The 115343-nt window shown below is 65.7% G+C and carries 101 protein-coding genes, 1 riboswitch and 1 other annotated feature (2 of these 103 cut by a window edge); of the genes, 68 read left to right on the top strand and 33 right to left on the bottom strand.

What is annotated here, in order from left to right:
* The 4 genes from GL284_RS07295 to GL284_RS07280 form a co-directional block, all read right to left on the bottom strand.
* Window positions 1–773, bottom strand: partial view of a CaiB/BaiF CoA transferase family protein gene (locus tag GL284_RS07295; RefSeq protein WP_155043931.1) — the 5' portion only. The gene continues 376 nt to the left of window position 1, outside the view; only the first 773 of its 1149 coding nucleotides appear in the window; it begins with the start codon at window positions 771–773; the stop codon falls past the left edge of the window.
* A gap of 26 nt (window positions 774–799) precedes the next feature.
* Window positions 800–3646 (bottom strand): FAD-binding and (Fe-S)-binding domain-containing protein, encoded by a 2847-nt coding sequence (locus tag GL284_RS07290; protein ID WP_230382936.1) that lies wholly within the window; start codon window positions 3644–3646, stop codon window positions 800–802.
* Between the two features lie 93 nt (window positions 3647–3739).
* A complete protein-coding gene (locus GL284_RS07285) occupies window positions 3740–4147 on the bottom strand; it encodes a type II toxin-antitoxin system VapC family toxin (RefSeq protein WP_155043929.1) in 408 nt (135 codons plus the stop codon).
* Window positions 4144–4377, bottom strand: a complete 234-nt coding sequence (locus tag GL284_RS07280; protein WP_155043928.1) for an AbrB/MazE/SpoVT family DNA-binding domain-containing protein — start codon at window positions 4375–4377, stop codon at window positions 4144–4146. Before GL284_RS07280 ends, GL284_RS07285 begins: the two co-directional genes overlap by 4 nt.
* Before the next feature lie 383 nt (window positions 4378–4760).
* Here GL284_RS07280 and GL284_RS07275 point away from each other — a divergent pair, with 383 nt between their 5' ends.
* The 4 genes from GL284_RS07275 to GL284_RS07260 are packed head-to-tail and all read left to right on the top strand — an operon-like array spanning window position 4761 to window position 9954.
* Window positions 4761–6764 (top strand): HAD family hydrolase, encoded by a 2004-nt coding sequence (locus tag GL284_RS07275; RefSeq protein WP_155043927.1) that lies wholly within the window; start codon window positions 4761–4763, stop codon window positions 6762–6764.
* On the top strand, window positions 6757–7893 hold the full coding sequence (locus tag GL284_RS07270; RefSeq protein ID WP_155043926.1) for a glycosyltransferase: 1137 nt from the start codon (window positions 6757–6759) through the stop codon (window positions 7891–7893). Before GL284_RS07275 ends, GL284_RS07270 begins: the two co-directional genes overlap by 8 nt.
* A gap of 1 nt (window position 7894) precedes the next feature.
* On the top strand, window positions 7895–8869 hold the full coding sequence (locus tag GL284_RS07265) for a glycosyltransferase family 2 protein (protein WP_155043925.1): 975 nt from the start codon (window positions 7895–7897) through the stop codon (window positions 8867–8869).
* Window positions 8866–9954 (top strand): glycosyltransferase, encoded by a 1089-nt coding sequence (locus GL284_RS07260; protein ID WP_230382937.1) that lies wholly within the window; start codon window positions 8866–8868, stop codon window positions 9952–9954. The genes GL284_RS07265 and GL284_RS07260 overlap by 4 nt, the downstream gene beginning before the upstream one ends.
* A gap of 3 nt (window positions 9955–9957) precedes the next feature.
* On the opposite strand, the gene GL284_RS07255 is transcribed toward GL284_RS07260, so the two are convergent.
* From GL284_RS07255 to GL284_RS07240, 4 genes are all read right to left on the bottom strand, one after another.
* Entirely contained in the window at window positions 9958–10302 is a 345-nt protein-coding gene (locus GL284_RS07255; RefSeq protein WP_155043924.1) for a hypothetical protein, read from the bottom strand.
* Window positions 10303–10532: 230 nt separating this feature from the next.
* The gene (locus GL284_RS07250) at window positions 10533–11204 is read right to left on the bottom strand and encodes a response regulator transcription factor (RefSeq protein WP_155043923.1); all 672 of its coding nucleotides are present in this window, start codon (window positions 11202–11204) and stop codon (window positions 10533–10535) included.
* Complete coding sequence (locus GL284_RS07245) at window positions 11201–12622, bottom strand: LapD/MoxY N-terminal periplasmic domain-containing protein (protein WP_155043922.1); 1422 nt, start codon at window positions 12620–12622, stop codon at window positions 11201–11203. Before GL284_RS07245 ends, GL284_RS07250 begins: the two co-directional genes overlap by 4 nt.
* A complete protein-coding gene (locus tag GL284_RS07240; protein WP_155043921.1) occupies window positions 12619–13083 on the bottom strand; it encodes a protein moxZ in 465 nt (154 codons plus the stop codon). The genes GL284_RS07245 and GL284_RS07240 overlap by 4 nt, the downstream gene beginning before the upstream one ends.
* Before the next feature lie 336 nt (window positions 13084–13419).
* Between GL284_RS07240 and GL284_RS07235 the strand changes: the two genes are divergently transcribed.
* From GL284_RS07235 to GL284_RS07185, 11 genes are all read left to right on the top strand, one after another.
* Window positions 13420–15318, top strand: coding sequence for a methanol/ethanol family PQQ-dependent dehydrogenase (locus GL284_RS07235; protein ID WP_155043920.1), 1899 nt, complete (start codon window positions 13420–13422; stop codon window positions 15316–15318).
* 67 nt (window positions 15319–15385) lie between these two features.
* Entirely contained in the window at window positions 15386–16207 is an 822-nt protein-coding gene (gene moxJ / locus GL284_RS07230; RefSeq protein ID WP_155043919.1) for a methanol oxidation system protein MoxJ, read from the top strand.
* Between the two features lie 10 nt (window positions 16208–16217).
* Entirely contained in the window at window positions 16218–16754 is a 537-nt protein-coding gene (gene moxG / locus GL284_RS07225) for a cytochrome c(L), periplasmic (RefSeq protein ID WP_155043918.1), read from the top strand.
* 21 nt (window positions 16755–16775) lie between these two features.
* Window positions 16776–17084, top strand: a complete 309-nt coding sequence (locus GL284_RS07220; protein ID WP_155043917.1) for a methanol dehydrogenase [cytochrome c] subunit — start codon at window positions 16776–16778, stop codon at window positions 17082–17084.
* A gap of 60 nt (window positions 17085–17144) precedes the next feature.
* The gene (locus tag GL284_RS07215; protein WP_155043916.1) at window positions 17145–18152 is read left to right on the top strand and encodes an AAA family ATPase; all 1008 of its coding nucleotides are present in this window, start codon (window positions 17145–17147) and stop codon (window positions 18150–18152) included.
* Window positions 18149–18997, top strand: coding sequence for a DUF58 domain-containing protein (locus GL284_RS07210; RefSeq protein ID WP_155043915.1), 849 nt, complete (start codon window positions 18149–18151; stop codon window positions 18995–18997). Before GL284_RS07215 ends, GL284_RS07210 begins: the two co-directional genes overlap by 4 nt.
* Complete coding sequence (locus tag GL284_RS07205) at window positions 18994–19797, top strand: nonribosomal peptide synthetase MxaA (protein WP_155043914.1); 804 nt, start codon at window positions 18994–18996, stop codon at window positions 19795–19797. The genes GL284_RS07210 and GL284_RS07205 overlap by 4 nt, the downstream gene beginning before the upstream one ends.
* Window positions 19794–20798: a vWA domain-containing protein gene (locus GL284_RS07200; RefSeq protein ID WP_155043913.1), complete on the top strand. Its 1005-nt coding sequence runs from the start codon at window positions 19794–19796 to the stop codon at window positions 20796–20798. The genes GL284_RS07205 and GL284_RS07200 overlap by 4 nt, the downstream gene beginning before the upstream one ends.
* Complete coding sequence (locus tag GL284_RS07195; protein ID WP_155043912.1) at window positions 20795–21349, top strand: hypothetical protein; 555 nt, start codon at window positions 20795–20797, stop codon at window positions 21347–21349. Before GL284_RS07200 ends, GL284_RS07195 begins: the two co-directional genes overlap by 4 nt.
* On the top strand, window positions 21346–22278 hold the full coding sequence (locus GL284_RS07190) for a VWA domain-containing protein (protein WP_155043911.1): 933 nt from the start codon (window positions 21346–21348) through the stop codon (window positions 22276–22278). Before GL284_RS07195 ends, GL284_RS07190 begins: the two co-directional genes overlap by 4 nt.
* Window positions 22275–22808 (top strand): SRPBCC family protein, encoded by a 534-nt coding sequence (locus GL284_RS07185; protein ID WP_155043910.1) that lies wholly within the window; start codon window positions 22275–22277, stop codon window positions 22806–22808. The genes GL284_RS07190 and GL284_RS07185 overlap by 4 nt, the downstream gene beginning before the upstream one ends.
* Here GL284_RS07185 and GL284_RS07180 read toward each other — a convergent pair.
* The 5 genes from GL284_RS07180 to GL284_RS07160 all read right to left on the bottom strand — a co-directional run bounded on the left by GL284_RS07180 (window position 22805) and on the right by GL284_RS07160 (window position 28108).
* A complete protein-coding gene (locus GL284_RS07180; RefSeq protein ID WP_155043909.1) occupies window positions 22805–23653 on the bottom strand; it encodes an alpha/beta hydrolase family protein in 849 nt (282 codons plus the stop codon). The genes GL284_RS07185 and GL284_RS07180 overlap by 4 nt on opposite strands.
* Before the next feature lie 72 nt (window positions 23654–23725).
* Window positions 23726–24466: an ABC transporter ATP-binding protein gene (locus GL284_RS07175; protein ID WP_341870293.1), complete on the bottom strand. Its 741-nt coding sequence runs from the start codon at window positions 24464–24466 to the stop codon at window positions 23726–23728.
* Window positions 24463–25449 (bottom strand): FecCD family ABC transporter permease, encoded by a 987-nt coding sequence (locus tag GL284_RS07170; RefSeq protein WP_155043908.1) that lies wholly within the window; start codon window positions 25447–25449, stop codon window positions 24463–24465. Before GL284_RS07170 ends, GL284_RS07175 begins: the two co-directional genes overlap by 4 nt.
* Entirely contained in the window at window positions 25446–26258 is an 813-nt protein-coding gene (locus tag GL284_RS07165) for an ABC transporter substrate-binding protein (RefSeq protein ID WP_341870294.1), read from the bottom strand. The genes GL284_RS07170 and GL284_RS07165 overlap by 4 nt, the downstream gene beginning before the upstream one ends.
* A complete protein-coding gene (locus GL284_RS07160) occupies window positions 26255–28108 on the bottom strand; it encodes a TonB-dependent receptor plug domain-containing protein (RefSeq protein ID WP_230382938.1) in 1854 nt (617 codons plus the stop codon). Before GL284_RS07160 ends, GL284_RS07165 begins: the two co-directional genes overlap by 4 nt.
* Window positions 28109–28227: 119 nt before the next feature.
* A riboswitch (cobalamin riboswitch) is annotated at window positions 28228–28415 on the bottom strand.
* 178 nt (window positions 28416–28593) lie between these two features.
* On the opposite strand from GL284_RS07160, the gene GL284_RS07155 reads away from it, so the two are divergent.
* Window positions 28594–29700 (top strand): alpha/beta hydrolase, encoded by a 1107-nt coding sequence (locus tag GL284_RS07155; RefSeq protein ID WP_341870295.1) that lies wholly within the window; start codon window positions 28594–28596, stop codon window positions 29698–29700.
* A 17-nt stretch (window positions 29701–29717) separates the two neighbouring features.
* On the opposite strand, the gene GL284_RS07150 is transcribed toward GL284_RS07155, so the two are convergent.
* Window positions 29718–30599, bottom strand: coding sequence for a LysR family transcriptional regulator (locus tag GL284_RS07150; RefSeq protein WP_196216719.1), 882 nt, complete (start codon window positions 30597–30599; stop codon window positions 29718–29720).
* Between the two features lie 102 nt (window positions 30600–30701).
* Here GL284_RS07150 and GL284_RS07145 point away from each other — a divergent pair, with 102 nt between their 5' ends.
* Entirely contained in the window at window positions 30702–32312 is a 1611-nt protein-coding gene (locus tag GL284_RS07145) for a GMC family oxidoreductase (RefSeq protein WP_155043904.1), read from the top strand.
* Between the two features lie 19 nt (window positions 32313–32331).
* On the opposite strand, the gene GL284_RS07140 is transcribed toward GL284_RS07145, so the two are convergent.
* Window positions 32332–33768 carry a helix-turn-helix domain-containing protein gene (locus GL284_RS07140; RefSeq protein WP_155043903.1) on the bottom strand — a complete coding sequence of 479 codons (1437 nt, stop codon included), beginning with the start codon at window positions 33766–33768 and terminating at the stop codon, window positions 32332–32334.
* Window positions 33769–33903: 135 nt separating this feature from the next.
* On the opposite strand from GL284_RS07140, the gene aceB reads away from it, so the two are divergent.
* The 23 genes from aceB to GL284_RS07025 all read left to right on the top strand — a co-directional run bounded on the left by aceB (window position 33904) and on the right by GL284_RS07025 (window position 68033).
* The gene (aceB, locus tag GL284_RS07135; protein WP_155043902.1) at window positions 33904–35520 is read left to right on the top strand and encodes a malate synthase A; all 1617 of its coding nucleotides are present in this window, start codon (window positions 33904–33906) and stop codon (window positions 35518–35520) included.
* A 151-nt stretch (window positions 35521–35671) separates the two neighbouring features.
* Entirely contained in the window at window positions 35672–37282 is a 1611-nt protein-coding gene (locus GL284_RS07130) for an isocitrate lyase (protein WP_155043901.1), read from the top strand.
* 519 nt (window positions 37283–37801) lie between these two features.
* Window positions 37802–38092: a hypothetical protein gene (locus GL284_RS07125; protein WP_155043900.1), complete on the top strand. Its 291-nt coding sequence runs from the start codon at window positions 37802–37804 to the stop codon at window positions 38090–38092.
* A gap of 348 nt (window positions 38093–38440) precedes the next feature.
* Window positions 38441–39088, top strand: coding sequence for a hypothetical protein (locus tag GL284_RS07120; RefSeq protein ID WP_155043899.1), 648 nt, complete (start codon window positions 38441–38443; stop codon window positions 39086–39088).
* On the top strand, window positions 39085–41415 hold the full coding sequence (gene bcsA / locus GL284_RS07115; protein ID WP_155043898.1) for a UDP-forming cellulose synthase catalytic subunit: 2331 nt from the start codon (window positions 39085–39087) through the stop codon (window positions 41413–41415). The genes GL284_RS07120 and bcsA overlap by 4 nt, the downstream gene beginning before the upstream one ends.
* Complete coding sequence (locus tag GL284_RS07110; protein ID WP_155043897.1) at window positions 41412–43667, top strand: cellulose biosynthesis cyclic di-GMP-binding regulatory protein BcsB; 2256 nt, start codon at window positions 41412–41414, stop codon at window positions 43665–43667. The genes bcsA and GL284_RS07110 overlap by 4 nt, the downstream gene beginning before the upstream one ends.
* The gene (locus GL284_RS07105; RefSeq protein WP_155043896.1) at window positions 43667–44752 is read left to right on the top strand and encodes a family 8 glycosyl hydrolase; all 1086 of its coding nucleotides are present in this window, start codon (window positions 43667–43669) and stop codon (window positions 44750–44752) included. Before GL284_RS07110 ends, GL284_RS07105 begins: the two co-directional genes overlap by 1 nt.
* Window positions 44749–46137 carry an outer membrane protein assembly factor BamD gene (locus GL284_RS07100; protein WP_155043895.1) on the top strand — a complete coding sequence of 463 codons (1389 nt, stop codon included), beginning with the start codon at window positions 44749–44751 and terminating at the stop codon, window positions 46135–46137. Before GL284_RS07105 ends, GL284_RS07100 begins: the two co-directional genes overlap by 4 nt.
* Window positions 46138–46207: 70 nt before the next feature.
* Complete coding sequence (locus GL284_RS07095) at window positions 46208–49327, top strand: response regulator (RefSeq protein WP_155043894.1); 3120 nt, start codon at window positions 46208–46210, stop codon at window positions 49325–49327.
* Complete coding sequence (locus GL284_RS07090; RefSeq protein ID WP_155097793.1) at window positions 49317–50204, top strand: CheR family methyltransferase; 888 nt, start codon at window positions 49317–49319, stop codon at window positions 50202–50204. Before GL284_RS07095 ends, GL284_RS07090 begins: the two co-directional genes overlap by 11 nt.
* Before the next feature lie 3 nt (window positions 50205–50207).
* Complete coding sequence (locus GL284_RS07085) at window positions 50208–51536, top strand: GGDEF domain-containing response regulator (protein WP_155043892.1); 1329 nt, start codon at window positions 50208–50210, stop codon at window positions 51534–51536.
* A gap of 57 nt (window positions 51537–51593) precedes the next feature.
* Window positions 51594–52700, top strand: coding sequence for an EAL domain-containing protein (locus tag GL284_RS07080; protein WP_196216720.1), 1107 nt, complete (start codon window positions 51594–51596; stop codon window positions 52698–52700).
* A 66-nt stretch (window positions 52701–52766) separates the two neighbouring features.
* Complete coding sequence (locus GL284_RS21855) at window positions 52767–54119, top strand: calcium-binding protein (protein ID WP_279639259.1); 1353 nt, start codon at window positions 52767–52769, stop codon at window positions 54117–54119.
* Between the two features lie 61 nt (window positions 54120–54180).
* Window positions 54181–55071, top strand: coding sequence for a LysR family transcriptional regulator (locus GL284_RS07070; RefSeq protein ID WP_155043890.1), 891 nt, complete (start codon window positions 54181–54183; stop codon window positions 55069–55071).
* 160 nt (window positions 55072–55231) lie between these two features.
* Window positions 55232–56785, top strand: a complete 1554-nt coding sequence (locus tag GL284_RS07065; protein ID WP_155043889.1) for an ABC transporter substrate-binding protein — start codon at window positions 55232–55234, stop codon at window positions 56783–56785.
* Window positions 56785–57744: an ABC transporter permease gene (locus GL284_RS07060; protein WP_155043989.1), complete on the top strand. Its 960-nt coding sequence runs from the start codon at window positions 56785–56787 to the stop codon at window positions 57742–57744. Before GL284_RS07065 ends, GL284_RS07060 begins: the two co-directional genes overlap by 1 nt.
* 1 nt (window position 57745) lies before the next feature.
* Window positions 57746–58570, top strand: coding sequence for an ABC transporter permease (locus GL284_RS07055; protein WP_155043888.1), 825 nt, complete (start codon window positions 57746–57748; stop codon window positions 58568–58570).
* Entirely contained in the window at window positions 58567–60165 is a 1599-nt protein-coding gene (locus GL284_RS07050) for an ABC transporter ATP-binding protein (RefSeq protein WP_155043887.1), read from the top strand. The genes GL284_RS07055 and GL284_RS07050 overlap by 4 nt, the downstream gene beginning before the upstream one ends.
* A 43-nt stretch (window positions 60166–60208) precedes the next feature.
* Complete coding sequence (locus GL284_RS07045; RefSeq protein WP_155043886.1) at window positions 60209–62203, top strand: CocE/NonD family hydrolase; 1995 nt, start codon at window positions 60209–60211, stop codon at window positions 62201–62203.
* Between the two features lie 235 nt (window positions 62204–62438).
* A complete protein-coding gene (locus GL284_RS07040) occupies window positions 62439–62927 on the top strand; it encodes a GbsR/MarR family transcriptional regulator (RefSeq protein ID WP_155043885.1) in 489 nt (162 codons plus the stop codon).
* Window positions 62924–64063 (top strand): efflux RND transporter periplasmic adaptor subunit, encoded by a 1140-nt coding sequence (locus tag GL284_RS07035; RefSeq protein WP_196216721.1) that lies wholly within the window; start codon window positions 62924–62926, stop codon window positions 64061–64063. Before GL284_RS07040 ends, GL284_RS07035 begins: the two co-directional genes overlap by 4 nt.
* 1 nt (window position 64064) lies before the next feature.
* A complete protein-coding gene (locus GL284_RS07030) occupies window positions 64065–67196 on the top strand; it encodes an efflux RND transporter permease subunit (RefSeq protein WP_155043883.1) in 3132 nt (1043 codons plus the stop codon).
* A 99-nt stretch (window positions 67197–67295) separates the two neighbouring features.
* A complete protein-coding gene (locus GL284_RS07025) occupies window positions 67296–68033 on the top strand; it encodes an META domain-containing protein (RefSeq protein ID WP_155043882.1) in 738 nt (245 codons plus the stop codon).
* A gap of 103 nt (window positions 68034–68136) precedes the next feature.
* On the opposite strand, the gene GL284_RS07020 is transcribed toward GL284_RS07025, so the two are convergent.
* From GL284_RS07020 to GL284_RS07010, 3 genes are read right to left on the bottom strand one after another with little or no spacing between them, the layout of a single operon-like run.
* The gene (locus GL284_RS07020) at window positions 68137–68892 is read right to left on the bottom strand and encodes an amino acid ABC transporter ATP-binding protein (protein WP_155043988.1); all 756 of its coding nucleotides are present in this window, start codon (window positions 68890–68892) and stop codon (window positions 68137–68139) included.
* Window positions 68893–68897: 5 nt separating this feature from the next.
* Window positions 68898–69557 carry an amino acid ABC transporter permease gene (locus tag GL284_RS07015; protein WP_155043881.1) on the bottom strand — a complete coding sequence of 220 codons (660 nt, stop codon included), beginning with the start codon at window positions 69555–69557 and terminating at the stop codon, window positions 68898–68900.
* Between the two features lie 4 nt (window positions 69558–69561).
* A complete protein-coding gene (locus GL284_RS07010; RefSeq protein ID WP_230382939.1) occupies window positions 69562–70245 on the bottom strand; it encodes an aspartate/glutamate racemase family protein in 684 nt (227 codons plus the stop codon).
* Here GL284_RS07010 and GL284_RS07005 point away from each other — a divergent pair.
* Together GL284_RS07005 and GL284_RS07000 are read left to right on the top strand one after the other, a co-directional pair.
* Window positions 70237–71361, top strand: a complete 1125-nt coding sequence (locus GL284_RS07005) for a pyridoxal phosphate-dependent aminotransferase (RefSeq protein ID WP_230382940.1) — start codon at window positions 70237–70239, stop codon at window positions 71359–71361. The two genes, GL284_RS07010 and GL284_RS07005, sit on opposite strands and share 9 nt — an antisense overlap.
* Window positions 71354–72661, top strand: coding sequence for a hypothetical protein (locus GL284_RS07000; RefSeq protein WP_155043878.1), 1308 nt, complete (start codon window positions 71354–71356; stop codon window positions 72659–72661). The genes GL284_RS07005 and GL284_RS07000 overlap by 8 nt, the downstream gene beginning before the upstream one ends.
* On the opposite strand, the gene GL284_RS06995 is transcribed toward GL284_RS07000, so the two are convergent.
* The gene (locus tag GL284_RS06995; protein WP_341870296.1) at window positions 72658–73419 is read right to left on the bottom strand and encodes a carbon-nitrogen hydrolase family protein; all 762 of its coding nucleotides are present in this window, start codon (window positions 73417–73419) and stop codon (window positions 72658–72660) included. The two genes, GL284_RS07000 and GL284_RS06995, sit on opposite strands and share 4 nt — an antisense overlap.
* A 62-nt stretch (window positions 73420–73481) precedes the next feature.
* Here GL284_RS06995 and GL284_RS06990 point away from each other — a divergent pair, with 62 nt between their 5' ends.
* Window positions 73482–75125 (top strand): flavin monoamine oxidase family protein, encoded by a 1644-nt coding sequence (locus GL284_RS06990; protein WP_155043877.1) that lies wholly within the window; start codon window positions 73482–73484, stop codon window positions 75123–75125.
* Window positions 75126–75299: 174 nt separating this feature from the next.
* On the opposite strand, the gene GL284_RS06985 is transcribed toward GL284_RS06990, so the two are convergent.
* From GL284_RS06985 to GL284_RS06955, 7 genes are all read right to left on the bottom strand, one after another.
* The gene (locus tag GL284_RS06985; RefSeq protein ID WP_155043876.1) at window positions 75300–76391 is read right to left on the bottom strand and encodes a tRNA-dihydrouridine synthase; all 1092 of its coding nucleotides are present in this window, start codon (window positions 76389–76391) and stop codon (window positions 75300–75302) included.
* A gap of 498 nt (window positions 76392–76889) precedes the next feature.
* Window positions 76890–77246, bottom strand: coding sequence for a RidA family protein (locus GL284_RS06980; RefSeq protein ID WP_155043875.1), 357 nt, complete (start codon window positions 77244–77246; stop codon window positions 76890–76892).
* 22 nt (window positions 77247–77268) lie between these two features.
* Entirely contained in the window at window positions 77269–78054 is a 786-nt protein-coding gene (locus GL284_RS06975; RefSeq protein ID WP_155043874.1) for an IclR family transcriptional regulator, read from the bottom strand.
* A gap of 81 nt (window positions 78055–78135) precedes the next feature.
* A complete protein-coding gene (locus tag GL284_RS06970; protein WP_155043873.1) occupies window positions 78136–78867 on the bottom strand; it encodes an amino acid ABC transporter ATP-binding protein in 732 nt (243 codons plus the stop codon).
* Window positions 78864–79520, bottom strand: coding sequence for an amino acid ABC transporter permease (locus tag GL284_RS06965; RefSeq protein WP_155043872.1), 657 nt, complete (start codon window positions 79518–79520; stop codon window positions 78864–78866). The genes GL284_RS06970 and GL284_RS06965 overlap by 4 nt, the downstream gene beginning before the upstream one ends.
* 72 nt (window positions 79521–79592) lie before the next feature.
* Window positions 79593–80333: a substrate-binding periplasmic protein gene (locus tag GL284_RS06960; protein WP_196216722.1), complete on the bottom strand. Its 741-nt coding sequence runs from the start codon at window positions 80331–80333 to the stop codon at window positions 79593–79595.
* 46 nt (window positions 80334–80379) lie between these two features.
* On the bottom strand, window positions 80380–81741 hold the full coding sequence (locus GL284_RS06955; protein WP_155043871.1) for an NAD(P)/FAD-dependent oxidoreductase: 1362 nt from the start codon (window positions 81739–81741) through the stop codon (window positions 80380–80382).
* A 253-nt stretch (window positions 81742–81994) separates the two neighbouring features.
* Here GL284_RS06955 and ku point away from each other — a divergent pair, with 253 nt between their 5' ends.
* Entirely contained in the window at window positions 81995–82810 is an 816-nt protein-coding gene (gene ku, locus GL284_RS06950; protein WP_155043870.1) for a non-homologous end joining protein Ku, read from the top strand.
* A 1-nt stretch (window position 82811) separates the two neighbouring features.
* Window positions 82812–83141 (top strand): DNA polymerase ligase N-terminal domain-containing protein, encoded by a 330-nt coding sequence (locus GL284_RS06945; protein WP_425274188.1) that lies wholly within the window; start codon window positions 82812–82814, stop codon window positions 83139–83141.
* Here the strand turns inward: GL284_RS06945 and GL284_RS06940 are convergent.
* From GL284_RS06940 to GL284_RS06930, 3 genes are read right to left on the bottom strand one after another with little or no spacing between them, the layout of a single operon-like run.
* Complete coding sequence (locus GL284_RS06940) at window positions 83057–84154, bottom strand: thiolase family protein (protein WP_155043869.1); 1098 nt, start codon at window positions 84152–84154, stop codon at window positions 83057–83059. The two genes, GL284_RS06945 and GL284_RS06940, sit on opposite strands and share 85 nt — an antisense overlap.
* Window positions 84145–85293: an AMP-binding protein gene (locus tag GL284_RS06935; protein WP_155043868.1), complete on the bottom strand. Its 1149-nt coding sequence runs from the start codon at window positions 85291–85293 to the stop codon at window positions 84145–84147. Before GL284_RS06935 ends, GL284_RS06940 begins: the two co-directional genes overlap by 10 nt.
* Window positions 85294–85297: 4 nt before the next feature.
* Window positions 85298–85978 carry a nitroreductase gene (locus GL284_RS06930; protein WP_341870297.1) on the bottom strand — a complete coding sequence of 227 codons (681 nt, stop codon included), beginning with the start codon at window positions 85976–85978 and terminating at the stop codon, window positions 85298–85300.
* 262 nt (window positions 85979–86240) lie between these two features.
* Between GL284_RS06930 and GL284_RS06925 the strand changes: the two genes are divergently transcribed.
* From GL284_RS06925 to GL284_RS06895, 7 genes are all read left to right on the top strand, one after another.
* Window positions 86241–87077, top strand: a complete 837-nt coding sequence (locus GL284_RS06925) for an ABC transporter permease subunit (protein WP_341870298.1) — start codon at window positions 86241–86243, stop codon at window positions 87075–87077.
* A 1-nt stretch (window position 87078) separates the two neighbouring features.
* Window positions 87079–87756, top strand: a complete 678-nt coding sequence (locus GL284_RS06920; RefSeq protein WP_230382942.1) for an ABC transporter ATP-binding protein — start codon at window positions 87079–87081, stop codon at window positions 87754–87756.
* Window positions 87757–87828: 72 nt separating this feature from the next.
* Complete coding sequence (locus GL284_RS06915) at window positions 87829–88806, top strand: NrtA/SsuA/CpmA family ABC transporter substrate-binding protein (RefSeq protein WP_155043866.1); 978 nt, start codon at window positions 87829–87831, stop codon at window positions 88804–88806.
* 3 nt (window positions 88807–88809) lie between these two features.
* A complete protein-coding gene (locus GL284_RS06910; protein ID WP_155043865.1) occupies window positions 88810–90159 on the top strand; it encodes an NtaA/DmoA family FMN-dependent monooxygenase in 1350 nt (449 codons plus the stop codon).
* A gap of 4 nt (window positions 90160–90163) precedes the next feature.
* Window positions 90164–91381 (top strand): acyl-CoA dehydrogenase family protein, encoded by a 1218-nt coding sequence (locus GL284_RS06905; RefSeq protein WP_155043864.1) that lies wholly within the window; start codon window positions 90164–90166, stop codon window positions 91379–91381.
* Window positions 91382–92003: 622 nt separating this feature from the next.
* On the top strand, window positions 92004–93080 hold the full coding sequence (locus GL284_RS06900) for a catalase family protein (protein ID WP_155043863.1): 1077 nt from the start codon (window positions 92004–92006) through the stop codon (window positions 93078–93080).
* The gene (locus tag GL284_RS06895; RefSeq protein WP_155043862.1) at window positions 93077–95359 is read left to right on the top strand and encodes an FdhF/YdeP family oxidoreductase; all 2283 of its coding nucleotides are present in this window, start codon (window positions 93077–93079) and stop codon (window positions 95357–95359) included. The genes GL284_RS06900 and GL284_RS06895 overlap by 4 nt, the downstream gene beginning before the upstream one ends.
* 18 nt (window positions 95360–95377) lie before the next feature.
* On the opposite strand, the gene GL284_RS06890 is transcribed toward GL284_RS06895, so the two are convergent.
* A complete protein-coding gene (locus tag GL284_RS06890) occupies window positions 95378–96049 on the bottom strand; it encodes a GntR family transcriptional regulator (RefSeq protein ID WP_155043861.1) in 672 nt (223 codons plus the stop codon).
* The gene (locus tag GL284_RS06885) at window positions 96046–96735 is read right to left on the bottom strand and encodes a GntR family transcriptional regulator (protein WP_155043860.1); all 690 of its coding nucleotides are present in this window, start codon (window positions 96733–96735) and stop codon (window positions 96046–96048) included. Before GL284_RS06885 ends, GL284_RS06890 begins: the two co-directional genes overlap by 4 nt.
* Before the next feature lie 166 nt (window positions 96736–96901).
* On the opposite strand from GL284_RS06885, the gene dctP reads away from it, so the two are divergent.
* The 4 genes from dctP (at window position 96902) to GL284_RS06865 (ending at window position 100238) form a co-directional block, all read left to right on the top strand.
* On the top strand, window positions 96902–97897 hold the full coding sequence (gene dctP, locus GL284_RS06880) for a TRAP transporter substrate-binding protein DctP (RefSeq protein ID WP_230383496.1): 996 nt from the start codon (window positions 96902–96904) through the stop codon (window positions 97895–97897).
* An 86-nt stretch (window positions 97898–97983) separates the two neighbouring features.
* Complete coding sequence (locus tag GL284_RS06875) at window positions 97984–98496, top strand: TRAP transporter small permease (RefSeq protein ID WP_155043858.1); 513 nt, start codon at window positions 97984–97986, stop codon at window positions 98494–98496.
* Complete coding sequence (locus GL284_RS06870) at window positions 98493–99794, top strand: TRAP transporter large permease (protein ID WP_155043857.1); 1302 nt, start codon at window positions 98493–98495, stop codon at window positions 99792–99794. The genes GL284_RS06875 and GL284_RS06870 overlap by 4 nt, the downstream gene beginning before the upstream one ends.
* Before the next feature lie 15 nt (window positions 99795–99809).
* The gene (locus GL284_RS06865; protein ID WP_155043856.1) at window positions 99810–100238 is read left to right on the top strand and encodes a type II 3-dehydroquinate dehydratase; all 429 of its coding nucleotides are present in this window, start codon (window positions 99810–99812) and stop codon (window positions 100236–100238) included.
* 27 nt (window positions 100239–100265) lie between these two features.
* Here GL284_RS06865 and GL284_RS06860 read toward each other — a convergent pair whose 3' ends face one another.
* The gene (locus GL284_RS06860; protein ID WP_155043855.1) at window positions 100266–101771 is read right to left on the bottom strand and encodes an amidase; all 1506 of its coding nucleotides are present in this window, start codon (window positions 101769–101771) and stop codon (window positions 100266–100268) included.
* Between the two features lie 329 nt (window positions 101772–102100).
* Complete coding sequence (locus GL284_RS06855; RefSeq protein ID WP_155043854.1) at window positions 102101–102538, bottom strand: TOBE domain-containing protein; 438 nt, start codon at window positions 102536–102538, stop codon at window positions 102101–102103.
* On the opposite strand from GL284_RS06855, the gene GL284_RS06850 reads away from it, so the two are divergent.
* The 12 genes from GL284_RS06850 to GL284_RS06795 all read left to right on the top strand — a co-directional run.
* Window positions 102532–103221 (top strand): ABC transporter permease, encoded by a 690-nt coding sequence (locus GL284_RS06850; protein ID WP_341870299.1) that lies wholly within the window; start codon window positions 102532–102534, stop codon window positions 103219–103221. The genes GL284_RS06855 and GL284_RS06850 overlap by 7 nt on opposite strands.
* A gap of 3 nt (window positions 103222–103224) precedes the next feature.
* The gene (locus GL284_RS06845) at window positions 103225–104838 is read left to right on the top strand and encodes an ABC transporter ATP-binding protein (protein ID WP_155043852.1); all 1614 of its coding nucleotides are present in this window, start codon (window positions 103225–103227) and stop codon (window positions 104836–104838) included.
* A 448-nt stretch (window positions 104839–105286) separates the two neighbouring features.
* Window positions 105287–105430 carry a hypothetical protein gene (locus GL284_RS06840; RefSeq protein WP_155043851.1) on the top strand — a complete coding sequence of 48 codons (144 nt, stop codon included), beginning with the start codon at window positions 105287–105289 and terminating at the stop codon, window positions 105428–105430.
* Between the two features lie 10 nt (window positions 105431–105440).
* Complete coding sequence (hutH, locus tag GL284_RS06835) at window positions 105441–106973, top strand: histidine ammonia-lyase (RefSeq protein WP_230382949.1); 1533 nt, start codon at window positions 105441–105443, stop codon at window positions 106971–106973.
* A 209-nt stretch (window positions 106974–107182) separates the two neighbouring features.
* Complete coding sequence (locus GL284_RS06830) at window positions 107183–107992, top strand: transporter substrate-binding domain-containing protein (RefSeq protein ID WP_155043850.1); 810 nt, start codon at window positions 107183–107185, stop codon at window positions 107990–107992.
* A 60-nt stretch (window positions 107993–108052) separates the two neighbouring features.
* Entirely contained in the window at window positions 108053–108700 is a 648-nt protein-coding gene (locus GL284_RS06825; protein ID WP_155043849.1) for an amino acid ABC transporter permease, read from the top strand.
* Window positions 108700–109356, top strand: a complete 657-nt coding sequence (locus tag GL284_RS06820; protein WP_155043848.1) for an amino acid ABC transporter permease — start codon at window positions 108700–108702, stop codon at window positions 109354–109356. Before GL284_RS06825 ends, GL284_RS06820 begins: the two co-directional genes overlap by 1 nt.
* Window position 109357: 1 nt before the next feature.
* Window positions 109358–110128 carry an amino acid ABC transporter ATP-binding protein gene (locus tag GL284_RS06815; protein WP_155043847.1) on the top strand — a complete coding sequence of 257 codons (771 nt, stop codon included), beginning with the start codon at window positions 109358–109360 and terminating at the stop codon, window positions 110126–110128.
* 139 nt (window positions 110129–110267) lie between these two features.
* Window positions 110268–110795, top strand: a complete 528-nt coding sequence (locus GL284_RS06810) for a HutD/Ves family protein (RefSeq protein ID WP_155043846.1) — start codon at window positions 110268–110270, stop codon at window positions 110793–110795.
* Window positions 110796–111098: 303 nt separating this feature from the next.
* Complete coding sequence (locus tag GL284_RS06805; protein WP_155043845.1) at window positions 111099–111431, top strand: hypothetical protein; 333 nt, start codon at window positions 111099–111101, stop codon at window positions 111429–111431.
* A 25-nt stretch (window positions 111432–111456) separates the two neighbouring features.
* Window positions 111457–114270, top strand: a complete 2814-nt coding sequence (locus tag GL284_RS06800) for a hybrid sensor histidine kinase/response regulator (RefSeq protein ID WP_230382943.1) — start codon at window positions 111457–111459, stop codon at window positions 114268–114270.
* A 255-nt stretch (window positions 114271–114525) separates the two neighbouring features.
* Window positions 114526–114581, top strand: a sequence feature (sul1 is cis-regulatory element that is thought to sense ions involved in sulfur or methionine metabolism; They are found in Alphaproteobacteria).
* Window positions 114582–114603: 22 nt separating this feature from the next.
* Window positions 114604–115343 carry the 5' portion of a SulP family inorganic anion transporter gene (locus tag GL284_RS06795; RefSeq protein ID WP_155043843.1) on the top strand. Its footprint extends 694 nt past the window's final position, so the window shows 740 of its 1434 coding nt (coding positions 1–740); it begins with the start codon at window positions 114604–114606; the stop codon falls past the right edge of the window.

Raw genomic sequence — 115343 nt, 5'->3', positions numbered from 1 at the left:
CAGGCGACGATCAGATGGCCGTCTTGCGCCGGAAACACCTGATAGGGCACGATATTGGGATGAGCATTGCCCAACCGCGTCGGCGCGACACCGCCCAAAAGCAGGTTCGCCGCCTGATTGGCCAGCACCGCGACGCCCACATCCAGCAGCGACAGATCGACCCGCTGCCCCCGCCCCGAGCGTTCGCGCTCGGCCAAGGCGGCCTGCACGCCGATCACGCCATAAAGCCCGGTGAAGATGTCGATCCACGCCACGCCGACCTTCTGCGGCTCGCCCTGCGGATCGCCGGTCAGGTCCATGATGCCGCACATGCCCTGGATCATGAAATCGTAACCTGGCTGCGCGGCGCGCGGGCCGTCCTGACCGAAGCCGGTGACCGAGGCATAGATCAGCCGCGGATGCTTCGCCGCAAGGCTGTCGTAATCCAGCCCGTATTTCACCAGCCCGCCCAGCTTGAAATTCTCGATCACCACATCGGCATCGGCGATCAGCGCCTTCAGCCGCGCCAGATCCGCCGCATCCGAAAAATCGCAGGTCACCGAACTTTTGCCGCGATTGGCCGCGTGGAAATAGGCGGCGACGGTTTCCATGCTGCCATCGGCGCGCGGGCGCTGGATGAAGGGCGGGCCCCAGCGGCGGGTGTCGTCGCCTTCGGGGGCTTCGACCTTGATGACCTCGGCCCCCAGATCGGCAAGGGTCTGGCCGATCCATGGCCCGGCCAGAATCCGCGCCAGTTCCACGACCTTCAGCCCCTGCAACGGTGATTGCGTCATCCCCTGCCCCCTTTGCGTTCCGGCGATCATTCCTGTGCTTTCGGGCGGGGGCAAGCGCCAAGCGCCGCCGCGATCAATCCCAGCGGATGCCGCGCCTTGGCGGGCGACAGCCGTTCCACCTGACAGCGGCAGGAAAAGCCAGTGGCCCCCAGCTGCATGTCATCTGTCACATGCTTGCGCCACGACATCTCGAAGAGCTTGCGCGAAACGGTCTGATGCCGCGCCTGATGGCCGTAAAGCCCGGCCATGCCGCAGCAGCCGATGGCCGGCGTCTCGACCGGAATCGCCAGCGCGGCAAAGACCCGCGCCCATTCCTGCGCGGCGGCGGGGCGGGCGCTGGCCTCGGTGCAATGCATCATCAGCCGCACGGGGCTGGCATCGCGCAGGGCCAAGGTCCGGGCGGGCAGCTTCTGGGCGGCCAGAAACTCTTGCGGCATCATGACTGCCGCCGGGCTGAACCCCGCCTTGGGGTAATCCTGCCGCAACTGCATGACGAAGGCCGGGTCCATGCCGATCAGCGGCGCGCCGGTCGCGGCGGCAGCGTCCAGCAGCGCGACCAGCCTTGCGGCCATGGCCTGAAACCCGGCGCGGTGGCCCATGGCCTGCGCGGCCTTGCCCGCCGGGCGCATCTGCAGCACGCGCGGTTGGTATCCCAGCGCCTGAAACCCCGCGATCATGTCGCGGTGCAGGCCGCCATCGAACAGCGCTGAAAACCAGTCCTGCACCAGAATGACGCTGCGATCCGGCAACGGCGGCGCGCCCGGCGCCAGATCGGCGGCGCGCAGCCGCAAGCGGCGCGGCAGGCGGCGGGCCAGCCGGTCGGGCATGTCCACCGCGCCGATCAGCCGCCCGGCCAGACGTGCCGCGATGGGCCAAAGTGGCGCCGCAACCGGCTGCATCGCCACGGCCCATGCGCTGTGGCGTTCGGCCAGCAGCGTCAGACGGTCGGCCAGCGGGCGGGCATGGCGGGCGAAGTAATCGGCATAGAACGCCCCGCGCATGGTCGGAATATCGACCTGCACCGGACAGCTTGAGGCGCAGGCCTTGCAGCCCAGACAGCCATCCAGCACGCCCAACAGGTCGGCCTCCAGCGCCGGGTCGCGGCTTTTGTGCCATTCGCGCAGCGCATCGGCCCGGCCCTTGGGGCTGTGGCGCAGATCCGCCGTCGCCTTGAAGGACGGACACATCGGCGTGCTGGCGGCATAGCTCAGGCATTGCGCATTGCCGTTGCAGCGAAAGGCGCGGGTCAGCGCGTCTCCTTCTGGCGCGTTGAACGGGCGGAACGGCGTTGAGGCGATGCCCATGATATCGTCGCGCGGGCTGACCAGCTTGCCGGGATTGAAGCGGCCCTGCGGATCGAAGGCGGCCTTGACGGCCTGCAGCGCGGCATAGGCCTCGGGGCCGATCCAGCCCTTCAGATAGGCGCCGCGCACGCCCTTGCCATGTTCGCCCCAGAAGATGCCGCCATGCTTGCGCGTCAGCGCGAATACCGCATCCGAGACCGAGACCAGCTTTGCACGGTCGGCATCCGCGTCGATATCCAGCGCCGGGCGGATATGCAGGCAGCCGACATCGACATGACCATAGATGCCAAAGCCCAGCCCATGCGCGGTCAGCACGGCCAGAAAATCATGCACGAAAGCCGGCAGGTTTTCCGGCGGCACCACGCAATCCTCGACAAAGGCCACCGGCCGCGCGCGACCGTCCACCTTGCCCAGCAGCCCCACCCCGGCCGAGCGGATGGCCCACAGCTCGCGGATCTCGGCCAGATCGGCGGCGGCATGGATCGCGCCCGCACCGGGCAGCGTCGCGGCGATGCGGCGCGCCTGTTCGACGCGCCCGGCCAGCAGCGCGGCATCGTCGCCGTTGAACTCGACAAAGATATAGGCGATGCGCTGGCCCGCCCCGGCCTGCAAGGCGGCGGGCAGGCGCGACAGGATCCCCGCCTGTTCGGCCAGCGCCTGCACGCGTTCATCCATCACCTCGACCGCCGTGGGCTCGGCCTCCAGCAAGGGGGTGGCTGCGGCCAGCGCATGGGCGAAGCTGTCGATCCCCGCGACCAGCAGCCGCTTTTCGGCAGGCGTGCGGCGCAGCTTGACGCGAATGCGGCTGATCAGGCCCAGCGTGCCCTCGGCCCCCAGAAACAGCCGCCACCATTCAAAGCCGCCCGCCTCGGGGCAGGCGCGTTCCAGATCATAGCCCGTAAAGCGCCGGTTCAGCCGGGGCGTGTTGGCGATGAAGGCCGCCCGCCCCGCCCGCACGGCCGCCTCGGCCCGCGCCAGCATCGGCGCGGCCCAGCCGGGCGTCGGCGCAAGGCTTGACAAAAGGCCCTGCGGCAGCGCGATTTCCAGCCCCAGCACGTTGTCGCTGGTCTTGCCATAGATCCGCGACCCCTTCCCCGAGGCATCCGTCGACACCATCCCCCCGATCGTGCAGCGCGTGGAGGTCGAGGTTTCCGGCGCAAAGAACCAGCCCAGCGGGCGCAACTGGTCGTTCAGATCGTCCAGCACCATGCCCGGCTCGACCTCGGCCCAGCCCGCCTTGGCATCGACGGCCAGCAGGCGGTGCATGTGGCGGCGGGTATCGACGATGATGCCACGGTTCAGGCTTTGGCCGTTCGTGCCGGTGCCGCCGCCCCGCGCGGTCACGTGCAGATCCGCGAAACCGGGCCGGGCCAGCACCTGCGTCAGCCGCGCCAGATCCGCCGCATCCATCGGCGCCACGATCAGATCGGGCGTGATCTGATAGACCGAGTTATCCGTCGACTTGGCAGCCCGCAGCGCGCGGTCGGTGTCGATCTCGCCCAGAAAGCCCGCGGCGCGCAGATCCTGCGCAAAGCCGGTCAGAGGGTGGATCGCGGAATGGCTGGTCATCATGGCCTCGCTGCTGCTGCGGCCCTTGAACCACGAAAGCGCGGTTCTGGAAAATGGAATGATCTGAACGCAGGTTCGGAAAATCCGAACAAGCTATTGCGGCATGATCAGGTGCAGGCTGGGGAAATAGGTCTGATAACGCCCCTTGTCGCGCGTCAGCAGATGATAGCCCGCCACCGCCGCATGGGCGCCGATATAGAAATCCGGCAAAGGCGAGCGCCGTTCGCCGCCGCGCCTGCGATAGGCCAGATAGGCCTTGCCCGCCAGAAAGCCTGCCGCCCAAGGCAAGGGTTCGCGCTGGAACAGATCCTCGGGCAAAAGGTCGTCCAGCGTCTCGATCCGGGCATGGGCCACGGAGAGTTCGGCATAGATGATCGGGTTGATGACCAGCCGCGCGCTTTTCCCGGCCCGATGCAGCGCGGCCGCCGACAAGCCCGCCCAGACCGGATCGTTGGTGGCGATGTCCAGCAGGATATTGGAATCGACAAGGACGGCGGTCATTCCCGCGTCAGCGCCATGATGTCTTCGGTGCTCAGCGCGCGGTCGGCGCTGCCGCGCAGCCGCTGGATCGCCTGCCCCAGACGGGCGGCATCACGGTCGCGCCCCGCCGCGACCACGCGGACGACGCCATCGTCGCCCATGATGAACTCGACCTCGGTTCCGGGATGAAAGCCCGCCAGGTTGCGGATCTCCTGCGGGATGGTGACCTGACCCTTGATGGTGATACGCATGGCTGGCTCCTTGGTATTACTCAGATGTAATACCGTCCGGTTGGGTGTCAAGATGGCGATACGTGGCCGCAGCGAGAGGGTTTTGCGCCGCGTGGGGATGCGCATCGCCATGCTCGGCCCACGATTGCCGTGCCAGCCGAGCGCCGATCTTCAGACCGCGGGAAAGGCCGAAGCGGATCTGGTCAGCAGCCTCGCCCACCCAAACCCTGCATCATTACGCCTCAAGAACAGGCAAACCGGCCCATCCCCCGGCCATCCGCCGCCTGATATATATTTATAATGACGGCCGCGCCGGAACCCCCAAGCGCGGGCAGAGGTTGGCAATCACGTCCCACGAACGGGACAGGATCACACGACTTCACACGACAATTCAGGGGTGGCGGATGCGTATCATGCACATCGCGCTCGGCGGTTGCCTCAAGGCACCGCCGATCCAATATGGCGTGACCGAGGATACCGGCGGTCACATCGCCTATGTCCTTGGTGCCGCTGCCGCGCAATGCGCCCGACCCGGCACCACGGTCGATATCGTGACCCGCGCCTTTGACGGCATGCACCCGTCCCATGCCCGCCCGGTCGAGCCGCTGTCCCAGAACTGCCGTATCCTTCGGCTGGTGACGAAAAACCGCGCCTATCTGTCCAAAGAAACGCTCGAGGCCGAGCTTCCGGCCTTGCAGCGCGCGTTTGTGCAACTTCTTGACGGGATGCCCCATCGCCCCGACGTGATCCACGCGCATTTTGCAGATGCCGCCCTGCTGGCCATGGCCGCGCAGCAAAAATTCGGAATTTCATGGCTTTATACACCACATTCTTTGGGCAGGATGAAGGCGCTGGATGCGCAGTCCCCCCGGATCCGGGCCGAGGCCGCAGCGATCCGCACCGCCTCGGCGATCATCGTGTCATCCCGCGATGAGGCCGAGCGGCAGATCATGGCTTACGGCGATGCCGGGGCCGGGCGGGTCCACCGGGTCAATCCGGGCGTGACCATGGCAGACGATCCCGGCCCGGACCCCGCGAAACGGTTGATTGCGCCGTTCCTGCGCCAACCGGACAAGCCGATCCTGCTGACGGTGGCGCGGGCCGTGCCCAAAAAGAACCTGATCCGGCTGGTTCAGGCCTATGCGGGCGCGCAAATGCTGCAGGACCGTGCCAATCTGGTCATCCTGCCCGGCCTGCGCGACGGCATGCTGGGCGCGGATGCCGGGCAGCCCGGCGTCGTGGCGCAGCTGTTCGACGCCATCGACCGCGCCGATCTGTGGGGGCGCGTCGCCGTGCCGCGCCGCCATGATGCGACCGAACTGCGCTCGCTTTACGCCTTGGCCGCGCAGGGCGGTGTCTTCATCAACCCGGCGCTGCACGAACCCTTTGGCCTGACCCTGATCGAGGCGGCGCAGGCCGGCGTTCCGCTGGTGGCCACGCGCAATGGCGGACCGGTGGATATTCTGGAGACGCTGGGCGCGGGCGCGCTGGTCGACCCGGATGACCCTTCGGCCATCGCCGATGCCTGCATGGCGATGCTGGATCAGCCGCCTGCCCTGACGGCGCAGGCACAAAGGCGGGCGACAGGCCAGTTCGACTGGCAGCAATGGGCGGCGCAGGTCGCGCGCATCATCGACACGCTGCATGGCCGCGCCGCCGGTCCGATGCGTGCAAGCGCGATACTTGCCAGCGATATCGACGCCACGCTGACCGGCTGCAAGCAAGCGGCGGCGCGGTTTTGCGACTGGCACCGCAAGCGCCCGCCGGGGCTGCTGTTTGCCGTGGCGACCGGCCGCTCGGTCCCCGAGGCGCGGCGTGTGCTGGACGAATGGCACCTGCCGCTGCCCGATCTGTTCATCACCTCGGTCGGGACCGAGATCTGGCGCCATGACGCGCCGGGACGGCTGGCGCTGTGCCGCGATTATGCGGCGGTGCTGGATCGAGACTGGGACCGCGCCGGCATCCTTGCGGCGCTGCAGGACCAGCCGGTCCGCTGGCAGGCCGATTACGAACAGCGGCGCTGGAAACTGAGCCTGCTGGGAACCGCCGCCGAGGCCATCCGGCTGCGCGACCGCCTGATGGTTCGGGGATTGCAGGCGCGGGTCATCGCCTCGCATGGGCGGTTCATCGACATCCTGCCCCCGAATGGCGGCAAAGGCGCCGCCCTGCGGTTCGAGGTGCGGCGGCGCGGCTTGCGCCTCTCCGATTGCATTGCGGCAGGCGACAGCGGCAATGATGCCGACATGCTGCTGGCCGCCGGTCGCGCCATCATCCCGGCCAATGCCTGTTCCGAGCTGGCCGATCTAGCGGGACGCCATATCCTGCGCAGCCGCCTGTCTTATGCCGATGCCGTGCTTGACGGCCTTGAATGCCACCTGATCGACCGGGCCCGGCTGGCCCATGCGTGACCTGCCGCAATCGCCCCGCCCCTTCGGTTATTTCGTGCATCATCAGGGTCGCGGCCATGCCGAGCGCTGTGCGGCCCTAGTCAAGGCGCTGCCCGCATATCGCCCCGTCACGGTCTTCTGCGCCCGCCCCGATATCCTGCCGCCTTTGCCGGGCAATGCCCGCGTGATCGCCATCCCCTCGCTGTTTCAGCGCCGCGGCGATGAGACTGATATGGACGACATGCCCGCGCCCGCGACGCTGCATTGTGCGCCCTTGGGCTGGCCCGGCATCCGCGAGACGATGGGCACGATCGCCGGATGGTTCGCCACAGCGGATCCGGCGCTGATGATCTGCGATGTCTCGGCCGAGATCGCGCAGCTTGCGCGCATCTGTTCGGTCCCGCATGTCAAGGTGCTGCAACACGGGGATCGCGTCGATGCGGGCCACCGGGCGGCCTATGACGGCGCGGTCGGGTTGCTGGCGCCGTTTTCCGCCGCCTTGGCGCAGCCGGACTGGACGCCGCAGATGCGGGCGAAAACGCATTTCGCCGCGGGTCTGGGCCTGACCGCGGCGCTGCCCGATCGCCAGCAGGCCCGGCTGCGGCTTGGCCTTGCGCCCAAGGCGCGGCTGGCGCTGGTGCTGTCTGGCGGTGGCGGCGACGGGTTTGCGCTGGCGCCGCTGGGCATTGCGGCGCGGGCGCTGCCCGACTGGACATGGCTGACCATCGGCAAGATCCAAAGCGACTGGCACGCAACCGCCGGGGCCAACCTTCAGCATCGCGGTTGGGTGGATAACCCGCTGGATTATCTGGCCGCGGTGGATCTGGTGCTGTCCTCGACTGGGAACACGACCTGTGCGCAGGTGCTGGCGGCGGGGCGGCCATGGATCGTTGTGCCGGAATGGCGCTATTTCGATGAACAGCTGGAAAAGGCCCGTGCGCTGTCGCGCGCAGGCGCGGCGCTGCATCTGCCGCATCTGCCCGCCAGCGCCCATCGCTGGGCAAAGGCGGTCCAGACCGCGCTGGCCCGCCATGATCCCTCGGCACAGGCGCGGCTGATTTCTCCCCGCCCGGCACAGGACGCAGCCGACTGGCTGGAAAGTCTGGCCCAGCGGCTGTGGCACAATGATTTCCAACACCTCGAGGTATGACATGACCCGGATTTCGGCACTGACCATCGCAAGCGGGCGCGCGGCCCATCTGGCGAACCTGATCCTTGGCCTTCAGGCGCAGACGCGCCGCCCGGATGAGCTTGTCATCGCCGTCATGCAGCAGGAAGACTATCCCGACCTGCCCCAGACCGATTTCCCGATCCGGCAGCTTCGCGTGTCCGGCGACGAGTTGTCCCTGGCGCTGGCGCGCAATGTGGCGGCGGATGCGGCCACTGGCGATATCCTGCTGTTCATCGACGTGGACTGCATCCCCGAGCCGCGCTTCGTGCAGGACTATCTGGACCGCATGCAGGGCCAGCGCGGATTGTTCATGGGCGAGGTGCTGTATCTGCCGGGCGGTGCGACGCGCGACGGTCTGGATTTCGACCGTTTCGCCAGTCTTGCGGTGCGCCATTCCGACCGCGCCGCGCCGCCCGAAACCGACCTTGCCCCCTGCCCCGATTATCGCTGCTTCTGGTCCCTGAACTTCGCCATGCACCGGCAATGCTGGCAGGACAGCCCGCGTTTCGACACAAGCTATCGCGGCTATGGCGGCGAGGATACCGATTTCGGCAAGGCGCTTCAGGAAAGCGGCGTGCCGATCTGGTGGATGAAGGGCGGACGCGTCTATCACCAGTATCACCCGCATTTCATGCCGCCCGTGCATCACCTGCATTCGGTGGTCCGCAATGCCGAGATCTTTGCGCAGAAATGGGGTCACCGCACGATGGAGCATTGGCTGTATGCTTTCCAGCTGATGGGGCTGATCCGCAATGGCGCGCAGGGCATCCAGATCCTGCGCGAACCCGCCGAGGCCGATTTCGCGCTGTGCAGCCAGCAATCGCACATGCCCTATGCCAATACGCGGCGGGTGCTGGACCGGCTTCAGGGCATCTCGGCCGAGCAGACGGGCAGCGCTCGCGATCAGGCCGTGCGGCAGGCACAAAGCGCCATGCTGCATCCGGCCGCGGGATGAGGGCCTTGCGCATCGCGGTGATCGGCCATCTGCGCCATCCCATCACGCGCCCGTTCATGGGCGGGATGGAGGCGCATACATGGCATCTGGTGCGGGGCCTGCAGGCGCGCGGGCATGAGGTGGTGCTGTTCGCCTCGGGCGACAGCGACCCCGGCCTGCCGCTGCATCCGGTCATCCCGCGCCATTACGATCTGGATTATCCATGGCACGACTTTCGCGGAACCCAGAGGCTGAATGCCCTTCTGTCGGTCTGGCACGAAGCCATGATGCGCGACATTCTGGCGGGCGGTTTCGACATCATCCACAATAACGGCCTGCACGCCCTGCCCTTGCAGACCGCCGCGTGGCAGCGCGTGGCGATGCTGACATCATTGCATGTCCCGCCCTTTCACACGCTGCGCAAGGCGGTGCAGGACTGCGTCGCGCCTTGGTCGTTGGTAACGGCCTGCACAGGGCGGCATCTGGCCGATTACTGGCCCGCCCCGCCGCCACAGGCCCATGTGCAGTCGAACGGCATCGACCTTGCCGACTGGCCGTTTCGCGCGGCGGGCAATGGTCAGGCGGTCTGGGCCGGGCGCATTACCCCCAACAAGGGTCCGCATCTGGCCATCGCCGCCGCCCGGCTGGCGGGCATCCCGCTGACGCTGTTTGGCGCGATCGAGGATGAGAGCTATTTCCGCGACCAGATCCGCCCGGTGCTGAGCGGGGGCATCCGCTATGCTGGCCACCTTGAGAGCCATGATCTGGCACAGCAGATCGGTCGGGCCTCGGTCGCGCTGTTCACGCCGCTTTGGGACGAGCCGTTCGGTCTGGCCGCCATCGAGGCCATGGCCTGCGGCCTGCCTGTCGCCGCGATCCGCAATGGCGCGGTCGACGAGGTCATCGGCGAGGCCGGGGCCTATGCCGCGCCCGACGCCCCGGATCTTGCGCGGGCTCTTGCGCAGGCCATCGCGCGGGCGGTCAAGATCCCGCGCCACATCCCCCGCGCCCGTGTCGAGCGGCTGTTTTCGCTGGACCGGATGCTGGACGGGTATCAGGCGCTTTACCATGACGCGATGGCGGGGCGGGCTGCGAACGCGGCCTGAGGCCTAGTCCCGCCCGCTTTCCAGCGAAAATGTCGGCAGGAAACTGGCCGGGGCCAGATTGGCGGCGCGGTCGAACCGATCGGCGGTCTGGGACGTGACGGTCTGGATGGCGGGACCGGCATGGGTGACCGACAGCTTGCCCTCAAGCGCGCGGACGGCCATTTCGATGCCAAGCTTGCCCTGAATGACCGGCGCATCGGCAGGCGCAGAGATGATGCGCCCGCGCCGGATGCCGCGAAACACCCCATGGCTCATATAGGTCGAAATGATGCCGGTCTTGCCACCGATGTCGGCAAGGGGCTGGTGCTGGGTTTGGCGGTCGCCTTCATCGGCCTCATGGTCGATCACCTGCTGATGCGGTGGTCGGTCGCGCGCAAGGCGGCGCTGGGTCTGTAAGCTGGCATGGTCCGCGCCCGCCCGGATCTTCGCGGCAAACCGATGACACGGCCTTAGGCCGAACCCGATGCCGCCCTGCCCGCCGCAGATCTTGCGGCTGTGGCTGGGCGGGGGGCGTGCGGTTCTGTCCGGCCCTGACGCAAACCCCTGCGCTTTGATGGCGGGACCGGCGCGCGGCCGGATCACTCGCCGTCGAAATAGCGGATGCCCTTGACCACAAGATCGGCCAGATTGGACGCGCCCAGCTTGTCCTTCAGCACAAGGCTGACATTCGAGACGGTCTTGTAGCTGATGCAGGCCCGGTCGGCGATGTCGCGATAGGACATGCCTTCGGTGATCATGCCCAAAATTTCTTCCTCGCGCCCGGTCAGGCGGGGGGCGTTGGTGCCGGGGCGGGCGACGTTCAGCAGCGCGATCTGCATGGCAAGGCGGGCATCGACATAATTGCCGCCGCGCGCCACCTCGGCAAAGGCATCGCAGATCTCGGACGGGGGGCTGTCCTTGTTGATGACGCCATTCGCGCCCGATGTCAGCGCGCGCCGGGCCAGAACCGGGCTGCGATGCATGGTAAAGACCAGGATCGGCAGATCGGGATCGACACGGCGCAGACGCTCGATCAGGCGGATGCCCGCGATCTTGTTCTTGCCCATGCTGAGGTCGATCACCATCAGATTGGGGCGGGCCTGCCGCCATGCCCGCCACCCCTCGGACGCCGAGGCAGCCGAGGCGATGTCGCAGGACACGCGGCTGCGGATGATGCGGCCCCAGCCCTCGGCCACGACGGGATGGTCGTCGACGATCAGGATCTGCAAGGGCGCGGTGTCATCGGGCGTCAGTTTCAGGGCAGCGGTCATGGCCGGGGCATCCTCAGTTCGGTATGGGTCAGGGTATGGTCGCGCCATGGCGGCAGATAGGTCGCCCCCAGCGCACGCGCGCGATCCTGCATGCCGATCTGGCCGAAGCTGGCCGCCGGGCGCGCGCCATCGGCGCTGCGCTGCGGGCCACGGCCATTGTCGGTCACGCGCGCCACAAGCTGCGCGGGATCGTCCGGCTGCGGCTCAAGGCTGACGCGGATCAGCGTGGCCTGCCCGTGGCGCATGGCGTTCAGCACGCTTTCGCGCACGAAACGATAGATCGACAACTCGGCCAGCTCTCCGGGGCTGTGGCCTTCGGCGGCGGGGTCGATGTCAAGGATGATGCGGGTCTGGGACGACACATCGCGAAACCCCGCGACCAGTTCGGCCAGCAGATCGGTCAGGCTGGCTTCGCCCAGCAGCATCGGGCGCAGATCGTTGATGGCGGTGCGGGCGCTTTTCTGGATCTCGACCGCGTGGCGGGCGATGGCGTCCAGCGTCTCGGCCAGCGCGGCGGGGGAAGCGGGCAGATCGGCGGTCATCGCCTGCGCATGGCTGGCGGCGGCGCGCAGCGCGAAAAGCTGCGGCCCCATCTCATCATGCAGATCCAACGCAATGCGCGAGCGTTCCGCCTCGGAGCTGCCGATCAGGCGCGATTGCAGCAGGTCATTCTCGGCCCGCTCGGCCTGAAGATGCGAGGCCAGCGCGTTCACGCCCGCGGCCAGATCGGCAAACTCGGTCAGCCGGTCGCCGGGCGCGCGCACCGACAGATCGCCCGCCTGCATCTGCGCCATGGCCGCCTGCACCGATTGCAGCCGCCGCCCCAGCAGGCTGGAAAGCCCGACGGCCAGCCCGACCATCGCAAGCCCGGTCAGAAACAGCACCGGCAGGATGACGCTGAAATCGTCCCAGACCTCGGCGATCTCATCGGTGGGATCGGCGGTGATCTGAAACATTCCCAGCACGTTCGGGTAATGCGTGATGGGCACCAGGGCCTGAATGGGCGCGGGCGTCATCAGCGCGGAAAACCAGCGCGGCGGGGCGTCTTCGGCGGCAAGCTGGCCATTGGCGCGGTGTTGCAGCGGCAGGCCCGCCGGATCAAGGATCCGGGCCGAGACATGGCGCAGCCCGTCGATCTCTTCGGCCAGCCCCGCCGCCTCGGCCATGGTGTCGCGCCCGCCATGGCTGGGCGGCAGGCGGCGCACCACGGATTCATGCGCCAGATGAAAGGCCGAGCCGATTTCGTCCTGCACCGCGTGGCGAGCGTTCAGGATCAGGATGGCCGAGACGATGACGCATAGCGACAGGCTGACCGCCGCGGCGATGCCGATGATGATCCGGCGCATCGGCAGGGTGCCCAGCCGGGGCGCCGCACGGCCCATCGTGGCAAAAACGGTGCTGTCGCTTTGCGCGCTCATCCGCTGTCCCCCAAGGCGGCGGACATCGCCGTTGCGTGATCCGCGCCGCCCGCGCGCAGCACGCGGTATTGCTGGGCGACCGGCCCCAGACTGCGTTCCGGCAGGCCCTCGCGCGGCAGCAGGTCGCGCATCATCCGCTCCAGCGGCGTGTCGGGATATTCGCGCGAAAGTTGCAGGACGCGGTTTGCGATCATGCGCGGGCTTTCGCGGTATTGCGCGGCCAGATCCGCAAGCTGCGCGGCCAGGGGCGCAGGCGGCAATCCGGTCTCCTCGGCCAGAAAGGTTTCGGGCGCACGGGGGTCGCCGACCTCCAGCCAATGCGCCTCCGGCGCGGGGGCTACCTGCGCGTCCGTATCCGAGGGGATGGTCTGGTCCTCTTCCTCATAGCATGCGGATAGCGCAAGCAAAATCGCCGCGCTGACCGCGTATCGCCCAAGGGCGACGCATGGGCGGAATCGCATCCTGCCAGCCCCCCTTTTGCTGCGCTGCAGTGATTCGCCGCACGCGCTTCCTCTGGCGACCAGACTATGCCCGCCTTTGGTATGGAACAACCGCAACGCGCTGCGACGTTGGTCTGGCACTTGCGGAAAACAGGGGGGCGATCCCCTGCCCGGCACAGGGAAAATCCCCCGGAAAAGTCGGGATGCACACCCCGCAGACAAGGCCGCTGGCCGGATGCCTAATCAATCTTGCGGCGGTCAGGGAGTGGAGGCCCGGACCCGCCACCGGATGTGACCGCCGATGCCGCAGCTGCATCGGGCGGTCCGCACCAGACAGCGAGAGGGAGCGAGATCGCTATGATAAGCAACACCCCCAAGGCAAGGGGCGCGTCGGGCCTTGCGATGGCCGTCGCACTGGGCTTTGCCGTCCTGACACCTGCGCCGGCGACTGCCAATGAGCAATTGGTCGAGATGGCGAAAGACCCCGCGAACTGGGTCATGACCGGGCGCGACTACAACGCGCAGAACTATTCCGAGATGACCGACATCAACAAGGAAAACGTCAGGCAGTTGCGCCCGGCATGGTCATTCTCGACCGGGGTGCTGCATGGGCATGAAGGCACGCCGCTGGTCGTGGGCGACCGGATGTTCGTGCATTCGCCCTTTCCCAACACGACCTTTGCGCTGGATCTGAACGAGCCGGGCAAGATTGTCTGGATGAACAAGCCCAAGCAGAACCCCACCGCGCGGACGGTGGCCTGCTGCGACGTGGTGAACCGGGGTCTGGCCTATTGGCCGGGCGACGGCGATGTCAAACCGCTGATCTTCCGCACCCAGCTTGACGGCCATATCGTCGCCATGGATGCCGAGACCGGCGAGACGCGCTGGATCATGGAAAACTCGGACATCAAGGTCGGCTCGACCCTGACCATCGCGCCCTATGTCATCAAGGACATGGTGCTGGTCGGATCGTCGGGCGCGGAACTGGGCGTGCGCGGCTATGTCACCGCCTATGACGTGAAATCCGGCGAGATGCGCTGGCGCGCCTTTGCCACCGGCCCGGACGAGGAGCTGCTGCTGGCCGAGGATTTCAACGCCCCGAACCCGCATTACGGCCAGAAGAACCTTGGCACCGAAACCTGGGAAGGCGACGCCTGGAAGATCGGCGGCGGCACCAACTGGGGCTGGTATGCCTATGACCCGGACGAAGACCTGTTCTATTACGGCTCGGGCAACCCGGCGCCGTGGAACGAGACCATGCGTCCGGGCGACAACAAATGGACCATGGCGATCTGGGGCCGCGAGGCGACCACGGGTCAGGCCAAATTCGCCTATCAGAAGACGCCGCATGACGAATGGGACTATGCCGGCGTCAACGTGATGATGCTGTCCGAACAAGAGGACAAGCAGGGTCAGATGCGCAAGATGCTGACCCATCCCGACCGCAACGGCATCGTCTATACGCTGGACCGGACCAATGGCGACCTGATTTCAGCCGACAAGATGGACGACACGGTGAACTGGGTCAAAGAGGTGCAGCTGGATACCGGCCTGCCCGTCCGCGACCCGGAATTCGGCACGCGCATGGACCACAAGGCGCGCGACATCTGCCCCTCGGCCATGGGCTATCACAATCAGGGCCATGACAGCTATGACCCGGAACGCAAGCTGTTCATGCTGGGCATCAACCATATCTGCATGGATTGGGAGCCCTTCATGCTGCCCTATCGCGCGGGCCAGTTCTTCGTGGGCGCGACGCTGACCATGTATCCGGGACCCAAGGGCGACCGGCAGAACGCGCTGGGTCTGGGCCAGATCAAGGCCTATGACGCCATCACCGGCGAAATGAAATGGGACAAGATGGAGCGGTTCGCCGTCTGGGGCGGCACCATGGCCACGGCGGGCGGGCTGACCTTCTATGGCACGCTGGACGGCTTCATCAAGGCGCGTGACAGCGACACGGGCGACCTGCTGTGGAAGTTCAAGCTGCCCTCGGGCGTGATCGGCCATCCGATGACCTACAAGCATGACGGACGCCAATATGTCGCGATCATGTATGGCGTCGGCGGCTGGCCGGGCGTGGGTCTGGTCTTTGACCTTGCCGATCCGACGGCTGGTCTGGGCTCGGTGGGCGCGTTCAAGCGGCTGCAGGAATATACCCAGATGGGCGGCGGCGTCATGGTCTTCTCGATCGACGGCGACGGGCCTTATTCCGACCCGATGGTGGGCGAATACGTGTCGGGTGAACCCACCTGACATGTCCCGGCTGGCCCGTCCTTCCCTGTGGGCCAGCCGATTTCCCCTTTCATTCCGGAGACGACCGATGAGCAAGCAAATGCTGACTGCGGGGATTGCGGCCCTGACCCTTGCCGCGCCCGCACTGGCCGACACGCAGACGCTGCGGGTCTGTGCATCCACCAAGGACGCGCCCTATTCCGACAAGGATGGCGGCGGGTTTGAAAACAAGATCGCGCAGGTGCTGGCCGATGAGATGGGCGCCACGCTGGATCTGGTGATGATCGACCGCGAGGCGATCTATCTGGTCCGCGACGGCATCGACAAGGATCTGTGCGACGTGCTGGTGGGCGTCGATGCGGGCGACCAGCGGCTGCTGACCAGCGAACCGTATTACCGCTCGGGCTATGCCTTCGTCACGCAGCAGTCGCGCGATTTCACCGGCGACACATGGCAGGCCGTGGATCAGGACGGCTTCAACACCTTTTCCTATCGCCTGCATTCGCCCGCCGAAACCATCCTGAAATATACCGGGCGCTATGAATACAATCTGATCTATCAGGCCTCGCTGACGAATTTCGAGGACCGGCGCAACAAATACACCCAGGTCGAGGCCAGCCGTGTCGTGGCCGAGGTCGCGGGCGGCGGCGCGGATCTGGCGATCATCTTCGCCCCCGAAGCCGCGCGGTATGTGCGCGACGCGCGTGAGCCGCTGCGCATGACGCTGATCACCAATGAAATCGAACGCTCGGACGGGGTGATCATCCCGCTGCAATATTCGCAATCCGTGGGGGTGTCGAACGCCCATCCCGACCTGCTGGCGCCGATCAATGCGGCGCTGACCTCGGGCCGGGCCAAGATCGACGCCATCCTGACCGAGGAAGGCATCCCCCTGCTGCCGCTAAGCTGAAGGAAGTCTGATGACGAAGCCCAAGATCCTTGCCGCATTGGCGCTGGCGACACTTGTCCCGGTCGCGGCAATGGCAGCCCCGCAATTCTTCAACATCATCGACGGCTCGCCGCTGAATTTCGACGACGCCATGGAGGAAGGCCGCGACACCGAGGCCGTCAAGCACTTCATGGACACCGGCGAGAACATCTATAACGAAAACCCCGAGATCATGCCCGAGGCCGAAGAGCTTTACGCCGGGATGTGTTCGGGCTGTCATGGCCATTACGCCGAAGGCAAGATCGGTCCCGGCCTGAATGACAGCTATTGGACCTATCCCAGCAACGAAGATGATGTCGGCCTGTTCTCAACGCTTTACGGCGGGGCGACCGGGCAGATGGGGCCGATGTGGGGCAGTCTGACACTGGATGAGATGCTGATGACCATGGCTTGGGTCCGGCATCTTTACACCGGCGATCCCAAGGATGCGGTCTGGCTGACCGACGAACAGAAAGCCACGTTCAAACCCTTCCAGCCCAAGGGCTCGGGTGACGACGACCAATCCTGAACCATATGCAAGGAGGAACCCATGAAACGCCTTTTCCTGACGATCGCCGCCATGGCGCTGGCCGCTCCGGCGCTGGCCTATGACGGCACGAACTGCAAAGCCCCCGGCAATTGCTGGGAGCCGAAGCCGGATTATCCCGAACGGGTCGAAGGCTCGAAATACGATCCGCAGCATGACCCGGCGGAACTGTCGAAGCAGGGGGAATCCCTTGCCGTCATGGACGCGCGCAATGCGTGGCGGGTCTGGAACATGAAAAAGACCGGCAGCTTTGAATATGACGTGAAAAAGATCGACGGCTACGACGAAACCACGGCACCGCCCGCCGAATAAGGCGGGCGCGCGCGGCGCATGCTTGGCGGGCCATGCGCCGCGCGGCTTTCGGGACGGATCATGGACAACACTCTGACGGACTGGCGCGCGCGTCTGCGCGATGCCGAGGCGGCACTGAACGACGTGGTGCTGGGCCAGCAGCGGACTATCCGCCTGCTGCTGATTTCGGTTCTGTGCCGGGGCCATGTGCTGCTGGCGGGCGATGTCGGCACCGGCAAGACCACGCTGCTGCGCGCCGTGGCCCGCGTGCTGGGCGGCCCCTATGCGCGGATCGAGGGCACGGTGGATCTGCTGCCGACCGACCTGATCTATTCGGCCCATATCGCCGAAGACGGTCGCCCGCGCATCGACCCCGGCCCGGTGCTGGAACAGGGCGAGGATCTGGCGGTCTTCTTCTTCAACGAAATCAACCGTGCGCGGCCTCAGGTCCATGCGCTGCTGCTGCGGCTGATGGCGGAACGCAGCCTGACCGCGTTCCGGCGCGACTGGCATTTCCCGTATCTTCAGGTCTTTGCCGACCGCAACCAGATCGAACGCGATGAGACGTTCGAGCTGCCCGCCGCCGCCCGCGATCGCTTCCTGATGGAGATCGCGGTGGACGCGCCCGCCGATATGGACGACCGCGTGGCGCTGGCCTTTGATCCGCGTTTTCACGACACGACGGCGCTGATTGCGGGGATCGCACCGCTGCTGCCCTATCGCGCGCTTGGCGATCTGGCGGCGCAAATCCAGTCCACGCATACCAGCCCGACGCTGCAACGCTATGTCTTTGATCTGTGTCAGGCGCTGCGCGATCCCCGCGCGCTGACCGTCGAGGGCGCCGACACCTCGCGCCTGATCCGGGGCGGCGTCAGCCCGCGCGGCATGCAATATCTGGTCCGCGCCGCCCGCGCCTGCGCATGGGCCGAAGGGCGCGACGCCGTTCTGCCGCAGGATGTGCGCGCCGTGCTGGCCCCGGTCATGGCGCATCGCATCTTTCTGTCGCCCGCCTATGAGCCGCGCCGGGACGTGCTGATCCCCGCCCTGATCGAGGCGGCCTTTGCCAAGATCCCGGTTCCCGCCGCATGAGCCAGCATCTGCACCTGTTCGACGCCTTGGCATGGCAGCTGTCGCGCCGCCTGCCGGGCGTGCGGACAGGCCAGCACGCTGGCCGGATGCGCGGCACGGGCGAGGAATTCGCCGATATCGCCCCGCTTCTGGCCCATCCCGATCCGCGGCGGCTGGATCTGCGCCGCGCGATCACCGATCCCTTCGGCACGCTGTATGTGCGCCGGTTCCAGACCCGGACCGACCTGCGGCTGCATCTGTGTCTGGACGCCTCGGCCTCGTTGGGGGTGGTGGCGGGGGCGGACCGGCTGGGGCTGGCGCGGCTGCTGATGGCGGGCTTTGCGCAGGCGGCGCGGCGCGGGCGCGATCTGTTTTCGCTGACCGTCTGCGCGGGCGACCGGGTGCTGCACGAACAGGTCCCGACGCGCCGCGATCTGGCGACCGAACTGCTGGAACTGCCGCTGCAACCGTCGGGGCGCGGCGCGGCGGCGCTGATGGCACAGGATCTGCCGCAGGACCGCATCCTTGTCGTCCTGATCTCGGATTTCGAGCTTGCCACGGATGAGCTTGCCCTGCTACTGGCCGCCCTGCGCCCGCGCCCCGTCCTGCCGATCTGGTTGCGCGACAGCGGGCTGGAAACCCCGCCCGCCCGGCTGGGACTGGCGCAGGTTCTGGACCCCGAAACCGGCCGCGGCCGCACGGTGCTGACCAGCCGCGCATGGGCCGAGGCGCAAAGCCGCGCCGCCCGCGCCCGCCACAAGACCCTGTTGCGGGTCTTTGCCGAATACGGGCTGGCCCCGGTCCAGATCACCGACAGCATCGACGTGGCCGACCTTGCCGCCGCTCTGGCCGAGGCGCCGCTATGAAATGGCTGGCGCTGATCCTGCTGCCGCTGCCCGCCATGGCGCAACAGGTGCAGAACCCGCGCCCCTATGGCTGGTGGCTGGGGGATGAACTGGTCCAGACCATCCGCGTTCCGGGGGCGGTCGATCCGGCCTCGCTGCCTCGGCCCCGTGCGGTGGATTACTGGCTGGACCTGCGCGACATCTCGCGCCGCGATGTTCCCGGCGGCACGGAAATCACCCTGCGCTGGCAGAATTTCTATTCCGCGCTGGAGCCGCGCGAACAGCAGGTGCCGCCATCGCGCATCCGGCTGAGCGATGGCACGGCGCTGGACCTGCCGGGGTTTCGCTTCGTGACCTCGCCCATCCGGCCGATCCTTGCGCCCTCGACCGTGGATCAGTTGCAGCCGGACCCGCCCTTTCACCTGATCGACCCGACCCCTGCGCGGCTGCGGCTGGCGGCTGCGGTCTTGGCACTGATCGCAGGGGCGCTGGCGCTGGCATGGCATCAGGCGTGGTTTCCGTTCCGCCGCCGCCCCGCGCGTCCCTTTGCCCGCGCCGCGCGCCAGATCGCCCGCCTGCCCGACGCGCAGGCCCGACCCCTGCTGCACCATGCCCTTGACCAAAGCTTCGGCCGCGTGCTGATCGGGGCCGAGCTTGACCGCTTCCTGACCGCCGCCCCGCATTTCGCTCCGCTGGGCGCGCAGCTGCGCGGCTTTTTCGCGGCCTCGGATGCGGCATATTTCGGCGCGGGCGCGCAGGCCCCGCAGGACATTCCCCGGCTGGCCCGCGACCTTGCCGCGATCGAGCGGGGGCGGCGATGATCGGCTTTGCCTTCCCCCCGGCGCTGTTCGCCCTGCCCTTGGCGCTGCTGCCGCTGCTGATCCACTGGCTGGCAGCATCGGGTGTGCCGCGGCTGGATCTGCGCGGGCCGCAGGGCCGTGCGGTCGGGCCGCTGCTGACCGGACTGGCGATGCTGGCGCTGGCGGCGCTGATCCTTGGGCTGGCGCAGCCCTTTCTGCGCGGCGGCAGCGTCACCTATCGCGGGATCGGCACGAACCTTGTGCTGCTGATCGACCGCTCATCCAGCATGGATGACACGTTCGCCGGACGCTCGCCGCAAGGGGGTGACGAAAGCAAGGCGGCGGCGGCGCGGCGGATCCTGTCGGATTTCATCGCGCGGCGGCCCGATGACCGCATCGGCATCGCGGCATTTTCGACCGCGCCCATGCTGGTGCTGCCAGTCACCGAAAGCCGCAGCGCCATCGCGGGCGCGGTTGCCGCGCTGGCCGAACCGGGACTGTCGCAGACCGATGTGGGGCGCGGCCTGACGCTGGCGATGGAACTGGCACATGAGGCGGCTGACGGATCGCGCGCCGTGGTGCTGGTCAGCGATGGCGCCGCAGTCATCGCCCCCGAGGTGCAGACCGCGCTGCGCAATCTGGCCGCGCGCCAGCAGGTCAACATCTATTGGCTTTATCTGCGCACCAAGGGCGCGAAAAGCATCTTTGAACAGCCGCAGCCCGGCCAGCCCGACACGCCGCATCTGCGCCCCGAACGGCATCTGCATCTGTTCCTGCAAAGCCTGCGCCTGCCCTATCAGGCCTATGAGGCCGACAGCCCCGGCGCGGTTCAGGCCGCCGTGGATGACATCGGCCGCATGGAGTCCCGCCCGATCCTGACCCGGCGCCCGGTCCCGCGCCGGGATCTGGGCTGGCTGTGCTGGCTGCTGGCGGCACTTGGCTGCGCCGCGCTGGCCGCCGCGCGCGCCTTGGAACGCCGCTATGCGCCCCGCGCGCCCGCGCCGCTGCTGGTGAGCGCATGATAAGACGGGCGGTCTTTCCCCTGCTGTGCCTGTGGGTTGCGCTGGCCTTGGCCGCGACCGTCTGGGCGGGGCTGCTGGTCTGGGGCGCGGCCCGCGACAACCGGGCCATTCGCGACCTTGCCGGGGGGCGCGACGTGGTGCTGCGCGATGGCGCTGACCCCCGCGCCGTCCATGCCCGCGCGTTGTATCTGGCGCTGCGCGACCGGCCGCAGGATGCCGAGGCCATGGCCCCGGCGCTGGCCGGTGCCGCGCCGGGGCTGCAATCCGAATACCATTACGCGCTTGGCAATGCCCGGATGCGCATGGGCTTTGACCGGATCGAGCGCAACCGTATCGACGAAGCCACGGCGCTGATCAATCTGGCCAAGGCCTCGTATCGACAGGCGCTGCGGGCATGGCCCGGACATTACGATGCCAAGGTCAATCTGGATCTGGCGATGCGGCTGGTGCGCGACATGCCGCGCGAAGGTCAGGATGGCGACAAAGACCCCGACACGCAGCCGCGCCGCCTGTGGACCGACCTGCCCGGATTGCCGCGGGGCGCGCCATGACGCTGACCCGCGCCATTCTGCCCGGGCTTGCCGCCGCGCTGGCGCTGGCCGCCGCCGCCAGCCCGGCGATGCAGGGCCAGCGCGATCTGCGCGATGTGCTGATCGTCGTGGACATCACGCGGTCGATGAATGTGCGCGACATGAATGGCGTGTCGCGGCTGGATGCGGCGCGCGGCCTGCTGACGCGCTGGATCGCCAGCCAGCCCTGCGGCACGCGCGTGGGCCTTGGCTTTTTCACCGAACGCCGCAGCCTGACGCTGATCGCCCCGGTCGAGATCTGCGCCGATTACGCCGCGCTGACCGAGACGCTGGCCGGTCTGGACTGGCGCATGGCATGGGAAGGCGACAGCATGATCTCGAAGGGGCTGAACCATGCGCTGACCCGCGCCCGCGATCTGGATGCGGCGCTGGTCTTTGTGACCGACGGGCAAGAGGCGCCGCCGCTGCCCTATTCCGGCCCCGACCCATGGCACGAGGACAGCCCCGGCGGCGTGATCCTTGGGGCCGGCGGCGATACCCCCGCGCCGATCCCGAAATTCGACGATCTGGGCCGCGAAACCGGGTTTTACGGGGCCGAGGACGTGCAGCACGCCCCGGCGCGCATTGGCGCTCCGCCGACGGATGCAGCGGACCGCCCCGGCTATCACCCGCGCAACAACCCCTATGGCGAGGCGGATCTGGACGGGACCGAACATCTGTCGGCGCTGCGGGCGGATTACCTGACCGGGCTTGCCGCCGAACGCGGCATGGGCTTTGCGCGCCTGTCGGACGGGCCTGCGGCGTTGCAGGCGGCGCTGGCCACCCATGCCGATGCGCGGCAGGTCACCACACGGCGCAGCCTGTCGCCGGTCCTTGGCGCGCTGGCGCTGGCCGCGCTGCTGGCCGCGCTGCTGGCCACCCCATTCACTGCAAGGAAGGAGACCCCATGATGAACCGCAGAACGCTTTTTGCCGCAGCCATCGCCGCGCTGGTGGCGACCCCGCTGATGGCGCATGGCCCCACGCCGCAGCAATTGTCGCGCAGCGTCAGCGTGGCCGCGCCCGCCGACAAGGTCTGGGCGGTGCTGGCCGATCCCGCAGCCATCGCCGCCTGGCAGCCCGCCATCGCCAAGGCGGAGATGGAGGGCGATGGCGCGGGCGCGAAACGTCTGATGACCTTCAAATCCGGCGGCACGCTGACCGATGGCATCGACGATATCAGCGCCGAAAAGATGATGATCCGCTGGCGGCTGTCGAAAGAGGACATCAACGTCTTCCCGGTCAGCTTCTATACCAACAGCATCACCGTGACCCCTGAAGGGGACGGAGCCAGCGTGACGTGGCAGGCCAGCTTCTTTCGAGCCGACACCACCAATGAACCGCCCGAGGCGTTCAGCGATCAGGCCGCCGTCACGGCCATGGAAACCTATGTCGATGAGGGGCTTTCCGGCATCAAGGCCGCCGCCGAAAGCGGCAGCTAATCCCCGGCTGGCAAGGTGTCCCGAAACCGCCGCACCGTCGCCTCGATGACCTGCCCGGCCATCGAGCGGCTGGGGATATAGACGTGAAAGACGTGATCGCCGCCCTGGATCACCAGCGCCCGCTTGTCCACGCCCGCCGCTGCGGCCATCAGCGCGGGCGTGTATCTGCGATAGGGATCGTCGCTGCCGTTCACCGTCATGAACGGCCCGGAATAGCGCGCCAGCGCCGCCAGCAGGTCGTGCCGGGCCAGACTGTCAAAGAAATCCGCCTGCAGCGCCATGGTGCGCCAGCCCAGATCGACCCCGACGATGCCGTCCTGCGCGGCAAGATCAAAGACCCGCGGCCCCATGCTGTCCAGCATGTCCGCCCGGTAATCCCCGACCGGCGCCCAGACCACCAGCGAACGGATGGCATCAGGCCGCGCCGCCGCCAGTTCGATCGCGGCCCCGGCGCCAAAGGAAAAGCCCATGGCGCCGATGCGCGCCGGGTCGATCCCGTCCTGCGCCGAAAGCGCCCGCAGCGCGATCTGGGCATCGTCGTTCTGCCGCTCGATCGTATGGGCTCCGGTATCGCCGTCGGATTTGCCAAAACCCCGAAAGTCGATCCGCAGCGACGCGATGCCCTGCCGCGACATCTGGCGCGCTGTGTCGGCAAAGATCAGCCCGACCTCGTCCCGGCTGGAGCCCAGACCGTGAAACATCAGAACGGCGGGAAACGGTCCCGGCCCCTGCGGCAGTTCAAGCGTGGCGTGAATGCCGCGATCCAACACCAGCGCCAGTTCCTCGGCCTGCGCGGGCAAGCACAGCGCCGCCGACAGCAGCAGGGCTTTGACGGGAATATCCATGCAGCCAGCATCGGTTGGCCGCGCGGGCGGGCGCAACTGCGGATGCGGCGTCCTGGTCCATAAGTCGCTGCCTTATGGGCGCGGATCGGTGGTCAGGCCGCGCAGATGCAGGACCGGCCCGTCGGGGGATTGGGTCAGGCTGCCGGTCACGCCGAAATAATCGGCCAGATGGCGCGGCGTCAGCACGGCAGGCGGCGGGCCATCGGCCACGATCCGGCCCTGATGCAGCAGCACCAGCCGGGTGCAATGCTGCGCGGCCAGCCCAAGATCATGCAGCGACACGATGACGCCGCGACCCTGACCCGCCAGACGGCGCAGCAGCCGCATGGTGGCGATCTGGGCCGCAGGATCCAGCCCGGCAATGGGTTCGTCCGCGATCAGCAGCGGCGTGTCCTGCGCCATGGCCCGCGCCAGCAGGGCACGCGCCTGTTCGCCCCCCGACAGCGATGTGGCGTCCCGGTGACGCAGCGCCTGCAGATCCAGCGCGGCAATGGCGGTCTCGACCGCCGCATCACCGGCCGATCCGGGCTGCAAGGCGCGGCCAAGGGCGATCAGCACCTGAACCTGCATGGGCCAGGCGATCTCGCGGCCTTGCGGCATGAAGGCGCAGGCGCGGGCGCGCTTCGCGATGGGCAGGGCCGCCAGCGAACTGTAGCCCTGCGCCGGGATCAGACCCTGCGCCGCGCGCAGCAGCGTGGTCTTGCCCGCGCCGTTCGGACCGATCAGCCCGACACATTCGCCCGCAGCCACCTTAAGATCGCAGCCCGACAGCCGACCCGGCACGCGCAAACCCTGAAGCGTCAGCAATGTCACAGCCCCTGCCTCCGCGTCTTCAGGATCAGGTGCAGAAAGAACGGCGCGCCGATCAGCGCGGTCAGCACCCCCAGTTTCAGATCACGCGCGGGCAGGATCAGCCGCACGGCAATGTCTGCCGCCAGCACCATCGCCGCCCCCCCCAACCCCGAGGCCAGCAGCAACCGCGAGGGGCGCGCGCCGACCGCCCGGCGCAGCATATGCGGCACGACCAGCCCGACAAAACCGATGGCGCCTGCCACCGCCGTTGCGCCCCCGACCAACGCCGCCACACCCGCGACCAGCAGCCAGCGCAGCCGCGCCAGATCGACGCCGCTGCTGGCCGCCGCGTCCTCGCCCAGCGTCAGCGCGTCCAGCGCCGGGCCGGTGCGCGACACAAGCGCCAGCCCCGCCAGCACGAAGGGCGCGGCGATCCAGACATGCAGCATCGACCGGTCGGCCAGCGAGCCCAGCATCCAGAACACGATCTCATTCACCGCAAAGGGGTTTGGCGACAGGTTCAGCACCAGCGATGTCCCGGCTCCGGCCAGCGCGGACATCGCGATGCCCGACAGGATCAGCGCCAGCGCGCCGCCCCTTGGCCCCGCCAGCAGCATCACCGCCGCGACCGAGACCAGCGCACCCGCCAGCGCCGCCAGCGGCAAGGCCAGCGCGAACGCCGCCGAGATGCCGGTATGGATGGCCAGCACCGCACCAAGCGCCGCCGCACCGCTGGTGCCGATCAGCCCCGGCTCGGCCAGCGGGTTGCGCAGAAAGCCCTGAAGCGCCGCACCTGACGCGCCAAGCGCCGCGCCGACCATCAGTCCCAGCAGCGCGCGCGGCAGCCGGATTTCCCGCATGACCAGCCCCAGCACGTCATCGCCCGTCAGCGCCGCCAGACTGCGCAGCGGGCCGATTCCGGTCGGGCCGATCAGCAGCGAGGCCATGAACAGCCCCGCCACCAGCAGCGCCAGAACCCCGATCAGCAGGCGATATCGCGTCATGGCCGCGCCTGTCGCAGCGCGGCGATGGTGCGCAGCACATGGGGCGTGCCGCAGACCCAATCGGGATCGGACATGGTGACGACGGGCACCTGCGCCATCAGCGCGCGCAGCGCGGGGTGATCCAAAGGCTCCTCGGCCCGGGAATGGCCGGGATAGCGGCGACCCAGGATCAGCAGGTCGGGGCGCGACATCAGCAGCACCTCCAGCGGGATATGCCCGCCTTGGCTCAGCCCCAGCTCGTCGGCGATATTGTCGAACCCCGCCTGCGCCACGATCTGACCGGCAAGGCTGGCGCTGCCCGAGCTATAGCCGTTCGCGGCATAGATCGCCGCGCGGGGACGGGGACCGGCGGGCGGGCTGCCAAGGCCCGCGTCGAAATCCGCGATCATCCGCTGCGCCTGTTCGGCGCGTCCCAGCACCTGCCCCATCCGGCGCAGGTTGTCGCGGATGCCCTGCAGGTCGGTGTCGGGGGCAAAGACCTCGACCCGGATGCCAAGGCGGCGCAGCATCTGCACGGTCGCGGGCGCGGTAAAAGCCCCTGCCAGCACCAGATCGGGGTTCAGCAGAAACACCTGTTCGGCCTGCCCGTCATTGCTGGGCACGTCCCTTGCCTGATCGGCCATGGCCGAGGCCGTGGGATCGCGCGCCAGATCCGACACCGAGATCACCTGCCCCGGCGCCGCCAGCAACAAGGCCAACTGGTCGGTGCACAGGTTCACCGACACCACGCGCTGCGGCATGTCGGGCTGGGCCTGCGCCGGCAGGCCAAGTCCGCCCGCGATGCAGGCGGCGCTCAGCCAGCGCCTCACCACCGCGCCTGCAACCCGGCATAGACGGTGCGCCCCTGCGAGGCATAGCCCCAGACATCGGAATAGTCCTGATCGAACAGGTTCACCACCCGCCCGGTCACGCGCAGATTTTCGGTCACGTCATAGCCCGCCGACAAGTTCACGACATTATAGGACGGCAAGGCCGCCGTGGCATAGTCGCCGAAATTGCGGCTGTCGTAATTGCCCGAGACATGACGCAGATCGCCGGTGATCTGGCCCCGCCCGCCCAGAACGGCCAGCGTTGCCGACAGGCCCAGCTCATGCCGGGGGCGGCGGATCTCGACGCTGCCATCGGGGTTTTTCGCGTCCAGATAGGTATAGTTCAGCGCAAGCTGCAGGCTGTCCGTGGCCCGCAGGCGGGCGGTCAGCTCGGCGCCTTGGCGCGGGCTTTCGCCGGACTGGTTTTCATAGGTCGCGCGGCCATCCGGGCTGGAAAAGACATAGCTGATCTCATCCGTCAGGCGTTCGCGGAACCATGTCAGATCGACACTGCCGCGATCGGCGGGCAGTTGATATTCAAGGCCCAGATCGACGCTGCGGTTCTGTTCGGGCTTCAGGCCGGGATTGCCGGCGGTGAAGCTGTCATCGGCGTAAAGTTCGTAATAGGACGGATTGACCAGCCCCGCCCCGGCGCTGGTATGCAGCCGGAAGGGCCGGTCCGGCACCTGCCATGACAGGCCAAGATTCCAGCTGGTGAAGTCGTCAAAGACCTTGTTGTCGTCGTGGCGCAGCCCGGCCTGCACATCCAGCCCGTTTTCCAGCGCGCCGCGATATTCGACCGCGACCGAGGTCATCTGGCGGTCGTAATCCGGGGCGCTGTCATTGCTGTCCTTTTGCCGTTCGACCATCAGATTCAGGATGTGGCGGGCCTCGGTCACCGCGCCGTCCATGCCAAGGCTGGCGCGGTATTTCAGCTTGCGGGTGGTGCCGCGTGCGTAATCGCCGCCGTCATAGGATTGTTTATAGACGCTGTCCTGATATTCCAGCCGGTGCAGCAGCCGCCCGTCCAGCATGGTGTATTCCGCCCAGACGCCGCCCTGAAATTCATGCCGCTTGCCGAAAAGGCCCCGGGTGTCGACGACATATTCATCCGCCGTCGTGGCGTCGATATAGTTCTCGGCGTCGTAGTCATACCGCTCGCGCGACCAGCGCAGGGTGGTGCCCAGCGTCAGATCCTCGGTCGCCTGAACCCAGCCTGACAGGCCCAGCGTGCGGCGGTCCATCCCGTCCTTTTCGCCGCCATCGCCCGACTGATCATAGCCGTGATCGTCGCGCGCCGAGAGGTTCAGCGCCACGCCGCCCCGCGCACCGTTCTGCGTGACATAGGCCGAAGCCGATGCGCCATTCCCCGCCTCGACCGCGCCACCATAGCCAAGGCCCGGCCCGCCCTTGCGCGTGATGATGTTGATGACCCCCGCCGAGGCGTTCGAGCCGTAATAGACCGATTGCGGCCCGCGCAGCACCTCGATCCGGTCGATATTGGCGGTCTCAAGCCCGGATAGGATGTATTCATCGGCCCCGCCCGCCGCCTCGATCCCGTCGATCAGGATCAGGGTGTGGTTCGCCTCGGCGCCGCGGATGCGGATCTGCGTCAGGCTGCTGCCGCTGCTGCTGACCGACACGCCCGGAACGGCGCGCAGCGCGTCCTGCACGGTGGCGATGCCGCGCGCCTGAATGTCCTCGGCGGTCAAGACGGTCGCGGCACGGCCATAGGCATTGCCCGCGATGGGCCCGAAGCCCGCCGACAGGATGACGGGATCAAGCGTGACGGCATCCTGCGCAACAGCTGGCAGGGGGATCAGCGCGGCAAGCGCGACAAGGTGTTTCATGGCCATCTCCGGGTCGCGGGATGCAAGGGCCCGCGGTTGCTGAACATGCCCGCCGGGTGGCAGGCGGATATTTGTTCACCACTGCGGAATGGCCGCTTTCCCGACGCGCCCCGCGCCGGAAATGGGTGAGTGCTGCGGCAGGTCTCCTGACTTGCGGATCGTCGCTTGGACCTGCCTTCCCGGTATCCCAGTGGCGTTTCTGGCCGTCGCTCACCGCCTACAGTTGCGGGGGCAGTCGCGGTATCTGACCGCGTTCCCTTTTCATCCGCGGCTGTCAGACCGCAGAACCGAAGCAGGACTGTGCTTGGCGCACGAAGCCGTGATCTGTCAAGCGGGCATCGCAGCGCGCGCGGACCACCGCCAGACGGCGGCAAAGTGACGGTGCGCCAGAACGGTGCCGCTGACAGGAAACCGTCTTGGAATGGCGGGTATATTCCTGCAAAACCATCGACAGGATATCTGCGGCAATGAGGCAAGGGGCGAAGGTGCGACGGACAAGACCCGCGATCATTGCGATGCTGTGCCTGATGCTGGGCGCCTGTTCCGCCCGCCCCCCGGCCGAGATTCTGGCCCCGACGCCGCCCATGGCACAGACCGTGGCGCAGACCGGCGCGAAAACCGTCAAGGTCTATGCGGTCACGACGCGCAAACGCGATGCGCTGCGGCCCTATGCCTTCGGAGCGGGGCGCGCCAGCGACGTGCAATTCGTGGATTTCGACATCTCGATCCCGGCGACGCATGTCTCCGGCCAGATCCAGTGGCCGGATGACACCCCCGATCCGGCCACGGATTTCGTCACGTTGCGGCAGGCCAATATCGACCGCCGCACCTTTCTGGCGCAGGTGAACGACCGCGATGTCGGCGTGTTCGTCCACGGCTATAACTACAGCTTTCAGGAAGCCGTCTTCCGCGCCGCGCAGATGGGGGCGGATGCGCATCTGGGCGACCGCACGATCCTGTTCTCATGGCCGTCCGAGGCGCAGCTTGCCGCCTATATGGCCGACCGCGATGCCGTCGATTATTCCCGCGATGCGCTGGTCAAGACCCTGACCATGCTGGTCGAGGACCGCCCGGCCGGCGGGCGCGTCAAGCTGCTGGCGCATAGCATGGGCGCACGCCTGACGATGGAGGCGCTGCGTCAACTGCGCCTGCAAGGCCAGTCCCGCATTCTGGACCGGCTGGACGTGATATTGGCCGCGCCCGATATCGACGTGGACGTGTTCCGCCAGCAGGCCGCCGTCATCGGGCCGATGCGCGAACCGATCACCGTGCTGGTGGCATCCGACGACCGTGCGCTGGCGCTGTCGTCGCGGCTGTCGGCGGGCCGCAAGCGCGTGGGGGCGATTGATCTGCGCGATCCACGGGTGCAGCAGGCGGTCAAGCAATCGGGGATGCGGGTGGTCGATATCTCCAGCATTCCGACCGACAGCGCCGCCCACAGCCGCTATGTCGATCTGATCGCGCTTTATCCGCAGCTTGAGGAGTCGGGCCGGATCGAAAACCCCGTTTCCGGCGTGCGTCAGGTGGGTGCCTTCGTCTTCGACTCGGTCGGGCAGACCTTCGATGCCATCGGCGAGGTGCTGTCGGACTGATCCCGGCGCGGGCGGGGCTAGGTCACGACCTGCCGCCCCTCGGCCTTCAGGAAGTCGCGCAACCGCTTAAGCCGCAGGCTGTCCCAGTCGTCCTTGCGCCCAAAGACGTGATATCTGCGCTGGATCGGCCCCAGCGGCTGGTCGATCCGTGTCAGATCGCCATATTGGCGGGCGATATAGTCGGGCAGGATGCACAGCCCCTGCCCCGCGCGCGTCCAGTCCAACTGCATCGCCAGGCTGGAACTTTGCAGCCCCGGCTCATGGCCCGGAAAGAACTGCTGAAAGTAATCCAGCTCGCGCGTCATCACCAGATCCGAGATATAGCCGATGGTCCGGTGCTGGCGCGGATCCGGCATGTCGCCACCACAGGGCTGGCGGTCCAGATAGGCCTCCGAGGCATAAAGGCTGAGCGTATAGTCGAACAGTGGCGCCGAAGCGAAGCCCGCGCTGTCGGGCGCGGCCAGCGCGATGTTCAGATCGCCCTCGGTCCGGGCCATGGCGACATGCTGTTGCAGCACCGTCAACTCGATCCGCAATCTGGGCTGCAGCAACGCGAACCGCCCCAGCGCCGGGCCCAGAAAGACGCTGGCAATGCCTTCCAACGCATTGATCCGCAAGGATCCCTCCAGCCCCTGTTCTGGCAGCAGCGTCTGCAACCCCTGCGACAGCGTGGCCGCCATGTCGCTGGCGGTCTTCAGCAGCGCCTCACCGGCCAGGGTGATGGCATAGCCGCGCGGGTGGCGGTCGAACAGCTGACGGCCCAGCTGCGCCTCAAGCGCGTCCAGCCGCCGGCTGATGGTGGCGTGGTTCAGCCCCAGTTCGGCCGCCGCCCCGGTCAGCGTGCCGCTGCGCGCCAGTTGCAGAAACACCGGCAGATTTTGCCACACCTGATGCTGCATCGCCGCCCCTCTGATATGCGCGTTCCCGCACAGTATATCTGCAGAATTTGCGCTGTTCATGTGCAAATTCGCGCAATAGCCTTGTCGCAGGGAGGATTTGCGATGGATGCGGATTTCGGCAGTTATGACTATGTGATCGTCGGCGCGGGCAGCGCGGGCTGCGTGCTGGCCAACCGGCTGAGCGCCGATCCCGGCACGCGGGTGCTGCTGCTTGAGGCGGGCGGCTCGGACGCCTATCACTGGATCCGCATCCCCATCGGCTATATCTATTGCATCGGCAATCCGCGCACCGACTGGATGTATTCCACCGCCCCCGTCCCGGGTCTTGGCGGGCGCAGCGTCCGCTATCCGCGCGGCAAGGTGCTGGGGGGCTGTTCGTCGATCAATGGCATGATCTACATGCGCGGTCAGGCGCAGGATTACGACGGCTGGCGGCAGCAGGGCTGCACCGGCTGGGGCTGGGACGACGTGCTGCCATGGTTTCGCAAGTCCGAGGCGCATTTCGCGGGCGGCGACGACATGCATGGCGGCAGCGGCGAAATGCTGGTCGAGCCGCAGCGCCTGTCATGGCGCATCCTTGACAGCTTCCGCGCCGCCGCCGAGGCCGAGGGCATCCCGTTCAATCCCGACTTCAACCGCGGCGACAATGAGGGCGTCGGCTATTTCCACGTCACCCAGCGGCGGGGTCGGCGCTGGAATGCGGTGGACGGATTCCTGCGCCCGGTCATGCGTCGCGCGAACCTGCGCATCGTCACCGGCGCGCAGGTGGAAAGGCTGGTCCTTGACGGGCGGCGCTGCACGGGGCTGGAGTTCACCACGCCGCAGGGCCGCCATCGCGTGACGGCGCGGGCCGAGGTGATCCTGTCGGCAGGCGCCATCGGATCGCCGATGATCCTGCAACGCTCGGGCATCGGGGCGGCGGACCATCTGTCAGGGCTGGGCATCCAGCCGGTCCATCATCTGCCCGGTGTCGGAGAAAACCTGCAGGATCATCTGCAACTGCGCATGGTCTTTGGCGTCACCGGCGTGCCGACGCTGAATGTGCGGGCGGCGACGATGATGGGCAAGCTGGGCGTCGGGCTGGAATATGCCTTTGGCCGTCGCGGGCCGATGGCGATGGCCCCCAGCCAGATGGGCGCCTTCGCGCGATCAAGCCCGGATGTGTCGCGCGCGGATCTGGAGTTTCACGTCCAGCCCCTGTCGCTGGATGCCTTTGGCGAGCCGCTGCACCGCGATCCCGCCATTACGGTCAGCGTCTGCGACCTGCGGCCCGACAGCCGCGGGACGGTGCGCATCGCCTCGGGGCGGGATCTGCATCAGCCGCAGATCGCACCGAATTACCTGTCCGAACCCGGCGACCGGCTGCGCGCGGTCCGCGCGCTGCGGCTGGCGCGGCGTATCGTGGCGCAGCCCGCCATGCAGGCACATCGCCCGGTCGAACTGAAGCCCGGCCCGCAAGTCAGCAGCGATGCCGATCTGGCCGAGGCCGCAGCCCAGATCGGCACGACGATCTTTCACCCGGTCGGCACGGCGCGGATGGGCACGGGGTCGATGGCGGTGGTGGATCCGGCGCTGCGTGTCCATGGCATCGCCGGGCTGCGGGTCGTCGATGCCTCTGTCATGCCGACCATCGTGTCGGGCAATACCCATGCGCCGGTCACGATGATCGCCGAAAAGGCCGCGCAGATGATCCTTGAGGACGCGCGCGGCTGATGACGCGGGGCAAACGGCGCTATTCGCCCTCGAATTCATAGATCGCAAGGCTGCGCTCGCGTTCGTTGACCTTCAGGCGGCGGTTGATCGGGGCATGGGCGCGGGCGGCGCAGTCGCGGCGTTCGCACAGATAGCAGTTCAGCCCGATATCCACCGGGCGCGTGCGTTCAAGGTCGATCCCGTCGGCATAGACCAGACGCGGCGCATATGACACATCGCAGCCCAGCCCGATCGCCAGCTTCTGCGCGGGCGCGCCATAGCTGCCGCCCGCCCGCGTCACCGTCCGCGCGATCGAGAAATAGCTGGCGCCTTCCGGCATCCGGATCACCTGCGTCTGCACCCGGCCCTGCATCTCGAAGGCGGCATGGATGTTCCACAGCGGGCAGGTGCCGCCGAAGCGCGAAAACGGGAACCGCCCGGCGCTGAAGCGTTTCGAGATATTGCCCGCCTGATCCACCCGCACGAAGAAGAAGGGGATGCCGCGCGCATCGGGACGTTGCAGCGTCGACATGCGATGCGCGGTCTGTTCAAAGCTGGCCCCGAAGCGGTGGCCCAGCAATTCCACGTCATAGCGCGCGGATTCGCAGGCCGCCAGAAAGCGGCCATAGGGCATCATCAGCGCCGCCGCATAGTAATTCGCCAGACTGACGCGCAGCAATGTCACCGCGGCGGGGTCAGGCAGATCAGATTCGGCGACAAGTTCGGCAATCAGCGCCTCTTGCTCCAGCCGGGCCAGCAGCACGCTTATTTGGAAGCGACGGCTGGCCTGCCCCAGCAATTCCGACAGCATCAGCTCACCCCGGTGCGGATCATAGCGGCGAAGCTGTTCGCCCATGACCTGCACCGGCAGGATGCGCACGGCGATGCCATGCCCGGCCAGCCGATGCGTCAGCACCATCAGCGCCTCATTGCGGTGCATGGCCAGTTCATTGGCCACACCTTCGGCGGCGCGGTCCAGCGCGTCGACATAGTTGTGGCGCGCATAAAACCAGTTGCGCACCGCATCCACCGCGCGCGAACTGCCCGCCAGCACCTCGACCTTGTCACGGTCGGTCAGCGGGTTTTCATCGGCCAAAGGCCGCAGCAATTCCTCGCGGTGGCTGTCATGCAGACGCACGAAGGCGGCAGCGATGCGGGGGCTGGCCTGCAACACGGCCTCGATCTCGGTGCGCGACAGGGTGCCGGTCTGCAAGGCGGGATCCTTCAGCGCGGCGGTGAATTCGGCGGCAAGCTGCGCGTCGGTCGAGGGCGCAAGCTCGGCGATGTTCAGGTCATAGACCTCGGCCAGTTTCATCAGGAACCGCGCCGAGGCCGGGCGCTGGTCGGCCTCGATCAGGGTGACATAGCTGGCCGAGACGCCAAGCTGGTCGGCCATCTGTGCCTGCGTCAGACCCAGCGACTGGCGCAACACGCGCAGGCGCTGGCCGATAATCAGTTTCTCACCGCGTTGGCTCATTGTGACAGACCTTACAAAACTGGCCGGGCTGCGGTGACATAACTGACCGCCACACCCTTTGCTGGCAGGCTCCTACTGCACAAGAAGCATGACATTACTAAGATGACATTACAACGACTCACATGGGGGGATGTCATGCCACTGGATCGTATCACCACCGCTCTGCCGCCCGTCGTCCTGCGCCGCGTCGCAGGCGACGATCATGTGCTGACGCCCGAGGCGCTGGCCTTTGTCGCTGAACTGCAGGCACGCTTCGGCCTGCGGCTGCACGCGCTGATGGTCGCCCGCACGCGCCGTCAGGCCCGCACCGATGCCGGTGAGATGCCGGACTATCTGCCGGATACCCGCGACATCCGTCAGGGCATCTGGCAGGCCAGCCCGGTTCCCGCGCAACTGGCCGATCGCCGGGTCGAGATCACCGGCCCCGTCGACCGCAAGATGATGATCAACGCGCTGAATTCGGGCGCACGGGTCTTCATGGCGGATTTCGAGGACGCGACCGCGCCCAGCTTCACCAATATCATCGCAGGCCACGCCAACCTGCTGGACTACCGCGACGGCACGCTGGAGCATCAGGCGAACGGCAAAAGCTACAGCGTCAACGCCGATGCCCCGCTGCTGATCGTCCGCCCGCGTGGCCTGCATCTGGCCGAGGCGAATGTGCTGATCGGCGGCCAGCCCGTCTCGGCGGCGCTGTTCGATTTCGGCCTGTCGCTGTTTCACTGTGGCCGCGCCTTTGCGGCGACCGGGCGCGGGCCGTTCTATTACCTGCCCAAGCTGGAAAGCCATGGCGAGGCGCGCTTCTGGAATGAGGTCTTTACCTTCGCGCAGGACCGCATCGGGCTGGCGCAAGGCACGATCAAGGCGACCGTCCTGATCGAGACCCTGCACGCCGCCTTCCAGATGGACGAAATCATCTGGGAACTGCGCGACCACATCGCCGGGCTGAACTGCGGGCGCTGGGACTATATCTTCAGCTATATCAAGACGATGCGCAATCACGCGGCTTTCGTTCTGCCCGACCGCGCCGAGGTCACGATGGATCAGGCGTTTCTGGCCTCATATGCGGCGCGGCTGGTGAAGGTCTGCCACCGCCGCGGCATCCATGCGATGGGCGGCATGTCGGCGGCGATCCCGGTCCGCGACGATGCCGAGGCCAATGAGGCGGCCTTTGCGCAGGTCCGCGCCGACAAGCTGCGCGAGGTCGGCATGGGCTTTGACGGCTGCTGGGTCGCGCATCCCGATCTGGTTCCGGTCGCGCAGGCGATCTTTGACGCCGAAATGCCCGGCCCGAACCAGATCCGCAAACCCCGGCAGGAATGGCGGATCGAACCGGCGATGCTGCTGCGGCCGCATCAGGGCAAGGTCACGCAAGCCGGGGTCGAGACCAATATCGCCGTCGCCATCGAATATCTGGCGCAATGGCTGTCTGGTCGCGGCGCGGTGCCGATCCACAATCTGATGGAGGACGCCGCCACCGCCGAAATCAGCCGCGCCCAGCTGTGGCAATGGCAGCGCCACCGCACCGCCATCGTCACCCATGACGGGGCCGAGCGGCCCTTGGACAGCGCATGGCTGGGCGAGCTGGTGCAGGCGGAAATCCTGCGCCTGCTGGACCGGCACGGGCCGAACGGCTTCCATCGCGGCCATTACGCCAGCGCCGCCCGCATCGTGCTGGAGGCCGCGACCGCGCCCGAGCTGCCCGATTTCATCACGACGCCCGCCTATGCGGTGCTGAACGCGCTGGACTAGGCGCGCGTGGACGATCTGCACCGGCCGGGCGCCCCCGCGCGCCCGGACCTTCGCAAAAGCAGACCTTCGCAAAAGCAGACCTTCGCAAAAGCGGACCTTTGCAAAAGCGGACCTTCGCAAAACCTGAAAGAAAGACCCGAAAGGATTCATCATGACCAGCCGCAAGACCTATTCCGAAATCCGCGCCGAGCTTCTGTCGCGTTACCCCTCGGGCGCGACGCCGGGTGGCGTTTCGGTCGATGACATCGCGCAACTGCGCCTGCAAAACACCTATGACACGCATCTGGACATCGCCCGCGACATGGCGCGCGTGATGCGCGCCGACATGGCGGCCTATGACGCGGACACCTCGAAATTCACGCAATCGCTGGGCTGCTGGTCGGGCTTTCATGCCCAGCAGATGATCAAGTCGGTCAAGCGGATGCGCGGCACGACCAAAGGCACCTATGTTTATCTGTCGGGCTGGATGGTTGCCGGTCTGCGCAACCGCTGGGGCCATCTGCCCGACCAGTCGATGCATGAAAAGACCGCCGTGGCCGATCTGATCCATGAAATCTATGTCTCGCTGCGGCAGGCGGATGAGGTCGCGATCAACGATCTGTTCAAGGATCTGAAGGCGGCGAAAACCGATGCCGACCGCGCCAAGGCCGTGGCCGCAATCGACGCCTTTGAAAGCCATGTCGTGCCGATCATCGCCGATATCGACGCAGGCTTCGGCAATGAACACGCGACCTATCTGCTGGCCAAGGAACTGATCAAGGCCGGGGCCTGCGCGCTGCAGATCGAAAATCAGGTCTCGGACGCCAAGCAATGCGGCCATCAGGACGGCAAGGTCACCGTGCCGCGCGAAGATTTCATCGAAAAGCTGCGCGCCTGCCGTCTGGCGCTTGAGGAAATGGGCGTGGATGATGGCGTCATCGTCGCGCGCACCGACAGCCTTGGCGCCGGTCTGACCCAGAAAGTGCCGGTCAGCCAGCAGCCCGGCGATCTGGCCAGCGAATACATCAAATGGCTGAAAACCGAACAGATCACCGAAGAAAACCCCATCCGCGAGGGCGAGCTGGCGATCTATCAGGGCGGCGAATTCGTCAAGCCTGCGCGCCTGCCGAATGGGCTGTTCCCCTTCCGCGAAGGCACCGGCCGTCAGCGCGTGATCGAGGATTGCATCGCCAGCCTGAACGACGGCGGCGCGGATCTGTTGTGGATCGAAACCGACACCCCGAATGTCGATGAGATCGCCAGCATGGTCGCGGAAATCCGCAAGCAGGCCCCCAAGGCCAAGCTGACCTATAACAACTCGCCCAGCTTCAACTGGACGCTGAACCTGCGCAAACAGGTCCGCACGCAATGGCTGGAGGAAGGCCGCATCAGCGCCTCGGACTATCCCGAGGGCAATGAGCTGATGAAGCCCGATTACGACGCGACCGAGCTTGGGCTTGAAGCGGATGCGCGGCTGCAGCGTTTCCAGACCGACATCTCGGCGCGGGCGGGCGTGTTCCACAACCTGATCACGCTGCCGACCTTCCACCTGACCGCGAAATCGGTCGATGAACTGTCACGCGGCTATTTCGGCGAAGACAAGATGCTGGCCTATGTCAAAACCGTCCAGCGCGAGGAAATCCGTCGCGGCATCAGCGCGGTGAAGCACCAGCACGAGGTCGGCTCGGATCTGGGCGATACCTTCAAGGAAATGGTGGCGGGCGAACGCGCGCTGAAAGCGGGCGGCCATGCCAACACCATGAACCAGTTCGCCGCCGAGTAGCGAACCGGAACAAGGGCCGGGTTCCTTCGGGATTTCGGCTAAAACCGGCCCTTTGGCACGCCGCCCCCGCCCGGGGCGGCGTCGTCATGCCGGGTCACTGCTGATGCAGGCGGATATCGGCGGGGCTCTGGTCCGCGCTCCGGCCGTCGAACACAGTGGCCGGGTTCTTCTGCGGGTTGCATCGCGGCCACAGCATTGGCCGATGCCTGATGCTGGCACATGCGGCGGCGGCGGCATCGCTGCGGTCGGTCGACACATATGGCGCGGTCGAATCCTCTGAAACCTGCTTGGCTCTGGCCCAGTCTTACGGGTGGCGGGATGCGCTGGCCATCACGCGATCTGAACCATTCAGTCTGGCAAAAGGGTCACCGGGATGACACTCAAGATACTGATTTAGCGGATAATTATCGACACAACCTCTCCCGTAAAAGTTGAATTAATTACCTATACAAACGGTTAAGTTGATCCGATTCGCCATCCGCAATAAAAAAAGCCCATGTTGGTTAAGGAGTGGCCGGGATGGGCAAAGGAAATTATCGTCAGCGTTTGACCGAGATGGGATGGTGGGGCGCGTTCTTCATCATCGTGATGCCCTTGTTCTCGGTGTTCTTCTACTGGTTGCATCTGGATTATACCAACGAGATGGCGCGGTTTCTGGCGCAGGATATGGCGACGCTGGCCGCAACCGCCGGGACATTTGCGCGGATTTTCGGCGGCGTAGCCTTGGCGTTCCTGCTGTTTCCGATCTGCGGCGTGGTCATGGTGTTTCTGGGCCGCGAATTTTACCAGCCCGATCTGAAACGCAGCTAAGGCCACCAATCCCCGCCATCGACCACGACAAGCCGCCGCCCTCGCGCTGCGGCTTTTTTCATGCGCAATCGCGATGACCACCCGGCCCGATTGCGCCCGCGCTGCAACCACGTTCAACAATTTTAGAGAAAGTTGATAATCATCATTGCCACCCCCGAGCGTTTTGCTCAATCAAAGGGTGATATGCAGGCATGTATTTCGTCTGCGCGTGGTGCCCGTTTGCGGCAAACATCCGAAGAGCTGCTTCAGCGTCTTCGCGCTTTTAGGGATTTTGCGATGAAAGCCGGGCCTTGCCGCCAGACAGCACGACCAAGAATCGCGCTTCGGCAAATAGTGCAGGCCCTGCTGATGGTGCCGCTTTTGGCGGGATGTGTGGTCGTCGATGCGCAGGACGGCATCCTGACGCGCCAGCAGATCGAAGAGCGTACGCCCTATGCCAGCGTATCGACCGGGCAGGCATGGGTCAACGCGCCGGGCATGCGCAGCGTCTTGCAGCGCAACCTGCGCACGGGTCTGGAACAAAAGATCAGCCTTGCCAATGATTCGGCGGTCCGGGGCGACAACGTGATGATGCTGCGCACGCAAAACGGCGTGTCCGGCTTTGGGCGGCTGCGGTTTGAAAGCGTCATCGACCGCTTTGGCGGCATGCCTTATCCCTTTACGGATGTGTCCTCTGGCAGCTTGCTGCAAGGCGATGACGGGGTCGGAGCCTATTTCTGGGTGACCGAAAACCTTGGCGACGCGACCTGCATTCTGGGGATGCGCCGGTTGAATTCGGGGATGCGGCAATTGCCCGGCAATGGCGGGGTGATGGATATCGTGCTGCGCAACTGCGTGCGTGGCACCCAGCAGGATGCCCTGGCGCCGCTGATGGCGGACAGCATCGGCGTCGCGCCTATCGCCCGCGATCCGCAGGGCAACAGCCGGATGCTGTCGCCTTTGGCCGCGCCCTCGGCCAGCGTCATCCCGGTCCAGCGTGCGGGAACCCAACCATGAACCGGCGCGTCACCCAGTTTCTGCTGCTGGCGCTGTGGGGGCTGATGCTTCTGCCGATCTTCGTGCTGAGCGCGATCCCGGTATCTGACGCGGCACAGGCCATGCTGGGTCTGTTCGCCGTGGCGCTGGTGGTGATCCTGAAGCCCTTTACCGCCAGCATCGCGCCGCGCATGGCGCTGATCGGCGTGGCCAGCATCGTCGTGCTGCGCTATTGGTTCTGGCGCGTCACGGCCACCCTGCCCGAGCCGGGCCTCAGCGCGTCCTTCATCTGCGCCGTGCTGCTGCTGATCGTCGAGACCTATTCGATCCTTGTCTTTTTCCTTGGCGGCTTCATCACCGCCGATCCGCTGGATCGCGGCCTGCCGCCCAAGGTCGAACTTGAGGACATGCCCAAGGTCGACATCCTCGTGCCGTCCTATAACGAGCCGGTCGAGATGCTCAGCATCACCCTGTCGGCGGCCAAGAACATGATCTATCCGGCCTCGAAGCGGCGGGTCGTGCTGTGCGATGACGGCGGCACGGATCAACGCTGCAATTCGCCCGATCCGGAACTTGCCGCCCGCGCCCGCGCCCGCCGGGCCGAACTTCAGGCGCTGTGCGCCGATCTGGGCATCATCTATTCGACCCGCGCCCGCAACGAACATGCGAAAGCCGGCAATATGAGCGCGGCTCTGGCACGGCTGGATGGCGATCTGGTCGTGGTCTTTGACGCAGATCACGTGCCCTCGCGGGATTTTCTGGCGCGCACCGTCGGGTATTTCGCGCAGGATCCGAAGCTGTTTCTGGTCCAGACGCCGCATCATTTCATCAATCCCGACCCGATCCAGCGCAACCTTGGCCTGAAATCCCCGCCCGAGAACGAGATGTTCTATGGCATGATCCATCGGGGTCTGGATCGCTGGGGGGGCGCGTTCTTTTGCGGCTCGGCTGCGGTGATCCGGCGCAAGGCGCTGGACAGCGTCGGCGGCTTTGCCGGTGAAACCATCACCGAGGACGCCGAAACTGCGCTGGAGATCCATTCGCAGGGCTGGCGCAGCCTATATCTGGACCGCGCGATGATCGCGGGATTGCAGCCGGAAACATTCGTGTCCTTCATCCAGCAGCGCGGCCGCTGGGCCTCGGGCATGGTGCAGATGCTGGTCCTGAAGAACCCGCTGTTCCGCCGTGGCCTGAAGCCGCTGCAGCGGCTGTGCTATATCAACTCGATGTCCTTCTGGTTTTTCCCGCTGATCCGGCTGGCCTACATGCTGGCGCCGCTGACCTATCTGTTCTTTGGCATCGAGATCGTGGTGACGACCTTTCAGGAAGCCATGGCCTATGTGCTCAGCTACATGGCCGTGGTGCTGCTGGTGCAGAACGCCATCTTCTCGCGGTATCGCTGGCCGCTGATCTCGGAGGTCTATGAGATCGCGCAGGCGCCCTATCTGGCCACGTCAATCATCAAGACGCTGCTGAAGCCGCGCGGCGCCAAGTTCAACGTGACCGCCAAGGACGAAACGCTGGCCGAGGATTACATCTCGCCGATCTATGGCCCGCTGGCATGGCTGTTCGCGCTGACGCTGGCCGGGGTGATCGCGCTGATCGGGCGCTGGATCGCCTTTCCGGGCGACCGCAGCGTTTTGTCTGTGGTGGGGGTCTGGGCGGTCATCAATTTGCTGATGGTGTCGCTGGCGCTGCGTTCGGTGTCCGAAAAGCAGCAGCGCCGCGCGGCGCCGCGCGTGGAACTGAGCCTGCCCGCCATGGTGACATGGCCGGGATCGGGCCAGCATCCAATCAAGGCCACGGTGCTGGACGTATCGACCAGCGGTGCGCAGTTGCGGCTGGATCAGGTGCCGCGCGGCATCGGCGCGGTCATGGTGCGTCAGGGCGACGAAATCAGCTTCCGCCCCAGCTTTGCCAATGCGCCGCATCTGGAACAGGACGTGAAGGCCGTGGTTCTGGTCATGTCGAATTCCGGCAAGGACGGCCCGACGCTGGGTCTGCGCCTGCTCAGCGACCAGCCCACCGCCGCGCGCGAGGCGGTGGCACAGATGATCTTTGGCGACAGCGAGGTCTGGCAGGCGCAGCGCCACGCCACCCGGCAGGGCAAGGGCCTGATCGCGGGGCTGTTCTATATCATCGGCCTGATGCTGCGGTCCTTTCCGAAAACCATCCGCGATTTCATGCACGAACCCGCGCGCCGTCGCCGTGTCGCCCTGACCTCGAACAAGGCGCAGCGCCCGGCGCACCTGATGGCCTTCGGGGCCGATTTCGATCAGGAGCAGCATCGCAACCAGTCCATGCCCGCCCCGATCGAGGATTTCATCGAAATCGAGGCGCAGCGATGACCGCGCGCGCCCGCCCGATCCTGTTGGGAATGTCGCTGCTGCTTTGCGCGGGTGGCGCGCTTGCGCAGGATATCGTCCTGCCGCCCGCGCCCGCCCCGGCCGAGACCCCGCCGCCGACCGAGGCTCCCTTGGTCGGGCAGGCCATCGACGCAGCCCCCGCCCCGCGCGACAGCACGCCCGCGCAGCCCGTGGCCCAGCCACCCGCCCGGACCTTGCTGAAGCTGCGCCCGCAGGCCATGCTGCCGCAACAGGTCCGCATGGGTCCGTCGCTGCCGCAGCCCGGCATCCTGCGCCTGACCGGAGAGGTGGCGCATGTCGATCTGGCGCTGGACATGCCCGCAGATCAGGCCCTGCCTGACAGGCTGCAACTGACGCTGCGCTCGGCCATCAATGTGCTGCCGGACAGTTCGGTGATGCGGGTGGCGGTGAATGACGGCGCGCCGGTCGATCTGCCGCTGAACAGCTTTGCCGGGTTCACGCAACTTGATGTGCCGGTGCAGGGGCTAGTCGCCGGACCGAACCGCGTCACCGTGACCCTGCGCCAGCCGCACCGGATCTTTTGCGGCCCCGATGCCAGTTTCGGCGTCTGGACCGAGATCGACCTGACCCGCAGCGGCGCGCTTTTGGCGCAATCCGCGCTGCCGCCCACGGCGCAGGGCTTTGCGCTGGCCCTGTCGCAGCAGATCGGCAGCGGCCTGCCCTTGACCGTGCTGGCCGATCCCGAGGCGGACCCGGCCATCCTGCGCCAGTTGACCGATGCGCTTGGCGAGACGATGCAGGGACAGGGCTGGATCAATATCCGCAGCCCCTATGACATCACGCCCCGGCAAGGCCCCTCGGTCGCGCTGATCGCGGCCGAGGCCGCACAGATCGACTATCGGCTGGACGGCCGGGCCGCGCCGACCATGGTCGTGGAATATCAGGGCGACAGCCTGCCGCCCCTGACCGAGGCATTGCAGGAACTGGCCTTTCCGGCCATGGCGCAGGCGCCTTTGCTGACGCCCGGCCAGACCCACAGCTTGCAGGATCTGGGCCAGACCGACATCATCGGCAATACGCGATATTTCCGGCAGGATGTCGCATTCCGGCTGCCCGATGACTGGCTGCTGCTGGCCAATCAGAAAGCGCGGCTGAACCTGCAATACGGCTATGCCGAGAACCTGCCGCGGGGCTCGATCCTGCTGGTCAAGGTCAATGACGAAACCGTGCGGCTGCTGCCCCTGGATCGCGATGGCGGCAGGTTGCAGGACGTTCTGGCGGTGGGCTTTGGCGCAAGGCTGCTGCATTCCGGCCTGAACATGCTGAGCTTCGAGATGATGGTGCCGGGCAATCCGCCCGATGTGGCCTGCCCGCCGCGCCAGACCGACATGCTGGTGGTGACCAAGGAAAGCAGCCTGCTGGTTCCCCGGGCACCGTCAATGGAACTGGGCGGGTTTTCCTCGGCGCTGTCGGGGCTGACGGCTGCCGGGATCACCGCAGATCCCAACGCCACCGAACGCGACCGGATGCAGATGGCGGCGATCCAGCTTGCGGCGGGGCTGCGGCCCTCGGCCCAGCCCGATGCGGCGGTGTCGCTGATGGTGATGGATTTCAGCACCCTGCCGACATCGCTGGCCGATGTCTCGCTGCGCGATCTGCAAGAGGCGCTGTTTCCGACCGCTGCGGCCAGCCGCGCGCCCGCCGCAGCGGCAGATGCACCCGCAGCCGCACCCGCACCCGCATCGAATTTCCGGCTGAGCGAAACCGAACCCGCGCCGCCAGCCACCCCGGACAACGCCGGTGGCGGCGGGGCGTGGTCGCCGCTGGCATGGCTGAACGGCCAGCGCGAACGGCTGGAGAAATCGGCCTTTCTCAGTTCCGGCGAAACCCTGTCGCAATGGCTGCAAGGACGCCGGGGCGATGCGATGCTGATCACGCTGGATGACAGCCAGCCCGACGCGCTGGGGCTGATCCTTGGACCAGAGGCCCAGACTGCGGGCATCAGCCGCGCGCTGCAGGATCTGCGCAGCAACCGTCTGGGTCAGGGCGCGGTGGCGCTGCTGTCGAATGACGGCGGCTGGCAGATCTGGTCACCCATCGAAACGCCCCGGCTGCAGGAACGGGTCACGGTGATGAACCTGTTCCCGGTTCTGGGCAATTTCGCGTCATGGTCGCCCTTTCTGTTCGCGACCGTCCTGCTGGGTCTGGGGCTGCTGTCGGTCCTGCCCGCCCTTGCGATCGTCGTGATTTTCCGCAAGTCGAGGTTGCGCTGATGAACCGCCGCACGCTGCTTTCCAGCGCCATTGCCGCCGCCCTGCTGGGGCTTGCAGCCCAGCCCGGCCTTGCCGCCGCGCCGCAGGGCATCATCCCGGCAGGCCATCCGCTGCATCCGTCTTGGCAGGCATGGAAAACCCTGTGCCTGACCGATGACGGGCGCGTGGTCGATGGCTTTCAGAACTCGGCCAGCCATTCCGAGGGTCAGGGCTATGGCCTGACGCTGGCCGCCATTTTCGACGACCGCCCGGCCTTCGACACCATCATGGAATGGAGCGACCGCAACCTTGCCATTCGCGACGACGCGCTGATGGCATGGCGCTGGCGACCCGATACCGTGCCGAATGTGCAGGACCGCAACAATGCTTCGGATGGGGATCTGTTCTTTGCATGGGCGCTGGTCATCGCCGGAACGCGGCAGGACCGCCCCGAGCTGATCCAGCGCGCGGGCCGCATCACGCAAGACATCCTGCGCCTGTGTTCCGCGCGCCATCCCGATGGCAGCGGGCGTCTGGTCCTGCTGCCCGCCGCCACCGGCTTTCGCACCGCCGATGAGGTGATCGTCAACCCCTCGTATTATATGCCGCGCGCGATGATGGATCTGGCCGCACTGACCGACCAGCCGCGCATGGCGGCGCTGGCGCAGGACGGCATCGGCATGATCGACGATCTGGCCCGCGACGGTCTGGTGCCCGATTGGGTGGCGCTGACCGCACAGGGAAGCGCGCCGCCTCCGGCGAATTTCTCGCAGAATTCGGGATATGAGGCGATCCGCGTACCGCTGTTTGCGCTGTGGTCCGGTCGCAGCGATGCGCCGCCGGTGCGCGATTTCTCGGACGCGGCCATGGCTGCGTCGGGGGACGGCAACCCGGTAGTGTTCGACCCCAGGAGCCGCGCCGTGATCGAGACCAGCGCCCATGCCGGATACGGCGCGGTGACGGCCTTGTGCAGCTGCGCCTCGGCTGCGGCCTATGGCTCGACCATGCGGCCCTTTACCGCCGATCAGCCCTATTATCCGGCCACGCTGCACCTGATGGCGCTGGTCGCCCAAGCCACCCAACTGCCGAAATGCGTGCCGCTATGATCAGAACCGCCTTGATTGCCGCGCTGCTGTTCAGCGCAAGCCCCGCTTTGGCGCAGACCGCGCCATCCTCGGATGAGTTGCTGGCGCTGAATGTCTATGTCCAGCAGGGCGACAGCGCCGCGACCGATGCCGAATTGCGGCGGTTGCGGCTGAAATATCCGCAATGGACGCCGCCCTCGGATCTGAAGCGGCTGTCGGGGACCAGCACGCCGCAGGCCGAGATCGACCAGTTCTATCGGCAGGTCGCGGCAGGCCAGCTGGATCAGGCGCGCCAGACGCTGGCCAAGGCACGGCGCGATTATCCCGAATGGACGCCCGCCCCCGACATGACCGCGCAGCTTGAGGCCGCAGACGGCCAGCGGGCACTGGACGCGGCGCTGCAACAGAATGACGTGGCGACAGCCCGCAGCGTCGCGTCGCGCACGCCGGGGCTGTTGCGCTGCGACCGCATCAACAATGCGTGGCGCATCGCGGACGGGCAAAAGGCCGCCGGATCGAATGCCGAGGCGATGGCGACCTATCGCGCCATCCTGTCGGCCTGCACCGATCCCGGCGATCTGGTCTCGACGCTTGAGAAAGCCGACGGGGCGGCCAGCGAATCCGAATTGCGGGCGGCCGCGGCCCAGCTGAGCGCGCGCCTGCCATCCGAGGCGGGACGCTTTGACGCGGTGCTGCAACGGCTGCTGGCCGGGCGCGGCGTGATCCCGCCGGCGGCCGCCGCGTCCGCTGCGGCGCCGACGCCGCAGGCCGCTGCCCCCGCCCCGCAGGCCCGCCAATCCGGTCAAAGCCAATCCAATCAGAACCAGACCAGCCCGCGCCGGACCGAACGTGCGGCCGCGCCGCAAACGACGACCTCGCGCGCGCCGCGCGGGGAAAGCCCGGCGCAATGCGCGGCGCGAACCGCCAACGCGCGGGCGGCGGGCACGGTGCTGGAGCGGGCGTGGTGCGTCTACAATCTGGACCGCACCATGGACGCCATGGCCGACTTCCGCGCCGCGCTGAACGGTCGGCTGAACGCCCAGCAGCGGCGCGATGCGCAATATGGCCTTGCGCTGTCCTATCTGAAGATGGGCATGTCGGAACCCGCCTCGCAGATCGCCGCGACCGCCGATTTCGACCGCCGCCAGCGCGTTGACATCGAGCGGCAGATTCTGGATCAGCGCGGCGTGCAGGCCTATAAGCAACGGCGCTATCGCGATGCCATCCGCTATTTCGACGCCATCGAGCAGGTGACGGGCTCGATCCGGCGCGATCTGGCGATCCTGCGCGCCTATGCCTATCTGAATGCGGGCCAGCGTCCGCGCGCCCTGACCGAATTCCGCAGACTGAACAACGAGTTGTCGACCTCTGAAACCCGGCGCGGGCTTCAGGCGGCCTCGGATTGATCTGCCGGATCTGCAGCATGTCCTTCGTATCCGCTTTCTTGCGCATTTCAGGCCCCATCGGAGACAGTCCTTGAGCAGGCGCCAAAAAAATCTGTCGCTCAGCATGCAGTTCGCCCTGATCATGCTGTGCTTTGTCGTCGTCGTGGCCTGCGTCAGTTCGATGGGCATCTTCGGCACGCGCACGCTGTCCAAGGCCCAGAACGACGTGCGCGACCTGACCAGCGCGCTGACCTCGATCGAGGCGGTCGAACGCTCGATGCTGGCGCGGCAACTGGCGCTGGCGGATACGCTGGTGCAGGGCACGCCCGAAAGCCGCAGGGCGTTTGAAAAGGCCAATAACGACACCAACGCCAATATCGAAACCCTGCTGCGCCTGCAGGTGCTGGACCAGCAGGCGCTGTCGGATGCGGTGGCCATTCAGGTGGCCAGCACGCAATGGCTGAACCTGAAGGCGCTGCCGCTGCTGATGCGCTTTGACCGCATGACGCAGCGGACCGACCGCACGCGGGTGCTGGCGGAATATCTGGCCGCGAATGCCTCGCGCATGTCGCAGACCACGGAACTGGTGCCGACGGCGATCTTTGACCGGCTGTCGGATCTGGTGCAGCACCGCCTGACCGAAGCGCGCGAACTGCGCGATCTGGCGATCGACGGGCTGCGCAATGCCACGTTCCTTGCGGCGGCCTTGGTGGCGCTGACGGCGCTGGGGGCCTTTGCGCTGCTGCATTACCGCTTCAGCCGCCCCATCGGACGCTTTGCCACGACGATGGGGCGTCTGGCGGGAAATGACCGCAGCGTGCTGATCCCGTTTCAGGACCGCCGCGACGAAATCGGCGCCATGAGCCGGTCCTTGCTGGTCTTTCGCAATATCGCCGTGTCGCAGGTCGAGGATCTGGAGGTCAAGCGCGCGCTGACCAGGCTTTCGGACATCCTGCAGGCGCAAAAGACGCTGAAGGATTTCGCGCAGGCCGCGCTGGATACGCTGTGTCATGATCTGGGCGCCTCGGTCGCGGTGTTCTTTTCGCATGACGAGGCCAAGGGCAGGCTGCATCTGTTCGCGGCCCATGGCTATCACCACCCCGAGGGCGCGCCCAAAAGCTATGCTCTGGGCGAGGGGCTGGTGGGTCAGGTCGGGGCGGATCGCCGGATGAAGATCCTGTCGCCGGTGCCTCCGGGCTATCTTCGGGTGCAGTCCGGCACCGGGGCGGCAGATCCCCAATCCATCCTGCTGCTGCCGGTCGTGCTGCATGATCGGCTGATCGGCGTCATGGAATTCGCCTTGGACGAGCCGTTCGATTCCGTGCAGGGCCGCATCATCGCCGAGGCGATCGACGTGGTGGGCCTGCCGCTGGTCAATCTGCAACGCGCACTTGAGACCAAGGATCTGCTGCAGCAAAGCCTGCGCCAGACCGAGGAATTGCAGGCCGCCGAAACCGAGATGATGGCCCAGCAGGAAGAACTGCGCGCGACCAATGCCGAACTGGCCTTTCGCAGCACCGAACTGGAACAGACGCAGGAAGAGGCCTTCAAACGCGCCGAGGAACTGGAACGCACCAGCCAGTACAAATCCCGCTTTCTGGCCAATATGTCGCATGAGCTGCGCACGCCCCTGAACAGCATGCTGATCCTTGCGCAGGATCTGGCCACCAACAGCACCGGCAATCTGGACGCCGATCAGGTCGAAGGGGCGCAGGTCATCCATGCCAGCGGCGTCAGCCTGCTGCGGCTGATCAACGAGATCCTTGATCTGTCCAAGATCGAGGCGGGCAAGATCGAGATCCAGCACGAACCCATGTCCACCCGCGCGCTGATCCAGACGCTGGAACATGCCTTCCGCCCGCTGGCCCAGAAAAAGGGCGTGGGCTTCAGCATCAACGGCGCGGCGGATCTGCCCGCGACGATCCTGACCGATCCCGGCCGGATGGAGCAGATCGCCAACAACCTGATTGGCAATGCGCTGAAATTCACCCGCGAGGGCGCGGTGAATGTCACGCTGGCCCCCGGCGATGACGGCCGGACGCTGTGCTTTGTGGTGCGCGACACCGGCATCGGCATCCCGCAGGACAAGCTGCAGACGATCTTTCTGCCCTTTGAACAGGTCGATGCCAGCACGCAGCGCCAATTTGGCGGCACCGGGCTGGGGCTGTCGATCTCGCATCAGTTGGCGACGCTGTTGGGCGGCACGCTGGAGGTGGAAAGCGTGGTCGATCAGGGCTCGGTCTTCCGGCTAACGCTGCCGCTGATCGCCTCGGACGGCGCGGCCCCTGCGCCCGCGCCGCCCGCCCCCCTGTCCGACACCGCCGAGCCTCCGCGCCCCGCGCCCCCGCCGCCGCGCCCTGCGATCCCCGTGCGGACCGCTGGCGGCTCGGTTCTGGTGATCGAGGATGACGACGGCACGCAGAAAGCCATCTCGCAGCTTCTGGCGCGGGCCCGCATCGGGGTGACGCCCGCGCTAAGCGCCGAACATGCGCTGGATCTGCTGAAGGCGCAGGATTTCGACTGCGCCATCGTCGATCTGGGCCTGCCCGGCATTTCCGGGATCGAGCTTCTGGACCAGCTTGAAAAACTGGGAAAAACCCTGCCCATCGTGGTCTATTCCGCGCGCGATCTGCTGCCCGACGAATTGCTGCGCCTGCGCGGGCATACTGAAAGCATCGTGCTGAAAGGTGAATATTCCGACAAGCGCCTGCTTGAGGAAGTGCGTGCCATCCTGAACATCGCGGACAGCGCCGCCCCCGCGCCGCCGCCCGCGCCTGCCGATCCCGCGCCTGCCGCCCCGGCGGCGCCCCCGCTCGATGACGGCACGCCCATCGCCTGCAAGCTGCTGCTGGTCGATGACGACATGCGCAACATCTATGCTCTGGCCAAGGTGCTGCGCGCGCGCGGCTGCGATGTGGTGCTGGCGCAGGACGGGCTGAAGGCGCTGGCCGAGCTTGAAGCCCATCCCGACACCCAGCTTGTGCTGATGGACATGATGATGCCCAATATGGACGGCTATGAGGCGATGACCGAAATCCGCAAGCGTGGCGGCGACTGGGCCGATCTGCCGATCATCGCGCTGACCGCCAAGGCGATGAAGCAGGACCGCGAACGCTGCATCGCCGCAGGGGCCAGCGACTATATGTCCAAGCCCATCGACGTGCCGGTGCTGCTTGGCAAGATCCGTGAGCAGCTTCAGCATGCCGCCTGACGTGCAGGATTTCGTCCATTTCATCTATGACCGCTTCGGCTATGATTTCCGCAAGTATCGGCCCGCGACGCTGACCAGCCGCCTGCACAATATCTGCGCGCGGCTGCATCTGCCGGGCATCCCGGCTCTTGGCGACTGGCTGGTGCAGAACCCCGACCAGATCCGGTTCTTCGTCGACCAGCTTTGCATCCCCGTGACCGAGCTGTTCCGCGAGCCGGAGACCTTTGCCGAGGTGTGTGCCCATGTCTTTCCCACCCTGCACAGCTTTCCCCGCATCACCATCTGGCACGCAGGTTGTGCGGCGGGGCACGAGGCCTATTCCATGGCCATCCTGCTGCACGAGGCAGGGCTTCTGGACCGCAGCACCATCTTTGCCAGCGATATCTCGTATGCGGTGCTGGAAAAGGCCGCGCAGGGACGCATCCCGCGCGATCAGGTGCAGGCGGCCCAGACACGCTATCTGCAAGGCGGCGGCGCGGACCTGCTGGATGCGCATTTCGACGCGGTGGGGCCGCTGATGCAGTTAAAGCCCGAGCTGCTGTCCAAGATCAATTTCATCGAACACAGCCTGTCGACCGATGCGGTCTTCTGCGAGGCGAACCTGATCTTTTGCTGCAATGTGCTGATCTATTTCGAGCGGCAGTTGCAAGGCCGGGCGCTTGGCCTGTTCTCGGATTCGCTGGTCCGGGGCGGGTATCTGTGCCTTGGTCAGCGCGAAACGCCCATCGGCGCACGCACTAAATTCGCCAAGCCGCCCGGTGCCAGCTGGGTCTATCGCTCGATATCGCGCCCGCGCCCGCAACTGGCCGGGGCCGAGGCCCTGGCGACCCATCCCCCATGCCAAGCCGCCCCCCCGCGCCAAGATGACGGAAGCTGACCCATGACCGAAGATCTTTATCCCGATCAGACCACGGATCTGCCCCGGCCCAAGATCCTGATCGTCGACGACATTTCTGCCAATCTGACCGCCATGCGGGTGCTTTTGCGCCACAAGGATGCCGAAATCATCACGGCGCAATCGGGCAATCAGGCGCTTTCTCTGGCGCTGGATCATGAATTCGCACTGGCCCTGCTGGATGTGCAGATGCCCGAGATGGACGGGTTCGAGGTCGCCGAACTGCTGCGCGACAACCCGTTTTCCGCCGAGACGCCCATCGTGTTCATGACGGCTTCGAACGCGGATGAATTCAGCCAGCTCAAGGGCTACAGTTCGGGGGCCATCGACTATATCGGCAAGCCCATCAACGAACAGATCCTGCTGTCCAAGGTGGAAATCCTGCTGAACCTGTATCGCAGCAAGCAGCAGCTTGTGCGCGCGCTGGCGCAGGTCCATCAGCAAAAGCAGCTGCTGCGCGCGACATTCGATGCGGTGCGCGACGGCATCATCGCCACGGACAATCTGGGCCGCGTGTCATGGATGAACCCCGCCGCCGAACATCTGACCGGCTGGAGCGCCGCCGAGCATCCCTTGCTGTCATCCGCCCTGCCGCTGGAAACCTGCGAGGGTCAGCCGCTGAACGACCGGCTGTTCGGCGACACCCCCGCCGTGTCGGCAGGCACGCATATCATGATGCGCGACCGGGGCGGCAAGACGCTGGCGATCACCAAATCCTCCTCGGTGGTCTATGATCGGGAAAACCAGCCGGTTGGCGGGGTGATCGTGTTTCAGGACGCCTCGCAATCCTATGCGCGGCAGCTGGCGCTGATCGGTCAGGTCGAAACCGATCCGCTGACCGGCCTGCTGAACCGCGCGGGCTTCAACAAGCGTCTGCGGGCGCTGCTGGCGGCGCCGGTGTCATCGAAACGCGACGTGGCGCTGCTGTTCGGCGATCTGGACAAGTTCAAGCCGGTCAACGACCTGCACGGCCATGCGGCGGGCGATGCGGTGCTGAAGGCCGTCGCTGCCCGCATGAGCCGCTGCATCCGCGACGGCGACATCGCCGCGCGTTGGGCGGGCGATGAGTTCGTCGTGGTGATGGTCTGCGACGACCGGCACGAGGCCGAACAGATGGCCGAGCGTCTGCTGGACACCATCCGCCAGCCCATCGACATCGGCAAATCCGGCGAAGGGGTGCAGGTCGGCATCAGCATCGGCATCTCGATGGCCAGCGACGCCGGGTGGGACCATGACGAAATCTTGGAACAGGCGGACAGGTTGCTTTATGCCCGCAAGGCGGAAAGGCATCAGCAGATGCGCGCAGCAACTTGAAGTCGCAGCCCTCTCGCCGCTAGTTTTGCCGATGCCAGCATGAAAAGGGCCGCGATCTTGCCAGACCCAGCGACCACGCGGTTGTTCCAGACGCTTGCGGTGCCGGGGATCCGGGACTGGTCCGACACCCCGCTGGGCGATCCGGCCAATGGCTCGACCGCGCTGCGATTGGCGGTGCGGCAACTGGCGCAAGCGGCGTTTCCGGTCTGCATTGCCGTGGGGGCGGCGCAGCGGCTGGTCTATAACCCGGCCTTTGCCGCGCTGATCGGCCCGCGCCATCCGGCCCAGTTCGGCCAGCCCCTCGGCGCGGCAGGCAGGCTGCCGAAGGCGGAACGCTTTGCGCTGCCGTCCGACGATGCCGAATTGTGGCTGTTCTGGCCGCCCGATCCGCTATGCGCCTGCGGCATCGACGCCACGACCCTGCGCCATGCCACCGAAGCCAACCTGCTGGGCGTCAGCTATCAGCCGCAGATCCGGATGTCGGACGGCGCGGTGGCGGGGTTCGAGGCGCTTGCCCGCTGGCATCACCCCGAACTGGGCGAGGTCTCGCCCGAGGTCTTTATTCCGCTGGCCGAAAAATCCGGCCATATCGGACTGATCGGCGCATGGGTGCTGCGGCGCAGCCTTGCGGAATTCGGCGCGCTGGCCGGGTCCTGCGACACGCGGCTGGCCGTCAATGTCTCGCCCCTGCAACTGCGCGATGCGGGCTTTGCCGATCTGGTCGCGGGCTGTCTGGCCGATGCCGGACGGCCCGCCGCGCAACTGGAGCTTGAGATCACCGAGACCGCCCGGCTGGGCGAAGATGCCCAGACCCGCCGCACGCTGGCCGATCTTCGGGCGCTGGGTGTCGGGCTGGCGCTGGACGATTTCGGCACCGGATACAGCAATTTCGCAACCTTGGCGCAGGTGTCGTTCGACCGGCTGAAACTGGACCGCGCACTGATCGCGGGCTTGCCGGCGGACCGCAGCGTCAGGCTGATCCGCGCCATGCGGCACATGGCCGACGCGCTGGGGATGGAGCTGCTGGTCGAAGGCGTCGAGACCGTGGAACAGGCCCGCATCTTGCGCGATCTGGGCTGCGATCTGGCGCAGGGCTATCATTTTGCCCCGCCGCTGGTGCTGGCCGATGCCGTGACGTGGCTTCACGCACGCGGGGCACGGTAAAAGACTTGCATCCAAGGGCAGATCATCTCATCTGTCGTGCAACTTATGCGATTGTCGGGGCAAGCGATGGCAACGATCACCCTGCGGCCGGGCAAAGGCGCGGTCTCTGACATGTCGATGATTGACTGGTCGGCGCTGCTGGGCTTTTCCTCGGTCAGCCGCGGGACCGGGCAATTGCGCCTGTCCGACAGCGCCACCGATTATGCGCTGCTGTCGGGTGCGAACCTGACCTATGGCGGCGCGGGGCCCGGCGGGCTGAAATCCGGCACCATCCTGTCGATGAAGGTGGTCATTGCCGGTCAGCCCGTGCTGGAGGCCGTGGGTCTGCAGGTCGGGGCCGCCGCGCTGGCCAATGCCTATGGCGCGTCGAATGACCGGCTGTTTTCGCAATTGCTGCTGGCGGGCAATGACCTGATCCGGGGCTCGGCGCTGGCCGAGACGCTGCTGGGATATGGCGGCAACGACACGCTGCACGGCTTTGGCGGCAGTGACAAGATCTTCGGCGGGCTGGGCCACGACCAGCTTTTCGGCGGCGCCGGAGCCGACACGCTGCTGGGCGAGGCAGGCAATGACCTGCTGTCGGGCGGCGATGGCAATGACGCGCTGTATGGCGATCTGGGCAATGACACCTTGCAGGGCGGGACCGGCAACGATGCGCTGTATGCTGGCGACGGCAATGACCGCCTGTCGGGCGAGGCCGGGCATGACAGCCTGTTCAGCGGCACCGGCAATGACACCGCCTCGGGCGGGGCGGGCAATGACACGATTTATGGCGAGGCGGGCAACGACCTGATCGCGGGCGATGATGGCGATGACTGGCTGTATGGCGGCACCGGCAACGACACCCTGTCGGGCGGCAGCGGCAATGACCGGCTTTACGCTGAAACCGGCGATGATTGGTTGTCGGGCGGGCTGGGCAATGACTGGCTGGGCGGCGGCCCCGGCAATGACAGCCTGCAGGGCGATGCGGGCAATGACACGCTGTTTGGCGAAGACGGGGCCGACCGGCTGTCGGGTGGCGATGGAAACGACCAGCTTTTCGGCGGGGCGGGCAACGACACGCTGATTGGCGGGCCGGGCGCGGACCGGCTGTTCGGCGGCGCGGGGGCGGATGTCTTTGTCTTCGTGACCGCCGCCGAGTCGACGCCGAATATCCGCGACTATATCGACGATTTCAGCGCCGCGCAGTTCGACCGCATCGACCTGTCGCAGATCGACGCGAACAGCACCTTGGGCGGCAATCAGGATTTCCACTATATCGCCAGTCAGGGCTTCACCGGCACGGCGGGCGAATTGCGCTGGACCCGCACCGCCGACGCGACCTATGTGCAGGCCGATCTGAACGGCGACGGCATCGCTGATTTCGCCATCCAGATCGGCAAGTCGATCGACATGCTGCGTTCGGATTTCATGCTTTAGGCGACCGGCCGCCCGCTGCAATCGGCGATAGATCCGGCCCCGGATCGGGGTATAACGGCGCATGGATACCGGACGCCTTCCGCCCTTGCGCAGCCTTGTGGCCTTTCAGACCGTCGCGCGATGCGGCAGTTTCACGCGCGCGGCGCAGTTGCTGTCCCTGACGCAAAGCGGCGTCAGCCGTCAGATCGCCCAGCTTGAAAGCTATGTCGGCGCTGCGCTGTTTGAACGGCAGGCGGCGGGCGTCGTGCTGACCAAGATCGGCGAGGAATATGCCAAGGCCGTCGGCCGCGCGCTGGACGCCCTGCAGGCGCTGGAGGTCGATCAGTTCGCCCGTCATGGCGGCGACCGCGTGACCATCGCCTGTTCGCAGGCCGTGGCCGATCTGTGGATGATGCCGCGCTTCAGCGGTCTGCGCGCGGCCTTTCCCCATCTTGAGCTGAAGCTGGTGGTGAATGATTTCTTTGAACAGCTGCGCCATGACGAATACGATCTGGCGATCTATTACCGCCCGGTGAAGCCCGCCGATCACGACGTGACCTCGCTGGCCCCCGAGGAGATGTTTCCCGTCATGGCCCCCGGCGGCGTGCCGCTGGCGCAAGAGCCCGCGCCGATCCTGCTGACGGTCGAGGAAACCCACAAGGAATGGACCGACTGGGGCAACTGGCTGTCTGCCACCGGCCTGCGCCTGCCCGAAGCCGCGATGCGCTGGAAGCTGGGGGATTATCACCTTGCGGTCGACTCGGCCCGGCGCGGCATCGGCATCGCGATGGGCTGGAGCTGGTTCATCGTCGATCACCTGCACGACGGCACGCTGGTTCCGGCCGATACGCGGCCGTTTCGTGGCCATGGGGAATATTACCTGATGCGCCCGACCACGCGGCATCAGCGGCGCATGGCGCGTCAGGTCGGCGACTGGCTGGTGGCCAGCAACCGGATCTGGCAGGCGGGCTGACGCCGGCAAGCGATTAGAATCATGCGCGAAACCAGCCCTGTTGCAGAGGCTGCAAGGGGGTATGACAAAAATTCATTTGCTTCTGCAAAACCTCCCCCCGATTTTTTGCCAAAAAGCCCCGATGACGCCGGGGGTAAGGAAATCACACAGGGGAAACGACATGACAAAGCCGCATGGTCAGCGTGGAATCGACCGCCGTGGCCTCCTTTCCGCAATGGCCGGGCTGGGGCTGGTGGGCGTGACGGGCCTGCCGCTGCGTGCGCAGGAAGCGCCGCGCCGGGGGGGTGTCTTGAAGATGGGGATCAGCGGTGGCTCGACTACCGATGATTTCGATCCGCGCAAGCTGGCGGACTGGGTTCCGGTCAATCAGGCCTATATGGTGATGAACGGGCTGGTGGAAATCGACAGCGACAATCTTGCCCAGCCCGAACTGTTTGAAAGTTGGGAGACTGCGCCCGGTGCGATGGTCTGGACCTTCAACATCCGGCAGGGCGTGACCTTCCACAACGGCAAGCCGCTGACCGCGGATGACGTGATCTATTCGCTGAACCTGCACCGGGGCGACAGTTCCTCGGCGGCGCGCTCGGTCGTGGCCCCGATCACCGAGATCACCAAGACCGGCGAACATCAGGTGCAGATCACGCTGGACTCGGGCAATGCCGATCTGCCTTATGTGCTGTCGGATTATCACCTGCTGGTCGTGCCGCAGGGCTTTGACGACTGGTCCAACCCCATCGGCACCGGCCCCTTCATCCCCGAACGGATCCAACCGGGCGTGCGGGGCCGCTTTGTGCGCAATGAAAGCTATTGGAAACCCGGCTGCGCCAATGTCGATGCGGTCGAGGTCGTGGTCATCAATGACGTGACTGCCCGTACCAATGCGCTGCTGTCGGGTCAGGTGCAGGCGATCAATGCGGTCGATTTCAAGACTGTGCGCCTGCTGGCCCGCGCGCCCCGGGTGAACATCCTGCGCTCGGCCGGGGGGCAGCATTTCACCTTCCTGATGGATTGCACCAAGGCCCCCTTCACCGATGTGAATGCGCGGCTGGCGATCAAATATGCGGTGGACCGCGAACAGCTTCTGAACACGGCGCTGGCCGGTCTGGGCCAGCTTGGCAACGACCATCCGGTGCCGCAGACCGACCGCTTCTTCAACTCGGAACTGCCGCAGCGCAGCTATGACCCGGACAAGGCGAAATTCCACGCAAGGCAGGCGGGGCTGGACCCGATGGCGGTGACGCTCTCGGCCTCGGAGGCGGCGTTTTCCGGCGCGGTCGATGCGGCGGCGGTGTTTCGCACGGCGGCTTCGGGCGCGGGCATCGATGTGTCGATCAAGCGCGAGCCGGCGGATGGCTATTGGTCGGATGTCTGGATGCAGGTTCCGTTCTGCATGTCCTATTGGGGCGGTCGCCCGACGGCGGATCAGATGCTGACCATCGCTTACGAATCCACCTCGTCCTATAACGACACGCGATGGGCCAACCCGCGTTTCGACAGCCTGCTGCGCGAGGCGCGGGCGCTGCTGGACGAAGAAAAGCGGCGCGAGATCTATTGGGAATGTCAGGCGCTGATCCATGAGGACGGCGGCGCGATGATCCCGATGTTCGGCGATTATCTGGACGCGGTGTCCACCGACCTGCGCGGCACAAAACCCCATGCGATGTTCAACCTGATGGGCGCGCGCATGGCCGAAAAAGTCTGGTTCGACGCATGATGTTCACCCTGATCGCAAAACGCGCGGCCCTTGGGCTGCTGACGCTGTGGCTGGTTTCGGTGCTGGTCTTTGCCGGGACCGAGATCCTGCCCGGAGACGTTGCCGCCTCGATCCTGGGCCAAAGCGCCACGCCCGAAAGTCTGACCGCCCTGCGCCATGAGCTGGGGCTGGATGTGCCCGCGCTGCAGCGGTATTTCACATGGCTGGGTGGGTTTCTGACCGGCGACATGGGCCAGTCCATGGCCAGCGGCCAGCCTATTGCGGGGCTGCTGTGGCCGAGGTTCTGGAACACCATGGCACTGGCGGCCTATGCGGGCGTGATCGCCGTGCCGTTGGCCGTGGGCATGGGCATTCTGGCCGCCGCGCGACGTGGGGGTATCTTTGATCGGGTAAGCAATATCCTTGCGCTGGCCTTCGTGTCGCTGCCGGAATATTTTCTGGGCCTGCTGCTGATCCTGTGGCTGTCGGTGCAGACCGGCTGGCTGCCCAGCCTTGCCGACACCTATGAAGGCATGGGCATTGCCGCGTGGTTCCGCGCCACCACCCTGCCGATGCTGGTGCTGGTCATGGTGACGACGGCGCAGATCATGCGCATGACGCGCACCACTGTGCTGGGCGTCATGGATCAGCCCTATGTCGAAACCGCCTTTCTGAAGGGCCTGCGCAATGGCCGCGTCGTGCTGCGCCATGCCACGCCCAACGCAGCCGCACCCATCGTCAACGTGGTGTCGTTCAACATCGCCTATCTGATCACCGGCGTCGTGCTGGTCGAGGCGGTCTTCAACTATAACGGGCTGGGCCGCTTCATGGTCGATGCCGTCTCGAAGCGCGACCTGCCGATGGTGCAGGCCTCGGCGATGATCTTCGGCGCGGTCTATGTCTTTCTGAACATGGTGGCCGATATTGCCGCCATCGCCCTTAATCCGCGCCTGCGCCATCCGCGCGGCAAGGAGGCATGAGATGAAGAAGCTTTCCTCCATTCCCTTTACCGGCTGGCTTGGCCTGATCCTGATCGCGGCCAATGTGGCGCTGTTCCTGTTCGGCCCGATGCTGGCGCCGTTTGGTCAGGAACAGATCGTCGGCCTGCCCTTCGACGGCCCGCAGCCCGGACATCCGCTGGGCTTTGACCAGAACGGCCGGGACATGCTGTCGCGCCTGCTTTACGGGGCGCAGACCTCGATCGGGATTTCGCTGGCGGCGGTCTGCCTGTCGTTTCTGATCGGCGTGCCGCTGGGCATTCTGGCGGCGATCCGTGGCGGCTGGCTGGATCTGGTGCTGTCGCGCGTTGTCGATACGGTGATGTCGATCCCGGTGCTGATCTCGGCGCTGGTGGTGCTGCAGGCGCTTGGCTCATCGCTGCCGGTGCTGATCGTCACCATCGCCTGTCTGGACAGCACCCGCGTCTTCCGCCTGTCGCGGCTGGTCGCGCAGGGCATCAACGTCATGGAATATGCCGAGGTGGCGCGCCTGCGCGGCGAAGGGCTGGGCTGGATGATCCGCAAAGAGATCCTGCCCAACGCCCTGCCGCCGCTGGTCGCGGAATTCGGTATGCGCTTTTGCTTCACCTTCCTGTTCGTGGCGGGCCTGTCCTTTCTGGGTCTGGGCGTGCAGCCGCCCTTTGCCGACTGGGGCGGCATGGTCCGCGACAATCAGCAGGGCATTCTTTACGGGCTTTACGCGCCCCTGTTCCCCGCCGCCGCCATCGCGCTGGTGACGATCGGCGTGAACCTGACCGTCGACTGGCTGCTGTCCGGTCGCACCACCGTGCAGGGAGACAACAGATGACCAACACCGTCCTGAAGATCCGCGATCTGCGGGTCGCCACCGCCGAAGGCACCGAATTGCTGCACGGCGTCTCGCTTGATCTGGAAAAGGGCGAGATCCTTGGCCTGATCGGCGAAAGCGGCGCGGGCAAATCGACCATCGGCCTTGCCGCGATGGGCTATGGCCGCGGCGGCTGCCGCATCACCGGCGGCGAGGTCTGGCTGGCCGACCGCAATCTGGCCGCCAGCACCCGCGCCGAACGCGAACAGGTGCGCGGCGCACGCATCGCCTATGTCGCGCAAAGCGCCGCCGCCGCCTTCAACCCCGCCCGCCGGCTGGACCGCCAGATCATCGAGGCGCCGCTGTATCACGGCCTGATGACCGAGGCGCAGGCCCGTGCGTGGATGGTCGAACTGTTCACCGCGCTTGGCCTGCCCGATCCGCAGACCTTCGGCAGCCGCTATCCGCATCAGGTCTCGGGCGGGCAGCTTCAGCGGGCGATGGTCGCGCTGGCCATGGCCTGCAAGCCCGACATTCTGGTGCTGGATGAGCCGACGACGGCGCTGGACGTGACCACCCAGATCGAGGTGCTGCGTCTGCTGCGCGACACGATCCGCAAATATGGCACCTCGGCGCTGTATATCACGCACGATCTGGCAGTGATTGCGCAGGTCGCAGACCGGCTGCTGGTGCTGCGTCACGGCAAGCAGGTCGAAACCGGCCCGACACAGCAGATCCTGACCGCGCCGCAGCAGGACTATACCCGCCGTCTGGTGTCGGAACGCCGCGAAAGCCTGTCGGCCCCCGCAGGGGCTGACCACAAGACCGGCACCGAGCTGCTGCGGCTGCAGGGCATCTCGGCCGCCTATGGCAAGACGCCGGTGCTGTCGGATATCGACCTGTCGGTGAAGCGCGGCGAGACCGTGGCCATCGTTGGCGAAAGCGGCTCGGGCAAATCGACGCTGGCGCGGGTGGTGGCGGGGCTGCTACCGCCCATAGCAGGGGTCTGCGCGTTTCAGGGCAGCGATCTGCCCGGCAGCTATCGCAAGCGCGGTGCCGATCTTTTGCGGCGCATCCAGCTGATCTATCAGCTGCCCGATGTGGCGCTGAACCCACGCCAGACCGTCGCCGAAACCATCGGCCGTCCGCTGGCCCGCTTTCAGGGGCTGAAAGGCCGCGCCAACCGGGCCGAGATGCTGCGCCTGCTGGATCAGATCGGCCTGCCCGCCCAGATGGCCGACCGGCTGCCCGGCGCGCTGTCGGGCGGGCAGAAGCAGCGCGTCTGCATCGCCCGCGCGCTGGCCGCAGCGCCCGAGCTGATCATCTGCGATGAGGTCACCTCGGCGCTGGATCCGCTGGTGGCCGAAGACATCCTGCGCCTGCTGCGCAAGCTGCAGGATGAGCTGGGCATGACCTATCTGTTCATCACCCACGATCTGTCGGTGGTGAAGCGGCTGGCCGACCGCACGGTGGTGATGCAGCAGGGCCGGATCGTCGAGATGGCCGACACGGCCACGCTGTTCGACGCGCCCGGCCAAGCCTATACGCGCAAGCTTCTGGCCTCGGTGCCGCAGCTTGATCCCGGCTGGCTGGATCAGGCGCTGGCCGGCGCCTGACCCCCTTTCCCTATCTGACTTGACGACAATCGGAGAGCCATTCATGGCAATCGACATTCTTGAGCACGTCTGGATTCCCATGTCCGACGGCACGCGCCTCAGCGCCCGGATCTTTCTGCCCGACGGGCTGGACGGCGCACCCGCCCCTGCGGTGCTGGAATATATCCCCTATCGCAAACGCGACGGGACGCGGGGGCGCGATGCGCCGATGCACGGCTATTTCGCGCAGGCGGGCTATGCCGCCGTGCGTGTGGACATCCGCGGTTCGGGCGACAGCGAGGGGCTGCTGGCCGACGAATATCTGGCGCTGGAACAGGATGATGCGGTCGAGGTCATCGCATGGATCGCCCGCCAGCCATGGTGTGATGGCAATGTCGGCATGATGGGCAAAAGCTGGTCGGGCTTCAACGCCTTGCAGGTGGCCGCGCGCCGCCCGCCCGCGCTGAAGGCGATCATCACCTGCTATTCCACCGATGATCGGTTCAAGGACGACATCCATTTCATGAATGGCTGCCTGCTGAACGACAACCTGTGGTGGGGCTCGATCATGATGGCCTATCAGGCCCGCCCGCAGGATCCCGAAATCACCGACCCCGGCTGGCGCGCGGCATGGGAAAAGCGGCTGGAGACGCTGCCATTCTTCCCCGCGATCTGGGCCGAACATCAAAGCTATGACGCCTATTGGAAACATGGCTCGGTGCAGGAAGACTATGCCGCCATCCAGTGCCCCGTTCTGGTGGTGGGCGCATGGGCCGACAGCTATACCAATTCCGTGCCGCGCCTGCTGGAACATCTGACCGCGCCGTCGCGCGGCATCATCGGGCCGTGGGGGCATGTCTATCCGCATGACGGCGCGCCCGGCCCGGCCATCGGCTTTCTGCAAGAGGCCACGCGCTGGTGGGACCAGTGGCTGCGCGGCCAAGACACCGGCGTCATGGATGAGCCGAAGCTGCGCGCCTATGTCAACGATCCCGTGCAGCCCGACCCGACGCGCCCGGTCCAGCCGGGCCGCTGGGTCGGCAGCGCATGGCCGCTGCCCGACCCGATGCGCGTGCTGTATCTGGGCGGCCACGGCACGCTGGGCGAGACCGCCGAAGCCCCGGCGCTGCTGCCGATCCGGTCGCCGCAAAGCCATGGCATCGCGGCGGGCGAATGGATGGCGGTGGGTTGCGCGGGCGAAATGCCCGCAGATCAGCGCATCGAGGATGGCGGCGCGCTGACCTTCGACACGCCCGTCCTGGAACAGGATCTGGAAATTCTGGGCGTGCCAGAGATCGCGCTGCATCTGGCCTCGGACCAGCCGGTGGCGCATCTGGTCGTGCGGCTGGGCGATGTCGCGCCCGATGGCAAGGTGGTGCGCGTCAGCTATCAGGTGCTGAACCTGACCCATCGCGACGGGCATGAGGCACCGAAGCCGCTGCAACCGGGCCGCTATGAGACCGTGCGGCTGAAGCTGTCGGCCTGCGGGCATCGCTTTGCGGCAGGGCATCGGCTGCGGGTGTCGGTGGCGACGGCCTATTGGCCGATCATCTGGCCCGCGCCCTGCGCGGCGACGCTGACCATCGACAGTGCCGCATCACAGCTGCATCTGCCGGTCCGCCCCGGCGGCGACACGCATGCGGGTTTCGCGCCGCCCGCGCATGGGCTGGATGTGCCGGTCACCATGATCCGCCCGGCCAGACTGGAACGCAGCGTGACCACCGACTTTCTGACCGGAAACGTCACCTATGTCACCGACGGGCAGGGCGGGCTGTTCGGCGAAGGCATCCTGCGTTTCGACGAGATCGGCACCACACTGTCGCACAGCCTGCGCCGCGAACTGACCATCCATCCCGACGACCCGGCGACGGCGGCCTATACCCTGCGCCAAAGCTATGAAATGGGGCGCGAGGGCTGGAAAACCGTGATCGCGCTGGACAGCGAGATGACCTCGGACCGGGAAAATTTCTACCTCAAGGCGCAGATGACCGTCCAGCATAACGGCGAACATGTCACCACGCGCGACTGGGCCGAAATCGTGCCGCGCCGCCTGATCTGACTGCCACGAAAAGCCCCTGCCACGGGGCTTTTCACATCCCCGGTTGCGCAGACAGGAAACCGCCAGCGCCCGACAGGCGTTGGCTGCGGATGGCGCATGGCCCCTGCCCGGTTCGGCCCCTAGCCTCGGCCGCGTCTTCACCCGCTTGCCGCTGCGTCATCAGGGCCATTTCCGCGCTGGATCATCCAGTCCGTTCAGGACATACTGAACAAACAGAACACAGCGCGGATCTTTCATGCCCGGACCGGACGCCCATCGCAAATTCATCGAAGCCCTTGGCGTCATGGCGCAAATCGAGGGGCGGTCCCGCATCTCGGGTCACATCATGGGCTATCTGATTCTGGCCGATGGCCCGCGCAGCCTGACGCAGATCGCCGGGGATCTGCAGATCTCGAAAGCCTCGGTCTCGACCAATAACCGCGAATTGGAACTGCTGGGCATGGTGCGGCGCGTGGGCCAGATCGGCAGCCGTCAGGACATGTGGGAAATCGCGCCACGCCCCAATGAACAGATGCTGCATCACCTGTCGGCGCGGTTTCGCCAGAATGCCGACACGCTGGCCTCTATCGCGGCCGATTTCGACGCCGGGGACGGTGCGGCCTGCGCACGGGTGCAGGATCTGGGCCGGTTCTATCGGCTGTCATCGGATTTCATGGACACATGGCTGACACAGATTTCAGCGACATGCTCGGCCGGGGCGGAACAGCAGGAACCCTCGACATGACCAGCGATAGCGCGACACCCGCCCCGAAAAGACGCCGGCGTCTGCTGATCGCGCTGGCGCTGCTGGCCGCGCTGGCCGTGGCCGCCATGCTGCTGCGGGGCCGCGAACAGGCCGCGCCGGACACCACCGCCCCGCCCGAGGTGGTGATGCAGCTTCTGCCCTCGGAAGTGCATGAGGTCGCGCAGGGCGGGCTGTCGGACAGCGTGCAACTGACCGGCTCGCTGGTGCCGGGGCGCGAGCTGACCATCTCGGCCGAGGTGGCGGGCCGGATCGAGGCGGTGCATGTCCGCGAAGGCGACGCGGTGGTCGCCGGGCAGGAACTGGCGACCATCGACGTGGAAACCCTGCGCAACCAGCTGGAACAGCAGCAGGCGACGGCGGCGGCCACGCGGGCGCAGCTGGAACTGGCGCGGGTGCAGTTGAAGCGCACCAATGATCTGGTGGCGCGCGGCGTCACCAGCGCCTCGACCATGGAAACCGACACCGCGAATGTCGCCCAGCTTGAGGCGAATTACGCCGCGCTGATGAAGCAGGTGGCCTCGGCCGAGGATGACCTGTCCAAGGCCCGCATCACCGCGCCCTTTGACGGCACGATCAGCGCGCGCGCGGTCAATCCCGGCGCCTATGTCACCCCCGGCACGGAAATGCTGGAACTGGTGGATATCTCGAAAATGTTTCTGGAGGGCGGCGTTCCGGTCAACAATGCGCCGCGTCTGGCGACGGGGCAGCGCGTGTCGATCCGGGTGGACGGCATCGACCGGCGCAGCTTTCAGGGGAATATCGACCGCATCGCGCCGGTCGCCGTGTCGGGGACGCGGGTGCTGCCGGTCTATGCCTCGATCGACAATCCCGACCGGGTGCTGCGCGGCGGCATGTTCGCCTCGGGCGAGCTGATCCTTGAACAGTCGGACGGCATCGGCATCCCGGCCAGCGCGATCCGGCAGGATGGCGAGGCGCGCTATGTGCTGAAGATCGACGGCGACCGCGTGGTTCGACAGGATGTGCAGATCGCGCGCAACTGGAACCGCGACCGCACGGCGCAGATCAGTTCCGGCCTGCAACCGGGCGATCTGATCGTGTCGCAGCCGCTGGAACGTCTGCGCGACGGCATGCGCATCAACCGCGTGGGCGGCTGACATGATCCTGACCCGCATCGCCGTCCGCCAGCCGGTCTTTGCCACGATGGTCATGATCGCCATCGTCGTCATCGGGCTGTTTTCCTATTCCCGCCTTGCCATCGACGAATTGCCCGAGGTGGACTTCCCGGTCATCGCCGTCGTCACCTCATATCCCGGCGCGACGCCCGAGGCGGTGGAAAACGACATCATCAAACCCATCGAGGATGCCGTCGCCACCCTGTCGGGCATCGACACCATCACCTCGACCGCGCAGACCGGCACGTCGATGGTGCTGATCATGTTCGACCTTGAGGTCGACAGCATCACCGCCGCGCAAGAGGTGCGCGACCGGGTATCGCAGGTGCAGGGCACGCTGCCCGACGATGCCGACGATCCGCGCATCCTGCGCTTTGATCCGACGGAAATGCCGATCCTGTCCATCGGGCTGTCGTCATCGGTGCTGGGGGCAGGCACGCTGACCAAGCTTGCCGAGGATGAGATCTCGACCCGCATCGCCAATGTGACCGGCGTGGGTCAGGCCTCGGTCGTGGGCGGTCTGCCCAATGAGGTGCAGATCCTGCTGGACCCGGAACGCCAGACCGCGCTTGGCGTCGGCGCGTCGGAAATCGCGGCGATCCTGCGCGACGACAATGCCGACCTGCCCGCAGGCGACGTGACCGAAGGTGCCAGCACCCGGTCCTTGCAGGTCGAGGGCCGCATCGCCGAGCTTCAGGGCTTTGAGAACATCATCATCGGCCAGCGCGGCGGCTTTCCGGTCCGGCTGGGCGATCTGGCACGGGTCGGCACCGATCTGGCCGAACGCGAAAGCCTTGCGATGATCGACGGCCGCCCCGCCATCACCATCGACGTGCTGAAGACGCAGGGCGCCAATACCGTGGGCGTGGCCGAGGCCGTGCGCGCCGAGATCGAAAGGATGCGCGTCGATCCGCTGTATGACGGCATCGACATCTCATTGATCCGCGACAATGCCGTGCCGGTCGAACAAAGCTTCAAGGCCGTGCAGAACATGCTGATCGAAGGTGCCATTCTGGCGACCGTCATCGTGTTCCTGTTTCTGAATTCGTGGCGCTCGACGGTCATCACCGGGCTGACGCTGCCGATCTCGATCATCGGGACGATGGCCGCGATCCATTTTCTGGGCTTCACGCTGAACATGATGACGATGATGGCGCTGTCGCTGTCCATCGGCATCCTGATCGACGATGCCATCGTGGTGCGCGAAAACATCATGCGCCACCTGCATATGGGCAAAAGCCACGAACAGGCGGCGCTGGACGGCACCGCCGAAATCGGGCTGGCCGTGCTGGCGACCACGCTGTCCATCGTCGCGGTGTTTCTGCCCGTGGCCTTCATGGACGGCATCATCGGGCGGTTCTTTCTGCAATTCGGCATCACGGTGTCGGTCGCGGTGATGATTTCGCTGTTCGTGTCCTTCACGCTGGACCCGATGATGTCGTCGGTCTGGTATGATCCCGCCTCGGAAAAAGACGCGAAGCGCGGCCCCATCGGCCGGGCCGTCCAGCGGTTCGACCATTGGTTCGAGCGTGTGACCCGCGCCTATCGCCGTCTGATCGAATGGGCGCTGAACTGGCGCAAGACCACGCTGGCCATTGCCGCCGCAGCCTTTGCGGGCGGGTTGATGCTGTTCCCGCTGGTCGGCGCGGAATTCGCCCCCGCCTCGGACAATTCCGAGGTGCAGGTGGAAATGGAGCTGCCCATCGGATCGTCGCTGGACCGCACCCAGACCAAGATCGAACAGGTCGATGCCATCCTGCGCGGCTTTCCGCAGGTGATCGGCACCTATGCCACGGTGAATTCCGGCAGCAGCACCGGCGGTGACAGTGCCGCGACCATCACCGCGCGGCTGGTGCCGCCGACCGAACGCACGATGGATCCCGCCGAACTCAGCGTGCCGATCCGGCAGGCGCTGGAACAGGTGCCGGGCGCGACCTTCCGCGTCGGTGCGGGCGACAGCTTCGGCGGCGGCCTTGCCACGCCGGTCGAGCTGAAGATCCATGGCACCGACCTGAACACCCTGAAACGGCTGTCGGGAGAGCTGGCGGCAGAAATGGAAAAGCTGCCGGGGCTGGTCGATGTGCGCACCTCGCTGGATGATCCGCAGCCCACGCTGGGCGTGCGGGTGGACCGCGAGGCGGCATCCGATCTGGGCGTGACGCTGGCGCAGATCGGCAATGCGCTGTCCCCGATGGTCGCGGGCGAAACCGTGTCGGAATGGACCGCGCCCAATGGCGACAGCTATGATGTCGTGGTGCGGCTGCCCAAGGATCTGCGCGACGATGCGGGCAAGCTGGCCAGCCTGCCCATCGCGGGCACGCAGGACGGCCAGGGCGTCATCCGTCTGGACCAGATCGCCCAGATCGAGGCCTCGGAAAGCGCCGGCGAGATCACGCGCGAAAATCGCCAGCGTTCGGTCAGCATCACCGCCGGTCTGGGCGACGGCGCCGATATCCGCACCATCCAGCCCGGCCTGCAGGCGGCGCAGGCCGCCGTGGCGCTGCCGCCCGGATACGGCTTTGCCACCGGAGGCGACGCCGAAGACATCGCCAAATCCGGCATGTCGGCGCTGGTGGCGCTGGGGCTGGCCATCGTCTTCATCTATCTGGTGCTGGCCTCGCAATTCGGCAGCTTTTTGCAACCCATTGCCATCATGTCCTCGCTGCCGCTGGCCATCGTGGGGGTGATGCTGGGGCTGATGATCGGCGGATCGACCCTGAACATGTTCTCGGTCATCGGCTTCATCATGCTGATGGGTCTGGTGGTCAAGAACGCCATCCTGCTGGTCGACAATGCCAATCAGCAACGCGCCGAGGGCCGCCCCCTGCGCGAGGCGCTGATCGAGGCAGGCGCCACCCGCTTCCGCCCCATCGTCATGACGACGCTGGCGATGATCTTCGGCATGATCCCGCTGGCCATCAACATGCATGGCGGCAGTTCGCAAAACGCCCCCATGGCACATGCGGTGATCGGCGGGCTGATCTCGTCGTCGTTGCTGACGCTGGTGGTGGTGCCGGTGCTGCTGACCTATGTGGACGGTTTCCTGAACCTGATCCGCCCATGGCTGCCTAAGGCGCCCGACGACGCGCATCACGCGCCTGACCGGCTGCCTTGACCGCCCGCCTTGACCGCCCGCCTAAACCGGGCCTGTCTTGACCGGGCCTGCCCGCCCGGTCATCCTTGCCCGCAGATACGCCCCCCGCAGGAAGCTTTCATGCCGTTGTCCCGCCGCAGATTTTCCGGGCTTCTTGCCCTGATACCAGCCGTGATGCTGCCCCTGCCCGCGCTGGCGCAGATGAAGCAGCTTGACGGCCATGTCACCTATCGCGAGCGCATGGCGCTGCCCGCCGATACCGTGACCGAGATCCGGCTTGAGGATGTCTCGCGTGCCGATGCCCCGGCGCAGGTGATCGCGCGTCAGGTCATCCGCGATGCGGTGGCCAGCCCGATCCCGTTCCGGCTGACATTCGACAGCACCGCGATCCAGCCCGGCCATGATTATGCCCTGCGCGCCCAGATCCGCGACGGCGACGACCTGCTGTTCACCACGACCACGCATCACCCGGCCTTTGGACCCTCGCAGGACATCACCGTTCAGCGCGTGGCGCAAAGCCCGGCCCTGCCGCTTGGCGGCGATTGGCTGGCCGAGGATATTCAGGGCGGCGGCGTCATCGACAATCTGCAATCGACGCTGCACATTGCCGAGGATGGCCACGTCAGCGGCAGCGGCGGCTGCAACCGCTTCACCGGCACGGCCCGGATCGAGGGCGCGACCCTGCGCATCGGCCCGCTGGCCAGCACCCGGCGGCTGTGCCCGCCCGCCGTCATGGATCAAGAGGCGAAGTTTCTGCAAGCCCTGACCGCCGCCCGCAGCTTCCAGACCCTGCCCGCGCAGCGCAAGCTGCTGCTGCTGGACGAAAACGACCGCCCTATCCTGCTGCTGGCGCGCTAGGTCGGCTCGGACCTGCGGTCCGTGCGGGCGCCTGGGCGTGATGTCGATCTTTGTCGCGGGTGGTCAAGCGGTCCGCCGTCACCGGGCACAGCGCCCGACGGCGCTAGGCCAGACCGCCGCGAAAATGCGCCAGAAACTGCTGCGTCGCGCGATCCTGCGGATCGGTGATGACCTGCTGGGCGCTGCCCTGTTCGACGACATAGCCATCCTGCATGAAGATGACCGTATCTGCGACATCGCGGGCGAAGGCCATTTCATGGGTGACAAGGATCATCGTCATCCCCTGCGCCGCCAGATCGCGGATCACCGCCAGAACCTCGCCCACCAAAGCCGGATCCAGCGCCGAGGTGGCCTCATCGAACAGCATCACCTCGGGGCGCATCGCAAGGGCGCGGGCGATGGCCACGCGCTGCTTCTGCCCGCCGGACAGGTTTTCCGGGTTGGCATCCGCCCGGTCGCGCAGCCCGACACGGTCCAGCAGGGCCAGCGCCTCTTCGCGCACCTCGGCTGCGGGACGTTTCAGGACGCGCACCGGCCCGGTCATCACATTGTCCAGCACGTTCATATGCGGAAACAGGTTGAAGTTCTGAAACACCATCCCCGTATTCGCCCGAAACGCCGCCAGATCCCGGTCGCGGATCCGCAGACGCCCACCCGAGAAATCCATCGTCTGGTTCCCGATCCGCACCGCCCCCGCATCCGGCACCGACAGCAGGTTCAGGCTGCGCAGCAAGGTGGATTTTCCCGAACCGGACGGACCGATCAGGCCCACGACCTCGCCCTTGCGCGCCGCGATGTTGATGTCCTTGAGAACGTCCAGATTGCCAAAGGATTTGCGTAGACCGACCACTTCGATCATCTTGTTCATGCCTTCCTCCGCCGTTCGATCCGTTGGGCCAGTCGCGTCATCGGGAACAGAACCGCCATGTAAAGCGCCGCGATCAGCGTATAGGTCTCGAGCGGCCGATAGGTGGCCGAGGTAACCAACTGCCCCTGATACAGCAGATCCGGCACGGCCAGAACCGACAGCAGCGAGGTGTTCTTCAGTTGCAGCACCGACTGGTTGACCAGCGGCGCCACCATCCGGCGCAGCGCCTGCGGCAGGATGATCCGGCCCATCAGCGTGCCGCGCCGCATCCCGATGGCGCGTCCCGCATCCCACTGGCCCATGTCGATGGACGCGATGCCTCCGCGCACGATCTCGGCATAGAATGCCGCGCCATACATCGTCAGCGTGATGAAGGCCGCAAGCGCGGGCGACAGGCTGACCCCGATCAGCATGGGCAGCGCATAATAGCACCAGACAAGTTGCACCAGCACGGGCGTGCAGCGGAACAGCTCGGTCACGATCATGATCGGGATGGTCAGCACCTTCAGGCCCGACAGCCGCGCCAGCGCAAAAGCCGTGCCGACGAGAAGACCCGAGATGACGGTCAGGATGGTAAAGCCGATCGTATAGCCAAGGCCCACCGCGAAGATGCCGCGATATTGCCAGAGGCTGGAAAAGTCCCACTGATAGTCCATGAAGTCAGCCTTTCCCCTGGCCGACGAAGCGTCGGGGTGAGGTGGCGCTGAACAGCCAGTGTCCAAGCGTCAGGATGTCGAAAACCGGCAGGCCAAGCGCCTGCGAAAGATCCACCGAAAAGCGCGGCATGTTCGTACATTCCAGCACGATCGCCCCCACATCGGGGTGCCGGGCAATCAGCCCATGCGCGGCAGCCAAGATCTCGGCCGCCATCGCGTCGTGGTCATAGGGCTGTCCGCCTTCGATCAGCCCGTGAAAGGCTCCGTTGGCAGGCAGCCCCACCACGGGTGTCGCAGGGTCTGCGCCCACGGCCAGAAACGCCTCGGGGCCCAGACTGGCTGCGTCATAGGTGATGACACCCAGCACCCGGCCCTGCGGCAAGGTCCGCGCCACCAGCGGAAGCTGCACTAGGCTGGAGGCCGCGAATGGCACCCCAAGACCGGCCGCCAGAACCGCCTGATGACGCGCCATGAACCCGCAGGATGTCAGGAGCGCCGTCGCGCCCTGTTCCACCAGCGCGCGGCCCTGCGCCATGAAATCCGGGATCAGGCCGCCTGCGCCCTTGCGGATCACCGCATCGGGCGTCGCCCCACCCCGTTTCGTCCGGCCAGTCGTCTGGCCAAGCTTCAGGTCTCGGAGATCCTGCGCATCGGCGCCCGCGCGCAGGAACTGAAGGCCATGGGTCACCCCGTCATTGTCCTTGGCGCCGGAGAGCCGGATTTCGACACGCCCGACACGATAAAGGACGCGGCCATCCGCGCCCTGCAGGCCGGGGATACGAAATACACGGCGCTGGACGGCACCCCGCAACTGAAGGCCGCCATCGTCCGAAAGATGGCCCGCGATCACAACCTGACCTTCACCGCAGATGAGGTGACGGTCGGCGCAGGGGCGAAACAGATCCTCTATAACGCCATGATGGCCACGCTGGAGCCCGGCGACGAGGTTATCATCCCCACTCCCTGCTGGACCACCTATTCGGCCATTGTGGAGATCTGCGGCGGGGTTCCGGTTCACGTTCCCTGCACCGATGATCAGGGCTTCCGTCTGACGCCCGCACAGCTTCACGCGGCCATTTCGCCGCGCACGCGCTGGCTGATGCTGAATTCGCCGTCAAACCCCACGGGCGCTGCCTATGATGCGGACGACATCGCCGCGCTGGCCAAGGTTCTGGCGGCCCATCCCGATGTCTGGATCATGAGCGACGACATCTATGAACACATCGTTCATGACGGCTTCCGCTTCGTGACGCCCCTGCAGGTCGCGCCATGGCTGCGCGACAGATGCCTGATCGTCAACGGCGTCAGCAAGGCCTATGCGATGACGGGCTGGCGCATCGGATATGGGGTGGGACCGCGCCCGCTGATCCGTGCGATGGCCGTGGTGCAAAGCCAGTCCACCTCGAACCCCTGCTCGATCGCGCAGGCTGCCGCGGTCGAGGCGCTGGACGGCCCGCAGGACATGCTTGCAATCCGCCGCGACAGCTTTACCCAGCGCCGCGATCTGGTGGTGGACCGGCTGAACGCCATCCCCGGCCTGTCCTGCCGCCGCCCCGAGGGCGCGTTCTATGCCTATGCAAGCTGCGCCGGGATCATCGGCATGACCGCACCGGACGGCCAGGTGATGCAGGACGACCGCGCCTTCTGTTCATGGCTGCTGGAAACCACGCATGTCGCCATGGTGCCCGGCGCGGCGTTCGGGGTGTCGCCCTATTTCCGCATCTCTTATGCGACCTCGATGGCCGAGCTTCAGGACGCCATGGTCCGGATCGCCGCAGCCTGCGCCACGCTGTCCCGTGACTGAACGCGTTCCCGCTGCATCCTGGTGCCTGCTGGCGGCGGTGATCCTGCTGCCCGTGGGCAGTCTGGGCGGCGGGGCGTGGGCGGTTGTGGCAGCGTCGGGGGCGGTCGTGCTGTCTGCCGCCCTGCAATGGCGGCATCTGCTGCCGCTGGCGCGGGTTCTGCTGGGCCTTGGTGCGGCGGGCGCGGCGGGGCTGCTGATCACAGGTCAGTGGCCCGCGCTTCTGGCGGCGCTTGCGCAGGGCGCGGGCTTTGCCGCCCTGATGGCCGTGCTGGGTTTTCTGCGCCATCCCGTGCGCAAATCCCGCCTTATCGCGCAGGCCACGCAGGCGCTGCTTTCGGTGCCGCCATCGCGGCGCTATGGCGCGACCTATGCCGGCACGCATCTTCTGGCGCTGATGTTCAACGTCGGCATCATCGCGATGATCTCGGACCTGACGGCCGGGTCGCGCGCCCGCCCGACGCTGGTGATGGCGGCGATGCGGGGGGCGGCGACGGTGGCCATGTGGTCGCCGCTGGGCCTTGGATTTGCCATCGTCTCGGGCGCTCTGCCGGCGTTTCAGGCGCTGCCATTTCTGGCGGTGTCCGCAGCCTTCACCGCCCTTGCGCTGGCGGTGACGACGGTCTGGCCGCTGCTGCCCCGCACGCTTCCGCAGGCGGGTGCTGTTCCGGCGATAGCCTCGGGGGCCATGTGGCAGGTGGTGGGGCTGTCCGCGATCCTGCTGGCGGCGGCGGTGCTGCTGCATCTGGGGCTGGACATCGGCTTCACGGTCGCATCGATCATCCTGCTGCCGCTACTGTCGCTGGGATGGATGGCCGTTCAGGGGCGGCTGTCCGAGACGCCCACCGCCCTTGCCGGACTGACAGGATTGCGCAACGAGGGCACGATCTTCCTGTCGGCCAGCATCATCGGCACGGTGCTGTCGCAGCTGGTCGGCCAGACGGCATTTCCGGCGCTGCTGACCTCGGGGGCCTTGCCGATGCTGCCGATCCTGCTGCTGACCATGGCCGTCATCCCGCTGACGGCGGCGGCCTATATCCCGAATTCGGTCTTCGTGGTGATGGTGGCGCAGCTTCTTGGACCGAAGCCGATCGGGTTTGAACACCCGCTGGCCCTTGGGCTGGCGCTGTCGGTCAGCTGGACGACGGCCATTTCGGTATCGCCCATCAGCGCGATGTGCCTGATGGCCGGGGCGGCCTGCGGCGTGCCCTCACGCGTGGTCGCGCATCGCTGGAATGCCCCATGGGCTGCGGCCTTGGCCGGGTTGGGCATGCTTGCCGTGACCGCGCTGATGCTGTGCTAGACCGCGCGGTAATCGCGGTCTTGCGCCGAAAGAACCGCCTTGTCCCAACTGTCTGGCAGGGTGCAGATCATCAGCGCCTCATCCCGACCGGCCATGACGATGGGTCGGGCATCAGGCCCCGAGACGACGGATCCGCCATCATAGACCAGACCGCGCTCATCTCCGCACAGATTGGCATAGGCCACCGTCAGGCGGTTTTCATGCGCGCGGGCAGGCACCAGAACCTGCGGAACATGCCCAAATCCTGCCGGATTGGCGGTCGGCACCAGCAGCAGATCCGCGCCGCGTCCTGCCAGCCCGGCCGCGTGCTGGGGAAATTCGATATCGTAACAGATCAGCAGGCCCGCGCGGTGACCGGCAAGCCGGAACACCGGCGGCGGCGCAGCGCCCGGCTGGAAGATGTCGCGCTCGGCCCCGTAAAGCTGGATCTTGCGGTAATGCGCCAGCAGATCGCCGTTGGCGTCGAAGCTGCTGGCCGCATTGAAGATGGCATCGTCCTGCCGCTCGGCCCAGCCAAGCGTCAGCCCGCACCCCGCCTCGCGCGCCAACCGGGACACTTGCGCCATCCACGGGCCATCCGGCGTCTGGGCCAGCGCCCGGATGGCCTCGGGCTGGTTGTATCCGGGCAGGAACAGTTCAGGCAGCAGCAGCATGTCGGCCTTGGCCCGTGCGCTTGCCGCCAGCAGCGTCTCGATGCGGTCAAAGGCCGCGTCGATGTCTCCGGCCGGGGACGGCCCCTGATGCAGTGCAAGTTTCACGACCTGTCCTTTCGTCTTCAGCTTATGTATGCCGATCCTGCCCAGCCCTCCAAGGTGCAACGATGACCCTGACCGCTTTCGGACCCGACTTCACCTTTGCCTATGACGCCTGGCTGCAACATCCTGCAGGTCTGGGCCAGCTGCCGCCCGACATGCACGGAACCTCGGTCGCGGTGATCGGCGCCGGGGCTGCGGGGATCGTCGCCGCCTATGAGTTGATGCGGCTGGGGCTGCGCCCGATCGTCTATGAGGCCGGAAAGTTCGGCGGTCGCCTGCGATCCGAGAGGTTCGAGGGCGCCGAGGACATCATCGCGGAACTGGGCGGGATGCGGTTTCCGCGCTCCTCCACCGCATTCTGGCATTATCTGGACCGTGTGGGCCTGCAGACCGAAGCCTTTCCGAACCCGCTGACCCCTGCGGCCGGTTCCACGGTCATCGATCTGGAAGGAGAAAAGCATTTTGCCCGCACGCTGGCCGATCTGCCGCCGCTTTATGCCGAGGTGGCGCGCGCCTATGACGCCGCGCTGGAAGAGGGCGCGAATTTCGCAGCCCTCCGCGCCGCCGTCATCGCCCGCGACGCCGATGCGGTCAAGGCGATCTGGGACCCGCTGGTGCACGACTGGGATGAGCGCACCTTTTACGATTTCGTCGCCTCGTCCAAGGCATTCCGGGGTCTGTCCTTCCGCCACCGCGAGGTCTTTGGTCAGGTGGGCTTCGGGACCGGCGGCTGGGACAGCGATTTCCCGAACTCGATGCTCGAGATCCTGCGCGTGAACCTTCTGGGTCTGGACGACGACCAGCAGCTTGTCGTGGGCGGGGTGGGGCAGATGCCGAAACGCCTGTGGGGCGATGCGCCCGCCTGCACGCATTGGCCTGCCGGCACGAGCTTGGCATCGTTGAACGGCGGGGCCACGCGTGGCCGGGTCTGCACGCTGGAGCGTGATGATGCAGGCGGCGATATCCGCGTGACGGACCGCTGGGGCCGCCGCGACCATTACAAGGCGGTCGTCGTGACCTGCCAAAGCCACCTGCTGACCACCTCGATCCGCACCGAAGAGCGGCTCTTCGACCAGAAGCTGTGGATGGCGCTGGACCGGACCCGCTACATGCAGGCGGCGAAAACCTTCGTCATGGTGGATCGCCCGTTCTGGAAAGACACCGACCCGGTGACGGGCCAGCCGCTGATGTCGATGACGCTGACCGACCGCATCACGCGCGGCACCTATCTGTTCGACAACGGCCCGGATCGCCCGGCGGTGATCTGCCTGTCCTACGCCTGGATGACGGATGCGCTGAAGGTTCTGCCGCATTCCGCCGAAAAACGGGTGGATCTGGCCTTGCAGGCGCTTGGGGCCATCTATCCCGGCGTCGATATCGCAAGCCATATCCGCGGCGAGCCGATCTGCGTCAGCTGGGAAAGCGACGAGAATTTCCTTGGCGCCTTCAAGGGCGCGCTTCCGGGGCATTACCGCTATAATCACCGCATGTATGGGCATTTCATGCAGGATGCGATGCCCGAGGAACAGCGCGGCATCTTTCTGGCGGGCGACGGCATCAGCTGGACCCCCGCATGGGTCGAGGGGGCGGTGCAGACCGCGCTGAATGCCGTGTCGGGCGTGTTGCGCCATCTGGGCGGGCAGCACGATCCCCTGAACCCCGGTCCAGCCGACCGCTGGGCGCGCCACGGTCCGGTCTGCCTGCCCTGAGCGGCGGCTGATCGTGACGGGCGCGCGGGTTGGCTTGGGCCAAACCCAGCCTAGCGTCCTAGCGCCGGGTTAGGCATCGCCGCGACAGCTTTGGCAGTGCTGCACAATCGCTGCGCCCCGCTTGCCCCCGATCAGGACCGGCGCGCCGCCTGAGGCCGCCCTGCCCGGCTGGTCCTAGGCCGCGTAGCCCCCGTTATACGCCTCGCTTTTCCGGCGGATGCGGGAATGTTCGACGATCCTTTCGCGCGCGATCCCCCGGAACTCCTCGATCGAGGCATGTCCCCGGCGTTCCAGATAATCGGCAAGATCGCCCTTCAGCTCTTGGATCAGGTTCGTGCCGACGCCGCCGCTGCCCTTGTCCTCCATCGCGGCGGTGCAGACCTGCAGATTGCCCGCGCCATGCACGATGAAGTTGAATGCCTCGCGAAAGCCCCTGATGCCGCCGATCCCCGAGACCGCCTTGTCCGGAAACGCCCGCGAAATATCCGAGACGCGCTGCAGCGCCTGATGCAGGATCGCCAAGCCTCCAAGGCCGCCCGATGTGACCAGCCCGTCCACCTCGACCTCGAATTTCAGGGTCTCGGGGTCCATCAGCGGCAGCGAGGGAAAGGTGTTGCAGAGCGAGATCGACGCCGCCCCCGCCTCATAGGCCGCCTTGGCTCCGTCGATCAGCGATGAGGACGACGGCGTCAGTTTCACCCAGATCGGCACGCTGACCGCTTCGGTCACCGCTTTCAGGATCGAGCGGATGATGGTTTCGTCATTGGCGATATGCGCGCCCATATCCTTGCGGTCCATATGCGGGCAGGACATGTTCAGCTCGATCGCGTCGCATCCCGCGTTCACGACGGCCTTGGCAAGCTTGCGCCAGTTGTCCATCTCGGCCTCGCTTCCGGCGCCGGCCATGATCGAGGCGATCACCATGCGGTCGGGATAGGTGGTCTTGATCTCCTCAAGATCGGGCAGCCACAGATCCAGCGGCTGGTCCGAAATCAGTTCCCAGTTCCAGGATGAATGCGACACGGTGTCGGGCCGCTTGTAGCGCGAGACATAGGGCTTGGTCTCGCTGGCGCGCTGATAGATCGTCTTCGGCCCGGCGACGTTTTCGACCGGATGCAGCCCGATGGTCTTGGTAACGACACCGCCCCAGCCCGCCTCGAAGGCCCGAAGGATCTTGGCCTTGCTTTCCGTCGGCGGCGCCGAGGCCAGAACGAAGGGATTGACGAACTCAAGACCAGTGAAGGTGGTAGCAAGGCGATTTGTCATGGCGGGCTCCCTGTTTCTTTTCAAACAGGACCACAATTTTTTATCAAACAGTCAATAATTTTCTGATCGCCCCGCCATGCGAAGGTGAAACGGGCCGGGTTTGGCACGGTTTCTGATCGAAAGCGCGGCAGATGCGCGCTTGCGACAGAACGGCCACGGCCAGTAATGCGCGCACGGCGGGGCGAGTTTCAGTTGGTGTTGCTGTCCCAAGAATGCCGAGCCGCGTATGTTTCCATCACCCACCCCGGCAATCTTTTCTTGCCAATCGGCGGCGCAGCGGGTGGTTTCGCAGCGGCGTTCCAACCTTGGCGCAGACTGTTGCAAGCCGCCCGGCGGTTCGGCGACAGGCGCATCACGCGACCGCATCGCTGTTAGCAGATGCGACCGGAGCCTTTCACAAACCAACGCCCCCGCAGAAGCTGCGGGACGCGGCTTTTGGCAGGGTCGTCGTAAGCCGTCGTGAGGGGGCAGCGCGCAACGATGCAGCGCCGCGTGCGATCAGGCGACCGCAGCCTGACAGGCAATCTCGACCAGAATATTCTCGGCGGCCATATTGGCCTCGACCGTGGCGCGGGCCGGCAGGGCATCTTCGGGGATCCACGCGTCCCATGCGGCGTTCATGGCCGCAAAATCCTGCACGCAATGCTTCAGCCAGATCTGCGCAAACAGGATGTTCGAGCGGTCGGTCCCTGCCACGGCCAGCAGTTCGTCGATGCGCGCCAGCACCTGCCGGGTCTGGCCAGCGACATCGGCGCTGCGGTCGGCTGCGACCTGCCCGGTGACATAGGCGACGCCGTTATGCACGACCACATGGCTGAGGCGCTTGCCGTTGGGTTCGGCGCGGGTGATGGACATGGGAACTCTCCTTGGATGGTATTCAGGCGCCGCGAATGCTGCGCGCGGCGTTGGAAATCGAGCGTGCGGTGTTGACGACAAGCGGTGCCAGCCGCGCGGTCGCATCGGCAAGCGTCCAGCGGCTGAAGGGCACGGCGATATTGATCGCGCCAAGCGGGCGGCCATCGGCGTTGACGATCGGCGCGGCGACGGCGATATCGCCGACATAGACCTCTTCGTTCGAGGTTGCGAAACCATCGACATGGGCCTGCCGCGTCACGGCGATCAGGGCGTCCAGATCGGTGACAGTGTTTCGGGTCATGGCGATGCGCGCCGAACCGGCCAGCAGGGCGGCAGCCTCGGCCTTGGGCAGTGCCGACAAAAAGGCCCGCCCCGCCGCAGTGCAATAGATCGGCAGGCGCTGACCCAGCGGTATATGGATCGAGATCTGCTTGTGGCTGGCGAAGCGCGCGACATAGACCATCGAGTGATCGACCGGCTCCAGCAGGTTGCAGCTTTCGCCCGTATCGCGGTTCAACTCGTGCAGATAGGGGTTCGCGCGCTCGATCAGCTCACCGACCTGCAGATATCCCGCCCCGACCTGCAACGACGCAGGCGTCAGGCGCAGCCGCTTGCTGTGCGGATCCTTGGCCAGATAGCCAAGCGCCTCCAGCGTGAAGGCGGCGCGCTGGGTGGTGCTTTTGTTCAGCCCCGTCACGTCGGCAAGCTCGCTCAGGGTCATCTCGGCATGGCCGGGCACGAAGGCCGAGATGACCCTCAGCCCCTTGGCCAGTGCCGTCACGAAAAGAGGATTGTCGCTGTCGTCCATGCCGCCCGTCCTTAGGGTTCGTTCCGAAAGGTGATACATTGCGCCGTCATGAAAAGCATCGCGATATCGCCTGCCGATCCCTTACATCGGATGCGTGACGCGGCGCAGAAAATCCTGCGTGCGTTCATGCGTCGGATTGCGTAGCACCTCGGCCGCAGGCCCCTGTTCGACAATATGCCCGTCCGCCAGAAACAGCACGCTGTCGGCCACTTCGCGGGCAAACTGGATTTCATGGGTCACGACCAGCATCGTCATGTTCTGTTCGGCAAGCTCGCGCATGACGGACAGAACCTCGCCGACCATTTCCGGATCCAGCGCGGATGTCGGCTCGTCGAACAGGATCGCTTCGGGCTGCATGGCAAGCGCGCGGGCGATGGCCACCCGCTGCTGCTGACCGCCCGAAAGCGACGAGGGATAGGCCTGCATCTTTTCGGCCAGTCCGACGCGACGCAGCAGATCCGCCGCGCGGTCACGAACCTCGGCGGTGTTCTGCTTCAGGACATGTACCGGCCCTTCCATGACGTTCTCAAGCGCGGTGCGATGCGGGAACAGGTTGAAGCGCTGAAACACCATCGACACCCGCGTGCGCAGGGCGCTGATCGAACTGGCCTTGGCGTCGATCAGGTCGCCATCGATGGTGATGCGGCCCTTTTGATAGTCCTCAAGCCCGTTGACGCAGCGCAGCAGCGTGGATTTGCCGGACCCGGACGGACCGATCAGGCAGACCACTTCGCCCTTCGAGATGTTGGCGTCGATGCCTTTCAGCACCTCGTGATTGCCATAGGACTTGTGCACATTCTCGAAGCGGATCATCTCGACCTCCCAAGTTTGCGCTCAATCGTTCCCATCAGGATGTTCAGGGGAATGGTGAGGCACAGATAAAGCAGCGCCACCAACGTAAAGACCGTCAGGTTGTCAAAGGTCGATGACGCCAGCGCCTTGCCCTGCATGGTCAGTTCCGCGACCGAGATGACCGAGACCTGCGAACTGTCTTTCAGCAGCATCACCGCGTTGTTGGCATAGGGCGGCATCACCACGCGCGTCGCCTGTGGCAGGACGACCCGGCGCATCATCATGCCGTGCTTCATGCCGATCGACTTTGCGGCCTCGACCTGTCCGCGGTCGATTGCTTCGATACCGGCGCGAAAGGTTTCCCCGATATAGCACGAATAGGTCAGCGACAGACCGACGATGCCTGCCTGCAACGCGCTGAGGTCGATGCCAAGTTCGGGCATCACGAAATAGATATAGAACAGCACCACAAGGATCGGGATGCCGCGCACGATTTCGACGAAGACGCGCGTGGGTCCGGCCAGCCACCAGATGCCCGATGTCCGCAACAGCGCCCAGACGAGGCCAAGCATTGTGGCGGCGATCAGCGAAAGCACCGTGACAAGGATGGTGTACCACAGACCGGAAACAAGAAGCGGCAGGTATTCAGCCGCCCGCGAGGCAAAACTTGGCATGATCAGCTTGGTCCCTGAAGAGCGGTTGCAAGGGACGGGGCGGCGTGCGTGCACGCCCCCCGCGCTATGGGGTCAAAGGCCGTAGGCCGCGAAGATCTTGGCCATTTCGCCGTTTGCCTTCATCTTTTCGATCGAGGCATTCACCTTGGCCAGCAGCTCGGGGTTTTCTTTCGAGACGGCAAGCGCGACATCGCCAGTCTTCATCGGCGTATAACCATCGACCAGCCGCACACCCAGCGCCGGGGTTTTCGAGATTTGATAGGCGATGATCGGCGCATCGCCGAAGCCCGCCTTGATGCGACCCAGTTTCACGTCGCGCATGATGTCGGCCAGGCTGTCGTAAAGCTTGACCTCGCCAAAGGTGCCAAGCGCCTTCAGCTGATCCGCGAAGGTGGTGCCGATCTGGGCACCGACGGTTTCGCCTTTCAGACCGTCAAGGGTGTAGTTGGTGCTGTCATCTGCGGCGACGAACATCGCATCGCCATAGCTATAGACCGTTTCCGAAAAATCGACGACCCGACGGCGCTCGTCGGTGGCGAACATGCCTGCGGAAATCATGTCGATCTTGCTGGTTTGCAGGCTGGGGATCAGCGCCGAAAAGGCCGAGACCTCGAAATTCGCGCCCATGCCGTTATCGGCGGCAATGGCCTTGGCAAGATCGACCATCGCACCGGTGGTCGCTTGCGTCGATGTGTCGACGAAGGTGAAGGGCGTGCCGGTGGTGGTCACACCAACCTTGATCGCCTCATTGGCGACGGCGGCATGGCCAAGGCCAAGGGCAAGGGTGGCAGCGGCAAGGGTCTTGATCAGCATGGGCGTCTTTTCCTTGTCAAAGGGGGGGAATGAATCGGCAGTCGGATCAGGACGTGGCCGCAAGGCGCGCGTCCTTATGGTGCAGCCAGCGATAGGCCAGCGTCTGGCCGATGCGCAGGAACCGGCCGAAGGGGTAGCGCGCGGGCTCTTGCGTCAGGAATGCCGCGCCATTCTTGACCGGCAGGCCTGCGGCCATCTGCGCAAGCCGCGTCCCCGCATGCATCGAGAAGGACACGCCCGATCCGGCGTAGCCACCGCCCCAGAACGCCCCCTCAAGTCCGGGCACCTGATAAAAGAACGGCAGAGAGTTGCGCGTGACCGCCACCCATCCGCCCCACCAATGGTCGATGCCGATCCCGGCCAGCGCGGGGAATTTGCGGACCATGGCGTTATACAGATAGGCGCGATGTTTCGGATCGGTGGAATCCGCGCCGCTGATGGCGCTGCGGCCGCCGAACAGCACACGATTGTCCGGCAGGCGGCGGTAATAGAACAGAAGCTCGCGCGTATCGAACAGGCAGCCATCGGTCGGAATGCTGGCCCTGACCTGAGCATCCGACATCGGCGTGGTCACGATGATCTGCGAATGCACCGGCAGCACCCGGCTGGACAGGCGGGGATGAAGGCTGTTCGAGGTATAGCCGTTGGTCGCGACGATCACCTTGGGCGCCGTCACGCTGCCGCCGGGGGTGCGCAGCGTATGCAGGCCGTTCTGGGTGGTCCAACCGATCACCGGCGAATCGCTGTGGACGGTCGCGCCTGCCGCGCGCGCCATGCGCTGCAGCCCATGCGCCAGCTTCAGCGGGTTCATCGCGAACCCGTCCGGCAGGTGCAGGGCGCCAAATGCCTCGGGGCCGCCATGGATGCCGTCCAGTTCGCGGGCCTGAATGAACCGCGCTGGATAGCCAAAGACGCGATTGTAAAGCTCGACCTCGGCCTGAAGCTTTTCGGCATGCGGCGCGAAGGTTGCGACCTTGTACACCCCGTCCGGTTGGCGGTCACAATCGATCCCGCCTTCCTCGATCAGCCGCCGCACCGTGTCCAATCCGGCGCGAAGTTCATCGAAAAACGCCCGGGCGGTGGCTTCGCCGAACTGGGCGATCAGCGCCGCATGGGGCATGCGCCCGCCCGAGATGCGGGCAAAGCTGCCATTGCGCCCCGAACAGCCCCATGCAGCCGACCGCGCTTCCAGAACGACCGCGCGCAATCCCTGATGCCTTGTCAGCTCCAGCGCCGCCGAAAGGCCGGTATAGCCGCCGCCGATGATCGCGACATCCGCCCGCGTTTCCGAGGCCAGCGTGCCGTCATCGGGCTGCTCTTGCGGGGCCATCGCACGCCAATAGCTGTCGGCAGCAGGGATCTGCGACGGCGGATAGGAATGGACCAAGGGATCGTAGATTTGCTTCATGATGTATCGTCTAGCGATTTTATATATTGAATATTACTTACTGCACAGCTCAATTTGCTCTGTAAAGAAATATTTATAATTCCGATGTTGAGTTTTCCGATTGATGCCTTTTTCGGCTTCCGCCTGACGGCATTGCCCCATTGCGCCAAGATCGGTGAATTTTCGCCGCGGCCGCACCCCCTTTGCGGCCCTCGCCTTACGGATCGGGAACCGCCCTGCCCGTTGACGGCTTTCCTTGGTCAGGAGGTCGTCGATGTCACCACGGGCGAGTTGGAAGGGCACTCTGAAGATCGGGGAGCTGACCTGCGCGGTGGGGCTTTATACTGCCGCCTCGACCTCGGACCGGATTGCGTTTCACATGATCAACCGCGCGACCGGCCATCGTCTGCGCCGCGAATTCGTCGACAGCGACACCCGCAAAGCCGTGGAGCGCGACGATCAGGTCAAGGGTTATGAGGTTTCGGACGGCGAACATATCCTGCTCTCGGATGATGAGATCGCCTCGGCCGTGCCTGACAGCGACAAGGTGCTGGGCGTCACCGCCTTCATCCCCTGCGACGGGATCGAGGATGTGTATGTCGACAAGCCCTATTACCTGACGCCCGCAGACACGCCTTCGGTCGAGGCGTTTGGGCTGATCCGCGACGGGCTGCGCAAGCAGGAGGTGGCGGCCATCGCCCAGACCGTGCTGTTTCGCCGGATGCGCACCGTTTTGATCCGGGCGCATGATGCAGGCATGATCGCGACCACGCTGAATTTCGATTATGAGGTGCGATCCGCCACCGATGCGTTCGACGGCATCCGCAAGGTCAGGATCGACCCCGAGATGCTGGATCTGGCCCAGCACATCATCAAGACCAAGATGGGCAAATTCGATCCCGCCAGCTTCGAGGACCGCTACGAGGCGGCGGTGGCGGAACTGGTCAAGGCCAAGGACGCCGGCAAGACGCTGCCCAAACGCCCTAAGGAAAAGGCCAAGATCATCAGCCTGATGGATGCGCTGCGCGAAAGCGCCAAGCCGCAGCGCAAGACCAAGACCCAGTCCAAGACCACCCGCAAGGCGGGCTGACATGTCGCTGGAGACCTATCGCAAGATGCGGGACTTCAGGGCGACATCCGAGCCGAAGGGCCGGAAGTCGCGCAAGAAGGGCAACAGCTTCGTCATCCAGAAGCACGCTGCCCGCCGCCTGCATTACGACTTTCGCCTTGAGATGGACGGCGTGCTGAAAAGCTGGGCCGTCACGCGCGGCCCCAGCCTGATCGCAGGCGAAAAGCGGCTGGCCGTGCATGTCGAGGATTACCCGCTGACCCCATCTCAGCCCACCGAACCCAGGACCATGGCCGAGCCGATGCCTCCGGCGGCGGCAATTGCGCAGAGCGCGTTGCCGGGATGCCGCTGAAGCTCGTGAAACGCGCGGCATACCAGAATGGCGCCGGACGCGCCGATCGGATGGCCGCGTGCCAGCGCGCCGCCGGACAGATTGGTGCGGCTTTCCGCCAGACCGGCCATGCGCAGGCAGGCGATGGCCTGCACGGCGTAAGCCTCCATCAGCTCGGTGACGGACAGATCGCCCGGCGTCAAAGCCGATTTCGCCAGCGCCTGCTGGATCGCCCGGACCGGCGCGATCCCCGGCAGCATCGGGTCGCCACCGACCGAGGCATGGGCACGCATGGTCACGGCGCGCTTGGCCCCCCGGGCAAGCCTGTCCGATACGACAAGGCAAAATGCCGCGCCATCCGCCTCGATGGCCGTCGCCGCCACGCTGACCGAGCCGCTGACGATTTTCGACCGGCGGGCGACCTGCTGGCGCAACGGACGGGCGAATGCGTCCCGGTCCTGACCAAGCAAAGGCACAATCTCGGGGCGCAGGGCAGTTTCCGCGGCCAGCGCCTTGCGATGGCTTTCGACCGCAAAAGCGTCCTGTTCGTCGCGCGAGATCTGCAGCGATCTTGCCAGCGCATCGGCCGCATCGGCCATATCCGGGTTCTGGCCCGGAAACGGGCTGAACGGGGGCTGGGTATAGAATTCGGGCCCGCCATCCGCGGCGCGCCGGGCCCGCAGCGGGCGCTGGGAAAAGCTTTCGCTGCCGCCCGCGATGACGGCCGGGGCCAGACCCGCATCGACATAGGCCACGGCCATCGCGACGGCATCCAGACCGCCTGCGCATTGGGCGTCGATGCTGATGCCGGAGACATGCCCCAGACCTGCAAACAGTGCCGCCATGCGGGCCGGATTGCCGCCGCCCCCCAGCGCGTTCGACAGGATCAGTTGTCCGATATCGACGGGGCGCAGCCCGGCATCGCGCAACAGCGCATGGATGACCGGCGCGGCAAGCTGATGCGGGTGCAGGTCGGAAAACGCGCCGCCGCTGGGCATGACGGCGGTGCGGCGCGCGGCAAGGATCAGGGCCATGGACAGACCCGCGACAGCCGCGACAGATCGGGCTTGCCCGAGGGCAGGACCGGCAGGCGATCTACCCAGATGATCTTGCGCGGGACCATCGCCGCGCCCAGACCGGACAGGATCTGTCGGCGCAGCCAGCCTTCCTCCGGGGCCGCGTCGCCCGTTTCGATATAGGCCATCAGAACATGCCCGCGCTGATCGTCGGGCACGGTCGTGACGACGCAAAGCCGGTCGGGCAGCAGGCCCGCCAGAAGCTGCTCCAGCGCCTCGGGATGCACGTTCCGATCGGCGATGGTGACCATTCTGTCCTGCCGGCCCAGCAGGAAAAGACAGCCCTGTGCGTCCAGCCGCCCGATTTCTCCGACGGTCATGTATTCGCCGTCGCGGCGGGTGGCGCGGCTGTCCCCCTGCACATAGCGGTCGAACAGATAGGGGCTTTTCACCCAGACTTCGCCCGCGTCGCCCTGCCGGGCGCGGATCTGCAGCGTGACACCGGGATAGGCGCGCCCGACCGAACCGGCAGGCGTCTGCGCATCTGTCAGGGTGATGAAGCTTGTCTCCGAGGCGCCGTAAAACGCCCGCAGATCCGCACGGGGAAACATCTGCCGCACCTGCGCATCTGTCGCAGCGTCCAGCGCGCCGCCACCGCACAGCACAAGACGCACGCCGGGGGCCGAAGCCCCGGACAGCATCCGCAACTGCGTGGGCGTTGCGTAAAGCACGCTGATCTGATGCTGGCGGATCTGGTCAAGCTGGGTTCTGGGGCGAAGCCCGTGCAGAACATGCAGCCCCATGCCGCAATGCGACGCCTCGGCAATGCCATAGACCGTCAGCGAATGGCTGAGCGCACCAAAGACCGCCGCCCGGTCCACCACGGAAAAGCCGAACAGATCTCGGTTGACGGCAAAGCTCAGCCGCCAGGATTGCAGGCTGCGCCGGATGATCTTAGGCTGACCGGAACTGCCCGAGGTGCAGCATTCGATGGCGGGCGTGCCCTTCAGCTTGCGGATGAAGGGCGCGTCCGGCTGGACGCGAAACGCCGCGTCCTTGTCCAGACATGCCAGCAGCGTCCGCAATGCCGCCGCGCCCGGACCGGCGGTGTCGGGCAGAACCCGGGTCTTTCCCAGATAGATCTGTGCGGCGGCCATCGGCTTAGCCCTTCCCAAAGCCCCGGAATGTGGCGTATTCCGCCAGTTCGGCCCGCTGGGTGCGCAGGCCGTTGACGGCCGCCTGCCGGTCGGGCCGCCCCAGCGCGATGCCGCAGACCACGATCTCGGACTCGGGCAGGCCAAGCGTGCGGTGGGTCAGACGGCCATGATTTGCCAAGGCGCCAATGCCGCAAGTGCCATAGCCCATGCTATCCGCCTGAAGCATCAAGGCCATCAGGCACATGCCCAGATCCATGAAACAGCCCGCGCCAAGCCCCTTGTCGATGGTGACGACGATGCCGACCGGGGCGTCGAAAAAGGCATAGTTTCTGGCGAACTGCGCCTGCCTTCCGGCAAAGTCGCGCCGCTCGATGCCAAGGGTGCGATACAGCGCATGGCCCGCCGCATGTTGCCGCGCGCGCAGGACCGGCGGCAGGGGCTGGGGAAAATAGCTGTATTCGCCGGGCTCGGGCGGCTGATGCGCCACGCCGGACAGGGTGTCGCGCAACAGGGCCAGCGGTTCCTGGGTCAGGACATGAAAGCGGCCGGGCTGCAGGTTCGCACCGCTTGGCGCCCGCCGCGCCGCTGACAGGATGCGTTCAAGATCGGCCAGAGGGACCGGATCGGACAGGAACGCGCGGCAGGATCTGCGCTGCTCAAGAAGGTCTGGGATCGGGTTCTGCACGGGCGATATGTCTGCTTTTTCCCGGAGTTTTGTCCGGATCTGGGGTGGCGGATGCTACCGTCCCGAAAGCCGCGATGTCCAGACGCCGCGTTCTGTCGGTTCGCGCGGTGCAACGCCAGAACTGTTCCCCGCACCTTCGGCAGCGCAGAAGATTTCGACTGCTTTCCCGCCGCAATAGAGAATCGCGAACGGCGCAGAACTGTGATTTCTTAAAACGATAAGATCAGTCGTGTAATACAGGCGTCGGGAAGGAACGGATGTTGTGACCATTCAGCTTACGGAACACAGGGTGCTGACCGCCGCGCCGCGCAAGCGCGAAAAGACGAAGCTGACCTTAGTGCAGCTGAACGTCATCTCATGGCTGGCGCCGGTCGGCTTTCTGCTGATCTGGGAGGCCGCATCCCGGCTGGGCCTGATTTCGCCGCAGGTGCTGCCCGCCCCCAGCGCCGTCGCCGCGACCGGCTGGCGCTTGCTGGCGAATGGGTCATTGTTCCAGCATCTGGGCGCCAGCCTTGCGCGGGCCGCCGTGGGCTTTGCCATCGGCGGCGGCATCGGGTTCGCGCTGGGTGTGCTGGTCGGCTTTTCACGGCTGGCCGAGGCGGTGCTGGACCGCTCTATCCAGATGATCCGTGCCATTCCGTTTCTGGCCATGCTGCCGCTGGTGATCGTCTGGTTCGGCGTGGATGAGACGGGCAAGATCTTCATGGTTTCGCTGGCGGTGATGTTTCCCATCTATATCAACACCGTGCTGGGCATTCGTCAGGTGGATCCGAAGCTGCTGGAACTGGCGCGCGTGACCGGGCTGTCGTGGAACGCCACGATCCGCCGGATCATCCTGCCGGGCGCGATGCCGTCGATCCTGACCGGGGTGCGCTATGCGCTGGCGGTGGCATGGCTGGCGCTGGTGATCGCCGAAACCGTCGCGACCACGCGGGGCATCGGCTTTCTGGCGATGGATGCGCGGGAATTTTTGCAAACCAATGTCATCGTGCTGACCATCCTGATCTATGCCGCGATCGGCGTCGGCGCCGACAGCCTGGCCCGGCTGCTGGAGCGTCGGCTGCTGCGCTGGCATCCCAACTATGCCAAGGAGGCATAAGATGAGCGCTGTTTTCGTGCGCGGCCTGCGCCGCCAGTATGGCGACCGTGTGGTGATCGACAACCTTGACCTGCGCATCGACGAAGGCGAATTCGTGGCGCTGCTGGGCGAAAGCGGTTGTGGCAAGACCACGCTGCTGCGGGCGCTGGCCGGGCTGGACCCGATTGACGGCGGCCATATCGACGCGCCGGGCAAGCCCGCGGTCGTCTTTCAGGAACACCGCCTGCTGCCATGGACGCCGCTGTGGCAGAACGTGGCCTTGGGCATCGAAACGCCCGAGGGCCGCAAGGCCGCCGTGGCCGTGCTGGGCGAGGTTGGCCTTGCCGGACGCGAAGAGGACTGGCCGCGCAACCTCTCGGGCGGGCAGGCGCAGCGGGTCGCCTTGGCGCGGGCTCTGGTCAGGGAACCGAAGCTCTTGCTGCTGGATGAACCCTTTGCCGCGCTGGATGCGCTGACCCGCATCAAGATGCATGTGCTGATCCGCGAACTGGTCGCACTGCACCGGCCCGGCGTACTGCTGGTGACGCATGATGTGGACGAAGCCGTGGCGATTGCCGACCGTATTCTGGTGATGCGGGCCGGGCGGATCGCCGCCTCGTATCAGGTCAGGGGCAGCACCGGCCTGCGCGAGGTTCTGCTGAAGGAACTTGGCGTCGAAAGCGACACCCGCGCCGCCTGACGCCGACCCACACCCCCTTTTTCAAAACACGGGCTTGCCCGAATGGCGCAGCCTTGCCTTGCGGAGACGGACATGACGATCAACAGACGCAATCTTCTTCAGGCGACCGCCGCGTTCGGCGCGGCGGCGCTTGTCGGCCTGCCGCCGCTGACCGCACGGGCGCGCACGACCGATACCGTGCGCCTTGGCTGGGGCCGGGGCGGTCTGCCGCTGATTGCCAAGCAGCGCGGAGAATTCGCCAAGGAACTGGCCGCAAAAGACATCAAGGTGGAATGGGTCGGCCCCTTCCCGAACCACGCGCCATCGCTGCAGGCCGTGGTGGGCGGCAGCGCCGATTTCGGCTTCTGGGGCAGCACCACGCCGGCGCTGGCCGCGATCCTTGCCGGCTCGCCCCTGGTCTTTACGCAGTTCAATGTCTACAAGCCGCGCTCGACGGCGATCATCGTCAAGAAAGACAGCGGCATCGACAGCGTGGCCGATCTGCGCGGCAAAAGCATCGCCGTCAACCGCTCGGGTCTGGGCGAGTTCCTGTTGATTGCGGCGCTGGAAAAGCACGGCCTTGGCCGCAACGATGTGACAGTGGTCTATCTGAACCCGCCCGATGCCGCCCCGGCCTTTGGTCAGGGCAAGGTCGATGCGTGGTCGATGTGGACCCCTGCCGTCGACATCGCCCGCGAACAGTTCGACGCCAAGGACATCTTCTTTGAAGGCACCGATCTGGATTTCCTGATCGACTATTCCAGTCTGGTGACGACGCGCGACTTCGCGACCGAGAATGCCGATCTGCTGCGCGCGACCATCGAGGCCTATCGCAACGAAGGCAAATGGATCAGCGAACATCCCACCGAGGCCGAAACCATCGCGCAGGCCGAGGGTCAGTATAGTGACGCCGTGCGCGATCACCTGATCGGCTATCACCGCCAGAACCTGTTTTATCAGGCGGATGACGCCGAATTCCTGGCCCAGTTCCAGCGCGCCGCCGACTGGTTGTCCGATCGGCAGATCCTGCCGGGCCGCATCACGGTCGCCGACCATGTTGTAAGGGGGTAAGCCATGGCCAGACCTGTCCGCCTTGGCGTCAACGTGCTGGCCTCGGGCCGCCACGACGCCGCGTGGAAGACGCTGCCCGATGCAGCAACGCTCTCGACCGATATCGACGCCTTCATCCGCATCGCCAAAGTCGCAGAACGCGGCCTGATCGACGCGCTGTTTCTGGCCGACGGCCCCGGCGGTCTGGTCGAGGAAAGCTTTACCCGGCCATGGCGCGCGCTGGATCCGGTGACGCTGCTGTCGGGGCTGTCGCAGCAGACCGACCATATCGGGCTGGTGGCGACGACCTCGACCATCTTCGGCCATCCCTATGTGGTGGCGCGCCAGATCGCCTCGCTGGACCATATCTCGAAGGGGCGGGCGGCGTGGAACATCATCACCAGCCAGACGCCGGTGGCGCTGGACGCTTACGGTCTGGACAAGGGCTTCAGTCAGGACGAGCGTTACCAGCGCGCCAGAGAATTCGCCGAGATCGTCACCGGGCTGTGGGATTCCGTGCCGCAGGATGCGGTGGTGGCCAGTGGCGATGTATTCGTCGATGAACGCCGCCTGCGCCCCATCGACGTGCAGGGGCGCCATTTCCGGGCGCGCGGCAGCCTGTCGGCCACCGTGCCGCCGCAGGGCCGTCCGGTGATCTTTCAGGCTGGCCAGTCCGAGGACAGCAAGGCCTTTGGCGCGCGCTATGCCGATGCGCTGTTCACCGGGCAGCGCACGCTGCAAGGCGGGCAGAAATTCTTCGCCGATGTCAAGGCGCTGGCCCGCGCCAATGGCCGCGATCCGTCGCAACTGCTGGTCATGCCCGGCCTGTTCCCGATCCTTGGCAGCACCGAGGCCGAGGCGCAGCGCCGCAAGGCCGATCTGGATGCCGGGCTGGATATCGGTTTTCTGCATGGCGAACTGGCGCGGCATTTCGGGCTGACGCCGGATGACATTCCGCTGGATCGGGTGCTGCCCTTCGATCTGATCGACCGGGCCGAGCCCAATGTGCCCATCGCCTCGCGCTGGCCACGGGCGCAGATCCTGTCCGAAGCCCGGCCCGCGAACTGGACGGCGCGGCAGGCGGCGCTGTCCAATATCATCGGCGGGCACCGGATGGTGGTCGGCACGCCCGAACAGGTGGCCGACGACATTCTGCGCTGGATCGACGGCGATGCGGCGGATGGCTTCAACCTGAACATCGACGTGCAGACCTCGGGGCTTGAGGACATCGTGGATCACCTGATCCCGATCTTGCAAAAGCGCGGCCGGTTCCGCACCCGCTACGAAGGCCGCACGCTGCGCGATCATCTGGGGCTGGCGCGCTATACAGACCCGCGCGATCTGGCCACGCGCCGCACCGGAACAAGGGACTAAGGCCATGCGACACACGAATTTCATCACCGGCGTGACCACGCCAGACTGGGCCCCCGTCACGCGGCGGCTGGGCTTTGACGCGCTGTTTCAGGACTTCGCCGATGGTGCGGCGGCGCGGGATGTTGCCCGCCGCCCGATCTTTGACGAAACCGCCGAACTGAAGCGGCGCGGCTTTGCCGCCCTGCGCCTGAACGGCACGACCCTGCCCGAGCTTTTCGCGCTGGCCCGCGATCTGGCGACGGCCGATCCCAATATCGCGCATGTCTTCCGCAACCACTTTTTCGCGGTCGAGCATCATCTGAAAACCGAAAACCACGGCTTTTCCCGACATGTGCTGGACCTGGCGCGGGCCAATCGCATGTTCGGCGTGGCGTTTTCGGAACAGACCACCAGTGCCGCAGGCGGGCGCAGCCAGATCCCGGCGGCGGTGCTGGAACCTGACGGCGACGGCTACCGGGTGTCAGGCACCAAGATCTATTCGACCGGCAATATCTATGCCGACCATCTGTTCGCCTCTGCCATCGATCCGCACGGCGCGGTGCGGCAGTTCTTTATTCCGACGACCGCCCCCGGTGTCGTGCTGGAAGATGACTGGGACGGCTTTGGCCAAAGGCTGACCGGCTCGGGCAGGACGGTCTTCGACCGCGTGGCGATCCGCCCCGAAGATCTGTTCGACCTGCCCGCGGCCGATCCCGACGCGCCCTATCTTTACCATTACACCTTTCATCAGATCTATCTGACCACGGTGATCTCGGGGATCGTCAACCGCGTGCTGCTGGATGCGCTGAACCTGGTCCGGGGCCGCAGCCGCAACTTCTATCACGCGCTGGCCGAGCGCCCCGCGGATGAGCCCGAATTGCAGGCGGTGATCGGCCGCATCGCAGGCTATCGTGCCGCCATCCTCGCCGTGACCGACCGCGCCGTGCAGGCGCTGGACCTTGCATGGCAAAAGGCCGCGACCCCCGATGCGCAGCGCCTGTCGGTTGCCGCCAGCATCGCCGCGGCCGAGGCAAAGGTCGTGGTCGACGAAACCGCAGCCCAGCTTGCCAGCCTGCTGATCGACGTGTCCTCGGGCAGCGGGGTGTCGGCCTCGCGCGCGTTGGACCGGCATTGGCGCAATATCAAGGTGATCGCGGCGCACAACCCGCGCATCTACAAAGAGCGCATCATCGGCGACCACTACCTGAACGGCGCCCTGCCCCCGACCGGCGCGTTTTTCTGAAAAGGGCGATATGGGGGGGCGTTTGCGGACCGGGGCTGGGGACTTGGGATAAATCACCGGGTCTGCCACGGGCGCTGTCATTGAGCATCTGGTTTGGCAGCTGCTTTGCAAGACATTGCTGATATCGGGTGCGACAGGACGACTCCCCTCCTCGACAGGCTGACACAGGGCAAACCCTTTCCCGGCTGCCAACGGTGTCGTAAGACAATCCAGCGTCGCGTTGACGGTTATAACGTATCGCGCCAGAATACGCCTGAAAGATGTACGGCCCTTGTGAGAAACATGGATCCCCGAAATCGGCCTATCTGCCGCAGGCTTTGCCGCGCTCGGAAGGTCCGCAGCGCGATATCTCACAAAATTCAAACCAGTTGACAGAATCCGAGATCGAAGCCTTGAGGAAGGACGCCGCAGACGCGCGCCAGATCATCCGGGCGATGATCCGCAAATAAAGCGTCCCGCGATATGCCCGCGCTATCAGTCGTCGTCCGATTGAAGCGCCCCACTCCCGACTAACAAACATCACCCGGAACCCGCTTGCTGGCGCGGTTGTTTTCCCAAGGTGGCCTGACGCCCTGCGCGGCAAGATCGCCCAAGCCCTGCAGCCAGCATGATCGGAGAGCCGATGCCCGCGCCAGTCCGCTATACCGACGATCTTGAAACCATCGACAGCGATGAAGCCGCCACCGTTCGGTCTCTTCTGGACAGCTTCGACCATATCCTGCGGACCACGGCGCGCGACTATGGCCATGCGGTGCGCTCGGTCCATGCCAAGGCGCATGCCGTGCTGCAAGGGACGCTGCAGGTGCATGAGGGCTTGCCCGCGGAACTGCGGCAGGGACTGTTTGCCACGCCCGGCACGCATCCCGCATGGCTGCGCGTCTCGACCAATCCGGGCGATCTGCTCAGCGACAAGATCTCGCTTCCGCGTGGCATCGCGCTGAAGGTCGAGGAGGCGCGCGGCCCGCGTCTGGATGGTGCGATCGGGCAGGCGCAAGACTTCCTGATGATCGACGGCCCCGCCTTTGCCGTGGCGACCGCGCATGATTTTGCCCGGCAGCTGAAGCTGCTGGCCGCGACGACGGACCGCGCCGAAGGCGGCAAGGTGCTGCTGTCAAAGATCCTGCAGACGGTGAATGCGGCACTGGGCCGGGTCGGGGCGGAAAGCGCCTCGCTTGCCGGGATCGGCGGCGCGCCGCAGGTGCATCCGCTGGGCCAGACCTATTTCAGCGCGACGCCCTTCCGCTATGGCGACCATGTTGCGAAGTTCCGGCTGCGGCCGCTTTCGGCCGATCTGACAGAACTGACCGGCAAGAAGATCGACACCAGCGACGGCGACAGCCCGATCCGGGCGCATGTCCGCGCCTCGATGGCGGGGTTCGATGCGGAATGGGCCTTCGAGGTGCAGCTGGCCCGCGACCTCGTCTGCCAACCCATCGAGGATGCGAGCCAGATCTGGGACGAGGATGAGGCCCCCTTCGCGCAGGTCGCCACGCTGCGGGTGCCGCGTCAGGACAGCTTGGATCCGGCGCAGGTCGATCAGGTGGATCTGGGGATGCGCTTCAGCCCGTGGAACGGATTGCAGGCGCATCGCCCGCTGGGCGGTGTGAACCGCGCCCGCCGCCTGCCCTATGAACAATCGGCGCAGTTCCGCGCCCGCTTCAACCGCTGCCCGATCCACGATCTGGACATGGCGGAATGACCGACCGGCCCGCGCGCGAGCAGGATCCGACGACGCCCTTTTACGCCCGACCCAGCGGTGGCTGGGGATCGCTGAAAAGCGTGGCCCGCCATGCGGTGCAGGACGGCATGTCGCTGGGCACATTGGCGACGCTCAGGCGCCAGAACAAGCCCGGCGGGCATATGTGCACCTCATGCGCATGGGCGAAACCGCCAGACCCGCATCTGGCCGAATTCTGCGAAAACGGCGCCAAGGCCACGATCTGGGATCTGACCCGCAGGCGCTGCGGGCCGGATTTCTTTGCCGCCCATCGCGTCGCCGAATTGCGCGACTGGTCGGATTACGACCTTGAGGCGCAGGGTCGCCTGACCCATCCCATGCGGTATGACGCCCAGACCGACCGTTACGTCCCGACCAGCTGGGACGCGGCATTCCAAGCCATCGGATCAAAGCTGCAGGCGCTGGATCCGGGCTCGACCGCGTTCTACGCCTCGGGCCGGGCCAGTCTTGAGACCTCGTTTCTCTATGGGCTGTTCGCGCGGCTTTACGGGCATAACAACCTGTCCGACAGCTCGAACATGTGCCATGAGACGACCAGCGTGGCCTTGAAGAAGGCCATCGGCTCGCCCGTCGGGACCTGCGTGCTGCAGGACTTTGAAAGCTGCGATCTGATCCTGTTCTTTGGCCAGAACACCGGCACGAACAGCCCGCGCTTTCTGCACCCCATTCAGGACGCCGTGCAGCGCGGCTGCCGGATCGTCACCTTCAATCCTGTGCGGGAACGCGGGCTGATCCAGTTTCTGGACCCGCAAAGCCCGGCCGAGATGCTGGGCGGGCAAGGCACCACGATCTCGCATCCCTATCTGCAATTGCGACCGGGCAGCGACATTGCCGCAATCGCCGGTCTGGCAAAGCATCTGTTCGACATGGACGACACGGCGCCGCTGATCGACCGCGCCTTTGTCGCCGCCCATACCACCGGCTTTGACGCGTTCGAGCGTCATATCCGCGCGCTTGACTGGTCGCAGATCGAGCATGCCTGCGGCCTGACCCGCGACGATCTGCACGAGGTCGCCCGGATCTATGCCCGGTCCGAGCGCTGCATCGCGGTCTATGGCATGGGGCTGACCCAGCATGTGCATGGCAGCGACAGCATCGCCATGCTGGTCAACCTGCTGCTGATGCGTGGCAATATGGGGCGGCCCGGCGCGGGGATCTGCCCGGTGCGCGGCCATTCCAATGTGCAGGGCCAGCGCACCGTCGGCATCTCGGAAAAGCCCGAGCTGGTGCCGCTGGACCGGCTGGCCCGGATCTTCGACTTCGCGCCGCCCCGCGATCCGGGCTGGAACACCGTTCATGTCCTGCAGGCTTTGCTGGATGGACGCTTGCGCGGTTTTGTCAGTCTGGGCGGGAATTTCGCGCGCGCCATTCCCGACCAGTCGCGCACCGATCCGCTGTGGCAGGGTCTGGCGCTGAACGTGCAGATCGCCACGCGGCTGAACCGGTCGCATGTGCTGGTGGGCGATGGCGCGTGGCTGCTGCCCTGTCTGGTCCGGGCCGAACGCGACATGCAGGGCGGCAAGCCGCAGGCCGTCAGCATGGAGGACAGCCTTAGCCACATCCACGGCTCGCAGGGGCGGCGCGCGCCCGCCAGTGACCAGTTGCTGTCAGAGCCCGCGATCATCGCCGGGATCGCGCAGGCGACGCTGCCCGACAATCCAAAGGTCGATTGGCCGGGCTGGGTGCAGGATTACGCCCGCATCCGCGACCTGATCGCCAAGGTCTATCCCGACCAGTTCAGCGATTTCAACGCCCGGCTGTTCAAGGCTGGCGGCTTTTATCGCGGCAACCCGGTCCGCCAGCGCGACTGGCAGACGGACAGCGGCAAGGCCGGTTTCGCGGTCCCCGAGACCCTGACCGCCTTGCAGGGCGCGCGGCAGTTCACGCTGATCACGCTGCGGTCGAACGACCAGTTCAACACGACGATCTATGGCGATGACGACCGGCTGCGCGGGTTGCGCGGCGACCGGATGATCCTGATGATCTCACGTCATGACATGCACCTGCTGGGACTGGCCAAGGGCGACCGCATCAGCCTTTGCGCCGATTATGGCGATGACATACCGCGCCGGGTCGATGGGCTGCGCATCGTGCCCTATGACCTGCCCCCCGGTTGCCTTGCCGCCTATTACCCGGAAACGAACCCCTTGGTGGCGTTGGGCAGCCACGACCTGCAATCCGGCACTCCGGCTTACAAGGGCGTGCCGGTCAGGATCGAAAGGATGGCGCCCATCGGGTAAGCCCGCGCCGGTCGCCGCCTAATCCACCCCTAGCGCCGGGGCGCGGCCATGCTTCAGCACATGTTCCACGCCGCGCCGCAGATGGTCGCGCAAGATCCCGATGGCACGTTCGGCATCATGATCCAGCGCGGCATCGCACAGCGCCTGATGTTCGATCCGGGATGCCGCCGGACGAAAGGCCAGCGCAATCATCTGATAGCGGAGGTATTTGTCAAAGATCTCGGCATGGGCATGGATCAGCACGGATGAGCCGCAGGCCGAGATCAGTTCCTGATGAAAGCGCCAGTCGCTTTGCCGCCACTGGTCGATATGCGCGGTGTCGCCAGCTTCCAGATGTTCCTCGTGGCTGTCCAGTTTGTGATGCGCAGCAACGACCCGCGATTCCCAGTCCAGCGTGCCCCGGGCAAAGCTGCGCGCCAGCGCGTGCTCTTCGATCAGCAGCCGCAGATCGGCGATCTCGTGCAGGCCCTTGGCCGAGATCGGCGCCACCTCGAAGCCGCGCTGCCCCTCGGCCAGCACGAACCCGTCGGTGGCCAGCCGGGCCAGCGCCTCGCGCAGCGTGCTGGCCGAGGCGGCATAGACCCCGCGCAACTGATCCAGCCGCAGCTTCTGTCCGGGGCGCAGATGGCCCTGAATGATGTCGCCGCGCAGACGCTGATAGATGCTGGCCCCGACGGTTTCACCGCTCATTCCGGTTGCCCCCGGTCGATCAGCAAGCCGCGCGCGACGGTATAGTCGATGCAGGCGCAGATATGCTTGGTCAGCACGGCGCGGGCGCGGTCGGTGTCGCGCGCAAGCGCCGCCGCCAGCAGCGCGTCATGTTCGCCCACCGCCTCTTGTCCGCGAAAGATCACCAGCAAAAGCTGATAGCGCAGGAAGCGGTCGATGATGCGGTCATGCGCCGCCAGCAGTTCCGCCGAGCCGCAGGCCGAGATCAGCGCGACATGGAATTCGCGGTCATAGCGTTTCCAGTCGGCGGTGGCGGCGCGGTCGCCTGCCAGCATCCGGCCTTCCATCCGCGACAGCTTGTGATGCGCGCCGACGACGCGGGCCTCCCAGTCCAGATCACCGGCGGCAAAGGCCATGCCGATGGCGTGGCATTCCAGAAGCACCCGCATCTCGGCGATCTCGCGCAGATCCTCGGCGGAAATGCGCGTCACCTCGAAGCCCTTCTGTGCCTCGAACAGGATCAGCCCCTCGGATGCCAGCCGCGCCAGAACCTCGCGCAGGGTGGTGACCGACACCTGATAGTCGTCGCGCAACCGTTCCAGCCGCAGCCGCGTGCCCGGTGCCAGACGGCCAAGGATGATGTCGCCGCGCAACCGGCCATAGGCGGTTTCCCCGGCCGATCCTGCCGTTTGCAATGCTGCGTTCATCACCCTGCCCCCGCCGCCATTCCGGACATGTCCCCATGCCTTATCATCGTGTGAAACAAAAAACATCCGATGAAATACGAATCCATTGTTGATCTGGCGAAAATCGGCTGCCATGCTGATCGGATAAAGCCAGCGCCGGGGAGGGCGACTGACTGTCAGGGAGGACATGATGACATTACGACTGACCCGCCGCGGCTTTGCCGCGCTTGGTGCGGCTGCGCTGTCCACGCCGTTTCTGGCCCGCGCCGGTCTGGCGCAAGAGGCGCGAAGGATCCGCTTCTCGGCGGTGTTTTCCGAACAGGACATCCGCGCCGAGATGATGCGCCGCTTTGCCGAAGGCATCGGCCCCGGCTTTGCCTATCAGGGCTTTTACGGCGGCGTGCTGTTCAAGCAGGGCACGGAACTGGTGGCCTTGCAGCGCGGCAATCTGGAAATGTCGAATATCGCGCCGCAGGACGTGTCCAAACAGGTCCCGGCTTGGTCGGCGCTGACCTCGGGCTATCTGTTCCGCGACGCGGACCACCTGACGCGGATGTTCGCCTCGGATGTCGGCACCGAGATGAAGACGCTGGCCGAGGATCAGCTGGGCATCAAGATCCTGGGCCCGACATTCTATGGCATCCGTCAGCTGGGCCTGAACACCACCAAGAAGATCGCGACGCCCGCCGATCTGGCCGGGGTCAAGCTGCGGATGCCCGGCGGTGAGGCGTGGCAGTTTCTGGGCACCGCGCTGGGGGCGAACCCGACGCCGATGGCCTATGCAGAGGTCTATACCGGCCTGCAGACCGGCGCCATCGACGGGCAGGACAATCCGCTGCCGAATGTCGACAACATGAAATTCTACGAGGTGATGAAGCAGATCGTGCTGAGCGCGCATCTGGTGGCCTTCGACCTGCTGACGGTCTCGGGCAAGCTGTGGAACGACATGACCGAAGACCAGCGCGCCGCGATGCAGAAGGCCGCCGATGACGCCATCGCCTTTTCCACCGCCGAACACAACACGCGCGAGGCCGAGCTGGCCAAGAAGTTCGCCGATATGGGGCTTGAGGTCTATGCCCCCGATGTCGACGCCTTCCGCAGCCATGTGCAGAAGGCCTATCTGGATTCCAGTCTGGCGCAAGACTGGCCCGAAGGGCTGATCGACCGGATCTCGGCGCTCTAGCTCTAGGCGCGCCCGCCCCCATCAGATGCCCCCATCAGATCCCCGTGCCAGATCCCCTGCACGGGCCCCAATCATCGAGGTTGTCCATGTCGCTTCCCAAAGCCGCCGCATGGCTGCGGCGCCGGGCCGAGAATGTCGTCGTGCTGATGCTTCTGGCGATGTTTCTGGTGTTCCTGCTGCAGATCGTGTCGCGCTATGTGCTGAACTGGCCGATCGGCTGGACACATGAAATCAGCGTGCTGTTGTGGATCTGGCTGGTGCTGTTCGGCGCGGCCTTCGTCGTCCCCGATACCGAGGAAATGCGCTTCGACCTGATCTATGGCGCGGTGGGCGCCCGCACCCGGCGGATCATGGCGCTGATCACCGGCATCGTGACGGTGGTGGCCTTGGTGACGGCAATGCCCGCGACATGGGATTACGTCAGCTTCATGCGGGTGGAATCGACCGCCTATCTGGGGATCCCGTTCAACTGGGCCTATGCGATCTATGTGATCTTTGCCGTGGCCATGATCGTGCGGCATCTGTGGATCGGCTTTCGCGCCATCTATGGCAAGGCCCCCAAGGCCTATGACCCGACGAAAGCGAGTTCCGGCGTATGAATTTCTTCGGTCCCTTTGCCATCACGGTCTATGGCATCACCGCGCTGGCCATGCTGGGCCTGCCCATCGGTCTGTCGATGATCGTGGCCTCGGTCGGTTATCTGTGGATGACCGGCATGGACATGGGCAGCGCGGCCGAACAGTTCCTGAACGGGATGTATTCCAATTATATCATCCTTGCCGTGCCGCTGTTCGTCTTTGCCGCCGAGATCATGAACTCGGGTTCCATGACCGAGCGGCTGCTGCGGTTCTGCAATGTGCTGGTCGGGCATCTGCGCGGCGGGCTGGCGCAGGTGAATGTGCTGCAAAGCCTGATCTTTGCCGGCATGTCCGGTTCGGCCATCGCGGATGCGGCGGGTTCGGGCCGGATGATGCAGAACATGATGACCCGCGACAATCGCTATACGCCCAGCTATGCCGCCGCGCTGACGGCGGTGACGGCGGTGATCGGACCGATCCTGCCGCCCTCGATCCCGCTGGTGGTCTATGCGCTCGTCTCGGATGCCTCGATTGGCTATCTGTTCATGGCGGGCGTCGTGCCGGGTCTGCTTATGACCGCCATGCAGATGGCGCAGGTCGGCTGGGACGCCCGACGCCACAATTTCCCGATCGAGGAACGCGTGCCGCTGCGCGAAATCCCGCGCGTGACATGGGCGGCCTTTCCGACGCTGCTGATGCCGGTGATCCTGCTGGGCTGCATCTATAGCGGCGTGACCACGCCGACCGAGGCCGCCGCCCTTGCCGCCGCCTATGCGGTGCTGGTCTCGGTGGTGATCTATCGCAGCCTGACATGGCGCGAAGGCTATAATGCCGTGCTGATCTCGGCCAAGACCTCGGCCTCGATCGGCATGATGATCGGCGGGGCGCTGGTCTTCAACTATGTCGTGACGATCGAGAACATCCCCGAAACCTTGCGCGCGCTGCTGCAGGGCTGGGATCTGACGCCGCTGCAATTCCTGCTGCTGGTCAATGTCATCCTGCTGGTGCTGGGCTGCGTGCTGGAAGGCACCGCCGTCCTTCTGATCATCGTGCCGGTCTTCATCCCCACCGCCGTCGCGCTGGACATCGACCTTGTGCATTTCGGCGTCGTGGTGGTGGTCAATATCATGCTGGGTCTGGTGACGCCGCCCTATGGGCTTTTGTTGTTCATCATGACCAATATCTCGGGCTCGCCGATGAAGGACATCATCCGCGACTGCCTGCCCTTCCTTGGCTGGATGGTGCTTTGCCTTGCGCTGATCACCCTCTTTCCCGACCTCGTGCTGTGGTTGCCACGCCTTGCCGGTTATGCCGGCTGACCAGAAAGACCTGTCATGACCATCCATATCCTGAACGGCCCGAACCTGAACCGCCTTGGCAAGCGCGAGCCGGAAATCTATGGCCACACCACCCTGGCCGAGGTCGAGGCATGGGCGCGCGACGCCGCGCAAGGCACGCCGGTCGAATTCCGCCAGTCCAATGCCGAATCCCAGATCATCGACTGGATCCATGAGGCCATCGACGATGGTGCCCGCGGCATCATCATAAACCCGGCCGGGCTGACCTTCACCTCGGTCCCGGTGATGGACGCGCTGAAGATGTTCCCCGGCCCGATCATCGAGCTGCATATCTCGAACATCCACCGCCGCGAGGCGATCTATCATAAATCGCTGATGTCGCCGGTGGTGACGGCGGTGATCGCCGGTCTGGGACCGAAGGGCTATCCCACCGCCGTCCGCGCGCTGCTGGAGCTGATCGGCTGATCTTGCCCGCGCGGCAAGCGCCGGGCCCTACAGGCTCAGGAAATCCGGATCCTCGGATATCGGGCGCGCCGATCTGATCGCGGCAAGATCCGGGGCGCGCGGCGCGAATTCGGGCAGGCCCGCGATCACCGCCTCAAGCTCGGCTGCGACCGCCAGAACGCCAAGGTCATCATACCGCCGCCCAACGATCTGCAGGCCAAAGGGCATCCCGTTGCCATCAAAGCCGCAGGGGATGGTGATCGAGGGATGCCCCGCCAGCGTCGAGGCGTAGGCCATCGCCAGCCAGTGATAATAGCTTTTCGTCGCGATGCCGTCGATCTGGGCCGGATAAAGTTCGTGCCAGTCGCGCGGGCTGATGGTCACCGCCGGAGAGATCACGACATCATGGGTCTCGAACCATGTCTGCCAGCGCTGGTGATATTCCCCCTGCATCGTCAGCGCCCCGGCGATGTCATCGGCGCTATAGCCGCGGCCCTCATGCACGTTCGCGGTCACGTTCGGGCCGACCATCGCGGGATGGTCGTCCAGCCGCTGGCCATGCTCGGCCACGAACAGCACCCCGCGCAGAACCGAGAAGATGCGGTCGGCATCCCGGCAATCGGGCGTCCCTTCCTCGGCCCGACCGAAGACCGGCGACAGCTGCGCCATGGCGCGGCGGAAATGCGCGCGGACGATATTTTCGGTGGGCGCGAACCCGTAATCCTCGGTAAAGGCCACGCGCAGTGCGGACAGATCGCGCCGCGGCAGACGGGCAAACCCCGCCACATCCCACGCCGTCCGGCCATCGACCACCGCCGTATAGGGATCGCGCATGTCGGGCCGCGCCATCACCGACAGCATCAGCGCGGCATCCTCGACATTGCGCGCCATCGGTCCCGAGGTCGGCAGCGGGAAAAAGCCTACGCCGCGCGTGCTGCCCGGAACCACGCCCGGCGACGGGCGATAGCCGACGACACCGCAGAACGCCGCCGGATTGCGCAGCGACCCCCCGGTATCCGATCCGGTCGCCAGCGGGAAATACCCCGCCGCCAGTCCCGCCGCCGATCCACCCGAAGATCCCGCGCAGGTCCGCGTCAGATCGTGGGGATTGGCGGTGGCGCCATAAACCCGGTTGCGCGTATTGCCGCCCGCGCTCCATTCGGGGTTGTTCGTCTTGCCCATGGGGATCGCGCCTGCCGCGCGCATCGCCGTGACGATCGCCCCGTCCTTGGCGGGAATATTGTCGCGAAAAAGCTCCGAGCCATAGGTGGTGGGCAGGCCCGCCACATCGATCATGTCCTTCACGCCGAAGGGCAGCCCGTGCAACGCGCCCAACCGTGTGCCAGCCGCTTGCGCGTCATCCGCCTTTTTCGCGTCCGCGCGCAGCCCGTCGAAATCGCGCGCCACCACCGCATTGATGGCGTGATCCAGCGCCTGAACCCGAGCGATGCAGGCATCGGCCAGTTCCCGCGCCGACAGCGCCCTGCGCGAGATCAGGCGACGCGCCTCTGCTGCGCCAAGATCGGCGGGATCGGTCGGGACTGTGGATGGCATGAAACGCATTTCCTTTCGCGGGGGCTTGGGGGGGCCTTACGGGGGGCATCCAACGCAAAAAAGCGACCGATGGCCAGAGATGCGGGATGCAGATCATCGAAAGATTGCCGGTTGCGCCGGACCCACGCCTTGAAATGTCGCAACCCTGACTTGTGGCGGTCACTGCGGCGATCATGCCGTCCCGCTTATCGACGCTTGCGCCCTACCGCGACCGGACACGCGGCAGCGCCGCGCGCCGGTTCGGCCTGCCCCTGCCCCGGCCTGCGCCTGCGGCATCGTCGCCGTGATCCCACCAGACGGCTGCGGCGGGGACGCAACTGACGGCTTATTCAGCGGATGAACGCATGGGCATCCTGCGGCTGCCAGCGAACATGCAGCCGGTCGCCCGCCGCCACCGCACCCAGCATCGGATGGCCGAAGTTCAGCCGCACCGACAGCGGATCGCCCCAGCCGGTGCGGGCGGAAATCGTGCTGTTATTGCCCAGAAAGGTCACGTCCTCGACGATGACCGGCAGCGAGGCGCCGTCGGGACCGGCTGCACGCGACAGCTCGATCCGTTCGGGTCGCAGCATCAGTTCGGCCAAGGCACCCGGCTGGCCCGCGCCATGCAGCGGCACATCGGCCAGTTCGGTGCCATCGGCAAAGCGCAGCGTGGCGCGGCCGTGATCGGCGGTAAACCAGCCCTGCGCACCAATCTCAGTGCGGCCGCGCAGCTCGCCGAATGGCTGTTCTACGAAGAAGCGACACCGGCGAAATCCGCGTGACATGCTATTGGATTGCGCTTGGCCGCAGCCTGCTGGCGCGGATCATCGTCGCAAGCCAGAACACCATTCTGATCGCGGCGACGGCGGTGCTGATTTCGGTGATCGTCGGCGGCACGCTGGGGCTGATCGCAGGCTATCGCGGCGGCTGGATCGGCGATGTGCTGCTGCGGCTGGCCGATGCGATCATGACGTTTCCGTCCATGCTGCTGGCGATGATCGTGCTGTTCGTGTTCGAGCCGGGGGTGACCAATGTCATCTTCGTGCTGGCCGTGTCGCGCATCCCGATCTTCATGCGCACCGTGCGGGCCGAGGTGCTGGAGCTGAAGCAGCGCATGTTCGTCGTGGCCGCCCGCGCCACCGGGGCCAGCACCGGGCGCATCCTTTTGCGCCACATCGCGCCGATGGTGCTGCCGACGATCATCAACCTTGCCGCGCTGGAGATGGCCTTCGTCATGCTGGTCGAATCCGGTCTCAGCTTCCTTGGCATCGGCATCCAGCCGCCCGAGGTGACATGGGGGCTGATGGTCGCCGATGGCCGCAACTATCTGGGCTCGGCCTGGTGGCTGGCCTTCTGGCCCGGCCTTGCGATCATGCTGACCGCGATGTCGCTGAACCTTCTGACCAACTGGCTGCGCGTCGTCACCGATCCGGTGGAACGCTGGCGCCTTGAAACCGAAGCGAGGTAACCCATGCCCCCTCTGTTGTCCGTCCGCAATCTGTCGGTCCGCTTTCCGTCCCGCGCGGGCCTTGTCCGCGCCGTCGAAGATGTCAGCTGGGACGTGAACGCCGGCGAAACACTGGCCATCCTTGGCGAAAGCGGCTCGGGTAAATCGGTCAGCGCATCGGCGGTGATGAACCTGATCGAAACGCCCCCCGCCGTGATCCCGCAGGGCCAGATCCTGTTTCAGGGTCAGGACCTGCTGCGCGCCGATGCCGAAACCCGCCGCAGGATCAATGGCAAAAGCATCTCGATGATCTTTCAGGATCCGCTGGCGGCGCTGAACCCGGTCTATTCCATCGGCTGGCAGATCGCCGAGACCATGCGCGTTCACGGCATCGCCCCGGATGTGGCGCAGGCCCGCGTCATCGAATTGCTGGCCCGCGTCGGCATCGACGATCCCGAACGCCGCATGAAGGACTATCCGCACCAGTTTTCGGGCGGGCAGCGCCAGCGTATCATGATCGCCTCGGCCATTGCGCTGAAACCGCAACTGCTGATCGCGGATGAGCCGACATCGGCCTTGGACGTGACGGTGCAGGCGCTGGTGCTGGATCTGCTGAAAGAGATTCAGGCCGAAAACGGCATGGGCATGGTCCTGATTACCCATGATCTGACGGTGGTGGAACGCGTGGCCGACCGCGTTGTCGTCATGCAGGCGGGGCGGATCGTGGAAAGCGGCACCTCGCGCGAGGTGATGCGCAATCCCCGGCACGACTATACCCGCCGCCTGCTGGACGCCGTTCCGGGGCGCGCCGGGTTTTCCGACATCGCGACCGGGCAGCCGCTTCTGTCGGTGCAGGGGGTCAGCAAGATCTATGGCGGTCACGCCCGTCAATTCGCGCGGTTGCAGACGCAGCCGGTGCGGGCGGTCAACGATGTCAGCTTCACCATGGCCAAGGGCGAGACGCTGGGCATCGTCGGCGAATCCGGGTCAGGCAAATCCACGCTGGCACGGATGATCCTTGGGCTGGACGACCCGTCCTCGGGGACCATCCGGTTCGACGGCACGCCCATTCAGGGCCTGTCGCCGCAGGATGCCTATCGGATGCGGCGCCGTGTCCAGTTCGTGTTTCAGGATCCGACCGCCTCGTTGAACCCGCGCATGACCGTGCAGCAGATCATCGCCGAGCCATGGGCCATCCATCCCGACGTGCTGCCGAAACGCCAGTGGCGCAGCCGGGTGGCCGAATTGCTGGAACAGGTCGGGTTGAAGGCCGAACATGCCGACCGCTACCCGCATCAGTTCAGCGGCGGCCAGCGCCAGCGGATCGCCATCGCCCGCGCATTGGCGCTGCGCCCTGAACTGATCGTCTGCGACGAGGCCGTCTCGGCCTTGGACGTGTCGGTGCAGGCGCAGGTGATCGATCTGCTCAAGGATCTGCGGCGCGACTACGGCCTGTCCTATGTCTTTGTCGCGCATGATCTGGCGCTGGTGCGCGATTTCGCGACCTCGGTGCTGGTGATGTATGGCGGCAAGATCGTCGAGCAGGGGCCGGTGCGGCAGGTCTATAACGCGCCGCAGCACGATTACACCAAGGCCCTGCTGCGCGCCAGCGGTCTGGTCCCGCAGCAGGCGGCCTGAGGGCGCGGCTATCGGTGGCCCTGCCGGTCATGGCGGCAGGGTCCTGACGACCCATGCGGCTGGGTCTGGCCTGCACCATGATCCGCACCTTAGGCGCCATGCGCGAACAGCCGCAGCGTCCTGCGGATCACGCTGCGGCAATCGACCGGGCATCGGTGTCGTCACGGCTGCAAGGGAACGCGCCAGCCTCGGCGTCAGGTGATCGGAAAACCCATGCAGACCCTATCGCTTAGCGAGGTGGCGCAGCTTCGCCATCGCGGGCCGCCTGTTTCTGCGCCCCGGTGACCGTCACGCAGATATTTTCTGCCCATTCTTCGGGCGGCAGGCCATGCTTTGCGCGGATCATTCCCATGACTCCGCCCTTTTCCATGTCAATATAAGTTTAGACATAGGGATTATCTAAGTTTATACATATAATATGCGAGAATTCACTCCGGGATGACCGCCGATGCAGCTTCTTGCGCATGCCCAGATCGCCGCCACGACCGATACACCAGCCGGTTTCGCCCGGATCCGGAATGGCGCCGATCTGACCTGCCGCATCGTCGTCCACCCGCACCATGCCCGTATCTTCGGAGGCACGCTTGTCTGAACTGACCCCCATGATCCTGATTCCGGGTGAAACCACTTTGGCCCAGCTTGAGCGCGTCTGGCGCGAAGGTCTGGCCGTGCAGCTGGATGACAGCGCCCGCCCCGGCATCGCGGCATCCGCCGCCCGCATTGCGGCGGCCGCCAATGGCGATGTGCCGGTCTATGGCGTGAATACCGGGTTTGGCAAGCTGGCCTCGATCAAGATCGCAGCCAAGGACACCGCGACGCTGCAAAGAAACCTGATCCTGTCGCATTGCTGCGGCGTGGGTGAGCCGGTCGAGCCGGAAACCGTGCGTCTGATCATGGTGTTGAAACTGCTGTCCTTGGGGCGCGGCGCATCCGGCGTGCGCCCCGAAGTGATCGCGCTGATCGAGGCGATGCTGGCCAAGGGCGTCCTGCCGGTGATCCCGTCGCAGGGCTCGGTCGGCGCCTCGGGCGATCTGGCGCCGCTGGCCCATATGGCCGCCGCGATGCTGGGCGAGGGGCGCGCGGTCTATCAGGGCCACGAGATGGCATCGGCTGAGGCTTTGGCCGCCGCCGGCCTGTCGCCGGTCGTGCTGGCCGCCAAAGAGGGGCTGGCGCTGATCAATGGCACGCAGGTTTCGACCGCCTTTGCGCTGGCGGGCCTGTGGGATGCCTATGCAAGCGCGCGGGCGGCGCTGGTCACCTCGTCGCTGTCGACCGATGCGATCATGGGCTCGACCGCGCCGTTTCTGGACCAGATCCACACCCTGCGCGGCCATCGCGGCCAGATCGTCGCGGCCCGCACCATGCGCGCGCTGATGGACGGGTCCGAGATCCGCGAAAGCCACCGGGACGGCGATACGCGCGTGCAGGACCCCTATTGCATCCGCTGCCAGCCGCAGGTGACCGGCGCCTGCATCGACCTGCTGGGCCAAGTCGCCCGCACCTTGCAGATCGAGGCGAATGCCGCGACCGACAACCCGCTGGTGCTGACCGAGGTGGATGCCATCGTCTCGGGCGGGAACTTCCATGCCGAGCCTGTGGCCTTCGCCGCCGACCAGATCGCGCTGGCCATTGCCGAGATCGGCGCGATTTCCCAGCGCCGCATCGCGTTGATGGTGGACCCCGCGCTGTCGCATGATCTGCCGCCCTTCCTGACGCCGGATCCGGGGCTGAATTCGGGGCTGATGATTGCCGAGGTGACTTCGGCGGCGCTGATGTCGGAAAACAAGCATCTGGCGACGCCGTGCAGCACGGATTCCACGCCGACCAGCGCCAATCAGGAAGATCACGTTTCCATGGCCGCGCATGGTGCGCGTCGGCTGAAACGGATGAACGCGAACCTTGCGCATATTCTGGGCATCGAGGCCATGTGTGCCAGCGCCGGCGTCGAATTCCGCGCGCCGCTGAAAACCTCGGGCGTGCTGCAACAGGTCATCGCCACGCTGCGCCAGACCATTCCGGCGCTGGATCAGGACCGCTACATGGCCCCCGATCTGGCCGAAGCCGCGCGGCTGATCCATGACGGCACGCTGGTCGCGGCGGTCCCGGCCGAACTGCTGGCCGAGGTGGTCGCATGACCCCGGTTCAGGTGGGGCCAGACGCGACCACGCTGCGGGCGATGTTTCACCGCGATGTCATCGGTGCCAATCGCGCTGGCGACGGAAAGCGAATGGCGTGCGCGCCCAAGACCATGACTTGAATCTGCCCGGCATTCTCTGATCCTAAGGGGCGCGGGGCCGCAACGCACCGGGACCACGCCCCTACCTGTCCAACAAGGAGCAACGACATGACTTTCCACATGACCGTGAAGGCGGCGGCGATCAGCCTGCTGGCCCTTGGCACGGCGGCACATGCCGACCAGCTGGCCGACATCAAGGCCGCGGGCAAGATCGTCACCGCGACCGACATGCATTACGCGCCCTTCGACATGCTGAAGAACGGCACCTATGAGGGCATGACCAAGGATCTGTTCGACGAGGTTTCCAAGGAAATCGGCGCCGAGCCGGTCTATCAGGACATTCCCTGGACCGCCGAACTGCCGGGCCTTGAGGTCAAGAAATTCGACATCGTGATCGCCCCCGTCACCATCACCCCCGAACGGCTTGATCGTTACACCTTTACCCTGCCCATCGCCGATGCCACCGTGTCGCTGGTCAAGACCGCCAATAGCGATCTGACCAAGCCCGAAGACATCAAGGGCAAGACCGTGGGCGTCCAGCAAGGCACCGCGCAGTTCAAGCAGCTTGAGGCTTACGGCGAAAAGCTGGGCGGCGTGACCATCAAGGAATACGGCACCACCGACGAAGCCTATGCCGATCTGGCGGCGGGCCGTCTGGACGCGGTGGCGGGTTCGCTGCCGAACCTGACCTATCTGGTCAAGGAACGCCCGGAAACCTTCGCCTTGTTCGAGCCTGCAAAATTCGGCGAGCCGAAATATTTCGCCTGGGTGCTGCGCAAGGATGCCGAGACGGAAACCTTTGCCAAGGCGATCAACGACGCCCTGCTGAAAATGACCGATGACGGCCGCATCAAGGCGATTCAGGAAAAATGGCTGGGCAGCTATACCGAACTGCCGCGCGAAGTGCCTGCCGAGTGATCCTTGACCGGGCAGAGGTGACGCCTCTGCCCGCCTTCCCGCCTGCCTCAGGACAAGATTATGTTCTCAATCCCCGTCTTTCTGGAAAGTTTCCAGCCGCTGCTTTGGGCTGCGCGCTATACGCTGCTGATCTCGGGGTTGGGCATCGTGCTGGGACTGATCATCGGCACGCTGATCTGTGCCGCGCGCCTGTCATCCTGGGCCGGGCTGCGCGCCTTTGCCGGGCTTTGGGTCAGCTTTCTGCGCGGCGTGCCGCTGCTGGTGCAATTGCTGGTGTTTTATTATTCGCTGCCCGTCATCGGGCTGGATATCCCGCCCATCGCCGCTGCGGTGATCTGCGTCGGTGTCTGCGCAAGTGCCTATATCAGCGAGATCTGGCGCGGTGCCATTGCCGCCCTGCCACGCGGTCAGGTCGAGGCCGCGCAGGCCATCGGCATGACGCCCCGCGATACATGGGTCCGGGTGATCCTGCCGCAGGCCTTCACCATGTCGCTGCCCGCGCTGGTCAACGAACTGATCCTGCTGGTCAAGGCCAGCTCGCTTGTGTCGGTGGTGGGCATTCTGGAAATCACCCGCGCCAGTCAGGCGCAGGCCGCGACCACCTTCCGCCCGCTTGAGGTCTATATCGCCGCGGCCTGCGTCTATCTGGTGATCAACCTGTGCCTTGCGGTGCTGGGACGTTATCTTGAACACAGGACGGCAGTGTGATGGACCTGATTTCGCAATACGGCCCGGCCCTGCTGCGCGGTTTCGGCGTCACCGTGACCTGCTGGCTGCTTGGCACGGTCTTCGGCATGGTGCTGGGACTGGGGATCGCGCTGGTCCAGCGTTATGCGCCGCGCCCGCTGCGCTGGCTGATCCAGATCTATATCGAAATCATCCGCGGCACGCCGTTTCTGGTGCAGCTGTTCGTGCTGTATTACGGCGGCCCGCTGATCGGCCTGCGGCTGGACGCGCTGCCTGCGGGCCTTTTGGGCCTGACCATCTATGGCAGCCCCTATTTCGCCGAGATCTTCCGGTCGGGCTTTCGTGCCGTCGGTCAGGGCCAGATCGAGGCCGCCCGCGCCATCGGCATGACCGAGCCTGCGATCATCCGTCGGATCCTGCTGCCCTTGGGGCTGGTCTCGGCGCTGCCTGCGCTGGTCAACTTCTCGATCATTCTGACCAAGGAAACGGTGATCCTGTCGGTCATCACCGTCCCCGAGCTGATGTATCAGGTCAACCGCATGTCCACGGAGACCTTTCGCTATGTCGAGGCCAACCTTGTGCTGGCGCTGTTCTTCTGGGGGCTCGTGGAAGCCATCAGCCGCCTTGGCCGCCGGTTCGAGCGCCGCGTGACCCAACATCTGATCGAAAGGACCTGAGATGCAGGCCTCATCCGTTGAAATCACTAAGGTCAACAAGTTCTATGGCCCGTTTCAGGCGTTGAAGGATGTCAGCCTGTCGATCCCGCCGGGCAAGGTCACCTGCCTGATCGGCCCTTCGGGGTCGGGCAAATCCACGCTGCTGCGCTGCATCAATTTCCTTGAGGAATACGACTCGGGCGAGGTGCGCATCGATGGCAAGCTGATGGGATATGACGCGCCGGGTCGCAAGATGTCGGGCAAGGCGCTTCGTGGCATGCGACGCGGCATCGGCATGGTGTTTCAGCAGTTCAACCTGTGGCCGCATATGACCGCCCTGCAGAACGTGGCCGAGGGGCTGATCCGGGTGCGCGGCATGGCGCGCCCCGAGGCCGAGACCCGCGCCGCCGAGGCGCTGCGCAAGGTCGGACTGGCCGACAAGATGGGCAACCATCCGGCCCGGCTGTCGGGCGGCCAGCAGCAGCGCGTGGCGATTGCCCGCGCCATTGCCATGGAGCCGCAACTGATGTTGTTCGATGAACCGACCAGCGCATTGGACCCCGAACTGGTGGGCGAGGTTCTGAACGTGATGAAGGCCCTGGCCAGTGAAGGCATGACCATGGTGGTGGTGACGCATGAGATGGGCTTTGCCGCCCATGTCGCCGATCAGGTGGGTTTCATGGAAAAAGGAGAGCTTGTCGCCGTGGACAGCCCGCAGGCGATCCTGCACGCGCCAAAGGACCCACGCATCTCGGATTTCCTGCAGACCTATCATGAACGCAATGCGTTCTAGATCCGGCATGGCGGCACATCCCGGCATGCGGCCTTTGCTATTTTCACCCGCCTGCGAAACCGGCGGCCGTTTTCCGCAAGGCGATGCTTTGGCGGAACGGCATGACTGGACAGGCCATGACCCTGCGGAGCCTTCCTGAATGAGCGGTATCATCCGTCGCGCCTGTGACCGGCAGTTTCGCCCGTGGAAGAATGGCGGAGGCGAGACCGCCGAAATCCTCTGCCATCCGGAAAATGCCGGTTTCGACGCGTTTCAGTGGCGGATCAGCACGGCGCGGGTGGCGTCCTCGGGGCCGTTTTCGGTCTTTCCGGGCGTGGACCGCGTGCTGACCGTGCTTGAGGGCGGGGCGATGACCCTGCATCTGCCGGGCGGCCAGATGGTCCTGCAGCCGGGATCGGATCCCTTCGCCTTTTCAGGTGATTTGCCCTGTCATGCCGATCTGCACGACACGGCGCTGCTGGATCTGAACGTCATGGTGCGCCGTCCGCTTGCGGCCCGCGTCACCCCCGCCGCCAGCTATCAAGATCCCGCCCCCACCTGCCTGATGCGCTGTGTCTTTGCGCTGGAACCTGTTGCCGGCCTTGCGCGCCACGATCTGCGCGAACTGCCTGACGCGCCTTTCGTTCCGCAGCCCGGCACGCTGATCATCGAGATCTTCAGCCCGTGAAGCACCGCCGCAACCCGCAGGCGTGATCGTCCGGCGCAGCGCCGGAACGATCCCTGCGGCCGTCTTGGCATCGCGTCATCAGAACAGATGATTTGGCCATCAATCCCCTGCCGCCAGATTTGCAGATGCCGCTGACCCTGCACGGCGCTTTGCCCCTCCCTGACGCCCAAGCATGTGCCGCCACCATCGGCTGCGCGCACCGGAACAGATCATGAAAATTGTTGGCTGTTTTCATGCCGGTCTTAAGGGGTGGGTAAACTATCACGGTTAAGACCATAGGCGCAAAATCAGGATTCGCCCGCCTTGACCAACAGTCTCGCCCCCTGCCAAGACGCGCCCCCGCGGCCAAAGGACCTGATCCTTGCCGCCGGTCTGGCGCTGGTGGGCGGGGTCTTTCTGATCGGTCTGATTCTGTCCTTGGATGCCGTTCCCGGCCATTACATCGTGTTCGGCCCACCCGGCACGGACGCCGCCGGCATCATCTATGACGCCGGCGGATTGATCATAAATACCAGTGTCCTGCCCTCTGTCGGGATCGGCGCCGCAGGCGACGTGCAGGATTTTCCAAAGGCGCTGCGGGCGCATGGCGCATGGCTGGTCCTGCCCGCTCCGGCTGCCGGTTGCTTGAAAAGGTAAGGTCGCGATGCCTCAGGAATTGCTCATGCTGCGGGAACGGTTCAGCAAACTGCTTGTGCTGCTGCTCTGGGCGCATGTGCCGGTGCTGGGCCTTGCCGCGGCATGGAACGGCCGGATGCAACCGGCCGCGGCCATGCTGATCGGGGCGATCATCGCTGCCACCTATCAGGGCATCCGCCAGAAATATCGCATCGCCGCCGTGGCGCGATATGCTTCGGCGGTCCTGCTGCTCGCCGAACCGGCGCTGCTGCTTTTGCTGTTTTCGGGTCATCCGTGGCAGATGGACATGCATATGTATTTCTTCGCAATTCTGGCGCTGAACATCGCGTGGTTTGATCGCGGCACCATTCTGGTATCGTCTTTGCTGATGGCGATTCATCATCTGGTCTTGCTGTATCTGCTGCCGACGGCGGTGTTTCCGGGGCAGGGCGATGTCAACCGGGTGGGGCTTCATGCCATGATCGTGCTGTTTCAGGCCGGGGTGCTGGTCTGGGTCAGCGATATGGTCAAGCGCCGCTTCGAGCATATTCAGATCATGGGCGCCGAACTGGCCGTGCAACGCCGGGCGCTTGAAGAGCGCACCCGCGAAGCCGAGGAAGCCAGCCGCGCCAAAAGCATGTTTCTGGCCAATATGAGCCATGAAATCCGCACGCCGATCAATGCGATTCTGGGCTTCTCGAATCTGGTTCAGCGCACGCCGCTGGACCCCAAGCAGCGCGATTATGTCAGCAAGATCAATACGGCAGGCAGCGCGCTGCTGCGGCTGATCAACGACATCCTGGACTTCTCGAAGATCGAGGAGAACAAGATGGACTTTGAATCGAATCCCTTCGACCCTCGCGCCGCCATTACCAGTCAGGTGCAGCTGGTCTCGGAAGGCATCCGCAGCAAGAACCTGCAGATCGAGGTCCACATCGACGACCGGGTCCCGGCGCAGGTGATCGGCGATGAGATGCGGCTGAACCAGGTGCTGCTGAACCTGCTGAGCAATGCGATCAAGTTCAGCGCGCGCGGGATCATCGTCGTGCGCCTTACGCTGATCGACGAAAGCGAGGACATCGCGCGCATCCAATGTTCGGTCAGCGACAATGGCATCGGCATGACTGCCGAACAGATCGGGCGGCTGTTCACCGCCTTTACCCAGGCCGATTCCACGACCACCCGCCGCTTTGGCGGCACCGGGTTGGGGCTGGCGATCTCGCGCCAGATCGTCGAACAGATGGGTGGCTGGATCAAGGCCGAAAGCCTGATCGACATCGGCAGCCAGTTCACCTTTCAGGTGCCGCTGGGCATCGACCGGACCGTGCCCACCGCGGTATTCGAGCCTTCTGAAAAGATCCGGCGACAGCGCATCCTGATCGCGGATGACAACCCCGCCGCCCTGCACATCATCTCCGAGATCTTTCGCCACTGGGGCATGGCCGTCGATACGGCAGGTTCGGGGCTGGAAGCCCGCGACATGGCCGAGCGGGAAGCGCGCGCTGGCCGCACCTATGATCTTTTGCTGATCGACTGGAAAATGCCCGAGATTGACGGCCTGCAGACGGTGCGCGACATTCGCGCCTGCCCGGCGATTGCCGTTCCGCCGCAGGTGGTGATGATGACTGCCTATGACACCTCGGACCTGATCCAGGCTGCCGCCTTGGACAATATTCGCGGTTTTCTCTGCAAGCCCATCACGCCCGAAAGCCTGCTGCACGTCTTGGAAAGCCTGCCCGGCCATGCCACGGCCGGTCCGCAAGGCCCTGCCCCGGATCCTGTGGCGCCCGCCCCCGATCCCGTCAGCGGCGCGACGATCCTTCTGGTTGATGACAGCGCGATCAACCGCGAAATCGCCACCGCCTTCCTGAAAGCCGCCGGTTTCCGCGTGGATCACGCCGAAAATGGCGTGGTGGCCTGCGCAAAGGTCGCCAAAAACCGGGCGCACTACGCCGCCGTCCTGATGGATGTGCAGATGCCAGAAATGGACGGCATCACCGCCACGCGGGAAATCCGTCGCCACTATCCGGCGACCGACCTGCCAATCATTGCCATGACCGCGCATGCCTATCCGGAAGAGCGTCAGAACTGCCTCGATGCCGGCATGAATGAGCATCTTACGAAGCCGATCGATTCCAAGCTGTTGATCCGGACGCTGCAAAGCTGGATCGCGCATCTTCAGCCGGACGCGCCCAAGGCCGATCTGCCAGCGGAGCTGCCACCCTTCGACATCAAGGCCGCCTTGGCCCGGCTGGACGGCAAGGCCGATCTGCTGCGCCGACTGATCATCGACTTCGGCACGCAACATGCCGATAGCTGCAACGAACTGCGGTCACTGGTCATGGAAGGCCGGATCGAGCAGGCCCACCGTCTGGCCCATGACCTGAAAGCAGTCGCCGCCACGCTGGAGATCGCGGATCTGGCCCCCATCGCCGCAGCGATTGAGGACAGTCTGGCCAAACCGGATGCGGCAGAGCGCGGGATTGCCGATATCGAGCAGATGCTGGAGGATCTGTATCTGGCCCTGCGGCCCGCCGTCCACGCCGCGGCTCGGCTTTCGGATGCGAACACCGATGCCGCCGCGCCCGATGCCACCGCGCTGGATGCCGCCGCAACCGGGGGCGGGCCTGCAGATCCAGCGGCGACGCTGGCTGCCTGCGCGGCATTGCGCCCGCTGATCCAGCGACACAGCCTTTCCGCCTTGGCCGGCTTCCCGGCGCTGGCCGATGCCTTGGGATTGGATCAGGGCGCACGCACCGCGCATCCTTTGGCCAGGGCCTTGCAATGCTATGATTATGCCACTGCAACCGAACAGCTCGACACAATCGAACTTCACGCCCGAATGGGTGCTGCCGCGTGATCGCCAATCCGGGGGATCCTGATCGTTGACGACAAGTCCGCGAATATCTGGATTATGGCAGGCTCCAACAGCTATTTCCCCCAGAATAGCACAGCGGATGGCCAAGATACGGGATGGGTAAACCTGTCAGCTTTTCTGGTCCCGCGGTCCGCCCCCTCCCCCGTTTCCCCGCACTTATCGCGTTCAAACAGCGCCAGCGACAACGCGGCCTTGACTTGGCAAATCCGGCCCAGCCCGCTAAACAGGGACCAATCGCAGGGACCCGGTGAAAGCCCGGGTGGCTATTCCGGCCGCCGATCCGCCGGACCACGCATGTTTTCCACGTGATATCCAATGAACAAGGCACGGCACTATGTGCGGCAGTGGCAGGATAACCCTGTCCGCGAAATTCTTGCAGGGGCGGTCGCGACCTTTGCCCTGATCCCCGAAGTCATCGCATTCTCATTCACCGCCGGGATCGACCCTGCGGTGGGGCTTTATGCGTCTTTCGTCATCAGCATCGTCATCGCCGTCTTTGGCGGTCGTCCGGCGATGATCTCGGCTGCGGCAGGCTCGGTCGCTTTGGTCGTGGCGCCGCTGGTGCGCGATCACGGGGTCGAATATCTGTTCGCGGCGGGGCTTTTGGCCGGGCTGTTCCAGATTCTGTTTGGCTTTGCGCGGCTTGCCACGCTGATGCGCTATGTGTCGAATTCGGTCCGCACCGGCTTTGTGAATGCCCTTGCCGTGCTGATCTTTGCCGCCCAGCTGCCACATATCATGAACGCCGGGGCGACCGGGCTTGCGGTGATGGCGGCGGGGCTTGCGGTCATCTACCTTGCGCCGCGTGTCACGACCAGGGTCCCGGCACCGCTGATCTGCGTGGTTCTGCTGACGTTGGCCTGTCAGGCATTCGGCATCAGCGTGCCGCGCGTGTCGGATCTTGGCACGCTGCCCGATGGCTTGCCGGTGTTTCACCTGCCCGAGGTGCCGCTGAACCTTGCGCTTTTGAACATCATCTTTGCCCCGGCGCTGGCGATTGCGATGGTGGGCCTCTTGGAAAGTCTGATGACCGCTGGCGTCGTCGACGATCAGAC

Source organism: Paracoccus shanxieyensis, from assembly GCF_009711265.1.
In the GTDB taxonomy this organism is placed as follows: Bacteria; Pseudomonadota; Alphaproteobacteria; order Rhodobacterales; family Rhodobacteraceae; genus Paracoccus; species Paracoccus shanxieyensis.
The sequence above is the reverse complement of the archived record's forward strand: the minus strand, read 5'-3'. Positions and strand labels throughout refer to the sequence as shown.

What these genes read in the sequence shown, in the direction of transcription:
- GL284_RS07290 (WP_230382936.1), bottom strand. Translation starts at nt 3,646, where the DNA reads ATGACCAGCCATTCCGCGATCCACCCTCTGACCGGCTTTGCGCAGGAT.
- GL284_RS07285 (WP_155043929.1), bottom strand. Translation starts at nt 4,147, where the DNA reads ATGACCGCCGTCCTTGTCGATTCCAATATCCTGCTGGACATCGCCACC.
- GL284_RS07280 (WP_155043928.1), bottom strand. Translation starts at nt 4,377, where the DNA reads ATGCGTATCACCATCAAGGGTCAGGTCACCATCCCGCAGGAGATCCGC.
- GL284_RS07275 (WP_155043927.1), top strand. Translation starts at nt 4,761, where the DNA reads ATGCGTATCATGCACATCGCGCTCGGCGGTTGCCTCAAGGCACCGCCG.
- GL284_RS07270 (WP_155043926.1), top strand. Translation starts at nt 6,757, where the DNA reads ATGCGTGACCTGCCGCAATCGCCCCGCCCCTTCGGTTATTTCGTGCAT.
- GL284_RS07265 (WP_155043925.1), top strand. Translation starts at nt 7,895, where the DNA reads ATGACCCGGATTTCGGCACTGACCATCGCAAGCGGGCGCGCGGCCCAT.
- GL284_RS07260 (WP_230382937.1), top strand. Translation starts at nt 8,866, where the DNA reads ATGAGGGCCTTGCGCATCGCGGTGATCGGCCATCTGCGCCATCCCATC.
- GL284_RS07250 (WP_155043923.1), bottom strand. Translation starts at nt 11,204, where the DNA reads ATGACCGCTGCCCTGAAACTGACGCCCGATGACACCGCGCCCTTGCAG.
- GL284_RS07245 (WP_155043922.1), bottom strand. Translation starts at nt 12,622, where the DNA reads ATGAGCGCGCAAAGCGACAGCACCGTTTTTGCCACGATGGGCCGTGCG.
- GL284_RS07240 (WP_155043921.1), bottom strand. Translation starts at nt 13,083, where the DNA reads ATGCGATTCCGCCCATGCGTCGCCCTTGGGCGATACGCGGTCAGCGCG.
- GL284_RS07235 (WP_155043920.1), top strand. Translation starts at nt 13,420, where the DNA reads ATGATAAGCAACACCCCCAAGGCAAGGGGCGCGTCGGGCCTTGCGATG.
- moxJ (WP_155043919.1), top strand. Translation starts at nt 15,386, where the DNA reads ATGAGCAAGCAAATGCTGACTGCGGGGATTGCGGCCCTGACCCTTGCC.
- moxG (WP_155043918.1), top strand. Translation starts at nt 16,218, where the DNA reads ATGACGAAGCCCAAGATCCTTGCCGCATTGGCGCTGGCGACACTTGTC.
- GL284_RS07220 (WP_155043917.1), top strand. Translation starts at nt 16,776, where the DNA reads ATGAAACGCCTTTTCCTGACGATCGCCGCCATGGCGCTGGCCGCTCCG.
- GL284_RS07215 (WP_155043916.1), top strand. Translation starts at nt 17,145, where the DNA reads ATGGACAACACTCTGACGGACTGGCGCGCGCGTCTGCGCGATGCCGAG.
- GL284_RS07210 (WP_155043915.1), top strand. Translation starts at nt 18,149, where the DNA reads ATGAGCCAGCATCTGCACCTGTTCGACGCCTTGGCATGGCAGCTGTCG.
- GL284_RS07205 (WP_155043914.1), top strand. Translation starts at nt 18,994, where the DNA reads ATGAAATGGCTGGCGCTGATCCTGCTGCCGCTGCCCGCCATGGCGCAA.
- GL284_RS07200 (WP_155043913.1), top strand. Translation starts at nt 19,794, where the DNA reads ATGATCGGCTTTGCCTTCCCCCCGGCGCTGTTCGCCCTGCCCTTGGCG.
- GL284_RS07195 (WP_155043912.1), top strand. Translation starts at nt 20,795, where the DNA reads ATGATAAGACGGGCGGTCTTTCCCCTGCTGTGCCTGTGGGTTGCGCTG.
- GL284_RS07190 (WP_155043911.1), top strand. Translation starts at nt 21,346, where the DNA reads ATGACGCTGACCCGCGCCATTCTGCCCGGGCTTGCCGCCGCGCTGGCG.
- GL284_RS07185 (WP_155043910.1), top strand. Translation starts at nt 22,275, where the DNA reads ATGATGAACCGCAGAACGCTTTTTGCCGCAGCCATCGCCGCGCTGGTG.
- GL284_RS07180 (WP_155043909.1), bottom strand. Translation starts at nt 23,653, where the DNA reads ATGGATATTCCCGTCAAAGCCCTGCTGCTGTCGGCGGCGCTGTGCTTG.
- GL284_RS07170 (WP_155043908.1), bottom strand. Translation starts at nt 25,449, where the DNA reads ATGACGCGATATCGCCTGCTGATCGGGGTTCTGGCGCTGCTGGTGGCG.
- GL284_RS07160 (WP_230382938.1), bottom strand. Translation starts at nt 28,108, where the DNA reads ATGAAACACCTTGTCGCGCTTGCCGCGCTGATCCCCCTGCCAGCTGTT.
- GL284_RS07150 (WP_196216719.1), bottom strand. Translation starts at nt 30,599, where the DNA reads ATGCAGCATCAGGTGTGGCAAAATCTGCCGGTGTTTCTGCAACTGGCG.
- GL284_RS07145 (WP_155043904.1), top strand. Translation starts at nt 30,702, where the DNA reads ATGGATGCGGATTTCGGCAGTTATGACTATGTGATCGTCGGCGCGGGC.
- GL284_RS07140 (WP_155043903.1), bottom strand. Translation starts at nt 33,768, where the DNA reads ATGAGCCAACGCGGTGAGAAACTGATTATCGGCCAGCGCCTGCGCGTG.
- aceB (WP_155043902.1), top strand. Translation starts at nt 33,904, where the DNA reads ATGCCACTGGATCGTATCACCACCGCTCTGCCGCCCGTCGTCCTGCGC.
- GL284_RS07130 (WP_155043901.1), top strand. Translation starts at nt 35,672, where the DNA reads ATGACCAGCCGCAAGACCTATTCCGAAATCCGCGCCGAGCTTCTGTCG.
- GL284_RS07125 (WP_155043900.1), top strand. Translation starts at nt 37,802, where the DNA reads ATGGGCAAAGGAAATTATCGTCAGCGTTTGACCGAGATGGGATGGTGG.
- GL284_RS07120 (WP_155043899.1), top strand. Translation starts at nt 38,441, where the DNA reads ATGGTGCCGCTTTTGGCGGGATGTGTGGTCGTCGATGCGCAGGACGGC.
- bcsA (WP_155043898.1), top strand. Translation starts at nt 39,085, where the DNA reads ATGAACCGGCGCGTCACCCAGTTTCTGCTGCTGGCGCTGTGGGGGCTG.
- GL284_RS07110 (WP_155043897.1), top strand. Translation starts at nt 41,412, where the DNA reads ATGACCGCGCGCGCCCGCCCGATCCTGTTGGGAATGTCGCTGCTGCTT.
- GL284_RS07105 (WP_155043896.1), top strand. Translation starts at nt 43,667, where the DNA reads ATGAACCGCCGCACGCTGCTTTCCAGCGCCATTGCCGCCGCCCTGCTG.
- GL284_RS07100 (WP_155043895.1), top strand. Translation starts at nt 44,749, where the DNA reads ATGATCAGAACCGCCTTGATTGCCGCGCTGCTGTTCAGCGCAAGCCCC.
- GL284_RS07090 (WP_155097793.1), top strand. Translation starts at nt 49,317, where the DNA reads ATGCCGCCTGACGTGCAGGATTTCGTCCATTTCATCTATGACCGCTTC.
- GL284_RS07085 (WP_155043892.1), top strand. Translation starts at nt 50,208, where the DNA reads ATGACCGAAGATCTTTATCCCGATCAGACCACGGATCTGCCCCGGCCC.
- GL284_RS21855 (WP_279639259.1), top strand. Translation starts at nt 52,767, where the DNA reads ATGGCAACGATCACCCTGCGGCCGGGCAAAGGCGCGGTCTCTGACATG.
- GL284_RS07070 (WP_155043890.1), top strand. Translation starts at nt 54,181, where the DNA reads ATGGATACCGGACGCCTTCCGCCCTTGCGCAGCCTTGTGGCCTTTCAG.
- GL284_RS07065 (WP_155043889.1), top strand. Translation starts at nt 55,232, where the DNA reads ATGACAAAGCCGCATGGTCAGCGTGGAATCGACCGCCGTGGCCTCCTT.
- GL284_RS07060 (WP_155043989.1), top strand. Translation starts at nt 56,785, where the DNA reads ATGTTCACCCTGATCGCAAAACGCGCGGCCCTTGGGCTGCTGACGCTG.
- GL284_RS07055 (WP_155043888.1), top strand. Translation starts at nt 57,746, where the DNA reads ATGAAGAAGCTTTCCTCCATTCCCTTTACCGGCTGGCTTGGCCTGATC.
- GL284_RS07050 (WP_155043887.1), top strand. Translation starts at nt 58,567, where the DNA reads ATGACCAACACCGTCCTGAAGATCCGCGATCTGCGGGTCGCCACCGCC.
- GL284_RS07045 (WP_155043886.1), top strand. Translation starts at nt 60,209, where the DNA reads ATGGCAATCGACATTCTTGAGCACGTCTGGATTCCCATGTCCGACGGC.
- GL284_RS07040 (WP_155043885.1), top strand. Translation starts at nt 62,439, where the DNA reads ATGCCCGGACCGGACGCCCATCGCAAATTCATCGAAGCCCTTGGCGTC.
- GL284_RS07035 (WP_196216721.1), top strand. Translation starts at nt 62,924, where the DNA reads ATGACCAGCGATAGCGCGACACCCGCCCCGAAAAGACGCCGGCGTCTG.
- GL284_RS07030 (WP_155043883.1), top strand. Translation starts at nt 64,065, where the DNA reads ATGATCCTGACCCGCATCGCCGTCCGCCAGCCGGTCTTTGCCACGATG.
- GL284_RS07025 (WP_155043882.1), top strand. Translation starts at nt 67,296, where the DNA reads ATGCCGTTGTCCCGCCGCAGATTTTCCGGGCTTCTTGCCCTGATACCA.
- GL284_RS07020 (WP_155043988.1), bottom strand. Translation starts at nt 68,892, where the DNA reads ATGATCGAAGTGGTCGGTCTACGCAAATCCTTTGGCAATCTGGACGTT.
- GL284_RS07015 (WP_155043881.1), bottom strand. Translation starts at nt 69,557, where the DNA reads ATGGACTATCAGTGGGACTTTTCCAGCCTCTGGCAATATCGCGGCATC.
- GL284_RS07005 (WP_230382940.1), top strand. Translation starts at nt 70,237, where the DNA reads ATGGGTCACCCCGTCATTGTCCTTGGCGCCGGAGAGCCGGATTTCGAC.
- GL284_RS06990 (WP_155043877.1), top strand. Translation starts at nt 73,482, where the DNA reads ATGACCCTGACCGCTTTCGGACCCGACTTCACCTTTGCCTATGACGCC.
- GL284_RS06985 (WP_155043876.1), bottom strand. Translation starts at nt 76,391, where the DNA reads ATGACAAATCGCCTTGCTACCACCTTCACTGGTCTTGAGTTCGTCAAT.
- GL284_RS06980 (WP_155043875.1), bottom strand. Translation starts at nt 77,246, where the DNA reads ATGTCCATCACCCGCGCCGAACCCAACGGCAAGCGCCTCAGCCATGTG.
- GL284_RS06975 (WP_155043874.1), bottom strand. Translation starts at nt 78,054, where the DNA reads ATGGACGACAGCGACAATCCTCTTTTCGTGACGGCACTGGCCAAGGGG.
- GL284_RS06970 (WP_155043873.1), bottom strand. Translation starts at nt 78,867, where the DNA reads ATGATCCGCTTCGAGAATGTGCACAAGTCCTATGGCAATCACGAGGTG.
- GL284_RS06965 (WP_155043872.1), bottom strand. Translation starts at nt 79,520, where the DNA reads ATGCCAAGTTTTGCCTCGCGGGCGGCTGAATACCTGCCGCTTCTTGTT.
- GL284_RS06960 (WP_196216722.1), bottom strand. Translation starts at nt 80,333, where the DNA reads ATGCTGATCAAGACCCTTGCCGCTGCCACCCTTGCCCTTGGCCTTGGC.
- GL284_RS06955 (WP_155043871.1), bottom strand. Translation starts at nt 81,741, where the DNA reads ATGAAGCAAATCTACGATCCCTTGGTCCATTCCTATCCGCCGTCGCAG.
- ku (WP_155043870.1), top strand. Translation starts at nt 81,995, where the DNA reads ATGTCACCACGGGCGAGTTGGAAGGGCACTCTGAAGATCGGGGAGCTG.
- GL284_RS06945 (WP_425274188.1), top strand. Translation starts at nt 82,812, where the DNA reads ATGTCGCTGGAGACCTATCGCAAGATGCGGGACTTCAGGGCGACATCC.
- GL284_RS06940 (WP_155043869.1), bottom strand. Translation starts at nt 84,154, where the DNA reads ATGGCCCTGATCCTTGCCGCGCGCCGCACCGCCGTCATGCCCAGCGGC.
- GL284_RS06935 (WP_155043868.1), bottom strand. Translation starts at nt 85,293, where the DNA reads ATGGCCGCCGCACAGATCTATCTGGGAAAGACCCGGGTTCTGCCCGAC.
- GL284_RS06920 (WP_230382942.1), top strand. Translation starts at nt 87,079, where the DNA reads ATGAGCGCTGTTTTCGTGCGCGGCCTGCGCCGCCAGTATGGCGACCGT.
- GL284_RS06915 (WP_155043866.1), top strand. Translation starts at nt 87,829, where the DNA reads ATGACGATCAACAGACGCAATCTTCTTCAGGCGACCGCCGCGTTCGGC.
- GL284_RS06910 (WP_155043865.1), top strand. Translation starts at nt 88,810, where the DNA reads ATGGCCAGACCTGTCCGCCTTGGCGTCAACGTGCTGGCCTCGGGCCGC.
- GL284_RS06905 (WP_155043864.1), top strand. Translation starts at nt 90,164, where the DNA reads ATGCGACACACGAATTTCATCACCGGCGTGACCACGCCAGACTGGGCC.
- GL284_RS06900 (WP_155043863.1), top strand. Translation starts at nt 92,004, where the DNA reads ATGCCCGCGCCAGTCCGCTATACCGACGATCTTGAAACCATCGACAGC.
- GL284_RS06895 (WP_155043862.1), top strand. Translation starts at nt 93,077, where the DNA reads ATGACCGACCGGCCCGCGCGCGAGCAGGATCCGACGACGCCCTTTTAC.
- GL284_RS06890 (WP_155043861.1), bottom strand. Translation starts at nt 96,049, where the DNA reads ATGAGCGGTGAAACCGTCGGGGCCAGCATCTATCAGCGTCTGCGCGGC.
- GL284_RS06885 (WP_155043860.1), bottom strand. Translation starts at nt 96,735, where the DNA reads ATGAACGCAGCATTGCAAACGGCAGGATCGGCCGGGGAAACCGCCTAT.
- dctP (WP_230383496.1), top strand. Translation starts at nt 96,902, where the DNA reads ATGATGACATTACGACTGACCCGCCGCGGCTTTGCCGCGCTTGGTGCG.
- GL284_RS06875 (WP_155043858.1), top strand. Translation starts at nt 97,984, where the DNA reads ATGTCGCTTCCCAAAGCCGCCGCATGGCTGCGGCGCCGGGCCGAGAAT.
- GL284_RS06870 (WP_155043857.1), top strand. Translation starts at nt 98,493, where the DNA reads ATGAATTTCTTCGGTCCCTTTGCCATCACGGTCTATGGCATCACCGCG.
- GL284_RS06865 (WP_155043856.1), top strand. Translation starts at nt 99,810, where the DNA reads ATGACCATCCATATCCTGAACGGCCCGAACCTGAACCGCCTTGGCAAG.
- GL284_RS06860 (WP_155043855.1), bottom strand. Translation starts at nt 101,771, where the DNA reads ATGCCATCCACAGTCCCGACCGATCCCGCCGATCTTGGCGCAGCAGAG.
- GL284_RS06855 (WP_155043854.1), bottom strand. Translation starts at nt 102,538, where the DNA reads ATGTCACGCGGATTTCGCCGGTGTCGCTTCTTCGTAGAACAGCCATTC.
- GL284_RS06845 (WP_155043852.1), top strand. Translation starts at nt 103,225, where the DNA reads ATGCCCCCTCTGTTGTCCGTCCGCAATCTGTCGGTCCGCTTTCCGTCC.
- GL284_RS06840 (WP_155043851.1), top strand. Translation starts at nt 105,287, where the DNA reads ATGCAGCTTCTTGCGCATGCCCAGATCGCCGCCACGACCGATACACCA.
- hutH (WP_230382949.1), top strand. Translation starts at nt 105,441, where the DNA reads ATGATCCTGATTCCGGGTGAAACCACTTTGGCCCAGCTTGAGCGCGTC.
- GL284_RS06830 (WP_155043850.1), top strand. Translation starts at nt 107,183, where the DNA reads ATGACTTTCCACATGACCGTGAAGGCGGCGGCGATCAGCCTGCTGGCC.
- GL284_RS06825 (WP_155043849.1), top strand. Translation starts at nt 108,053, where the DNA reads ATGTTCTCAATCCCCGTCTTTCTGGAAAGTTTCCAGCCGCTGCTTTGG.
- GL284_RS06820 (WP_155043848.1), top strand. Translation starts at nt 108,700, where the DNA reads ATGGACCTGATTTCGCAATACGGCCCGGCCCTGCTGCGCGGTTTCGGC.
- GL284_RS06815 (WP_155043847.1), top strand. Translation starts at nt 109,358, where the DNA reads ATGCAGGCCTCATCCGTTGAAATCACTAAGGTCAACAAGTTCTATGGC.
- GL284_RS06810 (WP_155043846.1), top strand. Translation starts at nt 110,268, where the DNA reads ATGAGCGGTATCATCCGTCGCGCCTGTGACCGGCAGTTTCGCCCGTGG.
- GL284_RS06800 (WP_230382943.1), top strand. Translation starts at nt 111,457, where the DNA reads ATGCTGCGGGAACGGTTCAGCAAACTGCTTGTGCTGCTGCTCTGGGCG.